This is a genomic window from Alicycliphilus denitrificans, assembly GCF_044792555.1.
Taxonomy (GTDB): Bacteria; Pseudomonadota; Gammaproteobacteria; order Burkholderiales; family Burkholderiaceae_C; genus Alicycliphilus; species Alicycliphilus denitrificans_A.
Map to the genome: position 1 here is coordinate 2246474 of NZ_CP126238.1, position 110961 is coordinate 2357434.

A 110961-nucleotide genomic window follows, 5' to 3' on the forward strand; every position below is an offset into this window, starting at 1 on the left:
GGCCATGAGGACTTTCTTCACGGTTTTGCTCCTTGGTTTCTTGTATGCATGGGCGGCCCCGCCAGCGGTGGGCGGGGCCTGGGTATCAGACGGGTTCCACCTTGCGGATCAGCTCGGCCAGCATCTCGACCTCGTCGGCCTTCAGGTCGGCCAGCGGCGGGCGCACCGGGCCGGCGGGGTGGCCGACGATCCTGGCGCCGGCCTTGATGATGCTCACGGCATAGCCCGCGCTGCGGTTGCGGATCTCCAGGTAGGGCATGAAGAAGTCCTTGAGCAGCCGGTGCTGGGTGGCCTGGTCGTCGTTCTTCACGGCCTGGTAGAAGCGCATCGCCGTCCTGGGGATGAAGTTGAAGACGGCCGAGGAGTACACGGGCGTGCCCAGCGCCTTGTAGGCTGCGGCATAGACCTCGGCCGTGGGCAGGCCGCCCAGGTAGGCCAGGCGGTCGCCCATGGTCAGGTACATGGCGGACATGGCCTCGATGTCGCCCACGCCGTCCTTGAAGCCCACCAGGTTGGGGTTGCGCTCGCACAGGCGCGCCACGGTCTCGGGCGTGAAGCGACTCATGCCGCGGTTGTAGATGATCACGCCGAAGTCCACGCTCCTGCACACGGCCTCCACATGCGCGGCCAGGCCTTCCTGGCTGGCTTCGGTCATGTAGTGCGGCATGAGCAGGATGCCGTGCGCGCCGGCCTTCTCGGCCGCCTGGGCGCATTCGATGGCAAAGCGCGTGGGGCCGCCGGCGCCGGCAATGATGGGCACCTTGCCGCGGCAGGTGTTCACGGCCGTCTGGATGATGCCGGGGTACTCGCTGGCCGTGAGCGAGAAGTATTCCCCCGTGCCGCCGGCGGCAAACAGGGCGCTGGCACCAAACGGGGCCAGCCATTCCAGGCGTGCGGCATAGCTCTTGGCATCGAAGTCGCCGTTGGCATCGAAGTCGGTGATGGGAAACGACAGCAAGCCGGAGCTCATCACGTTCTTGAGGTCTTGGGGAGTCATGTCAGTCTTTCTTTCGGAGCCGCGGCGCGGCGGGTTGGGAGCGATGGGTGAAGTGGATGTGTGGTGAATGTGTGGGTCGGGCGGTCAGTCAAGCTGCAGCTTTTCCTGCTGCACGACCTTGGCCCAGCGGTCGCGCTCGGCGGCGAAGAAGCCGTCCACCTCGGCGGGCGACATGGTCACCACCTCGGCGCCCTGGCCCGTGAGGCGCGCGCGCACCTCGGGGTTGCGGATGGCGGCCACCAGCGTTTCGCCCAGGCGCCGGACGATGGCCGGCGGCGTGCCCGCGGGCAGCATCACGCCCTGCCAGGAGCCGGTCTCGAAGCCGGATGCGCCCTGCTCGGCGATGGTGGGCGAGGCGCCGATCAGCGGCATGCGCTCGCGCTTGGACACGCCCAGCAGCTTGAGCTTGCCGCTCTGCACATGGGGGTAGGTGGCCAGCATGCCGTTCATCAGCACCTGGGTCTGGCCGGCGACCGTGTCCTGCACCGACTGCACGCCGCCCTTGTAGGGCACGTAGACCCACTTGGCGCCCGTGGCCCGCGCCAGCTCCACGCCGGCCAGGTGCGGCGCGCTGCCCGTGGCGGTGACGGCGAAGTTCAGGTCACTGGTCTTGGACAGTTCCACCAGCTCCTTCAGGTTGTTGGCCTTGACCGAGGGATGCACCACCAGCAGGTGGGGCGAATAGGCCAGCATGGCCGCGCCGCGCAGGTCCTTGGAGGGGTTGAAGGGAAGCCTGGTATAGACAGAGGGACTGATGGCCAGCGCGCCCAGGTCGCACAGCAGCAGGGTGTAGCCGTCGGGTGCGGACTTGGCCACGAAGTCGGCGCCCAGGTTGCCGTTGGCGCCGGGTTTGTTCTCCACGATGACCGGCTGTTTGAGTGATGCCGACAGCTGCTGGCTGATGGAGCGCGCAATGATGTCCGAGCTACCGCCGGGCGGGTAGGGCACGACGATCTTCAGCGGGCGGCTGGGCCATGGGTCGGCGGCGTGGGCCAGGGTGGCGCTGCAGGCGAGCGCGGCACAGGCTAGAGCAAGACGGCGGGTCAAGGTCATGCGATGTCTCCGAGTGCGGATGTTTTGTTATATGTCATCGTACAACATGAATTATGACAAGGCAATCACTTTTTCATGCCGCGGATGAACTATCCGCAGCCGGCCTGTCAGACGGGGTGGGCCGAGGCCGCAGCCGCAGCCTCCTGCGCCAGGCGCAGGCGTTCGCGGCTGTTGGTGAGGTGCACGCGCATGGCGGCGCGGGCGGACTCCGCATCCTTGCGCGCGATGGCCGTGTAGATTTCCTCGTGCTCACGGTTCACGCGCTGCAGGTAGCCGTCGTTGGGCGCGGTGCTGCGCGCCGTGCCCACGCGGGTGCGCGGGATCAGCGTAGTGCCCAGATGGTTCATGATGTCCGCGAAATAGCGGTTGCCCGTGGCCTGCGCGATCTGCAGGTGAAAGCGGAAGTCGTGCGCCACCGTGTCTTGGCCCTGCTCGGTGCAGTGCGCAAAGTCATCGAGCGCGGCGCGCATGGCCTGTAGCTGCACCTCGGTGCGGCGCTGCGCGGCCAGGCCTGCGGACTCGGTCTCCAGGCTGATGCGCAGCTCCAGCACCGCCAGCACGTCCACCGATGCGGCTAGCTCCGACGGGTCCAGCAAGAACATACCGCCAGTGCGCGGCTGCAGCACAAAGGTGCCTATGCCATGGCGCGTCTCCGCCAGGCCGGCGGCCTGGAGCTTGGACAATGCCTCGCGCACCACGGTGCGGCTGACGTCATAGCCCTGCACCAGTTCCGATTCCGTGGGCAGCTTGTCGCCTTCGCGCAGCAGGCCCTGGCGGATCTTGCCCTCGAACTCCTCGAACAGCAGCTTCGCCAGACTGCGCCCCCCGCCACGGCCGGACTTGCCGCGCAGCGAAGAGGAGGACAAGGCCGCGGAAGAGGGGGATTCGGGTAATCCCGTGTGTGGGGTATTCATGCATGTGATCATAATTCGTTGCACGTCATCAGACAACATATGTCTTAACGAGCCAAAGTTCCTCAATGCACTGGGCCAGATGCTCCACACCGCTGGCACGAAGATGAATACCTCCCACGCGATCCGTCACATCCGCATCACGCCCATTGCCTTCCGCGACCCGCCGCTGCTCAACGCGGCAGGCATCCACGAGCCCTGGGCGCTGCGCTCCATCATCGAGATCGAAACGGCCTCGGGCCTGGTGGGCATCAACGAAAGCTATGGCGACCAGCCCATGCTGGACGCGTTGGCCAAGGCCGCGCCGGCCCTCGCCGGCCTGTCTCCCTGGGCGCTCAACGAGATGGAGAGCCGCGTGGCGGCCCTGGTCGCACCGCCGAAGCTGACGGCCTCGGAGTTTCTGGGCCAGCAGGTGTCCTTGGCGCCGGGCACCCATGTGTCCAAGACGGTGGCCAAGGTCACCAGCGCGTTCGAGGTGGCCATGCTGGACCTGCAGGGCCAGCTAGCACGGGCCCCGGTGGTGGACCTGCTGGGCGGCGCGGCGCGCGCCAGCGTGCCCTTTTCGGCCTACCTGTTCTACAAGTACGCGGAGCATATCGACAGACCTTACGCGCCCGATGCCTGGGGCGAGGCGCTCACGCCCGCGCAGCTGGTGGCGCAAGCGCGGCGCATGATCGCGCAGTACGGCTTCCAGAGCATCAAGCTCAAGGCCGGCACCCTGCCGCCCGAGCAGGAGGCGGCCGGCATCCTGGCGCTGGCCGAGGCCTTTCCGGGCATGCCGCTGCGCATCGACCCCAACGGCAACTGGACGGTGCAGACCAGTCTGAAGATCGTGCAGCAGCTGCACGGCGTGCTCGAATACTACGAAGACCCGGCCCCGGGCCTGGAGGGCATGGCCGCCGTGGCGCGCGAGTGTGACGTACCGCTGGCCACCAACATGGTTGTCACCGACTTTGCCGAGTTCCGCCGCAACGCCGACATGGGCTGCCCGGTGAAGATCGTGCTCAGCGACCACCACTACTGGGGCGGGCTGCGCGCCACGCAGCGGCTGTCCACGCTGTGCCAGACCTTCGACCTGGGCCTGTCGATGCACAGCAATTCCCACCTGGGCATCAGTCTGGTGGCAATGGCGCACCTGTGCGCCAGCGTGCCGCAGCTGACCTATGCCTGCGACACGCACTACCCCTGGCAGGACGAGGAGGTCGTCGAGGGTGGCCGCCTGCAGTTCGAGCAGGGCAGCCTGCGCGTGCCAACCACGCCGGGCCTGGGCGTCACACTGGACCGCGCGGCGCTGGCCCGCCTGCACGACAACTACCTGGGCTGCGGCATCCGCAACCGCGATGACCTCGGGCAGATGCGCAAGTACGACCCCACTTTTACCGGCAGACAGCCACGTTTCTGAGCCCCTTCCATTCCACCAGGAGACACCTCCATGCAACGCCGCACCTTGATCAAAAGCTCTCTCGCCGCCGCCAGCGCCCTGCTGCTGGGCAGCGCCTTTGCCACCCTGCCCGCAGCGGCGCAGGGCAACTGGCCCGCGGGCAAGGCCATCACCTACCTGGTGCCGTTTCCGCCCGGCGGCAATACCGACACTCTGGCGCGCGTGATCGCCCAGCCGCTGGGCCAGGCGCTGGGCACGCCCGTGGTCATCGACAACAAGGGCGGCGCCGGTGGCGGCGTGGGCTCGGCCATCGCCGCGCGCGCGCCGGCCGACGGCTACACCATCCTTGGCGGCACCATCAGCTCGCATGCCATCAACGTGAGCCTGTACGCCAAGCTGGATTACGACCCCGTCAAGTCCTTCACGCCGGTCGCCATGCTGGGCTCCGGCCCGCTGGTGCTGGTAGTGCCGGCCGCCAGCCCCTACAAGACGCTCTCGGACGTGCTCGCCGCCAGCAAGGCCAAGGCCGCGGCGGGCGGCCTGTCTTCGGCCTCGCCCGGTAGCGGCACCTCCAACCACATGGCACTGGAGCTGCTCGCGTACCAGACGGGCGTGAAGTTCACGCATGTGCCCTACAAGGGCAGTGGCCCGGCCGTGCAGGACGTGATCGGCGGCCAGGTGGACATGATGTTCGACACCGCGTTGGTCGTTGGCCCGCACATCCAGTCCGGCAAGCTGCGGCCCATCGCCGTGACCAGCTCCAAGCGCGTGGAGTCGCTGCCCGACGTGCCCACCATCGCCGAGGCCGGCGAAAAAGGCTTCGACATGGGTTCCTGGCAGGCGGTGTTCGCACCCGCGGGCACACCCAAGCCCATTGTGGACCGGCTGCACGCGGAGATCATGAAGATCGTCGCCACCCCGGAAGTCCAGGCGCGCCTCAAAGCCTTCGGCATGGTGCCGTCCACCATGACGCCGGCCGAATTGGGGGCCTTCCAGAAGGCTGAGGTGGCCAAGTGGGCGCAGGTGATCAAGGCCGCGGGCATCAAGGCCGATTGATGGAGACCGCACCGCGATGAGCACACCAGCTCCCCTCTGCATTGCCATGCACGCGGCCGACAACGTCGCCATCGTGGCCAACGATGGCGGCCTGCCCGCCGGCACCGTGCTGCCTGGCGGCTTGGTGCTGCTGGACAAGGTGCCCCAGGCGCACAAGGTGGCGCTGGTGGACATTCCCGAGGGCGGCGCGGTGCGCCGCTACAACGTGGCCATAGGCTACGCGATCCAGTCCATAGCGGCCGGCAGCTGGGTGCATGAGCGCCTGCTGCACATGCCCGAGGCGCGCGCGCTGGACGGCCTGCCCATGGCCACCGTCAAGCCGCCCGCGATGGAGCCGCTCGAAGGCTACACCTTTGAGGGCTACCGCAACGCCGACGGATCCGTGGGCACGCGCAACATCCTGGCCATCACGCAGACGGTGCAGTGCGTGGCCGGGGTGACGGCCTTTGCCGTGCAGCGCATCAAGGCCGAGCTGCTGCCCAGGTACCCCCACGTGGACGACGTGGTGGCGCTGGAGCACGGCTACGGCTGCGGCGTCGCCATCGACGCGCCGGATGCTGCGGTGCCGATCCGTACGCTGCGCAACATCAGCCTCAACCCAAACTTTGGCGGCGAGGTGATGGTAGTCAGCCTGGGCTGCGAGAAGCTGCAGCCCGAGCGCCTGCTGCCGCCCGGCAGCATTCCTCTGGTGGACCAGCGCACTTTGCAGCAGGCGCCGCTGGACGTGGTGTGCCTGCAGGACGAGGCGCATGTCGGTTTCATGTCCATGGTCGAGTCCATCCTGCGCCAGGCCGAGGAGCACCTGGAGCGCCTGAACGCGCGCCGGCGCGAGACGGTGCCTGCCAGCGAGCTGGTGGTGGGCGTGCAGTGCGGCGGCAGCGACGCCTTCAGCGGCGTGACGGCCAACCCGGCCGTGGGCTTTTGCACCGATTTGCTGGTGCGCGCCGGCGCCACCGTGATGTTCAGCGAGGTGACCGAGGTGCGCGACGGCATCGACCAGCTCACCGCGCGCGCCGCCACGCCCGAGGTGGCGCAGGCCCTGATCGACCAGATGGCCTGGTACGACGCCTACCTGGCGCGCGGCCGCGTGGACCGCAGTGCCAACACCACGCCAGGCAACAAGCAGGGCGGGTTGTCGAACATCGTCGAGAAGGCCATGGGCTCCATCGTCAAGTCGGGCACGGCGCCGATCAGCGGCGTGCTGGCGCCCGGAGCCAAGCTGGCGCAAAAGGGCCTGGTCTATGCGGCCACGCCGGCGTCGGATTTCATCTGCGGCACGCTGCAGCTGGCGGCCGGCATGAACCTGCATGTCTTCACCACCGGGCGCGGCACGCCCTACGGCCTAGCCGCGTGCCCGGTCATCAAGGTGGCCACGCGCAGCGACCTGGCGCGGCGCTGGCACGACCTGATGGATGTGAACGCCGGCCGCATCGCCGACGGCCAGGCCAGCATCGAGGACGTGGGCTGGGAGCTGTTCCGCCTGATGCTCGACGTGGCCAGTGGCCGCAGGAAGACCTGGGCCGAGCACTGGAAGCTGCACAACGCGCTGGTGCTGTTCAACCCGGCGCCGGTGACCTGAAGGGCAGAGAAAAGCTCCATGGCAGGAAGCCGCCACCCCGCAAGGGTGTGGCGGCTTCCTGCTTTTAAATTGAGAGCTATCCGCGCTTTATGGGAGCGTGCCAGACCGGAAAAAGACTTGAAATGCGCAGTTTCAGTCCTCCACGTACCACGCGTCCTTCAGGTCGCTCAGCGTGGCCTCGGCCACCTCGGGCTGGGCGGCCAGCCAGGCCTGCGTGGCCTGGCGATCCTGCTCGGTGGCGGAGCCGCGCTCGAAGGCCGTGACGAAACCCTCGCGCACCCAGCCGGCGGCAGCCAGGTTGCGCGGCACGAGCAGCTCGCGCACGAAGCGGTCCATCAGCGCCTCTTCCTGCTCGGGAGTCAGCTCTTGCTTGACCTTGAGTTCGTATTCGAAGCCGAACTCCTGGAATTCGCCCACGCGCATTTTCTTGCGCTGGCGGCGGCTGCGGTGCTTGTTGGGTGGAAGTGCCATGTTTAAAAACTCCTGAATGAAAAAAATCAAAGGCCCAGCACCTTGGCGACATAGTCCGCATCCTTGTCGCCGCGGCCCGACAGGTTCACCAGGATGTGGCAGTCCTTGGGCAGGCCGGGCGCCACGCGCATGGCCCAGGCCACGGCGTGGGCGCTCTCCAGCGCCGGGATGATGCCCTCCACGCGCGACAGCTGCATGAACGCATCCAGGCATTCCTTGTCGGTCACGGCTTCGTACTGCACGCGGCCTATGTCCTTCAGGTAGCTGTGCTGCGGCCCCACGCCGGGATAGTCCAGGCCCGAGGCAATGCTGTGCACGGCGGCGGGCACGCCGGGGGCGTCCTCCAGCACGTAGCACTTCATGCCGTGGATCTCGCCGGGCTTGCCCATGGTGAGCGTGGCCGCATGGCGGCCGGGCTTGTCGGTGCCTTCGCCCGAGGGCTCCACGCCCACCAGCTTCACGCCGGCATCCTCCAGGAAGGCCGTGAAGATGCCCATGGCGTTGCTGCCGCCGCCCACGCAGGCCGTCACGTAGTCGGGCAGGCGGCCGTGTTTGGCCTGGAACTGCTCGCGCGCCTCGCGGCCGATGATGCTCTGGAAGTCGCGCACCATCATCGGGAAGGGGTGGGGGCCCACCACCGAGCCGATGGCGTAGAGGTAATCCGTGGGATTGTTCAGGTATTCCTCGAAGGCGCTGTCCACGGCCTCCTTCAGCGTGGCCGCGCCGCGCGTCACGGCGACAAGCTTGCAGCCCAGAATGCGCATCTTGGTGACGTTGGGGTGTTCCTTCTCGATGTCCACCTGGCCCATGTGGATCTCGCAGGGGATGCCCACCAGCGCGCAGGCCGTGGCCAGGGCCACGCCATGCTGGCCGGCGCCGGTTTCGGCAATCACCTTCTTCTTGCCCATGAACTTGGCCAGCAGCGCCTCGCCCAGGCAGTGGTTGATCTTGTGCGCGCCGGTGTGGTTCAGGTCCTCGCGCTTGAGGTGGATCTGCGCGCCGCCCAACTGCTGCGACAGGCGCCGCGCATGAAAGATCGGGCTGGGCCGACCCACGTAGTCGGCAAACAACTGGGCCAGTTCATCCTGAAAATCCTGCCGCTTGGTGATCTCGGCATAGGCCAGGTTGATGTCGTCCATGGCCTGCTTGAGGTGCGGCGGCACCAACTGGCCGCCGTAGGGGCCAAAGAAACCGGCGGCGTCCGGCATGGGTGCGAAGGCGGGCAAGGTGCTCATGGATGTGATGATGCGGGTGGTTGCTGAAAATAATAGCTACTCACGCTTGCTGCATAAGCGCTATCTGCTGTTTTTATCAAAAGAAAGAAGCCGGCATGCAGGCCCTGCCGCCCGGATGCTGGAAAACGCTGGTAGCCATGCGACCCGGCATGATATGCCAGCGGCGAGGCTGCCCATGCGGGCTTTCAGCCGCAGGGCAGGGGGGTTGCCGTGCCACGGAGCCGCGCAGCAGAATCCACCCATGCATCTGGAGCCCTACAAGCGCGTAGACGGCGTGCCATTCACCGCCACGCGCGCCGACATCATCCGCGCCCACGGCCAGCCGCTGAGCGAGGAACGCAACAACGTGGGCCTGACGGCGCTGGATTACTGCCGCGTGGTGTATCGCTTTCAGGATAGCGGCCGGCTGGAGGAGGTCACCACTCGTGCCCGGGTGCTGCACCTGGATACTTTGGTGATTCCATTAGGCCACCTGGCCGCGTTTGTGCGCACCCACGACGGCGCATCCTTCGAGCGCGCGGGCTTTCTGGTCAGCCCCCGCTACGGCATCGCCTTTGTGCCGGATGAGCCCGGCTGGGTCACTGCGCTGGCACGGGACTGCTTGCCGCAATGGGAGGCCATGGCGTAGGTGCTCCTTGCACCTGTTTATCAGGCAAGCCCGTACCCGTGCCGGCATCGTCCTTGCGCTCGATCAGCTCGATCTTGTAGCCATCGGGGTCGGTCACGAAGGCAATGACCGTAGTGCCCCCCATGACCGGCCCTGCCTCGCGCGTCACTGCGCCACCGGCCTCCTTGATCTTCTTGCAGGCCGCATACGCATCTGGGACCCCCAGGGCGATGTGGCCGTAGGCCGTGCCCATCTCGTAGCTTTCCACGCCCCAGTTGTAGGTCAGCTCGATCTCGGCCTGACCCGGGTTGCCGCCCTCAAAGCCCAGAAAGGCCAGCGAGTATTTGTACTCGGGGTTCTCGGAGGTGCGCAGCAACTGCATGCCCAGCACCTGGGTGTAGAAGTCAATGGAGCGCTGGAGATTGCCAACGCGCAGCATGGTGTGCAGAAGTCTCATGCCCGACATTGTGGCGGCTTAGCGAACAGGCGTGAGCGACAACCGTACAGAGATGAATGAATAGTCCTGAAAAACATACGATGTATATTAAATGACACTTTTTGTTGCATTTTCGCGGCGCTAAGTGTCACTCCCTTGGCAAATTTCATAGTTCTTTCGTTGTTTGGTTCAACCATCCAGCGAGGTCACTATGCTCACCATCACCGTCGTCTCTACCAAGGGTGGAGTAGGTAAGACAACCCTCGCCGCCAACCTAGGCGGCCTCCTGCACGATCTGGGTCTGCGCGTCCTGATGATCGACGCCGACATCCAGCCCTCGCTTTCCCGCTACTACCAGATTTCCCACCAAGCTGAGCACGGCCTGTCGCAGTTGGTCCGTGGCGGCGTCCTCACGGCAGATTGCATCTCGCATTGCCGACTGCCCCCATCGAGCTACTTAGGAAAGCTCGACAAGATTCCGAGCTCGGACGGAGGGAAACTGGACATTGTCCAGTCGGACACGCGCGATGGCAAGCTTCAGGACTGGATGGCCACTCGCAATCCGATGGACATGATGCTGCGCCTCAAGCGCCCCTTGCAGCACCCGAATGTCACCCACGCTTATGACGTGGTGCTGATCGACACACAAGGTGCCGTTGGCCACCTCCAAGACGCTGCAGTTATGGCCGCTGATCACCTGCTGGTGCCCGTGTCCCCAGACATCGTGTCGGCCCGTGAATTCATCACCGGCACACAGTCTCTGCTGGAGCGCCACGAGTGCGTAACCGATGTGGGAATGAAGATGGCACCGATGCGGGCCGTGCTCAGCCGCACCGAGAAGACGACCGACAGTCGCGACATGTCGGAGCTCATCCGCGAGAACTTCATCAACATGCGCGGTCGCGTCAACATGCTGTCCACCGTAGTGCCCGCTGCCGTGGCCTATCGCAAAGCTGCCACAGCGCAGGTGCCCGTGCATTGGATTGATCCGGCCAAGGGCTCGGACACCATGCATGAACTGCTTTGGGAGCTCATCCCAAGCGTTGCAGGTATCTACGCCTCAAACCATCGGGAATACACCGATCTGAACGCCACATCCTCCAATTCCTGATTGGAGGCTGGTATGCGCACACCCGAAACGCTTACGGCGGTGCAACGTCACGCCGATTTGCAACGCAATTCCAACCCTGAATCGGCCAACGCAAGCAGTGCTACGCCCGGTTCAATCACACCTGGCTCGAACGAAAAAATGAGCGACATAACAAAGACATCTGCACAAGAAAAACGTTTGAGCGCTGCCCGCCAGGCGCTGACCTCCACAACACGCAATGCCACAGCCGATATTGACCCGATGGACGAGGCCGATGGTTCTGTGACAGTTCTTTCTCCATTCGAGATCGATCCCTACGCGAAGAATCCGCGACTTCGCCCAAACCCGAAGCGAGCCGAACTCAAGGCCAGCATGAGTGCCGAGGGGCGGATCACTAACACCATTACGGTTACGCGCCGCTCCCCGAACGACAAGTACACACCTTATGGTGGCGGCAATACTCGCATTCAGATTGCCCAGGAGCTGCTGAACGAAGGCGATCAACGTTTCGCACAGCTCACCGTTATCACGGTGAAGTGGCCTGGCGATGCTGCAGTGATCTCTGCGCATTTAAGCGAGAACGACAACCGAGGGGATATTTCTTTTTGGGAACGTGCGCAGGGAGTGGCGTCTTTCAAAAAGACGTTCGAAGAAGAAAACAAAACCATTCTCAGCGCAGCCGAATTAAATAATGTCCTCAAGAAGAAGGGGTTGAACTATGGCATTCGCATGATTCAGAACTTTGCTTTTGCTGTCGAGCATCTTTCTTTGATAGGTGCTTGGTTGCGAACGGAGGACGTGAATGGGGTAATCAAGCCTAACTATGGCGCCTGTCTCGATGTTTCAAAGCAGTTCGACAAGGCCAAAGAAGTTAAAGAGGCTATTGATGAAATATTCCTCATGTATTGCCAGGATCTGGAGGCAATGGACGCAGCAAATCTTGAAAAAGATCCAGCTGAACGAGAAGAAGTAAAGATCGATCTTCAGAGTCTTATCACAGACATCCAAAGCGTTAGCTCCAAGGCTTTGGGCCTTCACGCGGACGACATGCCCGCTGTGCTGCAGGCATTCCTCAGCCAGCCAAAGATGTCTGCTGATGAGCTCCTCAAGGTGAGGGCAGGAAATACAGCGTCTGGCGTTCCCAGCAGCTCTGGCAAGCAGTCTCCGCTGGGTGGGATGCTGGGCTCAGTTGCTGGGGGAAATATACAGCCATTTCAGAACAAACCATCGAGTAAACAACCTGCACCTGGCAAATCTGGAAATGAGCAGGATCGGCTTGCCTCTTTCCAAAAGCGCCTGACAACTGAGTTGATCGCACTCAATGACGAAGTTCCCATCGCCGATTTTATCGTCATAGATCCCGACATGCCTTTGGGTTTTCTGGTGGACATTCCGGAGTCCATGGATATATCCAAAGACAAGCAACTGAGCGAGGAGCAATCCGCTTTCCGTGAAAGCGCCTGGGCAATACTCGCAATGGTCAGTGGTCAGTGCAATTTGGACGTGGTGAGCAAAAGCACCGTTCCCAGCAAATGGATGAAAGCCATCTCTACTGGAGTTCAGGCAATGACTGAACTATGCGTAGCTCAAGGAATCGGGATGCGACAGGGAGTAATTTATGTCCATTCGATGCAAGTCTGGCAATTGATTGGGTCTCCAGTAGGCGGGGTTGCTTTCTTGAAAATTCTGTCCACCATTACAGAGTTTTATTCATTTTATCCAGAAAAACTATCGATCCCATACAAGCAGCTGTTCACATAATAATCCTTGATGGCTCAGTGTCGTTAAATTTATCAAATTTAAATGAAACACCGTATTGTCCCTGTTGATATTCGGCAAAATCCCCAGCTCATCTTTTTGGCGCTGACTGAAGTAATTCGTGTCATCGACACAGACCACGGACTGGATCAATTGCTGGGTGAGGGATTTAGCGCCGAGCTTATCGATAAGCTGCGGCGAAGGGATGCGCGCGATTTACTTGACCTTTCTAATAGGTTGACTTTCGTCAGCGTAAACCTCCCAACTCGGGAGATGTTGCAGCAGTTAGACTGTATTGACAGACGTCGGCGTGATGACGAAATGTGTGAGTATTTCGTCAAGCATGGCGCTCAGAGGGCATTAATCAATAAGCTCTTCAAAAGAACGCCCGAGGAAATTCGCCGACTGCGCGAGCTTGTCGGTGGCGGCAGTATTGGACGAACAAAGCTACCTAAAGAATATGGTACTAGAGATCATATTCACGTCGTCTGGCACCATATTAAAGAAAGTTCCGATTATTCAGAAAATCTTCGGGATTGGCTCTATGCACTGCATCAAAAATTTCCAGACTACTCCATCGACACCTTGTACTCCACGGTGAAAGAGTTTGAGGACATCTATGTCGAAGACAAAATCTCTAATATCAAAAGTCTTTCATAGATTCTGTATGGCTGAAATCTCACATTCATGAATCAACAGATTGGAGTTGCAATGCCATTAAACATTAAACCTGAGCATGCATCAGCTGATGACGATGCGCTAGGTATGCATTGGTATAACTCCGTATCTGAAAACACTCGTAGCTATTGGCATGCAGTTGCTATGAGCGCTGTACCTGCCGATGCATGGCTTGCTTATAAAAATGCGAACCGGAAATCAGCAGCATTTTTTGCACCGTTACGTTTCGGGCTTGGTACTTGGTGCGTGATCTGCAACGGAAAGCGCAAGATCGTTTGCTATCCGTTTCCCGAAGGAAAGGAAGAGCGTCGTAAATGACCGTTTGGAGAAAAAGGCCCGTGAAGCCTTCATGAAACATTTAGATCTGCCTGATCAATTTTGAGACGGCAATCTATAGATGGGGTGCATATGAATAAAGAACAATATTTGAAATCTGCGATGCTGCTGGACTGGATTGGCCAGGCACCCATCACAATTAATCGTGCATTTGTGGATTTAACTGGCAACGTGGTCACCGCCCTGTGGCTCTCCCACGCTGTAGAAAAAGCGCTGCAGATTCAAAGCGAGTCGTCGGTCCTGATCGAGCTGTCATCGGCCGCTGTCGAGAAGGACACCGGCATCACGCGAGCGCAGCAACAGACCTGCCGCAAAACTCTGGTCTCCATGGGCCTGGTCACAGAAGAAGGTGGCCAGGGGCGAGCCCTCAAGTTCCGTATTCACATGGACCGGCTCATGGAGCAGCTCAAGCGCCAGGCCCAACCTCTGGCCGATGCCCTGGAGTTGGGCTACCAGGCGACAGAGCAAATGGCAAGTTCGTCAACAGCGAACTGAGCAGCCAGGAGAACGACGAGTGCGCCTTCAACCCATGCTCGCACAGCTGCCGCCTCTACTAGGCAGCGTCGATGCTGGCATCGACAGCTCGGGGCAGACGGCCCACGAGCAAATCATTCTCCATCTGGACGAACGCGGCTTCGTCCCATTCCATCCCGCCTTGGCCGAAACCTTCGGCCACAAGGCCGCCATCTTCGTGGGCATGGCACTTTACTGGACCCGGCACAGCCTTCGCAAGTACCCCCAGCGAGGCGGCTGGTTCCACATGAGCATGCCGCAGTGGCAGCAGGCCATAGGCCTGACCAGGTCGGAGCAAGCCTCAGTCCGTGAGACGCTGATGCAGGCCGGCATCCTGGAAGAAATGCTGATCGGCAGGCCCGCCGTGATGAACTACCGCATCAACGTGTCTGCGCTGGTTGAATCCCTCTCCTGCAGCACCGCTGGCCTGACCCGGCCCACATGGGACGCGGTAGGTAGTTGGCTGCGCAGTTGCAAGGTCTACTACAAGCCGCTGGCTGACGTGGCTGGGAACATTGCCGCAGGGCTGTACCTCTCGTACCTGCTGCAATGCCATCGGGACCGTGTGCGTCTGGGTCAGCTCGACAACGGCTGCATCAGCGTGTCGCAGGACGACATAGCAGTCGCCCTGACGCTGGGCACCAAGGTCCAGCGCAATGCGCGGGATCGACTGAAAAAGGCAGGCCTGATCCAGGAAAGCGGTGCAGGTGGCTCGCTGGTACGAATCAACTTTGACGCAGTGCTGATGTGCCTGCGCGGCCAGGCCATCAAGCCGCTGAAGGGCCGTGCCAATAAGCAAGCGACTCTGCAGCACCCGGAGACACCTGCGCCTCTGCAGCAACGCTCTCAGGTTCAATCTGAAGCTGCAGCAGGTTTGCTGCCAGCGGCTGATAAGCCTGAAAAGCAACCGTCCGAGCTTGCTGCAGGGACCAGGGTCAATCTGTCAGGCCTGGGTATTGCGTTCGGTCAGCTGTCACTCAATCTGGCTCGCCCAGCGCCTGTCGCAGCACAGACCCAACGCTCGCGCGATCTGCTGTTGGCGTTCCTGGCGGACGATCCGGCAGCACACCCACTTGTCGGAAATCGACAAGTTGGACGATCCGGCGATGCCGCCGATGCCGCCGACGCAACGACCAAAGTGGGTGAAAAGTCCAATCTAGACAATGGTTTAGATGAGGGTTGCGAGGCTGCAGGCGCGTCCACCAAAAATGCCGTTTCCTGCAACCTAGAAAATGCCGAAACCTGCAAGCAAGAATTGCCGTTTCCTGCAACCTATATACAAGAATGTATAACAATAAATACCACTACTACATCAAATACCTGTGAAGAGGTGACCAAGAGTAGTGGTAGTGGTGTTGAAAACTCTTCGCATACCGGAGAGAAGGCTCATGCCGAACATGTTATCGATCAGCCCACAGCATTGATCTTTCCTGCCAAGCTCTCCGATAGCCAACGCGTGGCAGTCGAAAGTGTCGTGAAACGCCTGCCGGAATCTGAGCGGCAGGAGTTGCTTGATGAACTTCACGGAAAGCTGGAAAACGGTAAAGAGGTCCGTAGCCCGGCAGCCTGGCTAAACGGAATCATCGCTAAGAAAGCCAATGGCGAAGATATTGTGTTGACCTACGCTGCTGAAGTCGCTGCTAAACGCGAGCCGATGACAGAGGGAAAACTCACAACGCAGGGAAATAAGTTGGGCATTTTTGCTGCCAGGCCGGAGCGATTCACTGCCAGCAATGAAATGGAAGAAGCCATGCAATTTTTGAAGCATGGCGTGGTTTACGTCATGCAGAGCACTGGGACGCTAGTGAAGGTTGATAACTCCATCAACGTGATTCGCATCAAGCTGAAAAACTCAGCAGCATGGGCAGTAACAATGACTGCAGGTCCATTGGTGAAAGCCATTCGAGCGAATGAGGTCGCGGAATATGAAGGGGGTGATGAATGAGCAAGCGCCGTCTGTACGTATTGCAGAGCCGCATTACCTTCGCCCCGGATTTTAATGAAACTGCAGCACCTCGCACGGCGTGCCACGTGGTCCGAAATGAGCCACCGCGTGCCACGTGGTCCGAAACGGACTACCGCGCAGGGCCTGCCACGTGCCTCTTTTTGATACACCGCGCACCGCGTGCCGGGTGGGACAGATCGTCTCACCGCGCAGGGCCTGCCGGGTGGGACAGATCGTCTCACCGCGCAGGGCCTGCCGGGTGGGACAGATCGTCTCACCGCGCAGGGCCCGCCGATCTTCTGAAATTTTGCATATTAGCCAACGGAGTTTCTAAATGAGCGTAGTTGAAGAAAAAGACATGACAGGTCCTGATTTGTTTGTCCATCTTGTACAAAGGATGCGGGTCTACGCAGATGCGGCAGTTCTTTGGATTCTTCTTAAGGAGGAGGCTGATGTTACCGAGACTGGGACGACATCTGGCAGCATGGCAGAGACTCAGCTTTGCAATTCCATTGACAGGAAGACTGCGCAAAGATCATTGCAGAGATTGGAAGTCTTGGGATTCATCACAACGCGGGTTCACAAGAACACAAAGACTCTAGTGACCGTCAACCGCGAAGCCGTGCTTGATTTGCTTCGCCAGCGCATTCCTGAGCGCCTGCCAGCCGTAAGCAAAAAACAATTCGCATTCCTGGATGCATGGAATGCAGACCGGGCCGCTATTGCAGCAGCAGAAGCTATCGCAGCAGCTTCACAGAGTGATGGTTCTGCTGGTTAGTAAATCATTTCGTGACCAACTAAATATTTAACTTGGAGATGGACGTGGCAACTATTGCGGGCACTAAACAAGCCGATCAGCGGCGCAACTTGGATTCAATCGACTTGCAGGGCATCCTGCCTTCGCCTCAGTTGCAATTTCTAAAGGAGGAAAACTCCCCGTTTTCTGATGGCTACTCCATCAGTAAGGAGGAGAATTTCCTTGCGGACTTCATCAAGATTGGGGCACCCGAATCCGATTTGCGATTCGATCGCTATGCCGAGTTGCTGGATCGCCGCGAGCGGCTCGCCATCATGGAGAGCGAACGGGCTGGTCGCCGTGGTGCGGATGTGTTGATCTCCAGCCAGGACGCGCAGGCCGCTGACGACCTGGGAGTCCTGGTGGATGAGGGCGTCGATCAGATGACAATCCACACCATCGAAGCCCTGCGCATGTTCCAAGGCCGCTCGCGCGATCCCAGCGTGGGCACGAATGCCATCATCGGCGGCAAACGTGTGGCATCTTCGCTGCGCAATCTGTGGCTACTCACGTCTAACAACAATCCCTACGCGGACTGGGCTCTGGTGCGTCACGAGCAGGGAGTGAGCCGAATTCAGCGGCATCTCGAAGCCGAGGTTGCCAAGTGTGAAGACGTGCTGGAGCAGCAGCGCCGCCGCGGCCTCACGTTCAGCGTTGCAGCATCCTCCAAGCCTGCCATGCTGAACCTGGGCTTTCGTAGTCCTTATGGCTACGACATCGCCAAGCTGATTTCCAGCTACGACTTTTTCGTGCGCCTGCAAAAAACGCTCCAGCGCAAGAGCCTGCAGACCGACGAGGAGGCGCGCCACACGCTGCAAATCGTCTCGCGCTCGATCCTGAGTGTTTTCTACGGGACAGCTCGCTTTGACCGCTGGCTGATGCGCAAGGAGATCCAGTCGCTCAATCGCGGGGACTGGGTGAGTGCAGATCCCGAAGCGGCCAAACGCCTGGAGTTTGCCGTCAGCGTGTTCGGCCCGGTGCCGTCAGCGATCTACAAGACTGAAATGTCGCCAGCTCACTCTCGACGACGCTACTCCATCACGGATGCTGAGCGCCATGTTCTGAGGCAAGTCGGAGCGCAGCTAGAGGTCGCCGAGATGGCCGAAGTCTCTCAGCGCCTTCAACCTGAATCAGACGCCAGTGCAGCAGCCGCATCTGAGGCTGCTGCAGGGACCACCTGAAGCATCGCGCAATAGCTTGGAGCAATGGTGATGAAAGGGGATGATGTGCAAAGGGATTTGGTATTGAAAGGGGAGACCCATCAAGCCGGCCGGAAACGGTATGTCAATCATGTGTCCTGGGCAAGGCAAGCAGCTCAAGAGCAAGAGTGTCAAAACCGAGTTGACGCAAAGGCCCTTACGGGTAGGGGCGGGCTCGCCGACCTGCGCCAAAAAATTGACAGCCTTGACGCCATCGTCCTGAAGATGCGGCAACTCTCGGAGAAGTCCAAGAATGTTGCAGGCCTGGGGTTCTATCTCATGCTCCATCAGCGAAACGCATCGGGCTATGTGTTCCTGCGCTGGCGTGCGCGCTTGGGCGTGAACCGGCACTTGAGCTGGCAAGAGGCCGAAGACTTGGCAGCCGGTTACCCATCGAACTTCTACGAATGGTGCATGGAGGCCTCGCGCCAGGCCAAGTCGCTCAATGACGAACACCTCGAAATGCGGGCGGAAATCAAGAAGGCGCGCAAGCGGGTCGAGCGGGTCGAGCCCCATATCTATCCACGCTCAAAGTTTCCAGTGTGAAGGCTCCAATTCCATTCCGGTGCTTTCAATTTCTCGGCCTTGTGGCCTATTTCAAATGAGGTTCAATATGGACAGCAAAGTAATTCGCGCGCCAGAAACTCTTACGGCGCAAGAGAGGCACATTGCCTTGCAGATCAGTTCCGGTCATCACTCGCTAGGTGAGAGTGGCATGCCCCTTGATTTGAGCACACCTGACACGGATAAAGATGAGCTGGAGAAGGCGAGGCAAGAGGTCAACGCTTTCTACGCAACTCCTTCAGATGGAGTGGGCGAAGCAATGGTGCTGAGGTTCTTGCTGCAGAATATTCAGGGATTCAAACTCTATCTTGAGGATCATCCAAAGAAGCTGAAAATAGCGGCCGAGCGATGGATTGGTCGAGCCGTCTTCTCTTGCGAGAAAAGTCGCATTCATGCGGAGACTTCACAGATGCTGGGCGTCTTCAGCGATCCAGAATTGCTCGCAGGATGGAATACTTGGAAAACCGAGCTTACGGCAGAAAAAGATGCAGCCAATAGTATTCTCATGGCTGCAAGGAAAAATCGGGATAGATAAATTATTTAAAATAAGGGGTGTTAATTTTTTTCAATTTCACCAATTAAGTTATCGAGGACTTGAATATGTGAAATTAATTCATAACCTCCTTGATCGATTACGATTTTTTGTTGAATAATTTTTTTGATGATATCGAGTGATTCAGCCACTTGCCGCTTGAGATTTTCGTGTTCCTCACGGGTAACGTATTGGTCAGAATTTTGTGTCACGGAAGAAGTCCTCTGTATAGTTGGTTGAGGTAGTTGTTCGTTGCATGGTTGGTAGCCTGGTGCAACGGCAGCATCATAGTCGAGGACTTCTTCCACCCTTCAAACACATCCCCTGGCGACGGTGCTGCTGGGTGGTGTTTCTTCTGTCTATAGCACCACGGAGAGAGAAATGCAGAACTTGTTCATCGGAAAAGGTAATCTGGCCCAATCGCCCGAATTGAGGGTTATTGCAGGAAGTCGGGGGGATTTTGAAGTGGCCACTATGCGTGTGATGTTTGGCCGGTACGGTCAGAACAAGGACACGGGCGAAGTCGAGCAAGTGGGGGGCTTTTGGCGCGAGGTGGAAATCTATGGCCAGAAGGCGCGGGATGTTGCCAGACTGCTGCGCAGGGGGAGTCGGGTTCTTGTGCTTGGCGAAGAACGCGATTTCATGGCCAAGGACGGGGCAGGCAACGAGGTACAGGTTGTCAAGATCGTGGCCGAGGACATCGCTCTGCAGCTGTCGAGGGTTAAGTCCATCGAATTTGAGGTTCCTACACGCCGTGCAGCAGCTCCCAATGCCCATCAGCCCTCCGAGCAAGATTATCAAGATCAACCCGCTTGAAGGCGATCTGCACCAAGACTTAGAGCCTAAATGTTCCAATTCTTAGGAGAGAACCTTGGATGAATTGAAGCAAGATTCAGGATACGAGGAAATTCTTGTTCTCATTGACGGTGACTTCAGTGTCATTGTTGTCATGAGTGCTGCATATCGCGACGAAGATGCACCAGCCTATTTGCTCAAACACGAGAATGGGGCTTATCAACGTGTCGGCTCTTGTGTCATTGGGATAGATGACACATGGTCTGCTCGGATTTCTGTGGTCTATACCGGTGAGGCTAGCAGCGAGTTTATTCACATCGGTGATTTTGATAGCCGTGCTGACGCCATTGTTCACTTGTGGCAACGTCGCCGGGTAGTGAGTTTCTTGCCGGAATAAAAAATCCATTCATCGCTCCTCGTGACGCATTTGCGCCCGCCAGTCATTAAATAAAGCTGTCACAGGAGTTTGGCGTGAGTCATCGTCTTAATCTACAAGCCATACTTGATTCAAGTATCCAAGAAGGTCAACTGATAGAGCATGTCTGGCTTGATATATGCAGCCAGGTATTCACCAAGAACTTCGTGCTCATCACTGATTCTTTCGATAATTTCATCATTCAATGCTGCATGGATTTCGATCCATTGATCGCGGCATTGCCATCCTCAGTGCAGGAGCTCGCTTGCAATATCGCTGCTGGTTGGGGCTATGAGTCCATCCAACTTCGCTCCGTTCGCTACCTCTTGGCAGCTGGGGTAGTTGGTTTTCTTGATGGTAATTCGCTGCGCGGTGTGGTGTCGCCAATAGATTCTTCGGGGCATCTGGCATGAAACCGCCGATCACCCCTGTGCAAATCGGCCCAGTTTCGATCACCCCCCCGGATCTGCTTTTGCAAGCAGCATTTGATGGGCGTAGGATCGGACTGCAGCTCACTCACGTGCCAGGCCTGAAACGGCCCCTGGATGCTTACGACGCATGGTGGTGCGCTGCGCGGTGCATGTGGATGCTCGAGGTCAACGATGCCGGACGGGCAGAGCAGATCCTGCAGCATGCCTTTGCTGGTCAGTTCGTGGATCTGGAGCGCATCGATGTGACGCTCAGGGCCGCCGTGGCAGCGCCCCAGCAGGACTACTTCACGCAGCTGCTCGATGTGCAGGTTTTCCTGCTTGCGAAGGGAGATCTGAGCCGCGGGCGGTATGCCGTCAGCTTCTCCTACGATCCGCTGTGTGTGCGGGCCATGCGGTCCCTGGGCGGCTACTTCCACAAGCATGCGTCGGCCTGGCAGGTCCGTGCCACGCCCGAGCAGATCCAGGAGCGCCTGCAGTCCATCGCCGGCGTGGTGCCGGAGTTCGTATTTGTGCACGAGCAGCCTGTGGTTATTGAGGATCTGGCCAGCACAGGCAACCAGGGCTCACCCATCAGCGTTCCGTCTGCGCCGCCGCCCGCTGGTAGCGGGCCTGGCGCATCCGAGGAAGAGGGCAGCGGTTTCCTCTCTACCGAGCGTGGCCACGTTGCGGATCTGCCATACGACGCTGCGGCTTTGGCCGCCATGGTGGCCTGCGAGACGTTGCGCGACTACCAGGCCGAGGGCGTCATCCACATGCTGCGCCAATCGGGTGCCTGCATGGGCGACGACATGGGCCTGGGCAAGAGCCGTCAGACTGTCGTTGCCTCGCGCATGGCCGCCGGCACCGGCCGGGTGCTGATCGTGTGCCCTGCCTCGCTCAGGCTGAACTGGGAGCGCGAGATCCGCATGATCTACCCGGATGCACGCATCGGCATGGTCGGCGACGACCGCATGGCCACGCTGCAGGGCTGCGACTGGGTGATCGGGAACTATGAGCGCATGGGTGGCCTGGTGCGCGAGACGGAGCTGGATTTTGCGGTCATGGCGGTGGACGAGGCCCATTACCTCAAGGAGTACCAGAGCGGCCGCACGCGCAACGTGTTCCTTCTGGCTGCACGCATCGAGCGCTGCTACGTGGTCACAGGAACGCCGCTGCTCAACCGGGAAGTGGAGATGCACACGCTGCTGCGCATCACTGGCCACGAGCTGGGCCACCTGACGCTGGCCGAGTTCCGCAAGGGCTTCGCTGGTGCGCCTGAGAAGCGGGCTGCGCTGGCCGAGGCGATCAAGGGCTGGATGATCCGCCGCAGCAAGTCGGTGTTAAAGGATCTGGGCAGCAAGGAGCGGCAAATGCGGTATCTGTCGCCAGCCGTGGGACTGGACGCCTACAAGGAGATCTACGGTGACATGAGCCTGCAGGCCATGCCCAAGATCGTGCGGCTGCGCAAGGCGCTGGAGACGCTGAAGATCCCGTTCCTGGTCGAGACTGCCGAGTCGCTGGGCGAGGACGACAAACTCATCATCTTCTGCGAGTACATGAGTACCGTGGAAGCGCTCAAACAGGCGCTGGATGCGATGGGCGTGCGCAGCGTCAGTCTGGTCGGAGCTGACAGTACAAAGAAGCGCCAGGCGGCGGTGGATGCCTTCCAGGCAGATGCCGGGATCAAGGTGTTCATCGGTACGACGATGGCGGCCGGCGTGGGCATCACGCTGACGGCCGCGAACATCGTGGCCTTCGCCAGCATGCCATGGACGCCGGCGTTGATGCGCCAGGCAGAGGATCGTGCATATCGCCTGGGCCAGAAGCGGGATGTCCTGGTGCTTGTGCCGGTGATCCCCGGCACCATAGACGAAGGCGTGCTCCAGCTTCAGGAGAACAAGCGCACGACAGAGGAGGAGGTGATTGAGGCGGCGAAGTCGGCGCTGCCTGGCGCGCAGCGCGGGGAGGTTCGATGCGTACCACTGGAAGCTGTGCAAGAGGCTGATGCGTTGCTCGCTAATTGAATTGTCTTCCCACTCAGTGAGGTTGGTGTCAGGCAAGCGCATGGCACCCTTGCATTGCAAGAAATTGCTATCCGCTACTCGTGGTTCGAGAAATGCGTAACCAATGTTCAGTTCTACGACTTGGCTGATGACTTTAATGCGCAGTTCATTATTGATGGCGCATCTCAAGCCAGGCAAGCGTTTGAACGAAGAGTTTCGTTCCTGAGGCAGCAATTGATTGATGCCGGTCTTGCAATCGATAAAGTAGATGAGATTATTGACCAGCAAAAATTTTCGCTTGAAAACATTACTCAGAACGCTCTGCCAAACCCAGGGAGCTGAAGACTTTTGATGGAGCGCAGGCAGATGTTTAGAAAATGTCACAGTTTCTAGGGTCTTCTCATACTGCCAGTTAGCCCATACAATGGGGTCGTGATCGCTCGTTGAGCACCACGCAGCGTCTGAGCCCTTGCAAGACGCACATCCTGCAGTAGCAGGATAGGGTACTATCTTTTATCTCCCACCGGGACCAACGCGTCCCTTTGGGGATTGTCGTTGTCCTTCAGCCGAAAGCAACGACATGACTTCCTCCGCACGCAAGCCCGCCGCCGCCAATAACGCCTTTGTGAACGCTTCCCAATGGGATGCCAAGCATCTGGCCGACATGGTTTCTCGGCTCAATGACCCCTTGGTAGCTGACATTCTGGTCGGACTGCTCGAAGAGTATCCAGAACTCAAGATGCAGTACCTAGGTGTCTATACCAAAGCCTGGGAAACTCTGCGTCGCGCAGAGCGAATCCGGGAAAAAGCCTTCGAGGCCGGCCAGAAGCTCGCAGAGCGGCGCCGAAAGGTGTCTATTTGCATTGCTTGGGCCGTGCGTGTTTCGCGCGATTTCTTCAGCTTCGTGCGTGATGAGATCAACAAAGCACGTGCTGAAACCCGCAAGGCATCTTTTGATAGCCATCAAACGGCCAAACCTACAACTAAGCCGCAAGGCGACAATGTGCTCTGTCTGCCTATGGCCCAACGGCCAACTGGTACTGATCGCTAAGCCATTCGGCTTCAACAGTACCCCATCATCGAGCGCCTGCTCGGTGATGGGGTTTCTTATTTATGTAGAAATTTCAACCAAATTGGAGTGATGCATGATCAAGGCAGAAGATCTGTACAAGGGCCTGTTCTCCAAAAGCAGTAATCAAAGGAAGACTCAAGTGACAACAATCAAGCGATTGATTGGTGGGTTGCAGAGTTTCAGGACTGGAGAAATTGAGCTCGATTGCAAAGAAGACAAGACGATTGCTGACGCAATAGTTATTCTTGAACAGGCTACTCAAATCTTGCAAAAAGCTGCAAAACATAAGCATGCGGATGAACAGCGGCAACTCAAAAGATTAGAAGATGCCCATAAGGCAGTGAATTCTAGTCCTTTCGCCACAATTAATAGTGTCGCTGACCGTATTGCTTTTATTAGCAAGGTGCAGCCTCATACTGTTGCCTGGCTGAGGGACGAAAGCAAGAACCTGCTTTTTTCCTATGAACGTTCCTATAAGGATTGCCTGACTGATATTGGAGACAATATTGCCTATAGGCCTGAACCATTAAATGAGCAATTAGAGAAAGCCTGGTACAAGTTTCAAGATCAGCTACCTTCATTGAAGCAGCAGCATGCAGCCTTGATCCTGCGCTTGCAGGAACTGCAGGCCCAGGCAGCAGTCAAGCCTTGATGGATCTGTCAACACCTGTTTGACCACCCCGGTACGGTCTGATAGTCTTCTTCTCGTGAACCGCCGAAAGGCACCACAAGCGACTGAGCTCTTGAGAGTCGCTAGATGATCCTCCCAAAGGATCGTTCAGAGCATCACTTGCAACCCGGATGGGGACATGGCTGCCCCATCCAGACCTCTCGGTCCGGTTGCGTGCGTCTGTGCTCCTCGTTCATTTTTGGAACTTTGGAGATCACCATGCAAAACGCACAGCAACGCGAGTATTTCAATCTGCACACTTCTGGTGTCGGCTACCTTAGCCGCATCCGTTGGGTCACCCCCTCTGGCCGTGGCCGCAAATCTGAACCTTTCCTCGCGTGCGCCATCAGCGCTTTGCGTGGATCTTCAGACGAGCCGGACTACACCTACTTTGACCTCCGGGTCAGTGGTGAAGAAGCCATTTCCTTGATTGAAGGGATGCAAGAAGCCGTGGACCAAGGCCGCAAGGTTTGCGTCACGTTCCGCATTGCCGATACCTACGCTCATCCCTATGAGCGCGATGTCCGTGATCCACAAACCCGACGCCCGACAGGGAGGACGGAGTGGACTGCGTTGATCAAGGGGCGCCTGATCCTGGTCTATTCGATTTCGGTCGATAACGAGCAGGTCTATAAGCGCCAAACAGATGCCAACCAGGTCAATGGGGAACTCCAGCAGGAGTCGCACCAGGAAGCCTGGCTTGATGAAGGACGCACCGACCAAGAGCCCTTGGATGGAACGCCTGAAATAGAGCATCAAAACGCTGGCAATGAGCCGCCGCACAACGAGGAGCCATCGGCACTTCGCCAGCAGCGTCCTGCACCAGCTCCACGGCAAGATTACGCTCCACGCCAGGATCGTTTTCAGCCGCATGCACCACGGCAGGATGGCGCACCCGAGGGGCGCAACCAGCCGCGCCAGGCAACTGCACCAGCAGCGCGTGGCCATGGGCCTTCGGCCTATGGGCGCAGGTCAGCTCCGCACAGTGGAGCTGGCCACTCACAGCAACGAGCTGGTCATGCGTAAGCTGATCTAGCACGACACCAACCCCCGTCCTGCACTGCAGGCCGGGGGATTGCTTTTTTGGCCAAGACACTTGGTTTTGCGCTATGCTCAAGGCTCTCCAAGCGTTTGCAGGTATCGCTCAAACCTGCATGCCACCTCGGTGGCGCGGCATGTGAGCCTCTGAGACATGCACCTCTTCGGAGCGAGGCATATTGAGCTTGTGGCGGCCTCGTTGACGCACAAACTACGGAAACGTTGCAAGCCCCATGTCCTGAGGACTGGATCTCCTTCGGATATATCAAACCAGCACCTCACGTGTTTACGCACGTGAGGTGTTCCTATTTCTTCAACCCACGGGGCCGTGCAGCCCTTGCGGTCCGTGCCCCAGTTCCTGGAGCACCAGCACATGATCAAACTCTCCGGCGTCACGCTGAGAGTCAAAAAAATCCGCGGCGGCCGCAACGGTTTCTTCTGCATCGGCGAGCTGCTGACCGACATCGGCGAGTTTCGCGTGGTCGATCCGCTGCTCGATCAGTTCGAGGACGGCGACTACACGGGCACGGTATGGGTCGAGCGCATCTTCCTGAAGCAGTACATCTACTACGGCAAGGGCATCACCGAGATCCGCGCCACGCTGCACGACGTCCAGTTGGACAGCGCGGCCGAGCGGCCGGATGACAGGATGCCGCCTGAGGCCGACCCGGCAGAAGAGCTGCCAGCCAGCTATCCAGCTGCGACGCCAACACTAGCACCTCGGCCGACTGTACAGCCGCCGCCGGCACTCACCGACCAGCTGCGCGAGCAGCTCAAAGCCAAGCTCGCCAACGCCAAGCAGGTCAGGGCATCGTCCTCGCAAGCTGATCGCGCGCAGCCAGCAACTTCAGTGCCTGCGCCTGCTACACCGCCCCCAGCCGAAAACAGCGCGCTGGCCGAGCTGTTCGCTGAACTCTGGCCCCAGGTGCAGCACCGCGAGCCAGTCAAACTCGATTCCACGGTGGACCGCGCACGACTGCGTCAGCAGGTGTCTGCCCTGAAGGATCTTGGCTATTCGATAGACCCCATGAGTCAGACCTGGCTCCCGATCTAACCAGGTACGCACTGCGCACCCATGGCCCGCTCGCAGCGGGCTGTTTCCTGGGCATTTCCTGTGTCCAGCAGACAGCCTGCTGCATGCCCCGAAGGGGCAGGGCGGACGCTCCAATTAGGGTGGCTGCGACCTGATGCGCAGCAGCTTTGCGATAGTGCTCCCCAGGCGAAAGCCAAGCCTGCGGAAGTGACCGCGCCTTTCCTTGGTCGCCTGAGCTCCACCTGGTGACCGGCCAGCCTCTGGCGGCCTGGAGCACTGTTAAACTGAGCGGAACCCGATGGGTTCCCACAGCAGCTGCGCAAGCGGCTCCTGTGGGAAACCATCACACCATTTCAGTATGGTTTCGAGCACATTGCGCCCTTCGAATGTGCACGGCAGTTCGCACTGCCGGGGCAAGCATCATCTTCAACCTTCGCGGGCACAACAGCCCGTCAGGGTTGGCGTGCCCGCTCTTTTTTCGGGAGGAGTAGACTATGGGCATGCCCATCAAACTGAGCGTCTTCGAAGCACTGACCGACGCTGGCGTCAAGCCAGAAAAGGCCCGTGCTGTCGAACGTGAGCTCGAAAATGCTATTCAGTCTGGTCAAGATGCTGTTCGCGCCGAGATGCGCGAACAACTGATGACCAAGGCCGATGGCAGTGAGCTGAAAGCGCAGATCGCCACCGTGCGAACTGACATTGCAGCATTGGAGACTCGACTCAACGCCCGTCTCAACGACCAGCTGCGCTGGATCATCACCACGCAAGTTGCGGTAGTCGGACTCGCCCTCGCGGCGATCAAGCTGCTGTAACTTCGCTTCTTTCTCACCCTCGGGGACCATCGTCCCCAGGGCCGGTTGTCCCCATTTCTTGGAGACAGCTATGTCAATTCAAATCTTGCCCCGGTGGTCCGAAGCGCAGCGCATGGATATGCACGCCGCTTTCACCCAGTGGTTGATCGTCTGCGACGAGCAGGAGTATCAGCGGCTGATGGAACTGCGAGAAACGGTCGCCCCTGGTGATGTCTGCTCGATCATCAAACTGGTTCGCTCGTGCTACGCACGGCCGGATCTGCTTGCTGGCCTGCCGGCGCGCTTGGTGCAACTGATGCGAGCACGCTGTTTGCCGCTGCCTTTTGCTGACGCATCCGCTGCCGCAGGATAGGTAGCGCATCGCGCGCATCGAGCTCTTCCAGGAGGTGGACCAGGTCCAACTTCTCGGCGGGGCTTCCTTCAACAAGTGTCAGTGTGGGGCGCGTATCGGTCATCCGAAAAGTGTCGCACGAATTCACCCTTCAACCTCAACCCGGATGGGCCGTCCCATCCGGGGGGCGCTCGTCCATTTCACCAGCCCAGGAGAAATGTCATGAAGCAAGTTCAAATCCCCAGCGCATCCAATGGAACCGTTCAGTACGGGGCACTTGCCGCTGCGTGCGGTGAGCAATTGGAGATGCAGATTCTCAAAAGTGGTGGCGGCTACTACCTCGGGACCTATTCCGAGAACGGCCCTTTCACGCGCGAGTCTGTGCAATATTGGCCCACGCCAGAGAAGGCCCAAAAGGCTTGGGATGCTGGCCTCTGGACACAGCGCACGCATCTCTGATTCATCCCATCCAGCAAGGCTCGCCCTTGCAATTTCCAACCAGCCAGCTTCCGGAATCATTCCGGGGCTGGCTTTCCTTTTTTGGGAGCAGGCCATGGCCCTGATCTTCGCGCGCCTGGCGCAAAACTATATCAAGGCCGGGTACTTCCCGACCGATGAGGAAACCATATCCCGCATCGCCAACCTGGTGCGCATGCCCGATGCGGGCAGCGTGCGGATGCTGGACCCCTGCTGCGGCGAGGGCACGGCTCTGGCCGACGTGCGCCAACTGCTCACCGTTGCGCGTGGCGGGGCCGCCGCCGAGGCCTTCGGCATCGAGCTCGACCGAGAGCGTGCAAGGCACGCCAAGCAGATCCTCGATCGCGTGATTCAGTCCGATGTGCACGATGTTGTCGTGAAGCCGCGAAGCATGGGCCTGCTGTTCCTGAACCCCCCATACGGCTACGGTGTCTCCGACCAGGCCGCGCAGCGGTCGCTGATCGACGACGCGGAGAAGGCCGAGCGTCTGGAACGAACGTTCCTGCGCAAGACCGTCCCCTACCTGGCCCACGGCGGCGTGCTGGTCTACATCGTTCCGCACTACGCGCTGGACGACGAGATCCGCGGCTACCTGGTGCGCAACTTCCAGAACCTGCGGGTCTTCATGGCTCCCGAGCGGCGCTTCAAACAGTGCATCGTGATCGGCACCCGCTGCCGGCCAACGCACGCTACCAAGGCTGCTCTGCAGCCCCTTGTGGACGCGCAGGCCTCGAAGGAGGGTGCGCCCATGATTCCTGACTCGTGGGAGCAGGAGCCCTACGTTATCCCGGCCCTGCAGGGCGATGTGGAGTTCGACTTCCACGCCGTGCAGATCGATGAGGAGCAGTTGGTAGATGAGCTGGCCAGGTTCTCCCACAGCTTGCTGTGGGAAGGCCTGCAGGCGCACTTCGCCCAGGTGGCCGGAGCATGCCGGCCGCCGCTTCGTGACCTGACGCCGTGGCACCTTGCCTTGGCCCTGGCCGCTGGCCAGGTTACCGGAAAGATCACGGCGGACAACGGCCGCACCTTCCTGATCAAGGGCGACACATACAAGCGCAAGGAGCGCAAGGTCAGCATCGAAGTGGACGAGAAGGGCAACGCTTCGCAGTCCATCGTGATGCTGGACCGCTTCGTTCCGGTCATCAACGCCATCGAGTTCACGCCCGATGTGCGCCTGGGGCAGATCGTCAAGATCGCCTGATTCTTACCAACCCAGTGGGGCACCGAGCCCCACGGGCCGGACGCCCTGAGTTCAAAGGAGGTGGCCATGCCACAGCAACAGAAATTGAAAACCAATGTGGAGTTCATCACCGAGCTCATGGAGTATTCGCGCTTCGGCGGGATGGTCCAAGTCCTCGTGATACAGGCTCTGCGTGACGGGGTCGAGGAGATTGCCAACTACCCCCATCCTGAGCATTTCGACAACGGTCTTTTTGACGGCACGTACTGGCAAGCAATTGCCAAAGATGTAGCCCGCCAACTGACCGAGAAGTACGGTCCCTACAACCGCGTCAGGCCGGCAACGGACTGACTATCGCGTGCCCTGACCATTGACTCGGGCGCACCGTGCCAGGTCGGCCTGGTGCTCATTTTTCTTTCGCCCACTGGGGACCGCCTCCCCAGGGAGGTTGTTCCTGTCTTTATGAGAGACGACTCATGGATACCCAAACCCTCGCGCGGCCGCAGGCCGCTATCACCTACGACACGCCCCTGTTCCGCTTGGGGCGCTGCGTAGCCACGCTGGGCGTTGACAACCTGATCTGCAGGGGCGACGTGAACCCGCAAGAGCTGCTTCATCGTCACCAGTGTGGCGACTGGGGCGAGATGCCACCTGAGGATCTCGCCGTGAACAGGCGAGCTCTGCAGGATCGCAGCCGGCTCATGTCGGTCTACAAAGTCGGGGGCAAAACGATCTGGGTCATCACAGACGCAGATTGGGCCGTCACCACCTTGCTGCTGCCCTCGGAATACTGAGGGGAACCTCTATAAAACCCAAACCGGCTACAGCCGGTTTTCCAGAGCAACCATGACGGTGGCTGAGGAAAACCGTTTGAACCATCCATAACGGTTTTAGGCGTGCTGAGCCTTGAAAGCACGCAGGGTCGAAAGACCAGGCATTCATTCCAACCACCCCTGCGGGCATCGTCCCGCAAGGGGCGGCGTTCGCTTTCTCAACATTAAAGGAGCGATCCATGATCACACGCCATAGCCACAACGCCAGAGATGGACACCGGCTCGAAACCGAAATCGAACTGGGCGGCGCCCAGGTGCTTCGCATCAGCACCAGCAAGGCCATGGGCGGCAGCCTCGACACCCGGGGCTCGGTGCACCACGCCGCCGGCGGCTTCATGCGGCACACCCTGTATGAGGACTTCAGCAGTCGCCTGTTGAGCACCCGGCCGAAGCGAGTCACGCAGCAGGTCGTCATGGACCAGCACCGCGAGGTGCTGTCCCAGCTCGATGAAGTCAAGCTGGCCGTCGAAATGCACTACCAACAACGGGAACAGGCCAAGGCCGGCAAGGAGCCCATCCATGCTTGACCTCGAAGTTGCCGCCCGCGGCGTCGTCAATACCTGGGAGCAGGGTAACCTGGCCCAGGCCGTGTGCTCGCTCGACCAGGCGCTACAGGACCAAGACAAATGGCGCCTGGAGCAAGCAGGGGCCATTGCCCAGGCGCGCGAGCTGTATGGCTGCGAGACCTGCGTGATTGACCCCTTGCCTTTGGTTGCCCCTTCAGAAGTGGGCACCTTTGTTGCGGCCTGGCTGTGGGTTCCCAACCCTCGCTGATCCGTCTATCAACCCTTGCGGGGCATGCCCCCGCAAGGGGCTGCTCCGCTATTTCTGGAGCATCTCTTGCAACCACCCTGCAGCCTCTACCGCATCGAGGGCTATGCCGACCTCTGGGTCGATGCCTGCCTGCGCAACGATGAAGGCGAGCTCATGTTCCTGTCGTTCTATGGCCGGGATGCCTCTGCCATGCAGTTCATCGCGGCGGCCGAGCTCGGCCACAAGGCGGATGCCGGCATCAGCAGGTTCACCCTGGTCAATGCCGCTGGCCAACGCCAGCTGGTCGATCTTGGATCGACGGATCGCCTGGCCAAGTTCAGCGGCCGGCTGCCGCGCCAGAACTTGTTTGGACCCATCAGCCACTTGTGGCTCTACGACAAGCGCCTGCGCTGCCTGGACAAGGCCAACCGCATCGGCTGGGTGCTGGCCGCCGGCGGCGACATCGAGGCGCGCGTGTGGGGCCTGGTCAAGGAGCTGGCCCCCATCGCACTCCTGGACGCCTGGCAGCGGCCGCTGCTGGACTGGTGCAGCGACAAGGGCGCCGTCCACGAGCTGGGCCAGGGGCTTTATCCGCGAATCGGCAACCTGCGCGCGCTGCGCGTGAGCATCACCGACCACTTCATCCGGCACGTCAGTGCCGGCGTCCGCGAGCGTCAGCTCGTCGCCTGATCCACAGGCCTGAACCCGACCCTGGCCCCTAGCCAGGCCTCGGGCTTCGCATTTCAACCACCCACCAGGGCGCACCGCCGATCTTCGGCTGTGCGCTCTTTTTATTGGAGCATCTCATGGAAATTTTGGCGACCACCACACCCGTCCTGGAGCAGGACACTTCTACCACTTCACCTGTTGCAGCTTCAGATGCCGGCGGCCAGCTCGGCCAGATCGAGGGTGAGGACTTCCTGGCCGACATGATCAGCGAAACCATCCCGCTGGGCGAGTTCATCCGTGAATTTGGCCAGGGCCTGCTCGACCAGGTGCGTGCCCAGCACCCGCCTGTGTACATGCCTGAGCGCGATCACCAAACAAGCGTTTGGCGGGAACGCCAGCAGATCCTGCAGGGGCTCAAGCGCAAGCCGTTCGCGGCCCAAAGCGAAGCCGTGCAGGCCATCGTCAAGCTGCTGGCCGACCAGGGCGAGCCTGCGGCTGTGCTGAACGCCGAGATGGGCACTGGCAAGACCATGATGGCCATCTGCGTGTCGGTGCTGCTGCAGCGCTTGCAGCGGCGCAATCCCCGTACTTTGATCATCTCGCCGCCTCACCTGGTCTACAAGTGGCGGCGCGAGGTCTTGGAGACCGTGCCTGGAGCCCGTGTGTGGGTGCTCAACGGCCCGGACACGCTGCGCAAGCTGCTGTCGCTGCGCGCCCGCCTGGGCCTGCAGACCAGCCAGCCCGAGTTCTTCGTGCTGGGCCGCGTGCGCATGCGCATGGGGTTCCACTGGCGGCCGGCGTTCATCGAGCGCCGGCTCTTCATTGACGGCCAGGTGTTCTCGGCAGCGTGCTGCCCGTGCTGCATGCGACCGCTGGAATCGGAAAGCGAGGATGGCGAGACGCTACCTGTGTCAGCCCTCGTGGCCAAGCAAGTCCTGGGCGACCGCCGGCGCAAGTGCGAGCACTGCAAATCGCCACTGTGGACCCTCATCCGCAGCGGCAAGCCGATCCAGTCCATGTACGACCTGGTGCTCGATGCCCTGCAGCAGCTACCCACCATCGGCCCTGTCTCGGCAAAGCGCCTTCTTGGCAGCTTTGGCGAGAAGACGCTGGCGGCGATGCTGGAGGACAACGTCTACGAGTTCGTGAACCTCATGGACGAAAACGGCGAGCTGGTGTTCAGTGACCGGCAGGCCAGGCGCATGGAGCGCAGCCTGGCCAGCTTTGAATTCTCGATTGGGCAGGGCGGCTATCAGCCTACCGAATTCATCAAACGCTATCTGCCCAAAGACTATTTTGGGCTGCTGGTGGTGGATGAAGGCCACGAGTACAAAAACGAGGGCTCGGCCCAGGGCCAGGCCATGGGCGTGCTGGCCAGCCAGTGCTCCAAGGTGCTGCTGCTGACCGGCACGCTCATGGGCGGCTACGCCGACGACCTGTTCCACCTGCTTTGGCGGATCAATCCGAAGGTGCTGATCGAGGACGGTTTCAAGCCGTCCAAGACCGGCTCAATGGCGGCCGCCACGATGGGCTTCATGCGCACGCATGGCGTGCTCAAGGACGTGTATAAGGAGTCGTCCTCGACCTCTCACCGCACGGCCAAGGGCAAGCAGCTCACGGTACGCACATCGAAGGCGCCTGGCTTCGGCCCGGTGGGCATCATCCGCTACGTTTTGCCGATCACGGTCTTTTTGAAACTGCGCGACATCGGGCAGAAGGTCTTGCCGGCATATGACGAGACCTTCCTGGACGTGCAGATGCGTGATGACCAGGCCGGCGCCTACCGCACCATGTCGATGACGCTGGTGCAGATGCTCAAGCAGGCCCTGGCCATGAAAGACAGCACGCTCTTGGGCGTGGTGATGAACGTGCTGCTGGCCTGGCCGGAATGCGCGTTCCGCACCGAGACTGTCAGGCATCCGCGCACCAAGACACTGCTGCACCTGCAGCCGCCGGTGTTTGCGGAAACCGAGCTGATGCCCAAGGAGGCCAAGCTGATCGAGCTGTGCGCGGACGAGAAGAAGTTGGGCCGCAAGGTGCTGGTCTACTCGATCTACTCAGGCACCCGCGACACCACGGCCCGGCTGCGCATGCTGCTGGAGGCCAGGGGGTTCAAAGTGGGCGTGCTGCGCGCCAGCGTGGATGCGTCTAAGCGTGAGGACTGGGTGGCCGATCAGGTCGAGCGTGGCGTCGAGGTGCTCATCACTAATCCTGAACTCGTGAAAACGGGCCTGGATTTGCTGGACTTCCCCACCATTGTCTTCATGCAGTCGGGCTTCAACGTTTACACGATGATGCAGGCCGCGAGGCGCTCTTGGCGCATCGGCCAAAAGCACGACGTGCGCGTGATCTTCCTGGGCTACGCTGGCACCAGCCAGATGGAGTGCTTGATGCTCATGGGTAAGAAGATCGCAGTGTCTCAATCGACCTCGGGCGACATGCCCGAGAGCGGGCTGGATGTCTTGAATGACAACGAAGGTGAGAGCATTGAAGTGGCCTTGGCCAGGGAGTTGCTCACAGCCTAAGCCAGTTTCAACCTGCGGGTGCAAGTCCCTCCGCGAGTGGCAGGGGCGCCTCCGACAATGGAGGCGCCCGATGCCGATGGAGTAATGATATTTGACAATTCAAAAATATGAAATTTGCATGAAATGTTTTGAAAATAATGCAACTTGCACTTGAAAACAAAAAATGCATGTCCTGAAAATTTGAACCCAATCACGTTTTACCAAATGCTTTAAAACGACAAAGGCTGGTCTGCTTGGACGCGCTCTTACAGAGGCGCTCCATTTACAAGCTCACAGCCGACGCCTGCAGAATTGGTTCTGATTGCTTCAGGAGGGTGAATGTCTATGACACTCCGAATATGGTGACTATCCTATCGGGGTGGCAATAGGTTTGGCAATGCACTGTTCAACATTTAATACAATTACTTCTGGTGTTTTTAAGGCTTCCGGTGACGCTGACACTGTAAGTTCCGACGTTCTCCCATTGAGAAGGGCAGGCTGGAGGATAATCGCCGCCAGTCACCTCTAAATAAAGCACGCTACAGGACTTGTTTTCATTAACGCAGGTGGTTCTAGTATTCGTGCCATTTCCTGCATACATATTTTTGGTTCCATAACTTACCCAACCGTTAGGGCAAACGGCTGGATAATCGCCACCGACGACATCCAAATATAGTGCTTGACTCTCCTTGGCGCCTGTTCCCTGTGCTTTCTCCCAGGTCTTGCCGCTACCACCGGATTGGCAAGAAAGTATCAATCCCTTGTCGCCCCTGGCCACCAAACCATCCTTTTCGCAGGTGTCGCCTTCCTGGACGATGGGGCCGTTCAGGTCCAGGTATTCATTGGTTTTGATCCGACCCTCGGCGGTCATCGTCTGAGCCCCCACGGCGCCGGCACGGTTGATGTCGTGACGCACGCCCATCACATCTTGCATGTTGATGCTGCCCGTGCGCGGCAAGCTGCCATCGCGGCGGTCGAACTCCATGAACCCGGCACTGTCGTAGCCGTTGGCCATGCCGATCACGCCGGCAGTCCCTGAGGAGTTCAACGCGACCTGGTTTCCTTCCTGATTCACGAACAGGGCAGGGTTTCCGCCGTCCATGGACGCGGGCATGGCCACGCCGGCGTTGCCCGGACTTGCGGCGGCAGCTGCGATCGTGGCACGGCGTACATCGGCTTGGCCCGTGCGAGGGTCGAGCATTGGGACGCTTGATGCGACGATCGAGCGCAGGTTGCACGTTGGGACTACACAGCCGCCCGATGTGTCCACGGTGATGCTCACGTTGAAGTCGATGGATTGGCCGTTGTAGACGATCGGCCCAGCTGACCGGGAGGCCAGCATCCCGAGGTCACGGAGATCCGCTGTCGTGGGTGTGCGCACGCGACCCGCTGGCACCGTGTAGGCGCCCTTGGTGACGGCCTGGCCACGTTGGATCTGCGTGAAGAAGGTCGTCATGTAGGTCTTCGTGCCGTCATCGACGGCCGCCATCGTGGAACCTACAAGGCGCGCTCGATCATCAGCAATGGTCCTTGACATGTTCTGCCAATACCAGTGACCGACGTATGCCAGGACGAGCGTGATCAGGGCAACGAGGATGGCCAGCTGTATCAGCAAAAAACCCTGTTGGCGGGCATGCTTGAGGCTATTGAGAGTGGGTTCGAGCACGGCTTGTTTGTGCATGGCGATAAGGCTTCAGTTGTTGAAGTTCTTGAGAACGTGGCGCTCCACCTCTTCTTTGAGCGCACCGAAGTCTCCGTTCTTGATGTGCGCGGAGACTTTGTTATCCCGTGGCAGGGCGGTGGCCACCAGCGGCCCGCCCTGGTCGAAGCGCTGGTGCACAGCAAGCTGGAAGCTTGTGGCCAGCAGCTCATTGGCTTCGTCCTCTCCAGCAGCCCGGGCCAGGGCAGCAAGGCGCTGCAGGCCGGCCGGGATGCTTTTTGAGTGCATCGTGACGAGGACCAGATGGCCATCGACCGCCACACGCAACAGTTCGGCGGCCGTGGCTGCGTCGCGTACTTCGCCGTAGCCAAGCATCGACTGGTCCTTCGCTGGGAAGCAGCGCAAGGCAGCATGGATGGCTGCTCTGTAGCCGCCCACGCCATCGGCGTCTATCTGCTCGCAGTACCCGCTGCCGTGCGAGCCTTCTAGCAAATCCTCAGGTGGGTCTTCGATAGTCAGGCAGTACCCTCCGTGGTGGCGCAAGCGCGCGGCGATCGTGGCGGACCAGGTCGTGGTCTTGCCGGCTCCCGTGAGGCCGCAGACCACCACCAGGCCTCCCTGATCGCGCATCTTGGTCTGCAGCAGCAGGGACTTTACCCATTGAGGCAGGCCGAGCTGGTCAAGCTCAGGGCAGTTATCGCGCAGACGGCGCAGGGCAAACCGACCCTCACGCATCCGCTGCACCCGCCAGCGGCTGCCATCGGCCAGCGCCAATTTCTTGGTCAATGGTGTTGTCTCGATCAGCTTTGCCAGCTCTTGGAGCATTGGCTTGTGTTCGTCCCGAGCAGGCTCCTGACCAGGAAACACGATCGTCGGACCGGCACTTCCGACCGACATGTGGATGTCGGTGATGGCTTGCGCTTCCATGGCTCAGACCCGCCCAAAAGTGATGACCAGGGTGTTGGTTACGCTGGAGTTGCACTGCGTGCCAACGGTCGTCGCATCCAGCTCCGTGGTCGCTGTTTTGACGGCAGTGCCGTTGACACTGGCGGTCAGGAACATGTTGCTGGTGAATGCCTCAGCGATCTTCGAGCACTCACGCGATGGGATTTTGTCTATCGTCACCTGCACCTGGGTGTTGCTGGCGGTCGCGGCAAAGGCCATCGTCCCCCACTGCGTCACGATGCCACCCGTGGGCGCTCCTGCATTCATTTCCAGGAAGTTGTCGCTGATCCAACGGTTGGTGGCTACTTGCTGTGTAGTCAAACCGTTGTAGGAGGTGCGATTCTGGTATGCCGTCTGGATTGTGGGAATGACCAGGTTTAGCTCATTCGTGATCTTGTTGGCCCGCGAACCAGACAGGATCTTGGCCATCTGCGGCCACACCATCGCCAGGAATACCCCACCCAGCAGAACGACTATAGCCAGTTCAGTGATGGTGAAACCCTTTTGCGCCTTGAGTTTATTAGGTTGATTCATAGTGATTTACTGGATAAAAAATTGTGAAAGCGGTTGTGATTGGCGAACTTATATAAGAACGTTTATTTTGTCTGGCTGATGTACCTTTCTATTTCCGCGTTGAATTCAAGATTACCGAGAAGAATCAAGCCGATAGTCATAGCGACAAACAGCATTGCGATGAGGCCGATGAAAACAGCTTTCTTTTCCGCAATCGCAACAGCAGCTTCTCCATGGTCAAAAGCTATACTCTTCATGGCTTTGTAGAAGTCCGACCTTTCCGAATAGTCTTCAATGCGATCCATTATTCGTCGCGAAAACATGCCCGTCTCCAGTGCGAGTGCAGGATTGTCCGGCGCCTTGGACAGTCTTTGCAGCATCGTATTGATGTGCCATGTCAGCCATGGACTGGAATACTGACGCATTCTTTCCATGGAAGCCTTCATGCCGTGGTTATTCGACTGAAGCAGAATTGCCAGTGAAAGCAGAAAGGTATTGGCAGAACTCTCCCGATAACCAGACCAAGGCAAAAATGGAATGCGGTCAACCATCCGTCTGCCCCGACCGAACCAGTTCGGCCGGCTCCACGATATCATCGCCAACAATCCAATGGCTCCCCCCAATACTGCCAGCCAGTGAGAAACCAGTGTATTGGAAACGACGTAGATGCCATAACTAAGTGAGGGCCACCGCTCAAGTGGCAATGTCTGCAGGTTTTGGGGGGCAATGACCAATGCGTACGATACAAAAAATGCCAATATCACTAAACCCGCCAAAGCCGGCGATATAAAGGACATGAAATAGATACCTTTGATCTTGCTCATCAGTCGCAAACCGTGTCCAAGATGCACCATGGCCTCATCCAGTTTTCCATCTTCCTCTGCCGCAGTGAGAACCATGACTTCATAAGATGGCGCAGTGTGCATCAGTGCATTGGCGAATGACATGCACTTCATTTTTTGCAGCCAATGCAGATATAGCGGAGCCCAACCCGTCTTGCGTCGGCGCGAGCGTTCTGCGAGCTTGGCCAAGCGGCCATGACTGGATGCGCCATCCCGCAGGGCCGAGGCAAAATCTTCATAGAAATCTTGCCTATTGCTGGAAAAAAGCTTGAATCGCAGCTTGGAGATGCTCAGCCGCAAATTCATTGCGAATCTCCTGGCTCAACCACTTCATAACTCTCCAGTGGCTCAAATTCGATTTCCAAATCACGTGGATCGATCAAGCCCTGAGACACCTTATACAGTCCGTGCTCGAATGCCGTCTTGCCCACCATGTCACGGTCATCAAATGCAGCTGTGCGGCTTTTGCGCCAATACTGTTCGGCCTTATCGTCATTGCCTTCTGCAATGTGCTGACGGAGCACTTTGTCCGGTGACAGCACTTCGGCAACCACCGTAGAACCGATGATCCCACGACCGCCACAATGCTCGCAGCCTTCGTCGGCGCTACAGTAGATTTGGTTGATGTTGAGGCCAAATTTATGCGTCAGCAGGTGTTGGCCGCGCGCGGGCAGAACATCTGCTGCCGGTTTCTTGCATTTAGGGCACAACACTGGCAGCAGGCGTTGGAAAATCAGTGCGGCGATGAATTGGCGGTCCGATAGCACCTGGCGGTCAAGCCCCAGGCGAAAAAGACGCAGCACGGAGCCAATGGCAGATGCGGTGTGAAGCGTTGTATAGATTTTGTGGCCTGTCAGCACAAAATCCGCAACGATCTTGGCAGTGGCCCTGTCACGTGTCTCACCGACCATGATGTCATTCGGGTCAGCTCGCAGCACATCCCGCAACACGCCGCCCCAAGCCTTTCCATCATCTTCCTGTTCATGGTCGCTGCGCTGAATGGAAATCTGGGATACGCCGTAGATTTTGTATTCCACAGGGTCTTCTACCGAATAACGTTTCTTGTATTGCCTTTTCGGGTCGAACTCCATCATGGTTTTGAGCGTTGTGGATTTACCGGAGCCGGTCGGGCCAGTGATCGCAATCAGGCCGATCGATTTGGTAACGCTCAATTCCAGCAAACGAATCTGGCTATTCTCATAGCCAAGCTCGGCAAAACTTTTGTTCTTTTCGCCCGGGATTTCCATTGGCAGTATGCGAATGATTACATCCCAGCCATCGGCCAGTCGAATGAACTTGTAGCGCAGCTTGTAGCTCAGCCCCTTGTGAGAGAAACGTATCATGCAACTCATGGATTTGTTTTCCAGCGAAAACGTTCCAGTGCTCTGAGAGCGAGATTCGGCCATGATGGAAAACATATAACCTGCCATTTGTTTGCAGGTTTCCACGTCGTACTGCCGGTACTTGAAAATACGGCTGTGTATGCGTAGCAAGACCATGCCGGTCTTTTCTCGGCAGCACAGATGAATGTCGGTGGCTTTTTCGGTTACCGCTGAGGCAAATAATTCATCGACGAGCGGATTCACGTCACTGGCTGTGGTGTCATTTGTCACTTTGCCAATTGCTTCGTTGAGGACGGCGATGACAGCCACATCCGCCAGACGCTCGTCAGCCAGCTTGTAATGCTCCCGTCCTAGACGCTCGCGCAGTTCCATATGTGCAGATTGACCTGCGAGCTTTTCGGCGACCAACAGGACGACCTCCCGTGCGCCCAGGTCCAATACCGCCAGGCCGGAAAGATTGTTCCCGGAGACGCCGAGCTTTTTGCCGATTGAGTCGCGGAAGTTCTTTATTTGATGGCGATCGGTGATGCGACCAAATTGGCGCATTCTCCCGATGATTTGAGCCTTTAATTGTTCTTGATCATGAGAGTTTTCTTTCTTTTTGATATCGCCATCAGGGCTTCCCAGAAACGATTGGAGCATGGGATTAATTCCTTATCTAGCGAATGATGATGGTGCAGAGAAGCTGCTGGAAATCGGGATGTTTGTGGAGGTTTGATTCACATCGGCGTCCCTGAATCCATTACCCAACCCCCAGTTCAGGCTGATGGCCTTGCGTAGGCTTACCTTGAGGCCTTCTGTTTTTGCCAGGACGATTTCGAAGTTACTGATACGCTCCAGCTTCCAGCCGTCCAGTCGCGAGATATAGGGCTCCTGCATAGAAATTGCGACACGCTGGCCTTTGTAGACGACCTCGGCAACTTCCTTTCCAGCCATACCCCATATCGCTTCCACAATCGGTTCCTGAGCACTGATTTCTTGCTTTGCTTCAGGCAGTGGATTGGCGACCACTGGGACTTGCATGACGCTGCTCTGGGATTTGCCCTGAGCTTGTGTTGCCCGGATCTTGGCATCCAATTCCAAATCAATCAGTTGCACTTGCTTGGCCAGGAGCTTGCCAAACGTATCCACCTGTCCATCGACCGTGGTCTCAGTGGCGTGGACAAAAATGGGCATCAGCGCAATCGCCAATGCGGTGATTTCACGGGCGCGCATAGGCTTCACCTCTTAATTCAAATGTGGTTTTCTCGTCCAGCTTGATTTGGACGCTCGTAATACCGGCCGCGACTGGCAGCTTGGTAGCCATGTCGCCCATCAAGACAGCCGGGCCCGACACAGTGAAGCTGGAGCGCATTGGAATGCTCAGGCCGTCCTGCTGCTGGCCTTGGGCCGCTACACGCTCCCAGGATGTCTGCAGGCCCAGCTGCAGGCCGACAGGGGCAATGACCTGGGCCAGGTTGCCCATGGCGTAGCGGACGGCTTCGCGCGTCGGCAGCTGGGCAGCGGCACGCCGGGAGACCGCGCCCAACTCCACGGGCAGCTCCTGGATCACTGCCGTAACCTCGGCGGCGAAGACGGGCGCGGGCCATGAGGGAGGCTTTGCCAACATGTAGCCGCGCCAGGTCGCCAGAGGCTGGCCCTTGAAGGTCAGCGTGCATGCACCAACCTTGCAATCGATCTCTTGCAGCCGCCAGCCGCTGATTTGCAGCGGCAGATCCTGCAGGGCACCAATGATTGCCGGCAGCGCTGCCGTCGCCGGCGGCGCCGCATTGATTCCCGCGTCAATGGCTTGGGCCATTTCGGCGGCATTGCGCTCGATGTCGCGCTGGCGTGCCTGGGCGGCCTCGCGCCTTTGCGTCTGCTCGATCTCGCCCTGGGCTAGCAGGTAGCCCAGCGCGGCCACAGTACCCAGCACCATGAATCCCATCACCTTCAGGGATACCGGGCGGTATCGGTCGAACCGGGCGCGCGAGAAGTCCTTCTTGGTCAGTGAATGCCGCAGGATGTCCAAGGTGAACGGCCTGACGTCGAAGTGGTAGGGCATGTTGTCCAGCAACTCGCCAAGATCGGTGTAGACCGGCACCCCTTTTCTTTCCTGCAGGGTGCTCAGGAAATCCAGAATGCTGGTGCGAACCGCCTGCGCGTTGCCCACGAAATCCATCCGTGTCGCGGGCTTGCCATCGACGGTGGCGAAGACCCAGTACTGGAGCTCCGCGCCTGGCTCGCCATCGTCGCCAAGGGCCTGCAGGTCGATCAACGTGATGCAGGTCGGCTCGTCTGGAATGGCTGCTTGAACCAGCGCAGCTGCCGCTACTGGAGCCCGTTTGGTCAAACCTTTCGGCAAGAAAGCAACGGACGAGGTCGCCTTGCCCGCGAGCCTCCACTGGAACTGCCACTGTGCGTTGACGCTGTGTGCGAACTGGCGCATTTCCGCGCCGTGGCTGTCCGCGCCAGGCAGCTCGACCCAGTCCAGCCCTGCAACTGCTTCACCATAGCCGGGCACGCGGATAAAAGTCATCAGTTGACCCCCTCAATGATCTGGGGTGTCAGCATCACGAGCACTGCGCGCCGCGTCGTCGAGGCCGAGAATCCGCCGCCCAGCAGAGGACTGAGCTTGCCGTCCAGAGCGCGGTCGTTGGATGTCTGCTGCGTGTTGTCAATGCCGGCCAGCACTGCGGTCTCACCGCTGACGATGCTGGTGTACAACTGGTATTGGTTGGCGTTGGTCTGCGGGTACTGTAGGGTGGCGCCGTTGCTCTGGTAGGTCTTGACCTCGCCCCGCGTCGATGCGTCCATGCTGAACTGCACGATCACCGAGCTGTTGGGCTGGATCGACGTGCGCAGGTTCAAAAACGTGCCCGTGGTCAGCTGGCCCGGCTCCACGCCCGGGATGGCCGTGGTCGACGTGGTGGTGGTCGTCGCGGCAGAGGAGCGCGCCGGATAGATGAAGCTCTCGGTGCTGGCCACAGACATGGGGCGGTTGTTGAGCATGGTGTACGTCTCGTCCTTGCGCACGCTCACGCGGCCGATGGTGGCCAGGGCCTTGAGGAATGCCTGCGTCTCGAACTGTCCACCTCGGCGCAGCACGCCAAGCTGTCCAAAGCCCGAGGCTGTGCTCGCCATGCCCGTGGGCGAAAAGAACTCGGTGCTCCACTTGGCTGTCGCTTGGCTGATGGCCCAGGACCAGTCGATGCCGACGTCGTTGCCGGTGTTGGCCGTGACCTCCACGATTTGCATGCGCATGCGCACTTGGCGACCGATGGCCTTGTTCTCTGCAGCGATCAGCTCTCGGATCTGCTCCTGGACTTCTCGGGTGTCCGTCACGGTGACCACGCCCGAGGAGGAGATCGCGTACTTGCCCAGGCTGGGCGTGAGCGTGCTCTCGATCGCGGTTTGCAGACCTTTGACCACGTCGATCTGGCTTGTCACCCTCGAACTCACATCCGAGGAAGAGGCCGCGCTGCCGACCTGGCTGCCGGCCTCCGTGCCCGAGCTGCTGGTACTCTGGCCTGTGGATGCCTTCTTGGTGATGGTGCTGGTGATGTCGTTGACATCGGTGATGGATGCGATGTGGTACGTGCGAGTGACCAGACGCGAGATCAGGATGGCGCCGTCGCTGTAGTCCCAGCCCACGCTGTACTTGGCCGAGATCTGGTCCAGCAGCTCGGTGAGCGAGCCACCGAAAAGGGTCATCTGATCCAGAATGAAGCCCCCGCGGCCTTGCGCTGCACCGGCCATTCCAGCTGCAGCCGGCATGAGCTGGCCGGCCGCACCTGCCAACGGGGCGGGCAGGGCGCTGCCGGGAATTTGCGCCGATGGCGCTGGCGCCGGCGCGGAGCTGGCCTGCATCGAGGTCGACATCATCGTGCCCAGGCGCTGGGCCGACAGGGCCTGGATCGGCACCAGCGCATCGGGGCTCACGCGCACCGAGATGCCCGTGATCTTGCTTATGCGGTCGCCGATAGTGGTCAGGGTAGGGCGGTCCGGGAAGGAGAAGCGGATGGCCTGGCCGAACACGGCGGGCAGCTGCGCCTCGCGCGCAACCTTCACGGTCTTTCCGCCCAGCCACACCGCGTTGAACTCGCGCACGGCCGCGCCATTGTGCGTGTCGGTCTCGCGCTGCGCTGCCAAGCGCTCGCGCACAGTGTCGCTACCTTGCTGGGTGGCCACCTGGACCTGAGCGCGCTCCTCAAGCGAGCCGCAGCCGGCGAGTGCGATGGTCATGAGGGCCGCGACGGCGGTCGGGATCTTGTTCAGTGTCATGGGAGTTTTCACGGCATGGACCTCACTGCGCACGGCGGCCGGACTCGGTCACGCGCAGTACGTTGTTGCCGGTGTAGAGCAGGGCGTTGAGCGCCACTTCGGAAGCGGAGAGAGCCGCGAACAGGCCCTTCACGGCCTCACGGAAGTCGCCACCGAACGTTGCGCTGACGGTGATGGGCACGTCCACGCCGGCTTCCCAGTGCAGCTGCCAACTGGCCTTCTCGGCCCAGGCCTGCAAGGCGCCGCGCAACGTGCCGTCCGCCGGTGTGACAGACCAAGCCTGCAGAGCGGGAGAGGGAGGCGTCGGGGCGTCGATGCTGGAGGGCGTGAAACCGGCGCTGCCTACAGATACGGGGGCCACCTGGCTGCTGCCACGCGTGCTCGCCAGCTCAAGCTGCAAACCCGACAATTGCAGCTGCAGACCTCGCCCAGCAAGCTGCTCATTGACGGTGCGGATGGCCTGGCCCAGCGTGGCCGTCTCGGGTTGCTCCAGCTCCACGAGCGCAACGCTGCCCATACCCGAGGTGTCCACAAAAGCCACGGCCAAGCGTTGCGCGAGCAACTGGCCCAGCTCCTCGACGTTCGACTTCCACGAGATAGCGATCTGCGCCGCGAGCTGAGCTTCGCGCGTGCTCTCGCTGGGGCCACTATCGAGAGCATGCGCTGACGGGGCGAGGGCGGCCGCGAGCGCACTGGCTACCGCCCAATTTTTGAGACAGAGTTTCTTCATCGACCTTCCTTGCTTCAATTCATTGGCCCGCGAGCGCATCGGCCAGGGCAAACTCGCGGTACAGCTGCAGCACGTTGGGCACGTACTGCTGGGTTTCGGGAAACGGGGGGATACCCTTGTGCTTGCGCACGTTGCCGGGCCCGGCGTTGTATGCGGCCAGGGCCAGGGGCCAGTCGCGGAACTCCAGCCACATCTGGCGCAGGTACTTGGCGCCGGTGGCCAAGGCCAGAACGGGCTCGTACAGGTTGGATTCAGGGTTGTGAAGGCCTACGCCGCGCGCCGTCGATGGCAGTACCTGGGTGAGGCCTCGGGCGTCCGCATGCGAACGAGCCTGCGCGTTGTAGCGGCTCTCCACGGCCACCAGGGCCTTGAGCAGCGCAGGTTCCAGACCATAGTGACGCGCCACGGCTGCGATCGCAGCTTCGTGCTGCCAGTAGTTGCGCAACATCTGCTGGCAGGCCGGCGTGCTCTTACTGCCGCGCAGGCAATCGACGGTGTGCTGGTGTCCCTTGGCAGTGGCTTGAGAGTTGGCCGGAGCCTGCAGGGCTGCCCCCAGCAGCGCAGCGGCCACGAGCCGAGAAATCGTGCGTGACCCGTTCATACGATGGTCGCCAAGAGCACGATGAACGAAACCAGGATGGCGGCCTGGACCACGTGGCGCTTGACCAGCCAGACCGACATCTGGCCCCTGGAATAGCGCTTGAACAGGCCCAGCACAGCGCTTGCTGCGATCAAGGTGCCCATGGCCACGGTGAGCATTTGGATCTGTTCCTTGACGCGTCCCATGTCCTGGCCAGAGGCCTGCTTGAAGCCATCGGCAATGTTGCCGGCCGTGGGCGTCCAGTTGCCGCCAGTGCCGCCGCCGGCGGAGCCCCCTGGGCTGGTGCCGCCGATGCGGTCTGCCATCGAGCAGATGGTCGTACCGTTGCTGTCTGCGAAGCCCGAGCAGCGGCCCGAGTTGATCATGCGCTGGCAGTTGCCGGTGCCCAGTTGCACGCATGCAAGCACCAGATGACCATCGACGGGACGGCCGTCGAAGGTGCCCAGGGCCAGCAGGTTCGTGACAGCGCTGGAGTTCAGTGCTGCAGTTGTCAGCTTCGACCAGGCGTTAACTTGTTGCTGCAGGCTTTGCTGTCGATAGACTTCGGGAGTCATATTCGCAAAGGCTTCGATATTGGCCGTGTTCATCTGCAGCACGCCGTAGCAGCAACTGCCGTTGTAGGCGGTCGTATTCCGCTGGCTTTCAAAGCTGGCGAGACTGGCCACCGACTCGGCGTTCTGCTTGAGCCAGGCGTTTGCGTTGGGCGAGTTTCGGATGGCTGCGGCGATATCCGCGCTGCTGACGATCGCGGCAAACACCAGGCCGGATAGGCTGGCCAGCAGCAAGTAGGCGATGGGCTTTCTCATGCGCATGCCTCAGCCCAGTTTCAATGCACGGCTGCAGGCCGGCACCACCTTGCCGAACTGGATGGTGCGGAAATGCAGCGTTTGGGCTGACGTGTCGTAGCGGTACTCCACACGGTTCTTTTTGTGGTCGCCGCCGTAAATCATGCAGTAGCCAGGCAGTTCTGCAATGTGCCTACCTGTGGGCGGCCAACCAACGACGCGCATCCGGCACTCGACAAAGATGTCTTGAACAGCGGCTCCATTCGCAGCTGGCTCGCAGTGCTCGCTTGCAGCAGCTGCGAACATCGAAAAAACGATGCGCTTTTCGCCCTCGCGCACATCGCCGATCAAGGCGAAGCCGGGTAGAAAGCGCTGCTCATCTTTCAGTCTCGCCATGAGCTCATTGGCCCAGATGCGCTGCGCGATAGCTCGATCCTCAGGACTTGCAGTCGATGGGAAGTTGGAGCTGTCGAAGACGGCTTCCCGCATGGGCTGCCACGCTGGCTGGCTGGGCATTTGTGCTTGGGCGAGGAATGCCTGGCCCATGGACAGGGCGGCCATCAGTACAGGTGCTGCCCTCATTGGCGCGCTCCCGGCTTGCCGCCCTTGTTCAGTTCGTCGATGAACTGCTCGGGAGGTGTGGCGCCAACCAGGCGCTTGCCGCTGGCCAGCACCACCGTGGGTGTGTTGTTGATCTGCCAGCGTTCGCCGGCTCGCAGGATCTCGACCAGGCCATCCACGTTGCAGGCCTCGGGCAGGCGGGGCCGGGCGCCGTTCATCATGGCTTTCCACACGCCTGCGCGGTCATCCGAGCACCAAGCCATGCGCGCCAGGTTCTGGCTTTGCGGGCTGATCACCGGCAGCATGAAGCGGTAGACCGTGATGTTTTCCAACTGGTCCACGAATTTCGTGAAAACCCGGCAAATGGGACAGTTCGGGTCTTCAAATACCGCAATCGCCCGACTGCCATCACCATGCACTTCTTTGATCGCATGCTGCAGCGGCAATTGATCAAATGGAATCGCCATACGTCGATCGTGATGCGCAGCTGTTAAATCCTTGCGCAATTTCATATCCATGAGCGATCCGCCCACGAAGCTGTAACGACCTGTTTCTTCTACATAAAATATCTCCTCGTCGGAAAAGACTTCGTAGATGCCCTTGATAGGCGTCGTCTTGATCGTGTCCACACGGACGGTTTTGTCCGTGTTCGCTTCAATCCCTGCTCGTATCTGGGTAGCAATCCGTTCAGACACATCGCCTGCATAAACGGCGGCTGCCGTGGCCGCCAGCGTGGCTGCAGCAACGGCAAGACGGAGGCTGTGCAAGGGGCGCAGACGTGAGATGGATGGAGTGGTCTGGGGCATGGGCGCACTGTAGAAAGCACCCCAAATTCGTTCCACCGAAAACCGTCATGTATAGACCATCCGGTTTTCGCTTGACGGGTCTATTTTTATTTGATCTAGAATTTGTACGCGTAACGTTTGTGCGTCGTATCAGCAGAAAGCGCCCCGAAGGGGCGCTTTCTGCTTCTGTTCGCACAAGGTTCTACATGAGAAAAACCCCATTGTTTACAGGGGATGGCGCCTCAGCCGGGGAGGGCTGGGATGCGCGGTTCGGTGATTTTTTAGTAGCTCTTTTTTTCGAAGAGGGGCTTGCAGAGTCCACGATGACCACGCTGCAGGCACAACTCCAAGATTTCACACGTTGGCTGCTCGAAGCCCATGGCACGACGTGGGATCTTGCAACTGTCGATCAACTCAGGGGCTATTTCCTCCAAGTCCAAGACTCCCTCAGCGTTGCATCTTTACGAAGCAAACAATGGGCATTGATGAGACTCTACAGTTGGGCCCGGCAAGAGGGCCACGCAGAGATTGACGCAGAAAAAGCTTTCATTCCAACTCGGGCACCTTCGAGGCCAACAGCCAATACCCTTGCCTTACACCAAGTTTTGCGATTACTGGAACAGCCTGATACTGGAACGCCAGATGGAATACGTGACAGGGCAATCTTGGAACTGCTATACAGCACGGGACTGCGATCTGCCGAGCTTCTGGGCCTGGACCAGCACCAGGTATCGCAAGGCGCGTGCGTGCGCGTTATGGGCAAGGGCCTGAAAGAGCGGTTGGTCATTCTTGGGGAACATGCCTTGCATTGGATTGCACAATACAAAGATATGCGCAAATTTCTGCTGCAATCTGGCGGGCATTTGCTCAGCTCTACTGAGCGACTTTTCGTCTCCAGTAACAAGTACCCCGATTATCGATATCACCAACTGCGTAGGATGGTTTGGCGATACGCGCAGAAGTCCGGGCTGCAACTGACACCTCATACGCTGAGGCACACATTCGCAACACACATGTACCAGGGAAAAGCTCCTTTGAAGACCATCCAGTTGCTAATGGGCCATGAGCACCTGGAAACTACGACCATCTATGTGTCGCGCCACAATATGGATGACAAAGCGCTGCATCGACGTCACCACCCCCGGGAGCTTGACTACCGCAGGTTCGTGCGCTGGGCCAATCACTGAGCTCCAAAGGCCTCCTGGCATTCACCACAGATGAGCTTGAGACCGGGCTTACCCCAGACACTGGCCGCCGCAGCTGTACTTGACGCGATTGGACCTGTTTGCCGTCGCAACGACCACCATCGCCCCATCATCTCCTGCACCCGGTGCTGCTGCGTATTCCGGTTGAACTGACCACCTGTGCCGGTTACGGTTGACCGCCTCGCTGGCGCTGACCGACAGAGTTCGGCCAAGAGCGGTCCGACGGATTTTTGCGAAAAAAGACCGCTCTGGAGTTCTTCGGGACTTCAATGGGCTAAAACGCTAGCGACGCGTTGATGCCGCGTTTCGCAGAAGGAAACGGCCGACGGTAAATGTTTTGGTACAGAAAATTCAAGCAAGCGACGATCGCTGCAAGTGCTTTTTCAACCGCATCAATGTCAATAGGCACATTTGACTTTGGGTGCACGAGCCGGTTCCTCAAGTCGATTCCATCTTTCAGATCACTCCACCAAGGTTCCTTCGTCCAAACCGGTATCGGTGGACTCGAAAAAGTTGCGAGCAAGAATGACAGGCGATCTTCAAACCGATACATTTTCAATCTATTTGCGAGTTTGAATTCCCCCTTCTCCAGGCTGTAGTCCTTCTCTAGAAGGATTGATTTCGCTAGAACATCTAAGCCGGAGCGAAGAGCCATTTCGTCGGCGACTGCATTTACGTGAGCTTCGAGTGAGCTAAACGCAAGGAGGATGGCGGCGTGGAGGAATGCAACTCGACCCTCAGATGCAGCAGACGGCTGCAAGGACTTCTCAAAGAATCGGCGCGCTTCTTCCAACAGCAAAGTTGCCTGTGCATCGCTATCGTTCATACCCCTGCCTTCTGCTGGGCTCGAATGACCTCAAGCTGCGCTTCCTTTGCGTGATACTTCTTGATCGCAATGTCCACGAGGTTGGGAGATATTCCGCCTCCCTTTTCGGCTTGTGCGAAGAAGAGCTCGGCAAGCCTACCTCGCTCCTTTGCATCGGTCCGATAGCCGAGGCCCCGATAGTTCTCTGAGTCACTTTTGTGTCGTCCCTTGGCTAACGCAGCAGCGTTTAAGGGGTCCTTCCCGGATTGGTCCTTAAGTGCGTAATGCTTGGCTAACCTAGCATCATTCGCTCTCAAGACTCCAGCAGTGAACGCCCACGCACTAAGCACCGCAGTATTTAGCGATTTCTCTGCGAAGTCGCTATTCATGCGCTTCTTACCTGGTTGCGGTGCGAATGCATTCCGTTGGGCGGCAATTAAAAGCGCATATGCCTTCCCGGCATCTCTGAGTTCAGAGTCGGACCAAAGATTGGGGTTACTCGCCTTCAGCGCCTCCCAATCTGAGTCCGTCTCCCCGGACTTGCAGATGACCGGAGTGGTCTCAGAACGGTCAAACACTTCGCTCGAGAGCTTTCGCCCCTTGAAATAGTTGACGATGAACGTGCGTGCGGCACGTACCGTTACCGGACTAGCGCGATTTCTCTTGTCTGCAAAATCTTGGCCTCCCGCTAACAGTCCGACGTCTTGGCACCACTGGCGTAACTGAGGGCCAGCTAGCGTTTCCTGCATCCGATCGAAGAGATCGGTGGATACTGCGATGTTCGTATTCGATATCAGCTGAACATCGATGCGCTGTTCATTGTTCAGCGCAAAATACACCTTGAGTCCGTGCCATTCATCGATGTTCGTCGCAAGCGCTCCGGAAATTGCGGTGAACCGGTGTTGCCCACCGACGATCTTGATCGGATGACTTGAGTCGAATGAACGAGAAAACTCGCACACTATGTTGCTGAAGGATCTTCGTTGATTGGCATCATCCTTCATCTGCTCAAACGCCACGTGATCCTCTACAATTTCTCGATTGGCCCGGTACTCCGCTTGTTCTTCTGGGTCTAGCGGAACATCGGCGGTGCCCAGGGAAATGAGTTTCGCGGCGCGAATGTGGCACTCGGTGAAGATCGCGCCTGTGCGGTAGTCCCGCAGAATCACAAGCTCGTGCCCCTCAAGAGGTTTGCTCGCGGTTGTGAAGTCTTTGATCAGTGCCAACTCATCAGAGCCGAGTTTCTGGCCAGTGTGGTTCTTAACTGTAGCGCTCATACTTGGGTCTTTAGGTAATCTGTCCCAAAGCATAGACTACTTCAAGAGCACTTCTCGGCCGCGGTGTGAATCGCAGGAAAGGCTGCTCCATTTTTCTACTGAGCCGGATAGCTGCAATCGGTTGCAAAGCATTTGCTGCGCCGCACGAAATGACCGTCTGCAATGGGTCGGTTGCTGCCGGTGGTCGGGTCAAGTACACCGGTCAACTGCGAACGGATTGCTGGTTAACGATGACCAGCGCCCGCAGCTGCAGCAGCCACTTGGCCAATTGGCCGCACGACCTCGGCCAGGGTGGGCACGGCCGACATGGGCGGCTGGGTGCCTGTCTTCAAATATCCAGTTTGCATTCATCGTTTTGCCTTCGGTTGACGGGGAAGCTCCCGTTCCGAGCACCGTAGCGTCACGACAGGCGCGGAAGCGCTGAAATTGTCTTGCGGGTAGGCTCTTTTGACTTGCGCTTTTTAGCCTGGCTCTTTTAAATTGCTATTGCTTAAATGACCCATGTTGTTTAGGATTGGCTTACAGGGAAATACGCAAAGGAGCCAGCACCATGTATTTGAAATTGACCCTACACCAGTCCTACGAGCTGAACGATGCAGTGCATGAAGTGCTTCAGCGCATGCTGCGCGACGGCCTGGACAATGCCGAGTTGCGCGTAAACGCCCTGGCTGAGCTATGGGGCGCTTACAAGGCTTTGCATCTGGCCATGCTGGGCAGCGATGCCACCTATGCAATCCAGCAGCTGGAGCCGCAGATCCTGGCGGCACTGGCCAATCCAAAGCGGCGTACCGCGAAGCCTGGAGACGGTGATGAGGGGTAAGGCGGGCCTTGGCTCACAACTTGCGGCCATTGCCCGCGAGGCGGGCGGGCTGACCGATGAAGAACATGCCATACATGAGAGCGTGCGGGACAAGACGCCCGCCGAACCAATCAGCTTTGCCCTCTCCCCTGCCCTCAAGGTCGCCCGCATCTACATGCGGGTCAGCACCGAGGCGCAGGATTTGAAGCGTCAGGAAGGCATTGCACAGGCCGCCAGGACGGCCGGGTATTACGTCGCCGGCATCTACGGCGAGAAGGCTTCGGGCGCACGCGCTGACCGGCCCGAGCTGCTGCGCATGATCGCGGATCTGCAGCCTGGCGAGGCGGTGATTGCCGAGCGGATCGACCGCATCAGCCGCCTTCCCTTGCCCGAGGCCGAGCGCCTGATCGCCTCGATCCGAGACAAGGGCGCGCGGCTTGCGGTGCCTGGCGTGGTGGATCTGTCGGAGCTGGCCGGCGAGTCCAGCGGCGTGGCCAAGATCGTGCAGGATTCGCTGCAGGACATGTTGCTCAAGCTGGCCCTGCAGATGGCGCGTGATGAGTACGAAGACCGGCGCGAGCGCCAGCGCCAGGGCATCGACCTGGCGAAAGCTGCCGGCAAGTACCAGGGGCGCCGAGCCGATCCGAAGCTGCACGCCCGCATCATCGCCTTGCGCAAGAGCGGTCACAGCATCGCTGAGACAGCCAGGCTGGCCGTGTGCAGCGTGGCCCAGGTCAAACGGATATGGGCCCGCCGTGACGCAGGCGAAAAATTGACCGTACCTTAAAGCCTGTTCAAAGTCTCCCTGAGGGCGTGAGAAGCTCGGGGAGTGAGAAAGAACTATCCGAGCGACATCAGTCGCGAACAATTTGAGACCATCAAGCCACTGTTGGAAAGCGCGCGCAGGAAAACTGCGCCGCGCAGGGTGGATTTGTACGAGGTGTTCTGTGCAGTGCTGTACCTGCTCAGAAGCGGTTGCCAGTGGCGCGCGTGGGAGTAGTGCGCAGGGTCGCAGCAAGTGCAGAGGCTTGGATCATCTTTGTATTGTGCAATACAGAAACAATCCTGTAACACAGGACTTTGGGCAGCGGACGATTGCAAGTTCAAACACAAGACATTTGCACTGTGCATACATACATGTAATACAAAGGTGTCTCATGCTTTCCGAGCAACTTTGAGGGCGTTACAGAAAACAGAAAAAACTTACGCTAAGGAAGGTCTGCAAAACCCCGCCCGTCAGCCCTGACGAACGGGGTTTTGCAGACCTTCCTTAGCAAATCGCCGCGTCTGTACGCGGCGATGGAGTGTCATGCAAGACTTGGGACGCCCGGCGATATCGTCGGGCTGGTTGTTCGATCAGCCGGCCGAGTACAGCAGCCGCCGTGCCTCGTGTTGCGCGGCGGTCTCATTGCGCATTTCGTTGATCACCTGCTGGCGGGTCTTGCTCGACGTCGCTGGTGCTGCTTCTGCACCCCGCGGGAAATTGCTTTCGCCATAAGACAAACGGCCTTGTCGCATCGCGGCTTCGGTTTCCGCCCTGACTTGCTCGCGGGTCTTGTCACTCTTGAAGTGTTCGGGATGAACGACCACGCCAGCTTCGTTGTTGGCGGGATGCCAGTATTCCGCCGATGCCATGCCCGGCAGACCGAGGGCCGCCACGGCGGCAACGCTTGCGAACACGGCGGAGAGGGAGAGGCGACGTTGAGTCATGATCAATATCCTTTTTGGAGTCTCTGAGGTTTGCATCTCCGACGCTTGGGTGCAGCGCTGAGGAGATGTGCTCATGGTAGAAACCCCTACCCAACAAAACCTAGACAGCCGGATGACATTTCCGACAGCTTTCGTCGTGGTCGGAGTCATGCTTGGGCTGCGCGATGCGGAAACACCAGCGCAAAGCATGTACGCCCGTTGGATGATGTGACGGTGACACGGCCGCCGTGGGCTTCGGCGATGGCACGGGTGATGGCCAGGCCCAGCCCGCTGCCCTCGGCATCGGGATGCGCCCTGGCGGGATCGGCCCGGTAGAAGCGGTCGAACAGCCGTGGCAGCATCTTGGGGTCGATGTCGGAGCCCGTGTTTTCCACAGACACCACCGTGGATTGCGCGGTGCCCGCTATATGGATCATGATGGTGCCGGCTTCGGGCGTGTGGCGCAGTGCGTTGGACAGCAGATTGCTGAGGGCGCGACGAAACATCAGGCGGTCGCCTTGGACCTCGCCATCGCCTTCCAGCCGCAGGCGGATGCGTTTTTCCTCGGCCACCGCCTCATAGAAATCCAGCAGCGCCAGTGCGTCCTGGCGGGCGGAAAACCGCTCCTTGTGCGGCAGGTCCACGCCGCGTTCGGTCTTGGCCAGGAACAGCATGTCGGACACCATGCGCGCCAGCCGCTCGAATTCCTCGGCGTTCGAGGCCAGGATGTCGCGGTAGGTGCCGGCATCGCGCCGAGCGGCCAGGGCCACCTGTGTCTGCGTCAGAAGATTGCTGATAGGGGTGCGCAGTTCGTGCGCCAGGTCCGACGCAAAGTCGGTCAGGCGCTGGAAGTCCTCCTGCAGGCGGTCCAGCATGCGGTTCAACTCTTGCGCCAGGTCGGCCATTTCCACCGGCACGGCCTGCACGGGCATGCGCTCGCTCAGCCTCTGGCTGGTGACCGCGGCCGCGCGGGATCGCATCTCGCGCAGCGGGGCCAGCCCCTGGCGCGCAGCGAGCCAGGACAGGAAGCCGCACACGACGATGGCAGCGGCCACATAAATGGCCAGATCGCGCCGAAGGTCCCGCAGAAACTGTGCGTGATGATCCGTATCGGTCGCGATGAGTACGCGCAATGTCGTTTGTGAGTAGGCAGGCGTGGCCTCGAAACGCCAGGTGTGATAAATGCTGCCGCCGTGCCTCCAGGTGCCGAACGGTTCCTTTTCCATCGCAGGCCCTGCCGACGCGCTGTGCGCATCCGGGGCGAAGCCCTGTGATTGGAAGATGAGCTCTCCCTGCGTATCCGTGACCCGGGCATAGAGGCCATGGTGGTAGCCCAGGGCCTCGCCCAGGCGCCAACGTGCATCCTCCGCCGAATGGGCGTTGCGCAAGATCTCTTCGATCAGGTGCTGCTTGTCCTGCAGGGCGATGCGATCGAGCGCCACGAAATGCTGCCCAGTTGCGACCAAGAACATGATGCCCAGGCCGAGCACGACCGCTGCGGCCACCACGGTGAAGAAAAGGGTCAGGCGCCGGGTCAGCGGGAGCCTGCCCCAACGGGCGCGCGACGGCACTCAGGGCTCCTCTGGCACATCCAGTACATAGCCCATGCCGCGTACGGTCTGGATGAGCTTGACTGGATGGCCTTCATCGATCTTCATGCGCAGGCGGCGCATGGCGACCTCGATGACGTTGGTGTCGCTGTCGAAGTTCATGTCCCACACTTGCGATGCGATGAGCGAGCGCGGTAGTACCTCGCCATGGCGGCGCATCAGCAGCTCCAGCAGGCCGAACTCCTTGGCCGTCAGGTCCACGCGCCGGCCATTGCGGGACACCCTGCGGCGCAGCAGATCGAGCTCCAGATCGGCCACGCGCAGTGTGCTGCCTTCGCCGCCGGCATGGCCGCGCCGCAGGATGATGCGCACCCTGGCCAGCAGCTCGGCAAACGAGAACGGCTTGACGAGGTAGTCGTCGGCCCCCAGCTCCAGGCCCTTGACCCGATCCTCCACCTGATCGCGGGCAGTCAGGAACAGTACGGGCATTTCCAGGCCCCGATCGCGCAGGGACTGCAGCACCTGCCAGCCGTTCAGGCCCGGCAGCATGACGTCCAGGATCACCAGGTCGTACTGGCCGTGGATGGCCATGTGCAGTCCATCCGCACCATCGGGCACCAGGTCACAGCTATAGCCCGCCTCGCTCAACCCCTGGCGCAGGTAGGCCCCGGTCTTGGGTTCGTCCTCAACGATCAATATCTTCACGTGCGCCCTCCTTCGGTGTGCTGCTACGCGAGTGTGCCGAGCTTGAGGTCGCCTGGCATGGAGATAACAAAAATGTAATCTTCAGAACACCTGGATGAAAGCATGGGCCTTCCAGAATCTCCCCATCGTGAAACTTGAGACTCATCAAGAGGAGATCATGGCCATTTCCTACCCACTGCCACTGCCATCGCCCAAGGCGTTCATGCCGTGGACATTGGCGTTGCTTGCCACAGCCGCCTTTTCGCAAGCTCCGGCGGATGCCGAGGCCTCTAAGACGGCACTACCGACGAAGTTGCAATACTCGTCTGCCATCGGCGACTACCGGGCCTATACGGATCAGCCGGTTCAGTCCTGGCAGCAAGCCAACGACCGCGTGGGCCAGATCGGTGGCTGGCGCGCCTATGCCAAGGAGATCAAGACGGGTGTGCCCGTGTCCGCCCAGGATGCGGCTCCTGCGAACGACCCGCACACCAGTCATCACGGCGGAGGCAAGCCATGATGCGTTTGCGTGCCACGCATGCCAAGCCGGCGCTATCCGCTCTCGGCCTTGCGGTGTTGACGGGCTGCGCCAGCGTCAGCCCGGATCAGAACATTAACCGTGTGAATGACGTGGCGGGCAGCTTCACTGGGGGCAAGCTCGCCTTGGCTCAGACCCAGGACGAGCGCGATCAGCGCGCGCAAGCCGCTCACGCCCTACTTGCTCAGCCTCTGGGACAAACGCAGGCCGTCCAGTTGGCGCTGGTGAACAGCCCGTCCTTGCAGGTGTTGTTGGCGCAGGGCTGGGCGGAGTCCGCGAACGCCGCGCAAGTGGGCCGGATTACCAACCCTGTTTTCAGTTTTGAGCGCATGACGGCAGGCCCGGAGCTGGAGCTGGCTCGTGCCCTTTCTTTGGGCTTATTGGATCTTCTGACGCTGCCGTCGCGGTACGGTGTCGCCAATCGGCTGATTGAGCAGTCCCAACTGCGTTTGAGCAGCGATGTCGTGGATCAGGTCACCCAGGTGCGCCAGGCATGGGTACGTGCCGTTGTCGCGCAGCAATCGTTCGAGTATGCCAAGCAGGTCTATGCCAGCGCGGAGGCTGGAGCGGAGCTGGCCAAGCGCATGCAAGCCGTGGGGAACTTCAACCGCATCACCCGCGCACGCGAGCAGGCCTTCTACGCCGACGCCGCCACCCGGTTGAGCGCGGCCCAGCACCAGGTCACCGCCAGCCGGGAGGAACTGGTTCGTTTGCTGGGACTGAATGAAGAGCAGGCGCAGGCGCTCAAGCTACCCGAGCGCTTGCCTGATCTGCCCAAGCGGCCACTGGATCCACAGGAGATCGGATCGCAGGCCACCAGGGCGCGCCTGGACATACGCCTGGCACAGGCTACTCTGGACGTAGCAGCCAAGGCTCAGGGCTTGAACATGGTGACCAGTTTCACGGATATCGAGCTCACCGGGCGGCGCAACACGACTTTCGACCATGTCGGTGGTACCCGCTCCACCGCGCGCGGCTGGGAAATCGCGGTACGCCTGCCTATCTTTGATTGGGGCGGGATGCAGCGCACGGCGATGAACGCCCGCACCCTGGCGGCCGCCAATCATCTCGAAGCCACGGTGCGCTCCGCGGGCTCCAGCCTGCGCGAAAGCTACTCCGCCTACCGCACAGCCTACGACGTGGCGCGTCACTATCGCGATGAAGTCGTGCCGCTGCGCAAGGTGATCTCGGAGGAGAACCAGCTTCTCTACAACGGCATGCTGATCAGCACCTTCGAGCTGCTGGCCGATGCGCGCGATCAGGTCAGCGCCGTTGTCGCCGCCATGGACGCACAGCAGCAGTTCTGGCTGGCCGATGCCGCCTTGCAGGCATCCGTGATCGGACGCCCGACTAGCACCCGCTTGTCCGCCGCGTCCAGCGCACCCCGCGGCGGCGATGCCGGCCATTGATGCAGAGACGATTGCAATGACATCCAGAAGAGACTTTTTCAAGTTCGCCGGTATTGCCGGTGGCGCCGTGGCTGCCAGCTCGGTCAGCCGCGTGGCCATGGCGGCCTTGCCCGAAGCGGTGATTCAGTCCAGCCCGGACACGATGGCGCCGCTCGTTCCCAATTCGGGGCGGCCGTACAACCCCGTGGTGACGCTCAACGGCTGGACTCTGCCGTGGCGCATGAACCAGGGCGTCAAGGAGTTCCACCTGGTGGCCGAGCCCGTGATACGTGAGATGGCGCCGGGCATGAAAGCGCACCTGTGGGGCTACAACGGCCAGAGCCCCGGTCCCACGATCGAGGTGGTGGAAGGTGATCGCGTGCGCATCTTCGTCACCAACAAACTGCCTGAGCACACCAGCATCCACTGGCATGGACAGCGCCTTCCCAATGGCATGGATGGTGTCGCCGGTTTGAATCAACCAGCAATCCAGCCTGGTGAGACCTTTTTCTATGAGTTCGTGGCGCGCCGGCCAGGCACCTTCATGTACCACCCGCATGCGGACGAGATGGTGCAGATGGCCATGGGCATGATGGGTTTCTGGGTCACGCACCCGAAGGCCAGGCATCCCCTGATCGACGAGGTGCAACGGGACTTCTGCTTCCTGCTCAGCGCCTATGACATCGAGCCAGGGGCCGCAACGCCCAAGGTCGCGGAAATGACGAACTTCAATATGTGGACATGGAACAGCCGCATCTTCCCAGGCATCGATTCATTGAATGTCCGCCTCAATGACAAGGTTCGCATCCGCATCGGCAACCTCACCATGACCAATCACCCGATGCATGTGCATGGCCACGAGTTCGTTGTCACGGGTACCGATGGCGGGCCCACGCCCAAGAGCGCACGCTGGCCCGAGGTGACCACCGACGTGGCCGTGGGCCAGATGCGCCAGATTGAGTTCGTGGCCGACGAGGAGGGCGATTGGGCCTTCCACTGCCACAAGAGCCACCATACCATGAACGCCATGGGCCACAACGTGCCCACGCTCATCGGCGTGGATCACAGTGGCCTGGCCAGGAAGATCAACAACCTCATCCCCGACTACATGGCCATGGGCGAGCGTGGCATGGCGGACATGGCCGAGATGGAGATGCCTATCCCGGACAACACCATCCCCATGATGACCGGCCAGGGGCCGTTCGGGTCGGTGGAGATGGGCGGCATGTTCAGCGTGCTCAAGGTGCGCCGTGAGCAGAATCCGGGCGACTACACAGACCCTGGATGGTTCAAACACCCCGAAGGCACCGTGGCGCGAAAGTACACCGGCCCCATGGCTGATCCGGCGCGCTTCAGTGCCGAAGGCGGACAGTCCATGCCGCGTGTTCGCAAGCCCGCAGCGCCGACCGAAGTCAAGGTACGCAAGCCGACAACGCACGGCGAGCATTGAGTTTTTCCTTCAATTCAGCTGGAGTTCATCCATGAAATTCACCCGATCCCCTGTTTCTCAACTCATCGCCATGGTGGCGTTGGCTGCGTCGGGGGCCGCGTTCGCCAGCGGCAGTCATACGGGCGGCCATGGCCATGATGGGGACGAAACGGCCATCGGAAAGCCCGGTGTGGTCGCCAAGGTCAGCCGCACGATCACTATCGAAATGAACGACAACATGCGCTACACGCCGTCGAACATCCAGGTCAAACAGGGCGAGACCGTGCGGTTCATCGTCAAGAACGCCGGGCAGGTCAAGCACGAACTCAGCCTGGGCACCGAGAAGGAACTGCTGGAGCACCTGGAGCAGATGAAGAAATTCCCCGACATGGAACATGATGAACCCAGCAAGGTCACGTTGCAGCCTGGAAAGCAGGGCGAAATTGTTTGGCAGTTCACCAAGGCCGGTGCCGTGAACTTTGCATGCCTGATGCCGAGGCACTACGAAGCGGGCATGAAGGGCACCATCAAAGTCAGCCGCAAGTGATGGCCTGAATACAGCGCACCAGCCCATAGATTCATCCATCCATCTAGAAGACACCATGAACACCATCAAAAACGTTCTTGCCATCTCCGCTCTTGCCATGGGCATAGCCATGCCCGTCAGCAGTTTTGCTCAGGCGACGATGGATCACGGCAAGATGGATATGTCCCATGCATCGGACTCCATGACCGACGGCGAGGTCAAGAAGATCGACGCGGATAACGGCAAGGTCACCCTAAAGCATGGGGAGATCAAGAACCTGGACATGCCCGGAATGACCATGGTCTTCACCGTCCGCGACAAGGGCCAGCTTGCCAAGCTCAAACCCGGCGACAAGGTGCAGTTCGTGGTCGTTCAGGAGAGCGGGAAGATGGTCGTCACCGACATCAAGCCCGTGCGCTGAGCAAAGGCGCCACCGCACCGTGCCGCCGGCCGCGGCAACCCAAGTCAACTCTCACAGCAGGAAGGAAGCATCATGATTCACATTCGCCACTCTCTGATCGGCCTCTGCATCGCCGCCGCCTCCGTAAGCGTGTTGGCACAAGGCACGGACGAGCATAACGATCACCACCCGACGGGCGCCGCTGCCCCTGCGGCAAGTGCGGCGCCAGCGCCCGCAGCGGCACTGCCATCGCCGGGCCTGGCCATGGGCTCGGGCGACATGGCCGCGATGGATCGGCAAATGCAGGCCATGCAGGCCATGCACGAGAAGATGGCCGCCGCCAAGACGCCCCAGGAGCGCCAGGCATTGATGGCCGAACACATGAAGACCATGCAGGACGGCATGCGCATGATGGGCGCTATGCACGGGAAGATGGCATCGGGCATGTCATCGGCAGGCACGGCGAATATGCAATGCGACCCGCAGATGATGGAAAAGCGCATGGACATGATGGAGTCGATGATGCAGATGATGATGGATCGAATACCCATGTCGCAAACCTCGACCCCTGGTACCAAGTAAGGAGACCGTCATGACCCACGACCATGCATCCCATCCGCAGGGCGTGCAGGGCGAGCAGCCCGTCGGATTCTGGCGCTCGCGCTACGCCGTCGGCCTGTTCGTGTTCGGCGCCGTCGCCGGCTACTTTCTGTGGACCGAGCACCGCGCCCACCTGGAGCAATGGTGGCCCTATGCCCTGCTGCTGGCCTGCCCGCTGATGCATGTCTTCATGCACAAGGGCCATGGCGGCCATGGCGGCCATGGCGGGCACGGTGGTGGCTTTGGCGGGCTCGGCCGGCGCACGGAGCAGGATTCCAACGGGAGCTGAGACCATGGAGCATGCGGAACCGTCATATGGCCTGTGGCCCCTGGTGGTGGTCAACGTGGCGATCTTCGTCATGTTCGCCTTCAGCTTCTTCAAGCCGGCCAGCGCGCGCGATTGGCGCAGTTTCGGGGCGTTCACGGCCTTCATCGTTGCGCTGTTCGTGGAGATGTACGGCTTCCCGCTGACCATCTATTTCCTGTCGGGCTGGCTGGGGCAGAGGTTACCCGGCGTAGACCTGCTGAACCACAACTCCGGCCACCTGCTGGAGCTGCTGTTTGGCTGGGGCGGCGATCCGCACCTGGGCCCCTTCCACATTCTCAGCTACCTGTTTACTGGCGGTGGTTTCTGGCTGTTGGCCGCTGCCTGGCCCGTGCTCTACGAGGCCCAGCGGCAGGGGCTGCTGGCGCGCACCGGTGTGTACGCCCGGGTGCGGCATCCGCAGTACATCGGCTTCGTACTGATCATGTTCGGATTCCTTCTGCAGTGGCCGACGCTGCTGACGCTGCTGATGTTTCCGGTGCTGGTGGTGATGTATGCCCGCCTGGCGCATAACGAAGAGCGCGAAAGCGCATTCCGCTTTGGGCGGGCCTGGGAGGAGTATGCGCAGCGCGTGCCACGTTTCATCCCCCGGTGGGGTGCAAAGGCGCAGCCTTGAGTCATGCATAGGCCGACAAGAATATGACTGCGAACATGAAACCGGGGAGGCCGCGATGACCTTGAAACCGCTGGCCCTGTGGACTGCAGGAGCGCTGCTCGCGCTGTTGGTTGCAGGGGCGGGTTACTTTTCCCTGCGCGCTGCCGACCGGCCAGCAGCGGCGCAGCACAGTCTGCGTCCCGACGATCCCCAGGTGCTGCGCGTGGGTGAGCGCATCTACGCGCAGCAGTGTGCGGCTTGCCATGGAGCCAAGGGCGAGGGCCAGGCCGACTGGCGGGATCGCGGAGCCGATGGTCTCTTGCCGGCGCCGCCCCACGATTCCAGCGGCCACACCTGGCACCACCCCGACGAGCAGTTGTTCGCCATCACCAAGCAGGGCCTTGCGCAGCTGATCAATCAACCCGACTACCGCACGGCCATGCCCATCTACAGCGGTGTGCTGAGCGACGCCGAGATCGTGGCCGTGCTGTCCTGGATCAAGGCGCAATGGCCGCCCGAGATCCGCCAGCGCCATGATGAGATCAATGTCCAGTATCGCAAGTCCTTGTCCCGATAGCCGGCCGGGCGCGCGTTGGATGCGTCCGCCGGGAAAGCCGCTTGACCTTTCCATGATGGCAAGGCCAAGAATCGAGTCAACTCCCAAATAAAAGGCATGGACATGAACCATCACCCGCATCGCCACGGCCACGCCGACGGCGAACAAGCCCCGGTGGGAACCATTTACACCTGCCCCATGCATCCCGAGGTGCGCCAGAACCAGCCGGGCCGCTGCCCCAAGTGCCAGATGCACCTGGTGCCCGAGGACGAGGTGCACGCCGGCCACCAGCATGGGCATGGCGGCGACGAGGGCCACCGATCGCCCAAGCCTGTTGCCGCCCCGGTGGCGGTACCGGCCGGCACCACCTACACCTGCCCCATGCACCCCGAGGTGCAGCAGGATCACCCCGGCAACTGCCCCAAGTGCGGTATGGCGCTGGAGCCCATCATTCCGCTGGACGCGGAAGACAACCACGAGCTCAAGGACTTCCAGCGCCGCTTTTGGTGGACGCTGCCGCTCACCGTCATCGTCACGGTGCTGGCGATGTTCGGGCATCGCCTGGGCTGGTTCGACATGGCGGCGCAGAGCTGGATTGAGCTGGTGCTGTCGCTGCCTGTGGTGCTGTGGACCGGCTGGCCCTTCTTTGTGCGCGGCTGGCGCTCCATCGTGCAGCGCAGCCCGAACATGTGGACCCTGATCGGGCTCGGCACGTCGGCGGCCTTCGTCTACAGCTTCGTCGCTACGCTGGCGCCGCAGGTGTTCCCCGCCTCGTTCGTGGCCATGGGCCGTGTGGCAGTGTATTTCGAGGCCGCAGTGGTCATCATCTCGCTGACCATGCTGGGGCAGATCCTGGAGCTGAAGGCACGCTCGCAGACCTCGGCCGCGCTCAAGTCGCTGCTGGGCCTGGCACCCAAGACCGCGCGGCGCATCAACGCCGACGGCAGCGAGGAAGACGTGCCGCTCGCCCATGTGCATGTCGGTGACCTGCTGCGCGTGCGCCCCGGCGAGAAGGTGCCCGTCGATGGCGTGGTGACCGAGGGGCGCAGCGCGGTCGATGAGTCCATGCTGACGGGCGAGCCCGTGCCCGTGACCAAGCGCGTGGGCGACGCGCTGATCGGCGCCACGCTCAACACCAGCGGCGCGCTGGTCATGCGCTCCGAGAAGGTCGGCGCGGCCACCATGCTGGCGCAGATCGTGCAGATGGTGGCCGCCGCACAGCGCTCCAAGGCGCCCATGCAGCGCATGGCCGACGTGGTGGCGGGCAAGTTCGTCCTGGTGGTGGTGGCGATCGCCGTCGCCACCTTCTTCGTCTGGGGCCTGTTCGGCCCCGAGCCCAGCTGGGTGTTCGGCCTGATCAACGCGGTGGCGGTGCTGATCATCGCCTGCCCCTGCGCGCTGGGTTTGGCCACGCCCATGTCGGTGATGGTGGCCACGGGCCGCGCGGCCACGCAGGGCGTGCTGTTCCGCGATGCCGCCGCCATCGAGAAGCTGCGCGAGGTCGATACGCTGATCGTGGACAAGACCGGCACGCTTACCGAAGGCAGGCCCGCGTTCGAGACGGCTATTGCCACTCCCGAGTTCACGCCCGGTGAAGTGCTGCGTCTGGCGGCCAGCCTGGACCAGGGCAGCGAGCACCCGCTGGCCGATGCCATCGTCAGTGCGGCGCGCGAGCAAGGCCTGCCACTGGCCAAGCCGGCCGACTTCGATTCGGGCAGCGGCATTGGCGTGCGCGGCACCGCCCTGGGGCGGCGGCTGGCGCTGGGCAACACCACGCTGATGGAACAAGTGGGTGTCAACGTGGCGGCCCTGAAGGCCGATGGCGAGCGCCTGCGCGGCGAAGGCGCCAGCGTCATGCACCTGGCGGTCGACGGCCGCCTCGCTGGCCTGCTGGCCGTAACCGACCCCATCAAGTCCAGCACGCCCGAGGCCATCCGCACCCTGCACGCCAGCGGCCTGCGCATCGTCATGGCCACGGGCGACGGCCTGACCACCGCGCGCGCCGTGGGTGCCAAGCTGGGTATCGACGAGGTGCATGGCGAGGTCAAGCCCGCCGACAAGCTGGCCCTGGTCGAGAAGCTGCAGCGCGAGGGCCATGTGGTCGCCATGGCCGGCGACGGCATCAACGATGCGCCGGCGCTGGCCAAGGCCGACGTGGGCGTGGCCATGGGCACCGGCACCGACGTGGCGATGAACAGCGGCCAGGTCACCCTGGTCAAGGGCGACCTGCGCGGTATCGCGGCGGCGCGCGAAATCTCCACCGACACCGTGCGCAACATGCGCCAGAACCTGCTGTTCGCCTTCGTCTACAACGGCATCGGCGTGCCGATCGCCGCCGGCCTGCTATACCCGTTCACCGGCTGGCTGCTGTCGCCCATGATCGCGGCGCTGGCGATGAGCCTGAGCTCGGCATCGGTGATCTTCAACGCACTGCGGCTGCGGCGTGCATAGCGCGAGCCATTGGCTTCAAAACCTTCAAGCACAGGAGATGCATCATGATGTATGGATGGGGTAATAGCGACATGGCCTGGTGGTTCGGTGTCCACTGGCTCACGATGCTGCTGGGTGCGGTGGTGATCGTGCTGCCGTTCTGGAAGATCTTTGCCAAGGCGGGGTTTTCCGGCTGGCTCGGCCTGCTGATGATCGTCCCCATGGTCAACCTGATCGCGCTGTATGTGCTGGCGTTCTCGGACTGGCCGATGGCGAGGCGCGCGGGCCAGCCGGATGCCGGCGCCATGGGGTCAGGCCCTCGGTGACTTCCATGCGTGCAGAGTAGGCCGTTGCGGCACTTTTTTCCCGCGATGCGTTTCTGATCCGCGGCAAGTTGCCATACACCCAGCACAGCGAACATCCCACCATGGTTTCCATCCGACGCATCGTCACGCAATGGGGCCGCCGGATTGCCGGCGGCCTCGTCGTGGCTTTGCTGTTCTCGCAGATGGCGCTGGCGATGTATGCCTGCCCCAAGCAGGACTCTGCGGGACATACCGCCTTGATGCAGGCGGCAGGCATGGCCATGGAAGAGGTGGTGGACATGCCCTCCATGCCGGACTGCCACGCCATGCCCGGGACGATGGACGACGAGGCGCCGCATCTGTGCCGGGCCCATTGCAGCGGCGATCGCCAGGCCGTCCCTGCGTTGCACGGATTGGATGTCCAATCGCTTGCCGCGCACGCGGTCTGGATCGGCTATGTGCTTCCGGCGGTGATCGACGCACCGCTGGCGGTGGATTCCCGCCCCCGCCAGGCGCGGCCCGACTCCCGCGCGGGTGCGCCCCCGCTCTATCTGACGCTTCAGGTTCTTCGGAATTGACTTGCCACCCCATGCGCGCTGCGTCCCGACGCAGTGAAGCAGGTGTTTGTGTGGCCGTCCATTTCGAGGATTTTCATGTCTATCCATTCTTCCGGTGCTCGCAGCGAGCATCGCCCCGCGCGGGCCTGCGGCATGCCCCGCACGAATACCCGCGGCCCCAGGCTGCATCGGCTGGGCCTGTTGCTGGCTGGTGCGGCGCTGGCCGCCGGCCAGGTCCACGCCCTGGACTTTTCCGAGGCCCTCGCCATCGCCGAGCAGCAAAGCCCGCGTGCCGCGGCGCTGCGGCTACAGATCGATGCGGCCGAGTCCGCACAGAAGGCGGCTGGCACGCTGCCCGACCCCAAGCTGGCCCTGGGTATCGAAAGCCTGCCCATCAGCGGCATGGATCGCTGGAGCCTGACGCGCGACTCCATGACCTCGCAGCGCATCGCCCTGATGCAGGAGGTGCCCAACCAGGCCAAGCGCGATGCCAAGGTCGCCAGCGCGCAGGCCCGCGTGGAGCGCGAGCGCGCGACGCAAACCCTGCAGCGCCTGCAAATAAGGCAGGAGGTCGGCCTGGCCTGGATTGCCGCCCAGGCCGTGGAGCAGCGCGAGCAGTTGCTCGTTGAGTTGCTCGCAGAGAACCAGCGCCTGCAGGACAGCCTGCCCGCGCGTGTGGCGGGCGGTTCGGCCCAGGCCGGCGACCTGCTGGCGGCGCAGCAGGAGGCGCTGGCGCTGTCCGACCGGCGTGACGACCTGCGGCGCGATCGGTCCAAGGCCCGCGCCATGCTGCGCCGCTGGGTCGGGCCGCGCGCGGACGAGGCGCTGAGCGGCGGCCCCGGTGCACTGGAGCGGCCCGTCGAGCAACTACGCACCGACCTCGCACACCACGCCGAGCTGGAGCTGTACCCGGCGATGCAGCGCATGGCGCGCGCGGAGTCCCACGAGGCCCAGGCGGAATCGCGTGGCGACTGGTCGTGGGAGGTCGCCTACAACCGGCGCGGGCGCCAATGGGGCGACATGGTGTCCTTCCAGGTCACTTTCGATCTGCCCTGGCAGAAGGATCGCCGCCAGGTGCCCATGATTGAGGCCAAGCAGCGTGAGCAGGAGCGCCTGGAGGCCGAGCAGGACGACGTCGCACGCCGGCACCTGCAGGAGCTCGACGACAACGCCGCCGAACTGCAGGCGCTGCAAAGCCAGCTGCAGCGCCTGAACGGCACGGGCCTGCGCCTGGCCCGGGAGCGCGCCGACCTGGCGCTGGCCAACTACCGCGCCGCCAAGGGTGACCTGAGCGCCGTCCTCGTCACGCGCGCCCAGGTGCTGGAGGCGCGCATGCGCCTGATCGACCTGCAGGCCCAGCACGACGGCCTGGTGGTGCGCCTGAACAACCTCATTGCCAATTGATGGGACACGTCAACATGAACAACTCGATAAAAAAAGGCCTGCTGGGCCTGACCCTGATCGCCATGGGCGTCGCGGCCGGCTGGGGCCTGGCCCAATGGCGCGCCGGCACCACACATTCCACCGATGCGACCAGCACGCACGCGGGCGCCGGCTCGACCACCGAGCGCAAGGTGCTGTATTGGTACGACCCCATGTCGCCGACGCAGAAATTCGACAAGCCCGGCAAATCGCCCTTCATGGATATGGATCTGGTGCCCAAGTACGCCGATGAGGACGGGCAGGACGGTTCCGGCCTCAGCGTATCGCCGCAGACGGTGCAGTCGCTGGGCCTGCGCACGGCCGAGGTCGTGCAGGGCAGCATCAGCGCCGATGTGGATGTGGTGGGTACCGTGCTGCTCAATGACCGCGAGGTCAGCATCGTGCAGGCGCGCGCCGCAGGCTTCGTCGAGCGCGTCTATGCGCGCGCACCGGGCGACGTGATCGCCGCGGGCGCGCCTTTGGCGGATCTGCTGCTGCCCGAATGGGTGGCGGCGCAGCGCGAATTCCTCGCGGTGCGCGCGCTCAAGGACGAGTCCTTGACCGAGGCGGCCCGGCAGCGCCTGCTGCTGCTGGGCATGCCCAGCAGCCTGGTGGCCCAGGTGGAGCGCAGCGGCGAACCGCGCGGGCTCTATACCGTGACCGTGCCCCAGGGCGGGCTGGTCGCCGAACTCATGGTGCGCCAGGGCATGACCGTGGCCGCCGGTGCCAGCCTGGCGCGCGTGAACGGACTGTCCACGGTCTGGGTCGAGGTGGCGGTGCCCGAGGCGCAAAGCGGCCCGCTGCAGCTGGGCCAGGCCGCCCAGGTGCGCCTGGCGGCCTTTCCCGGCGAGGAGCTGCGGGCGCGCATCGTCGCCATCCTGCCGGAGACCAACCGCGACACCCGCACGGTGCGCGTGCGCCTGGAACTGCCCAACCCGGGCCAGCGCCTGAAGGCGGGCATGTCGGGCCAGGTCACCCTCAAGGGCAACGAACAGAGCGCGCTGCTGGTGCCCAGCGAGGCCGTGATTCGTACCGGCCGGCGCGCGCTAGCCTATGTGGTCGATGGCCCGGGCAAGTTCCACCCCGTTGAGGTGCAGCTGGGTGCCGAGATCGGCGACCAGTTGGTCATCAAGAGCGGCCTGGCCGCGGGGCAGCAGGTGGTGGCGTCGGCACAGTTCCTGATCGACTCGGAGGCCAGCCTGCGCGGCTTGCTTCCCGCCCAGGCCGGTGCTTCCACCGCGGCGCAGGGGCACGGCGAACATGGCGCCTCCGCGCCATCGGCCGCCGCGGCCAACGCCTTCACGGTGCGCGGTGTGATCGATGAGGTTTCACCGACCGAGCTGACGCTGGCCCACGACCCCGTGCCGGCCCTCAAGTGGCCCGCCATGACCATGGGCTTCAAGCTGGCCGATCCCAAACTGGCTGCGGGACTCGCACCCAAGCAGGCCGTGCGCTTCACCTTCGCCAAGCAGGGCGAGGACTATGTGATCACCGCCATCGAAAGGGTCAAGCCATGATCGCGAAACTGATCCGGTGGTCGGTCGCCAACCGGTTTCTGGTGCTGCTGGCTACTGTCATGCTGACGGCATGGGGTGTGTGGGCCGTGCGCAGCACGCCCGTGGATGCGCTGCCGGACCTGTCGGACGTGCAGGTCATCATCCGCACGAGCTACCCCGGCCAGGCGCCGCAGATCGTCGAGAACCAGGTCACCTACCCGCTGGCCACCACCATGCTGTCGGTGCCGGGCGCCAAGACGGTGCGCGGCTTCTCGTTCTTTGGCGATTCGTTCGTCTACGTGCTGTTCGAGGACGGCACCGATCTCTACTGGGCGCGCTCGCGGGTGCTTGAGTATCTCAACCAGGTCCAGGGGCGCTTGCCTGCCACGGCCAAGCCGGCGCTTGGACCTGATGCCACCGGGGTCGGCTGGATATTCCAGTACGCGCTGGTGGATCGCACCGGCAAGACCGATCTTGCACAGCTGCGCGCGCTGCAGGACTGGTTCCTCAAATTCGAGCTCAAGAGCCTGCCCAACGTAGCCGAGGTGGCCTCCGTTGGTGGCATGGTCAAGCAGTACCAGGTGGTGCTCGACCCGGTCAAGCTGGCCTCTCTTGGCATCAGCCAGAGCCAGGTGCGCGACGCGCTGGTGAACGCCAACCAGGAAACGGGCGGATCGGTGCTGGAGCTGTCGGGGGCGGAATACATGGTCCGCGCCAATGGCTACCTGCAAAGCCTGGACGACTTCCGCGCGGTTCCGCTGGCGGCGCGTAGCGGGGTCCCAGTGCGCCTGGGCGACGTGGCGACGCTCCAAATCGGGCCGGAAATGCGGCGCGGCATCGCTGAACTGGACGGGGAGGGCGAGGTCGCCGGCGGCGTCGTGATCCTGCGCTCGGGCAAGAACGCCCAGGAGACCATCGCCGCCGTCAAGGCCAGGCTGGAACAGTTGAAGGGGAGCCTGCCGCCGGGTGTCGAGATCGTCACGACCTACGACCGCAGCGCGCTGATCGAGCGCGCCATCCACAATCTCACGCTCAAGCTGGGCGAGGAGTTCCTGGTGGTGGCGCTGGTCTGCGCGATCTTCCTGTGGCACCTGCGCTCGGCGCTGGTGGCCATTATCTCCCTGCCGCTGGGCGTGATGACCGCCTTTCTCGTGATGCGCTACCAGGGCATCAACGCCAACATCATGTCGCTGGGGGGTATCGCGATCGCGGTGGGCGCCATGGTCGACGCGGCCGTGGTGATGATCGAGAACGCGCACAAGAAGCTGGAGGTCTGGCAGCACGAGCACCCCGGAGAGTCCTTGCAGGGCGAGGAGCGCTGGCGCGTGATCACGCTGGCCGCGCAGGAAGTCGGCCCGGCGCTGTTCTTCTCGCTGCTGATCATCACCCTGTCGTTCATCCCGGTGTTCACCCTCGAAGCGCAGGAGGGCCGCCTGTTCGGGCCGCTGGCCTTCACCAAGACCTACGCTATGGCGGCGGCGGCTGGGTTGTCGGTGACGCTGATTCCCGTGCTCATGGGCTACTGGATTCGCGGGCGCATCCCCGATGAACAGAAGAATCCGATTACGCGCATGCTGATTGCGGTGTACCGGCCGAGCCTGGAGTGGGTACTGCACCGGCCCAAGGCGACGCTGCTGATCGCGGTGCTGGCATTGGCGACCACCGCCTGGCCGCTGGCGCGGCTCGGTGGGGAGTTCCTGCCCCGGTTGGATGAGGGCGATCTGCTCTACATGCCCTCGGCCCTGCCGGGACTGTCCGCCCAGCGTGCCGCCGAGCTGCTGCAGATCAGCAACCGCATGATCAAGACCGTGCCCGAGGTCGAGCGCGTGTTCGGCAAGGCCGGGCGCGCGGAAACCGCGACCGATCCTGCGCCGCTGGAGATGTTCGAGACGACGGTGAAGCTCAAGCCCAGGGAGCAGTGGCGCGCAGGCATGACGCCCGAGCGGCTGGTCGAGGAGCTGGACAAGGCGGTCAAGATCCCCGGCCTGGCCAATATCTGGATTCCACCCATCCGCAACCGCATCGACATGCTGGCCACCGGCATCAAGAGCCCGATCGGGGTCAAGGTCACCGGCAACGACCTGCGCGTGATCGACCAGATCGCACTGCAGATCGAGCATGTCGCCAAGAGCATCCCGGGCGTCAGTTCGGCACTGGCGGAGCGCCTGACCGGCGGCCGCTACGTGGATGTGCGCATCGACCGCACGGCCGCGGGCCGCTACGGGCTCAACGTGGCGGATATCCAGTCCGTCGTGGCCGGCGCGGTGGGCGGCGAGAACGTCTCGGAAACCGTCGAGGGCCTGGCACGGTTCCCGATCAGCGTGCGTTACCCGCGCGAGTGGCGGGACTCGCCCGAAAGGCTGGTGCAACTGCCGATCTGGACACCCAATGGCCAGCAGATCACGCTGGGCACCGTGGCCAGCGTGGCCATCACCGACGGGCCGCCCATGCTCAAGAGCGAGAACGCGCGCCCGTCAGGCTGGGTGTATGTCGATGTGCGCGGCCGCGATCTGGCCTCGGTGGCCAATGATCTGCGTGCCGCAGTGGGTCGTGAGGTCAAACTGGAGCCGGGCGTCAGCATCGCCTACTCGGGGCAGTTCGAGTACATGGAGCGCGCCGATGCGCGCCTGAAGGTGGTGGTGCCGGCCACGCTGCTGATCATCTTCGTGCTGCTGTACCTGACCTTCTCGCGCCTGGACGAGGCCGTCCTGATCATGGCCACGCTGCCGTTTGCGCTGACCGGGGGAATCTGGTTCCTGTACTTGCTGGGGTACAACCTGTCGATTGCCACCGGCGTGGGTTTCATTGCCTTGGCGGGGGTCGCGGCAGAGTTCGGGGTGGTCATGCTCATCTACCTCAAACACGCCCTGGACGAGCGCTGCCCTGACGGCCGAAGGCCGACGCAGAAAGAGCTGCTGGATGCCATCCGCGAAGGGGCCGTGCTGCGTGTGCGCCCCAAGGCGATGACCGTGGCCGTCATCCTGGCCGGCCTGGTGCCCATCGTCTGGGGCAGCGGCACAGGGTCAGAGGTCATGAGCCGCATCGCGGCCCCGATGCTCGGCGGCATGATCACCGCGCCGCTGCTGTCGCTGTTCGTGATCCCTGCGGCCTATGTGTTGATGCGCAAGCCGCGTTAGTTTGAGAGATCGGCGGGGTTTGGGGTAGCTGCCGAGCCCGTAGACAAACCCCGCCTATCCTTCTGGGCGAGCGCCATTCCCGACCGATGGCGTGCTCTTTGGTCTGAACGAGCGTGGGACTAAAAACAACCCCAGTACCGATATTGCATTGGCATCTGGCTGCTCAGTGCAAGCTCAGACTTTAGGGGGCCAACCATCCAAGCTTGTGCAAGCTGGAAGTCTGGTCGTGGCGTTTATCGTCCTCCGTGTGCACATAGATGCTGGTGGTAGCAATGTTCGCGTGACCCAGGTTGTCGCGGACCGCCTTGAGATCCATGTTGTCGCTTTGATGAGTGCCGGCCGTATGGCGCAGCCAGTGCGCCGAAGCCTGCTCTACATGGGCAGCTGCGACCTCATGCTCCGGCCCTCGGGCACGCAAACGTGCTGCAGCCTCCCGAAAAACATCCTTCAGAAGGCTCGGAAAGGACTGAGCGTAAGGTGGCGAGTATTTTTTGGGGGCATCGCGACACCACGAACCCGTAGCAAGGAAGCAATTAATAAAATACGGGTTTACCCTTGATTCACACCGCGACGATCTGCACGAAAACTCAGATCACCCCGAACATTGCAACCACCAGCATCTATGTGCATACGGAGGACGATAAACGCCACGACCAGACCTCCAGGAGTCATCGCCTTGGGTGGTCTGCCTCCTGAAACCGCAGACCGTGGCTGACGCCCAAGGCCTAGATTTCCTTCTGGGGTTTGCGGCGGACACTGAGATGGAGTGCCACCAGCTCCTAGGCTCGTGCACAGTCTCTGCCCTGCACCTTGCTGCGACCGCTCAGAAATCCCAGACGTAGCTCTCGCGATCCCTTGTGAACATCACCGAGCTGCGGGTGGCCTTGCACACCCACCGCTGAATGGTGCAGTCCAGGGACTGCTTGGGCTCGTATAGGCAATTCACGTCGAACGCGACGGCGCAGCGCTCGCCCGGGGCTCGCACCGACTCGTAGCTCAGCCACTGCACCTCTCGGCGTTGAGCCTCTGCGGCCACGGCCTGGGTTTCACCGTAATTGCTGCCATGCGTCCACCCCGAACGAGCCTGCACCCACGGCTGCCCCATCAAGTCGATGGATTCCCCCTCCAGAACCCCTTGAAAAATGCTGTGCTCCGTCAGCAGCACCTGCTCCAGCAGCCCTGCGCTGTCGAGAATGAACCGGTGCCGCCAGTAGGCGACTTCGGCGCAGGCCCCATACACGCTCTGTGCCCCGTACCATTGACCCTTGGCGTTCGCAGGACGGAAGCGGCTTTGGTGCGCTGGGCTGTACCGGAACGGCGTTGACAAGAGGTAGTGCTTAGGCTGTGCGCTTTCAGGCAGTGCGGGCTTGCTGCCCTCAAGCATCTGTTCCAGCAGATCCTGCTCTTCCACGGTGTCCACCAGCCGCAGGGTAGACACCACATGCTGCGCTTCGACACCGCGCCATGCGGCCATGGTGCGGATTGCGATGGAGCCTGCCGCGTCGAACCAGCTCGTATCCCATGTCGTCACGTAGGCGCCCGCATCCCATCCAGGTAATTCAAGGTGGCCACCAGGCCATCGGCCCGCTCTACCAGTTTGCGGGGCTGGCCGCCTAATGCTTTGTTGTGGCTGGCCATCCACGCTCGCCGCTTGGTGTCATCGGTACCGACCAGCGCATCCACCGAGCGGTAGACGCGCACAAGCAGTAGCGCCAGCTCTCCTTCCTTCGATACCGGATTGATGGGCTTCTCGCCCTTCAACACGCGCGAGACCGTGGCCTCGCTCACGCCGAGCACGCGCGAGAGCGCAGCGCCGGAGAGTCCCAGAAGTTCGCTTGCGCGAGCTGTTGCCTTGGCGAGAACCTCGCCAGGATCGGCCTTCATCGCGACTCGGGGTTGCATGGCATTTCCTTGCTAATTACTTTCTATGGAAATTTTATCAACAAAAAATAGAAAAACAAGACGCCAGGTATGTGGCACTCACGATGGCCTGCCCAGTCGCCCGTCAGCGGTTAATCGAGCCATTCAGGCGGCAGCGGCCCGACGTTGACGATGAGCAGCGTCATAGCATCTTTCAGCCGGTTCATGTCGTACCGGCCGGAGTGGGACAGGCGCTGCCAGTCCTTGAGGAAGTCCTTGGTGTAGTCCGAAGCGCGAGGCAGGTTTGCCCGCTTACTTGCGGCTGGCTGCTTCGAGGTCATTCAGCAGGGCGTCAGCGATTGCGAAGCGAGCGCGACGGCTTTTGATGACTCAGCGATGGCGACACGGCTGGTGGCGTTCGGTGCCTTGAGGGCGAACGGCAGTTCCTTGTCGGCGACGACACGGGTCAGGAACACACGGATCGCATCGGAGGCGGTCAGGCCCATCGAGGCCAGCGTTTCCGCAGTCTGCGCCTTGACGTTCTCGTCCACGCGGACGTGAACCATGGTGGTGGTAGCAGCCATGATGGCCTCCTATTGCGACTGATTGAGATACTTTGTATCGCACGTCGTGCGCGGCCGGGAAGTAGCCGCAGGTTCGCTTTTCGCGCTGCTGCGTGATCAGACAGTGGGTGCAGGTGCCAAAAACCCCGGCATCGGATTTATACTGTACAAAAATACAGCATTGAGGCCAGCATGCACTCAGACCCACTTCAATCACCGCAGCCACTGAGCGAGTTGGGATGCTTTGTCACCGCCGGCGATGCTTGCGTGCGTGCCGGTTTTCCGTCGCCGGCCGCGGATCTCGCAGCCCAGCGCATCGATCTCAACGCGGAGCTGATCAAGCATCCACAGGCGACATTTCTGATGCGTGTCTCGGGTCTGTCAATGAAGGATGAGGGCATCGATGACGGCGATCTGATCATGATCGACCGGGCGATCAAGCCCGTGCACCGGCACATTGTGGTCGCTGTACTCGACAACGATTTCACAGTGAAGCGGCTGCACAGCGTGGCGGGTTCGGTGAGGCTGCGCGCCGGCAACACGACATACCCAGACATCGTTCCCAAAGAGGGCCAGATGTTGACGATCTGGGGTGTCGTCACTGCCTGCATCAAGCGCTTCAAGGTATGAGGTTGGAACATGTTTGCGCTGGTTGATGGCAACAATTTCTACGTCAGCTGCGAGCGCGCTTTCAGGCCGTCACTGGAAGGCCTGCCGGTAGTTGTGCTCTCCAACAACGATGGGTGCGCAATCGCGCGCTCCAACGAGGCCAAGGCGCTGGGCATCAAGATGGGGCAGCCATGGTTTGAAATCCAACACATGCAACACCAGCACGGCCTGGTCGCTTTGTCTGCCAACTTCGCGCTATACGGTGACATTAGCGACAGGATGATGAGCTTGGCGGCCGGCTTGGGGCCAACACAAGAGATCTACTCCATCGACGAGTCATACATTGGCGGGCTAGATGGTATCCGTGACCTGACCCAGCGTGCGGGCGCTGTGCGCGAGCGGATCTTGCAGTGGGTGGGCATCCCTTGCTGCATCGGCATAGCCGAAACGAAGACCTTGGCCAAGCTGGCCAACCATATCGCCAAGGATGCAGAGCGCAAACCCGGCAGCTATCCTGCAGACTTGGCCAGGATTTGCAACCTGACTGAACAGCCCGGCGAGCGGCGCCGGAAACTGCTGCAGGCGACTGCAGTTGCCGATGTGTGGGGCGTGGGGCGGCGCATTGCCGCGCAGCTGGCCGAAGGGGGAATTCTTACTGCCTGGGAGCTGACCCAGCTCGATGCCGGCACTGTGCGCCGGCGGTGGAGCGTTGTGCTGGAGCGTACGGTGCGCGAGCTGCAGGGGCAAAGCTGCATCGCGCTGGAAGCGGCGCCGGCGCCCAAGCAAACGATCGCATGCACCAGGTCGTTCGGACGCACGGTGCGTGAGTTGCCACCACTGCTCGAAGCAGTGAGCGAGTTTGCAACGCGGGCGGCCGAAAAGCTGCGAATGCAAGATGGCAGAGCGGGCCAGTTGCAGGTCTTCATCCACACGTCGCCGCACAGGCCTGGTCCACGCTTCTACCGCTCGACCATCTTGCCGCTGCAGCCCACAGCCGACACCCGTCGACTCGTGGCGGCCGCAACTGCCGGCCTGCGGGCCATCTATGAGCCCGGCCATGACCTGGTCAAAGCCGGCGTCATGCTTCTTGACATCACCGGGCCAGAGTTGGGCCAGGCTGCATTACCACTCGACGAGCCTGCAAACCGCGATCACAGACGGCTGATGAGCGCGATGGATGCCATCAATGAGCGTTTCGGAAAGGGCACCGTTCACGTGGCCAGCACCGGACAAACCAAGTCCGCCAAGACGTGGGGCATGCGCCAGGAGCGGCGCACGCCGCGCTACACGACGGAGATTTCTGAGGTGCCACTGGCTCGTGCATGAGATCGAGTCTGAAGGAGCCGGGGCGAGAAGGCCCCGTGCCAGTCAGCATAGTGGGAAGGGCGGAGCGCACGGACTTTACAAGTCTGTGAGCAGACGTTACGATCTGTCAACCGAAACGCAAAGGATCGGTGTAGGCGGCTAGGGAACGATCAACCTAGCGCATGGAGCATCTGGTTCCGTGTGGCAGTCGGTTTGGGCCAAGAGGCCGCACCTGTCTGCCATGGTCTGTCGCTCTAGACCTCAAGAGGTACCCGATGCTCGATTTCATGGTTCGCTTCGTACTCGCCACTCTAAAGCTCGTTTTGAAGATCACGTTCATCGTTGGTGGGCTGGTTTTCTCTTCCTTTGGCAATGCATTTCTCGCCATGTTGGAAAGCAATGAGGAAGAAGAAGGCGCTGCAGAGGGTTATAAAATGAAGGGTTTTGTGAATGATGAGCAAAGTGCTATGAGAGAATTTACCCGAGGAAATATCAGCGAAGGGCAAATGGTGAATTTTTTTGGAATTGGTGAGAAAGAGTAATTTCTCACCAACTTTAATTATTTTCTCATCCGTTTTGCGGATAAGTTTGCACCTTTTAGGCCTCCAGATTTTGTTGAATTAGCAACTCCAGTTGCAAGAGAGTTGGAGCCATCCGCAAATTCCAGTCCAACGCTCATCCGGTAGCCAATCCAGCCCATCATTGATGTCCAAATCAATGGTAAGCCAATGAATAGCAGCATCAATAGCACGTTCAAGATCATCCGTTTGTAGAGTTGAGGCTGGCCGGCACTCGCCACTTGTGTGATTTCTTGCATCAACGCACTGCCGTTGAAGCCTGGGTACATCGAATCAATGAGATGCGCATCGACCCAGCGCGCCACGTACCACATCACGGCCCAGAACTTCACTGTAAATATGGCCAGTCCGCCGTAGAGCATCATCTTCAGGTCGTAGCCACTCAAGAAAACGATCAGTGGCAAGAACATGTAGATCGCCATCAGCACCAGCGCTTGTGCCATCGGCAGGGCGTTGAGTAACGGGATCATCGCAAGTGAAGCATCCAGGGCCTTGTTTGCAACACCAAACGTGCTCGCTGCGCCTGTCACAGAGCGCCATATATTCGTCCCTGTACCATATTCATCACCCATGATCCGATCTGGCGAGATAAACGTCGGATTGGCTTTTTCAAACCCCAGTCGCGCAATGCTGTCCTTCGCCTCATCCGCGTTCTTGAACGTCAAGGTGTTTTGCACGGATTGAGTCAGTTTTCTCCAGGTGCTGGTGTTGTTGGTCAGCTTGTCACGAATACCGGCTTCACTGTCCTCCCACCACTGCTTGCAGGTAGGGCGTCCCCAGTCCGGGTTCACATAGCCATGGTGCGGGTCGCCCTCAGGCGCCGGGGTCTGGATGTAGTCCACGTCGCGCGAGAAGTCGATGGCCCAGCCCGGCACTGGGTTGTAGGAACGCATTTCGTCATAGAACCCAGACTCCATGCGGAACAGCTGGCTGCCCACCCAGTCCACATCCGTGGGGCCGTATGTATTGCCTTCGGCAATGATGGTTTTACCGCTGGCAGACAGCTTGCTGCGATCCATGGCCAGGTACTGGCTGCGCGCCGGGATGAAGCATTCGCTGTAGAAGCGCTGCAGCTCATACAGCAGCCCAGGGTCTTCGATGGTAGCCATCCGCGCCATGTCCTCAATCATGCGCAGGTCGCGGCTGCTGTTGGCAAGGCCGGCGCGGAATGCACCGTTGATGCCCGAGGAGATGCCCATGACCGTGTACCACCAGGCGGGCACGTAGGAGAGGTTGCCAGCCTTGCTGAACGAGCCACTGACCGCATCGGCCATCGCCTGGTCGTAGCCAGAGCCGGTGCCCCCCTTCAAGGACGCGACCTGGGGCTCCTTGCCGTCGAAGCTGCGCGACGGCACGTAGCTCATGTTCAGGTTGTGCAGGGACGTGAACGGCGTTGTGGCAAAGCACGTGGCCATCACGAACATCATCGTGATGAGCCGCGTCTCGATCGATTCGAGCAGAGAGCGCACGCCGTCGAAGCCCATGCCCTGGTCCTTGGCTTCGTGCCAAGTCTTGAAAACGACCAGGCCAAAGGGCAGCACGGCCAGGCCGGTGCCCACGAGGATCTCGCCGATCAGGTTGGCGAAGGCCCAACCGTAGAGGGTCGTGAAGATTTCGAGATAGCTGTCGAGTTGCATGCCGACCTCGTTTAGTTGAGCCAGGCCAGCGCTGTGGCAAGGAGCCTGCGCGGGCCAATGGGGATGAGAATCAGGTACAGGGCCAGCCAGCCAGCGACCTTGTGGCGCATGGCCAGCACAGCGCGGTACTCTTTCTTGTTGACCAGGCCGCGCCTGCGGCCCCAGGCGACGATGCGCCGCCAGCGCCAAACGATCCATGCGACCGCGGCCACCTGAGCCAGCGCCCCAAAGCGGCTGATGCCTCGCAGCAAGGTCTCCAGCTGCTGGAACTGATCGGGCTGCAGGGTCTGCATAGCCACAAACAGCAGGACGCCAATGCAGAGGATCAGCGCGGTATACAGCAACCAGGGCATCACACCTTTGAGCCACCATCGACGTGTGACAGGCCCAGGCGCGACCGCTTCAGGGCTGCTGGTGGCCTGCAGGTCATCATGCATAGGCGCGTTCATTTCTGCACTCCCACACGGCCATCCTCCAGCGGGGCAGGATCTGCACGCAATCCACCCGACGCGGCATTGGCACGGGCGCCGGCATCGAGCTGGTTATTCATGATGGCCAGGGCCGTGTCGCCGGTCATCTCCTTGCGGATGCGGAACTCGAACATCATGTCGTTGATGTACTGGGTCAGCCGGTCGATCTTGGTTTGCACCTCCGTGCCTACCTGGCCGGCGGCCGTAGCCTGGGGCAGGCTCAGGCCTGAGATCAGCGCGTTGCGCGCGACCAGCGCCTTGTCGATCACCTTGTGCATGGCGATCTCCTGGGACAGGCGGTTGACGGCCACGGACTGCACATCGGCAGGCAGCTTGCGCATGGCATCCATGAGCTGGGGGCTCACGGCCATGCCGGGGGCGCTGACCTTGGCCAGCTCGCCGTTGTTGGGCAACTTGCTTGCGGCCAGCGTGCGCATGGTCGGCAGCACGCTGTCGAGCTCCTGCTCGTACTTGGGCGCCAGGCCCGTGGCGGTGGCCGTCGTTGTGGGATTGGGGCAGCTGGAGTCCTGGGTGCACAGGTAGATGCGCTGGTCGCCCAGCACCTCGGTGGACCAGCGCGCCAGATCCTCGGGCGTCTTGAAGGCCTGCACCAGGCGCGTGGATGCCATCGACGAGCTGCCGTAGTTGGCTGTAGCCAGCGAGTTCGCAGCCTTGTTGATCGTCACGTTGTAGCCGGCCACGGCCAGGTCACGTACGGGCTGGATTGGTGCGGAGCCGGCGCCTGCGCCACCGGCCTTGGCGCCGAACACCCAGTCCAGGCCGTTGCGCTGGGCCTCCTCGTTCTTGTTGATGTCCACCTTGGCCTGCACCACGTCGCCGGCGGCCGAGGCCTTGATCTTCCAGGCATCGCCCTTGGCCAGGGCGATGTAGTCCTCGTAGGGGTCTTTACCAGACTTGATCGTGGCCTCCATCTCTTCGCAGGATTTGAGCGATGAGGCCACCATCAGGTCGGCCTTCTGGCTGAAGTTCTGGAAGAGCTGGTACAGGCCCGGTTGGGCACGCTGCAGGAAGTACAGAGGCAGGGCTGCGATGCCTGCCTGCACGGCGCCCGTGACCGTGGCGCCCAGGTTCTGGATACTGTTCATCAACGTGGACCAGCTGAGGCCGATGTCAAACTTGCCACACGAGTAGTTGGCCCGCACGCCGGCACTGAGCTGGGTGGACAAGGTGCCGCGATTGGGCGCCGTGCCCGTGGGCGAGCCGCCGCCCATGCGGTAGTAGAGGCTGGACGATGAGACGGGCTGGGCCTGGGCCGGCGCGGTGAGGACGGTCAGCGCACAGGCAAGTGCAATCGAAAAGATGGCCTGCAGCGCCTTGATCTGGCTGCGCGAGTTAGCAGTCATTTTCGGTTCCTTGGGGTTGCGGGTCAGGGAATGGAGAAGAGGAACGCACCCCGGCGCTGGCAGCAGATGTAGCGCTTCCAGAGGTTCCAGGAATAGCCATCAGCAGGGTCGGTTTTGCCGTCGCCGAATGTGGTGAGCGACAGCGAATCGTTCGTGCCAAATGTTAGGCAGTTGGTGGCGGGGCTCGGATGCAGCATTTGCCACATGTGACCGCCGCCGCCGAAGTAAACTTGTCCGTTGTCGCTGGGTTCCACCTTGGTGTAGACATGGGGCTGGGCCGACTTGTAGAGAATCGAGGCCACGCGCTCGGAGAGCACGGCCGAGGTCTTGACGGGGTGGCTCTGGATGAGCTCGCCCGTGCGCGGGTAGGTGGGTCCCCAGGTCTGGGTGTAGCCGCTGCCGACCTCGCCCAGGCCTGGCACCCAGGACTGTGGGTAGAGCATCTCCAGCGGCAGCACGCCACGCCAGAATGGCGCATCGAGCTCGCTTTGGTAGTGCAGGTAGAACGGTGAGGAGCCACCAGGACAGAACAGCATGGAGCCGCCGCTTAGGTCAGACAGCATGCTGCCGACTTTCTCGAAGGCTTCCATGCCGCCTTGCACCTGTTCCACGACCTCGGCGATCTCGATGACCTGGCGCACGCCGTCGATGGACTTCATGATGGTCTGCAGGCCTGCGAGTAGTTGACCAGGAGCCTCCAGCATCTTCTTGGAGTCAGAGGCAACCGTGTTCATCACTTCCTGAGGCACCTGGGTCCACTGGCGACCGATGTTGGGCAGCTCCTGGTTGGTGAACTTGGCCAGCTCGGTGGTGCCGGGGATCGGTAGGGTCGTGGGCATCGACGGCATGCCACCCGTGGCCATGCTGGCCAGCATGGTTGCGGGATTGCCGATGGCATCCGCACTCTTGTAGTTGGTCATGGCTGAGGTGGTGTCCAGGCCGCCGGCGGAGGAGTCCAGCAGCCGGCCCATGATGGTGGAGCCAGCGGCGCCCACGGCCGTGGCTACGGGCGCGCCCAGATCTGTCCAGGGATGCCGCAACGGGTCGTTGTAGGTGCTGACGACCACGTCCGGCACGTAGTGGCTGATCTTGATGCTGGTCTCGATCCAGCACACGAGCAGCTTACAGCGCAGAAAAAAGCAGATGCCTTCCACGCGGTAGGCCAGACAGGAAGGAAGGGCAGCAGCTGTGTAAGTGAGCACACCGGACGTGGTGACGGCCTGGGCCGGCGCTGGCGTCAAGGCCATGAAAACGGCTGAGGTCGCCGCTGCGATGGCGGCCAGAGGCTTGAGTGCAAAGCGGCTCATCGACGACCTCGGGATTGCTGGTAGAGGGCCACGGCCTGCTCCACGTCGGCCACGCCGTAGATCACGGCGCTGCGGTTGATGACGATGGCTGGGAGCCGGTCCAGCCGGTAGTGGATGGCCAGGGACATGCCGTGCGCGGCGTTGACGATCTGGTCCTTGTAGCGTTTGCGGATCTGGGCCTCGGCCTGGAGCATGTAGGCCTTGGCTTGGGCTTCATCGCCGGGCAGGCGCACGCTCAGCTGCTGGCTGATCGCGGCCATCGCGTCAACGCGATAGATGCGCTGCAGGTAGGGCGTCTGGGGCAGAGCGCGAACATGCGTCGCCGAGTTGGCGAAAACCTCAACGGTCGTCACGCCAGCCTGGGCTTGGGCAACTGCTGGTGCGGCTGCAGCTGCGGCCGCAAGCACGATGGCGAGAGGAAAGCGCATCATCCGCGGGCATCCGCGATCTGCTGGGCGACCAGGTACGCCGCCTCGAGCTCGGAACAGCCATGTGCGTCCATGAGGCGGCGGCGCCGGGCCTTTTCATCGCCCTCGGTCTGCGCCAGGGCCAGAGACAGGGCTGGCGGCACGTTGCGAAACAGCCATTGGCCGGTCGCGTTGATGAGTACGCCCTCCGTGTATTTGCGCGGCTCCTTGGTGGCCGACTCCATCATGGCGCGCTGTTCGGGCGTCAGGGACCTAAAGCGCGTCACCTCCTCGGTTTCGGACTTGTCCATGGTCAGCAGCATCCAGAACTCGCACATGGACAGCACACGCGACATGGAGCCGGGGAAGTCCTTTAGGTTCTGGGTGGCCATCCAGAACCACAGCGACAGCTTGCGCCACATCTTAGTGCCCTTGGCCACCTTCGGGCCCAACAACTCGTTGGTGGTGATCAAGTGCCCTTCGTCGGTCAGGAAGACGTTGTGCCGGCCAGAGTATTGGTTGAGCTCGGCGCGAGACTGCGCGAAGTCCACCAGGCTGGTGTAGGCCAGGGCAAGCGCATCGCCATAGCCGTCCTTGACCAGCACGCCCATTTCCACGACGGTCACGTCCACGTCGGGCCAGTCCGTGCCGTAGCGGTTGAACAGGCGCCCGCGCAGGCCTTGCGTGAACGACATCATGGACTGGCCCATGTCCTCGGCGCGATAGCGCCGGGCCTCGGACAGGGACTTGTCCTTGACCATCTCGATCAGCTCCAGTGCCACGTCCTGCACAAGAGGGTGATCGTGGCCCAGCGCCTGGCACTTGACCGCTGCCTTGATGATGGCGCGGGTGATCAGGTAGCGGTCGGAGCGGCCCAGTTTCTCAACCTCTGCTGCCTCACCGCCCGTAATCATCATGATGGCCGAGATCAGCATCTCGCCCAGGAAGTCGCGGGGCTCGTTGGCTTCGTCGGCATCGTCCTGGTCCGGCTCATTGGCCTGGCTGGACTCGGCGATCTCCTGGCGCTCCTGCAGCTTGCTGTCGATCTGGTCCATGACCTTCTCGACTGCCTTCGGCAGAGCATCTTCATCGGCCGCCAGGTTGCTCGCACGGGACTGCTCTTCTGCCGCATGGAACGACACCATCACATCGCTGTCCTGCAGCAGCTTGTAGGCATGCACGAAGGGGGGCAGAGAGATGTCGCAGTTGTTGTCGATGACGAGCTGGCGGGTGGTCAGGCCCTTGGCCTGCATGTCGGCCACCATGAGGCCGAAGGAGTTGCCCGCGTCCACGATGATGAGACGAGGGCGGTGCACGGCCATCGTCAACATGCACTGGTAGACCAGGGTGGCCGACTTGCCTGCACCCGTGGGGCCGAAGGTCAGCATGTGGGCGTTCTTCTTGCGGTCGCTGCGGTTGAGCGGGTCCATCCACAGCGGCTCGCCGCCCCGGTTCCAGAACCACATACCGGGGTGGGCCGATCCCCGCGAGCGGCCATAGACGGGCAGCAGCGCGGCGATGTGGCTGGCGAAGGTCAGGCGCGAGCGCACCAGGTAGCGCTTATCGAACTCGGTGTCGAAGTTGAAGGGCAGGGCACGCAGGAAGCTGTCCAGCGGCACCAGGTCCTGCTTGGGATCGACAAAGCGCAACCCGGTGGGGCCGAGCAGCGCATTGGCCTGGGTGACGGCATCAGCCAGGTCGGCCTTGTCCTTGCCCGTGAGGTACAAGGTCATCATCATGGGCAGCAGCCGGTCGTTGTTGCTGATCATGTGCTGCAGCACACGCTCGCACTCGTTGAAGGTCTCCCTGGCATGGGCCGTCTGGGCACGGGACTTGTCGCGGATGGTTTCAATGCGCCGCTCGACCAGATGCTGGGGCGTGATGACCACCGTGATGGACAGCATGGAACCGGGAGGCATGCGGTCGAATCGGGCGAAGCACTCGTTGCCGTTCTTGATCTCGGCCGAGAAATGCCCCACACCAGGTTCGGCGCGCAGGTTCTGGAGCGTGAGCGCCTTGACCGGCACGCCATCGAACTCGAAATGTCCGTCAGCCTGCACGGCGCGGGGTTGGGACAGCGTGAGCGACTCAGCCAGATCCCAGTCGAACATGCTGGCGGGCTGGGGTCCGGGGTAGGGCGCGGTCTTGAGCAGTTCGCCAGGAGTCGAGGCCCACGGAACTTTCCGATTGAAGAACGGGAGCAACCATTCGTAGAAGTCTCGCCCTGTGCAGCGCCGGGCCTGGATGCCGGCCTCGGTGAACGTGGCCATCACGGTGTTGCCCACGGCGAGGATCTGCTTGGCCGGGGTGGTCGTGTCTTCGGCCAGGTTGGAAAAGCGCCGGAAGATGCAGCAGCGCACGCGCCGCTGCTGGCCGCGCCAGACCTGGCCCGTCACTATGGTGTCGGTGAAAAGCCCCTGCGGCCGCGAGACTTGTGCCAGATGGTCAGTGAACTGGCTCAGCACCGACTGGGTGTACTCGGATTGCAGCACCTCCTGGCCCCGTTGTGGGTTGTCCTTGTGCTGTGACAGCACATAGTCGATGAGCAACTGGTTCAGGGGATCAATGTTGCGGTCATCGTTGACGAAGAACTGAACGATCCAGTGGTGGGTCTCTGCCTCTGGCAGGGCCTGCAGGGCCTGCTGGACCTTGCGGCAGCGCTCCATGAGATAAGCCTCGGGCTGGGCCTCGGTCGCCACAGGAGAGAGCTCGAACATGGCGCCCATGGTTTCGCCATCGCGCATGACGAACAGCTGGTCGTCCTCGGAATAGGCAACATAGGGCAGGAGATCGGTGAAGGAGGGCGGGCGCAGAGCCATGCGCGTGCGGTCGCCAGCGGTCATCGGCCGCTGACGTTCAGCAGTGGCTGCCGGCGCCGCAGCAGAAGCACCTGCAGCCGCTCCAGCAGTGCGGCCCAGGAGAATGTCGAAGAAGCTCATCGACGTGCCTCCCCTGCAGCGTTGCGGGCACCGAATGCGGCGCGGGCACGCAGCAGATCCTCGGCGGCCTCGCCGGGCATGGCGTACTCGGTGGTCTCGAACATCGGGAACACCGTCACATAGCCGGGCACCGGGTACTTGCCCCGGGCCAGGTGGGGGAAGACCACCATCACGAGATCCGGGTTGGCCACGCGCGCAAAGCGCTGCTGCATAGGCTCCAGCGCCGACCAGTAGCGGGCCGTGGTGCCGTCGCCTTGGGCTACGGGCCGAGCCTGAGCATCGCGCTCCAGGCGGTCGCGCGCCGTCTCTTTGGAGCTGGCCTGACTCTGGCCTTGGCCACTCAGGTTCTTGCCGCGATAGATGTCCAGCAGCGTCGGGCTGTCCTTGGTGACCTCTTTCAGCGGTGATTCACGCGGACCGGTGACGGAGCAGCCGGCCAGCAGTGCTACCGACATGCAGGCGATGAGTAGGGGCTTATTCAAGGCCATAGCGGGCTCCAGACAGGATGTTGGTGGCTTGGGTGCGATGCACGATCTTTCGGGCGTTGACGGGCTTGTCGATCTGGACCTCTCGGTCCAGATGCACGACCAACTGGACGCCAGCGGGCGTGACCACGGCATCGAAGCTGTTCTTCAAGCGCTCGGTCAGCCAGCGCGTGAGCTCGTCCGTGGCGGCCGAGCCCATGCGGCCCAGCGCGAAGCTGCCGGCGTTGCCAGTGACTGCGGAGGTGGTCGAGTCGCCGCGGTTGAGGGTGGTGGTCTGTGCCTGGGCCAGTGCCTCGGCCGCCACGCCCAGGCCCTTGGCGCCCAGGATGTCGGTCAGGTAGGCGGGGGCATTGGTCACGAACTTGCCCTGGATGCAGGGGTTGCCGTGCAGATCGCTGATGAAGCCAAGATCCACATTGGAGCCGGTGGATTGGACAGTACTGGATGAACCCGCCCGGCGCGCCGAGACCGTGGTGATAGAGCCGTCGTTGAACACGAAGGTCATGCTGCGCACCTTGCCCTCGGTGCAAGACAGGGCCATGTCGCCGATGGCCACACCCGTGATCACCATGCCGGCGAGATCCTCGGGCAGCTCCCAGCCATTGGCGGCCAGGTTGTCGCGACCCACCATGGCCTTGAACTGCATGGGATCGGTCACACGGCCATTGATGGGCACGCGGCCGATGAGGCTGGTCATTGCAGTGACGCCGGCCAGCGTGGAGTTCTCTGGCAGCGTGAAAAAGGGCTCGGGCCTGGCCACCGCTGCAGCCTGCGCGGCACGGGTCGCCGAGCCATTTACGGCGGCCGTGGCACCGGGCACTACCTCGGCGGCGCCCGGGGCACGCACGTAGCGCGTGGTGGTCTTGCCCTGGGCGTTCTGGGTCTGCTTGACGTAGCCCATGGGCGGGATGACCTCGTAGTCCACCATGCCGGCACTAGCGTCGTATGCAGAACCAGCCGCATTGCCTGCAGCTGCACCAGCTTGTGCATGCGGATGCGTGCCACCCAGGCCTGTGAAAGCGCCGGTGGCGTTGTCCCAGGCACCAGAGAGCACATCGATGGGCGTGGCAGGGCGGTTGGGCTGTTGACCAGTCCCCGATGCAGGCTTGTCGGAAGGCTCTGCAGAGATGGATTGCATCGGGCCGCGCCTGGCCAGTTCCTCTCGCAGCCTCTTGTTCTCGGCCAGCACCTGTTGCACGTCGCTTCGCAGGTCGCGGTTGCTGGCCACGACCGTGGCCAGGGACTCCGCAGGCGTGTCTGCGTCGGCGCCAGCGGTCGCGGGCAGCGGCACTGCCTCCATCGGCTTAGCGGCCTGAGGCTTGCTACTGTGGAGCGTGAAGATGGCGCCGACCATCACCAGTACGCCAATGCCCAGCACTGGAATGAGCTTGTTTCGAGATACAGCCATGGCAAGCCTCACAGGCAGGATTCAAAGGAGCGTTCGCACACCAGGTAGATCGCCGTGGTGTCCGTATCGCTGCCGGCCGGCCCGATGCGCCCGTGCTGGGCCGTGGCCGAGATCCACCGACCACGCAGGGATTCCAGGGGCAGCTCCAGGGCGTAGCGGGACAGGTTGGTGATGCGCACGGCTGTGACATAGAGGGCGCCGCCCTTCCACTGGCCTATGGGCACGGCCTCGACGCGCGCTCCACGCAGCAGGGCAGATACCGGCTGTTCGGGCACAGCCACCTGGATGACGCCAGGCGTGGCGTTGGCCAAGCGGCGCGGCACATAGAGTTGGCGTGCGGCATGGCGGGTCAGCTGCACCATATCCACGGCAGCGCTCTCTGCGGCCTGCGCGGTCCCAGCGCCGCCATCGCTCGCCCGCTGGGATGGATTGGGCACCGTGCTGGGCTCCACCACGGAGACCTGCAGCTCCCCTTTGGAGGCCGGAGCATTGGGTGCCTTGTCAGCCACCAAGTCAAGGGGGATCTGCTGGCCGCTGTCCACGAGTTCCGCGATCACGCGGATGGGCGTGAAGGGCACCAGGGCGGTCACATAGATCGTGCCGCCGATGGACTCCATGCGTGCCACATGCGCGATGTCGCTGGGGGCATGCAGCAGGGTGTCGGCCGGCAGAGTGACCAGGCGCTCCTGGCCAACGGTCAGGTTAACGCGCACGGGCTCACGGACGAACACCGTGCGCTCAGCCGGGCCGGCCGTGGGATCAGCCAGTGGCGCGGGTCCTACCCGCCGCAGCGTGGCCTGGGCAGCGGCAGAGCGAGCGATCGAGCCGCGCGCAGCTGCTGACGCCAGCGGGGCCGGCAGGCTCATGCCTGCGACCGTGTTGCCTGGGCGGCTACCAGCAGCCGCCGAAGCCTGGCCCAGGTTGATGGGCTCGTTCGTAGGGCCGGAAGCTTCAGCCTGGCCAGCGGGCTCGGGCCTGGAGCCGGATATGTTCAGGGGCTCGACCTGTTGGCCCAGCGCCGGAATAGCGATCAGCAGAGCCAAGCTGCTGGCGAGAAGGATGCGTTGCTGCATGGTCAATCGACGGAGGTTTCGCGGGGCAGGCTGGACGGAGAGATCACGCCGGGCAGGCGCGGGGCAGTGAGGTTTGCGGCGGGATCTGTGCCAGGTTTCAGGTCCGCCGGATTCAGGCGCGCGGGACGGTTGCTGCCAAAGCAATCCAAGGCCAGCATCCATGGGTTGCGCTCGCGGTCGACGTCGAAGTGCACCACGCGCAAGGGGTAGCGGATGTAAACGTCCTTGACCTGCTGGCCCCCAAAGGTTTCGGTGACCTGCATGTCCAGCAGCACGGTCCAAGCATCTGACCCATCGCGCAGTACGCGGTTTTCGCTGTAAGGGAAGCCGGGGATCTCGGTAATCTGGCGCGTGCGCCTGCGCAGCTCGCCCTTGCCCTGTCGCAGCTCCATGTCCGCCTGCAGCTGCGCCTGGCAGCGGGGCGTCAGGAAATACTGCATGTTGAAAATCTGCTGACCGTAATCCTTGATGCCATCGGATTGCCAGCGATTGATTTGCTGCCAGATGTAGTAGCCAAAGCCATACACATTGGGAGAGGGCACCGTGGCGCGGCCACCCGCAAAGCGGACGGTATCGCCAGCACGAATGTCTGGAGCGAGATGCACATCGACAACCTTGGGTTGGCGCCAGGCAAACCAATATCCCAATGCGCCAAGCCCAATCACTGCGGCGATGATGTATGTCAGTTTTTGGTTGTGCTTACGCTCGGATGCCAAAGCATCCAGATATTGTTTGCTGCTCATTGTTATGCGTCCAGTACAGATCACGCCAGTTATCTGGCATGACGTCATAGCTTGATTCGACGGCCTAATTCAAAGTGCCCATCGTGGGCAAGATAGCGCTTTTTTGCAAAACCACGGTTGGCCAAAAATATCCGGGCTGTTTGTACATAGCAGCCCTCTGGCTTTCCGCGCTTGATTTTCTGCAGATACAGCGAGCCGTACCAAAGCACAAGCAACGGGCCGACAATGCAAATCACCGCCATGATGAGAACTTTGCCCATCATGAAAGCGATAAACAATCCGAACAAAAAACTCACCAAAAATCCAGCACCTCCCAAATAAGCAGCCTCTGTTTCAGACATGCCGTTAAAAATCGGTGGAGCTGAATTCACTCGGTCAGTCAGGGGCGCCCCCAACGAGAGACGCCCTTGAGAGGTACTTTCTGCGACGCTCAAGCCATAGCCTCCAGCGCGTAGGAGACCATCAGCGACACGAAGACGATCACGATGACGCCGACGATCAGGTACTGCTTGAGTTCACCCATCGTCAGGCGGCCCTCGGAGTAGGTCTTCCAGTTGGACAGTGCACCAATCACGATGGCTATGAAGGCAGCCGCAGAAAGAATTAAAGCCAGGATGGTGAAGCCCTGCTTGAAGTAAGCCCCCATCAGGGCCATCCAGTCGCCTTCCTGAACCTGAGCTCCACCGATACCGCCCCCGGAAGGAGTCGGCATTTTTGGAAGTGCAGCTTGCGCGCTGGTGACAGCGGCCGAGCAGGCCCACAGGAAACCAGCAGAGATTGCCGAGGATGCAGAAATAATACGAAATATGGGTTTTCTCATAATGACACCTATGTAATTAAAACCATCCCAAAAATGCCAAAGTAGCAAGCACAACGACCACAAGAGAAATAATCAATCTGATCAAATCACCGGATTCAATGCCTCCGCTTCCAAATGACTCGAGAATTTGTTTTCCAATCCATGCCGCAATTATCAAAATGACCGCAAAGACAAGCGAAAAAATCACTGCTTTCATTTGTGAAGGATCTACGCCGGCAGCATCCATGAATCCCGCTTTCATTGAGTCAAGCAACGCAGGCTCCAGTCTGTTATTGACGGTAGTCGCCACGCAGCGGCGCAACAGGGCGCGGTTGGCGCGGCGCGTCCATGTGGCTGGTGACGCCCTGGCGCAGCATCTCCAGGTCACGCTGCAGCCAGTCGTAGCGGAACTTCACGCGCTGCCCTGTGGGGGCGCTCTGTTCGGCCTGTGACACCAGCACCTGTACCTGCTCGATCTCGCTGGCAATGCGCGCCAGGCGCTCACGCTCCAGCTCGTCGTCGGCCACGGAGGCCCAGGCCGAGGCGGTCGTAGCGAGGATGCCGATGGTCAAAACCGCAAAAACGGCTCGTGCTTTATTCATGGATTTATCCTTGTGAATCAATGTCATACGTGATTAGTGGTAGTCCCCATCGCTTTCGCAGCCGACGGGACAATGGTTCAGCTCGATGCCATGCGTGCAGTACCCGTGATCAGCGTTCCACTGGGCATCGGCATGCAGATCTGTGGCACTGAGATAGCCGCATTCCTGCGCGATTTCCAAGGCACGTACGTGATGAGCTGATGCGATGTTGTGGAGTTGGAGCTGTTCATGGATTTCGCGGTAAAGGTTTTGAGCAAACAGCGTTTCCGAGAGTCCTGTGCCTGCGATGGCTCTATCAGCGCACTGCTGGCACACCACTCTCCAAGCCCCTTCATCGAAAAACTGGTTTGTCACGGTGGCGTCCTCAGGCGTACTTCTTGAATGCGGCCACGGTGGTCGAGAGGGTGATCGCCACCAATACGGTGAACACCAGGACCATGTAGGCGGGGTTGAACCCCGGGAAGGGCCAGGCCAGGTACAGGCTGAAGCCGCCTGTCAGGGCCCAGGCCGTGTAGCGCTTGCTGTGGTGGTAGACAAAGGAGGATTCGCGGCCGCCGGTCCAGCGGCGCCGGTCGCGGCGCACCAGGCCGTCGATCACACCCATGAGACAGGCCAGCACGAAGGCAGGCATGGCGTAGGCGGCGATGCTCAGGCGCAGCGCCACGTCCTGGGCCACCAGCATGCTGATCACGGCCCACTCGCTCGCCAGCGCACTCGCCAGGGCAGTTGACCTACTCAGGCCACGCAATGCCGGATTGATGTCCTGGCGAACAGGCTCGGCTGATGGCGTGCGCGAGTTCTGGTACCAGCGCAGCACGCCGAAGCGCTCGTAGGGCCAGCGGATGAAACCCAGCATCCGCAGCGAGAAGCCCACCGTGTCGGGCACCAGCAGGCTGCGCGGGGCAGCGGCGATGTACTGCAGATCCTGCTGGACCACGGCCTGGGCGTGCGGGATGCCCTGGCCCTTCCAGAAGAACATGGAGCCACCGATCTCGATGGCCATGCCCACGAACCATGAGGTCAGCGTGATGCTAAACAGGCCGAAGGCGATCTTGATGATCAGAGCGACCGGGCCGATGGTCTCGGCCTTGGTGGGAGCGCGCTGTGCGGTGGCCATCAGCGGTGGCCCATGATGGTGTCCACCACTGCCGTGCTGCGCAGGGCCGAGCTCTGTGAGCCGGAGATGGTGGTGTACTCGGCCTGGCCGTCATTGCCGCTGGCCAAGTCCATGTTGATCAGCTCGGCATGCTCTGCGCCCAGGTGCAGGGTGCCCAGCCAGTCGGTTTCCTGCGCCCAGGTCTCGCTGGTGCGGTAGCGGCGCTTCATGTCCTCGGCGACGGCCTTGAGCGACTTGGGGATAAACGGGTCGTCCGTGGTGTCTGCCAGCGGGATGCGGATCTTGTAGCGGCGGTTGCCTTCCAGCAGCGCGAAGGCCTGGCCCTGCGGCAACTCCAAGATGTCTGCAGGCTCGATGAGCGGCACCTTGGTGGTCGTGGCAATGTCGTCGTTGCGGCTCGTAAAGTCCACGCCATTGCCCGTGGCAGCCGTATCCGACACACCCGAGACGGGCGTCAGGTGCGTCACGTTGACCTGGGGTACCTGATTGGTCAGCAGGCTGGCCGTGGCCTCGGAGCGCACGCGCAGCATAACCAGGTGGTTGAAGTTGTCCAGGATCTGCCCGGCCTTGGCCTTGTCACCCACCTTGGCCTCGATGTCGAAGATCGACTGCGTGTAGGCCGTGATCTGGAAGCCCGAACCGCCCAGCTTGTTGACCATGGGCACGAACTCGGGGCCGGCGATTTCGTTCACTTCGTCAAAGTGGCAGCAGACCTTCGGCAGCTTCACTTTGCCGTCTGTGCTGTGCGGATCGAGGCCGGTCTTGTACAGCTTGCCGCCCACGGACACTAGGTCAGACAGCATGGAGTTGCCCACGGCCGAGGACACCACGGAGTCGGACAGCGCGTCTAGCCCGGCGTAGACGATGCCGCCCTGGCGAAACACCGTCATCCAGTCGAAGATCGGGCGCTTGTCACTGGGGTCGAAGTAGTCGGGCGAGATGAGCTTGCCCACAGCGCCCGAGGTGAGCTTCTCCAGGAACGGGCCGAGCGAGGCGATGATCTTTTCGTAGAACGAGCGCTCATAGCTGAAGGCAGCAGCCAGACCCACCAGCACTTTATCGGTGACGCCCGATTCCTTGATCCACAGGTACATGGCCACGAGCTCGGGCGCGCGATCCTGCAGTGAGCGCTGCACGGGAGGACCACCCTTTGTACCGATGACATTCTGCAGCTCGTCAAGCCGTGCCTGGTAGTGCTTGAAACGCGTGTCCCGTACCGCTAGCTCACGGAAGAACATGTTCGCGTAGTCGATGAACAGCGGATCAATGCCGGTAACGTCCTTGAGTAGGGTCTCGTAAGTCGGAATGCGGCCCAGCGCAACCTGGGCCTGGGCCACGATGTTGGTGAAGCGCCAAGAGAACTCCTTGAACGCTGCGCTGTTCCCTGATGAGGGAAGGGCGTTGGTGGTACGGCCCGCAACTTCGGTGATGCGCGAGAAATTGCCGATGCCGTTGTAGCGTGCGCTGATCTCGGGATAGCCCAGGTGGAACAGGTAGAAGTTGTGCTCACGCCCGGCGCGGCGCGCTTCTGCGTGCATGCGCAGCATGAGCTCGGCATCGCCCTTCGGATCGATCACGATGGTGACATGGCCCGCATGGATGTCCTGAGTGCACAGCAGCTCCAGAAGCCGTGTCTTGCCCACGCGCGTCGTGCCCAGAACCAGCGTATGGCCATTGCGCGAGCCCTGGCGCAGCACGACGGGCTTCTCGTTTTGCACGCCCACGCCGTGGATGATGGGCGAGCCGCCCAGGTCCACGCCCGAGGCAAATGGGTTGGCGGGACCGCCCACATCGACGGCGCGGCGCACGATCTGGCGTGTCAGGCCGGCCTTGGCATCGGTCCACTGGCGCAGGCGCTCGCCGGCCTTGGCCAGGCTCATCTCCATGGGTGTGGCCCGCACGTACTCGCGCACCTTGACGGCCTGCGTGTCCAGCTTGCGCTGCGTGTGCTGCTGGGTCCACTCGAAGCCCTGGCCGAGGTAGAGGTGCTCCCTGGTCACGGGCAGCTTGTGAGGCGCCACGCGGGTCATCTTGGTGAATTTGAGTCCACGCTGGTAGCCGTAGACCGAGTAGGCCTCGCGCGTCCGCTTGACGCCAAACCCGGCCGCGATAACGGCCGTGATGGCACCCAGAGAATGGGGCATCATCAGGGCCCATGGCGCTGCAGCAGCGACAGCGGCAATACCGAAGGCTGTGCCAGCACTCCATGCCTCCACAGGTGGCCGCAGCAGGCCTTCCATCACGCCGTCACTCATGGCGACTCCCTGTCTGGAACATTTTTGCGGCGAGCTACGTTCCAAACGCGTTCCAAGATGCACCACGTCATTGGGAAACCTCCCACTTTTCCTGGAACATCTGGAACAGGATCTGATGGGCTTTGCCCGTGGAGTGCACCAGGACGGGATACACGCCCGCGCCAACATCCACCAGGCGCTGGGACAGCCAGGAGCTCGTCTCGGGCGCCAGGCGCAACGGCGAGGCCATGCGCTGCAACACCTTGAAGGCCACGGGACTGCCGGCCTGCACCACGATGCCAACCGCCTGCAGCTGCACCAGCTTGTCGTGGTTGAAGGCCAGCCAGCGCAGGGATAGTTCGTCGGCGGCCAGCACGAACATGGACTGGGTCAGCCAGGCAGGATCAAAGACCTGCACACCATCCTGGGCCAGCACGCCAGAACGCAGCAGCCCGGCGCCGAAGGGGAAGCGCAGGCCTTCCAGCACGCCCGGATCGTCGGCATCACCCACGAGCTGGGCCACATACGGTGCCAGCGGCACGCTTCGGCCGCTGTCGTGGACAACCATGGGCGGCTGCTCCAGCGGCAGGCTGCGCTGCGCGAACGCGGGGCAGGTCAGCGTGGCTGCGGCCAGCAGGGCGACGCATAGCGCAGGCAGGCTCATCTGCGGACAGCTCCACGAACAGATGCAGGCGGCGTTGCAGACTTCTCGATGATCTGCGTGCGCGGGATGTTGTTCATGTCGGCGGCGCCGACGGAGCTCTGGACCTTAGGCAGGCCGTCATAGCTGACCATGGGCTCGTTGGGATACAGGCGCGCCATGGCGGCCTGCATCTCGCGGTCCCAAGCAATGCTGCGCTCCACATCTGCGTGGAAGATGCGCGCCAGGCGCTCGGCGTACTGCCGACGTTCTGCATCAGAGCGGGCGTGGATGCCCAGGATCTCCAGTGGCGAAATCCTCTCAACGGAGAAATTCGCCCGAGGCCCCTGGGCCAGGATCTTGGCCCGGCGCATCTCATCATTGCTCAGGCCCCACATTTGCTGGATGTGGCGCTCGGTGTCATCGAGCTGAGTGCGCGCCAGCGCGCCTACGGCATCAGTCGAGCTGGCCTCAATGGTCTGAGAGGCCCGCACCTGCGCCCCGGCCGGCTGCAGCTGCAGCGCAGCCAACAAGGCAAGGTTGATGAGGGAGGCTGTGGCGGATTTCATGGGTCAACCTCCGCTGGCCATGGAGAGCGTCAAGCCCTGGCTGCCCGGCGCCACGAACGTGGCCGTGCGTGACACGGGGTCTGCCGAGCGCAGCGCCAGGCCATTAACCACATCGCCGGGCCGTAGCACCCGCATCCGCTTATCTCCGGGCTGTCCCGAGGTCACGACAACGGAGGGCTCACCGTTCCACATGTCCACGGCGATCAGCTGCGGGCCGGTGGACACAGGCTTGGCGGGCTCGTCGCCCTGTGCGGCAGGCTTGGCCACCGGCTGGACCCGAGCCACGCGATGTGGCTGTGCGGGCCGGGCGGGCGCGGCCTTGGCGGACTCGGCCTGGACCAGCGTGCGCTGGGGCGCCACGGGCACCGTTGCCGCTGGAGCGACCGAGGGCGTGGGCGCCGGCCGAACGGCGGGCCGGGGAGTGGCAGGGGCCGTGGCGACGGGCGCTGTAACGCCTGCCGCTGCCTGCTGGGTCTTCATATGGGCCAATTGCTGGGACATCTCCAGCATGAGCTGCTCCATGCGACGCATGCGCTCATCGAGCGCCGGGTCCACGGAGAATTGGGCTATCGGCTGGGCCGTGGGCTGGACGGTGGGCTGCTGGACCTGCGCAGGTTCGGCCTGGGACACCATTGCAGCCCGATCCGACGCAGCCACCAGGGTGCCAGGCTGTGCCAGGGGCTCCACAACCTCTGCGGAAGCATCCTCCAGCACTTGCACGGGCAGTGCGGGTACACCTAAAGACAGTGCATCCGGTCCGCCCAGACGGGGATCGATGGCAGGCATGATCAGGTCCGGGTCCGTGGGGCCGGTCGGCTCCACGGAGGGCAGGGTAGTGCCCAGCAGATCCTGGGCCTTGTCCAAGCGCGGGTCGTACTGCAGATAGCCCAGCACCACGATGCCGCACAGGCTCAGGTACATGATGGGCCTCAGCGGCAGGTTGGACTTCACGTGACCAGGCGGCTCAACGGCCTCGGACACAGCCCTGGCGGGCTTGGCACCGCGCGCAAACCACCACTTCCTGGGCGGCGGCGGTGGTGACGATGGCGGGGGAACAGGCCGCCCCATGCCCATTCCCGGAGGCTGGTCATCCAGGTTGTCCATCCATTGCGTGGAGCCCATCTGCGGTTCCTGCATATGGACTGGGGGCACTTCGATGGGTTGGGCGGCCTGTTGTCTGGTTTGTTGGGCGGTGTCTTGCTCCGACATGCTCACTCCTTGACAGGCTTGGCGCCGGTCGGCTGCTGCGCGGGCTGGGGAGACACGATGGGCTGCAGGCGCCGGGGTGCCTGACTGTTGGCCAGCGTGAACCAAAGACGGCGCGAAACGTGGTCGGTGTGCCAGGTCCAGGCCTTGCCGACCAGGACAGCCAGCATGTCTTGTACTGAGTACGGCCCCAGGGTGCGCTGGGCTTCGGGCAACGGCAGGCCGAGAAAGCGCCGGGCATCCGCTGGCATGGTCTGGGCGTCCACCAGGGCGTAGCCCGTGCGCAGCAGCGTGTAGTCGATGGCCTCGCCGATGGTGGACACCTGCTCGCGCGGGAACGTGATCTGGGCCACCAGGGCCAGCGGTTCAGACAGGCCCTGCTGGGGAGCGGCTTCGGCGGTGGTGTAGCGGCCGATCATCAGGCGTTTGTTGCCGTCGACCAGTGTGGAAGCGAGCGATGGGGCCTGGCATACGGCCAGCAGTGCCAAGCTGGTCAAGATTCGAGGCAATTGCCGGTTCATGAGCTGTAGGGACTCCGCAAAGAAATCCCGGGCCGACACGGCTGCGAAGAACCATGAAGAGATGCCATGCCGACCCGGGGGAAAGACGCACTTGCGTCTGCAAGAGACGCAACTGCGTCCCGCCAGGCGGCATAGTCATTTTTTGAAGCAACTCTTTCCAGCGAAAACCGTCATGTATAGACCAGCCGGTTTTCGCTTGACAGCCAGGCAAAAAAATGGCCTGTAATTGAAAGGTGCTTAAAAGTCAGGCAAGCGGGGGCCGCTTGCTACGGGGGAAGGGCTTTTACCGGATTACAGGCCTTATCCAAAGGGCGCGCATGCTCCTCAAAGTTCGGAGCATGCGCAAAGGATTTACCGGTACGGGGGAAGGGTTATTACGGGAAACGGGCCACCTATACAGCACAGGGGCTGTGCTGTATAGGTGAAAAACCGATCCAAAGCGCCAGAAACCAAAACGCAAAACGCGGTTGATGTAACAAACTGCAAACTGCTTAGCAGATTTAAATCCGTATTTCAAGCGAAAACCGCCAACTTCAAAAAAGCGGTTTCGGGCTGACACGAGATCAGCCCGCCTGTACCGTCCGCGCCCATGGACGAAAAGGACCGATCCCCCTCGCTGCGCAGCCAGCATGCCCCAGTGCGACCGTCGCAGCGCCACCCGTTCCTGGGCCGAGATCCCATGGACCATGGGTGCGCTATCTTCGTAATCGTTGAATCCTTGCAGCAATTGGGGTTGGAGAGCCGGGCCTCGATGCTGCTCAGCTGGCTGGGCCGCTTCGAGGGCCTGGAGCGGCACCTGGAGGAAGAAGCCGATCCGGTCCTGTGCGTACGGCAGACCCTGCTGCAGCACGTCGTTGACATGCCCACTGGTGGAGCACGCAAAACGCAGGGCGAGCTCGATGACACCTGGCACAACATCGTGTGCAGCATCCTGCGGCAGTCGTTCCTGCACGCCTGCATCGACTGGAGCGTGGATGGCTTGAAGCCTCGCATTCGGTGGGACCCACTGGAGCAGACGTTTCTGGAGTTCCTGGCGCTGGGCCTTCCTGGCGAAGAATTGTCAGTGTGGACACCGACCAGCGGCACGCCCAAGCGAGCGCGCCAGTGTGCACAGTTGTTGCTGCGCCAGGTCGTGCAATGAAGTCCATTGCGGCAAAGATCCTGGGCATGGTTCCATGGGGTAGGTCGAAGGCGTCGGCCACCGAGGTGCCGAAAGGGCCTGAGCAGTTGCCCGCGCCCATACCCATGCCCATGCCGCTGGCCATGCCGGCCATTGCCGGCACGGAGCCAGGCTGGCTGCGAGTGCTGAGCGCCGAGCAGCTGCTGGCCACGGTGAAGGCGGGCAGGGCACTGGAGGCAATCTGGCGGCAGTCGCGGCAGTCTGCCCAGGTGTGGGAGCGTGATTTGCTGCCAGCGATCCATCGCTACGCCGAGTTCGTGCAGCTGATGCCGGCGAGCGAGGCCCACCACCACGCCCATGCGGGTGGCCTGCTGTCGCACACGCTGGAGATGCTGGTAGCGGCGATGATCTGGCGCAATGCCCATCTGTTGCCGTGCGGCTCGCAGATCGAGGAGATCGACGCGCAGCGTGACCAGTGGAGCTATGTGGTCTTCTATTGCACGCTGCTGCATGACATTGCCAAGCCCATGACCGACCTGCGGATCGGGTGGCGCTGCGACGGCATGGCCAACGCCACGCGCTGGGTGGCCACGGGCGGTAGCCTGACGCAAATCACTAGCGGCAGGCCTGCGCCTGAATACTTGGTCGACTTCACGCCCAAGAGCCAGCGCGACTACGGCGCCCATGGGCGCTTGGCCCAGCTGTTGCTGCCCAGGATTGCCCCAGAAACAGCTCTCAAATTCTTGGCGCACACGCCCGAGGCGCTCGATGCCCTGGACAAGTACCTCAGCGGCCAGGACCGAGACAGCCTGGTTGCACAGATCGTGCGCCGCGCTGACAGGCTCTCGACGGAGCAGGCCTTGAAGTCATGCAAGAAGGGGCGCTTCCCGACATCGAAGGCCGTGCCGCTCATTGACCTGCTGATGCAGGCGATCACCAGCATGCTGCAGGCCGGCACGGAGCTGCCGCTGAACCGTTCCGGGGGCGCCGCCTGGGTGTATGACGGCGCCATCTGGTTCGTGGCCAAGCGCCTGGCCGACTCGGTGCGCGAATGGATCAAGAAGCACGAGCCCGAGGAATCTGTGCCAGGAGACTCCAAGAACGACCGCCTGTTCGACACCTGGCAGGACTATGGCGTGCTTGAACTCAACCCGCTGACGGGTCAGGCCGTGTGGCATGTGACGGTGCATGGGCAAGTGGCTGGATCTGAGCCTTGCTCAGGGCAAGGGGGCCAAGGCAGTTACACGCACGACCTGGCCATGCTCAAGTTCCCGCTGGCCAAGGTGTTCCCGCACGAGAGCAAGTACCCGGCGGTGATGCAAGGGCGGCTGGAGGTGCGCGAGAAACGCAAGGATGATGCAGGGGAGGGCTCTGGTCCTGCGGCAGAACAAGCTGCACCAGAAGCTGCGGCAGGGCGACAGGTGGCTGCGGCAGCGGTCAATGCCCCTGCGGTAAAACGGGATGCTAGGACGAGCGCTGAGGACAAAAAACTTGCGGCGGTGATGCGTGATCCTGTGTTCAAGGCGCCGCCTGCAGGTGTCAAGCCAGTTGCGCCCAAGCCCGAAGCTGCACAGCCCAAGGCAGACCAGCCTGCGCCAGGGCCAAAAGCACAGAAACCTGCGGCAGTGCAACTGGCACCAGAAACTGCGGCAGTACCTGCTGCTGCAACAGCAACCAGGACTCCCCGGCCTGCGCCAGGGCCTAGGGAGCCAGAAGCTGCGCCAAGGTCGGTGGCACCAGAAGCTGCAGCAACTGCGCCGTCGGCGGCGGCGCCACAGGCATTGGAGATTGACCCAATGGAAGCGGCATACCTGCTGGACGGCGATGACTTCCTGGAGCCACTTGTCCCTGTCGCAGTAAGCAGATCCATGAAGGGGGGCAAGGCTGCGCAGCCGCCCAAGGCCCACGCAGGGAGCGCAGCGGCACCAGCGCAATCATCCGAAGCTGCCGCAATGCCAGCGTTGCCTGCTCCATCGCCGCAGACACTCGAACCTGCAGACGGACTTGGCCAGGCGCCAGAAGCTGCAGCAATTTCCCTGCTAGCGGCCGCACGGCAGCAGGAGCCTACAGGCGCACCAGAGCTCGCTGCGGCACTCGACCCCACACCTGCTCATGCGCCCCTGCCGGCGCCCAGGTCGCACAGCGTAAGCTCTGAATACAGGCGCCTAGTGGACGAGCTCGATGAGCTGCCGCCCGTGATGGCCAGGGCCGCGGTGACCAGGCCGCCGCAGGCTGGCGCACCAGAGCCAGTGCTGCTGCTGCAGGAGCTGCCCGACCTTGATGATGGCCAGGGCAAGCCGCCACCTGAGCCAAGCGAGCTGGCGATGGACTTCATGTACTGGGTTCAGCAGAGCCTGGCGAAGCGCGAGATGAAATTCAACGAGACCGGCGCGATGGTGCATTTTGTTGAGGAGGGCATGGCACTGGTGTCGCCGCGGATCTTCAAGGAGTTCGCGCAGGCGGCGGCTGCAGATGCAGGAGAAGCTGCGGAGCTGGCCACGCGTGTGCAACGAGAGCTCATCAAGTGCGGGTGGCATCTTCCAGGGCCTAACAAGATCAACATCGTCAAGTACCACATCCATGCCAAAGGCTCTGTCGTGGGCACGCTGGCCTGCGTGGTGCTGATCCAACCTGGCCGATTTGTGCAGCCTGTGCCGCCGAGCAATCCGGCGCTCAAGATGGCGTAGCGCCTCCTTCAAAATTTCGAAATCACAAGCAATATCAACAGCTTGCAGTACATCAACCGAAGATATTAAGAAATTGACTGACGATGCTCAAAACCGCTGAATTAGCCGCCGTACTGCTTTTACGTTTACTTCTCGGTCGCTACCTAAAGACCTCTGATAGATGGTGTCGAGTGGTAGGAGTTGTCGCTGGAAGTTTCAGACAACATTCTTGGACTTGTGCGGGGTGCAAGACGATCTTGGTCTGCAAAGCAGTTGACAGTTCGGGGCTTGCCCCCTAGAGTTCGACCCGTGCGTCAACGAGAGGACGTGAAACCGACAAGGATGCATTGTCAGTGACAGCTACTGCCAGGAGCCAATAACGGCTCTATTTTTTGGTAGTTGTTGATTGATACGATGTATATTATGTTAAATATAATTTGCGTAGCATCACTTCAAATTTGATAGCTGTCGGGCCAACAAAATTTTGGTAACCAACTGAGAAATCTTAGTAACCCACAGTGAGTCACTTTGAAGTCCCCTCGAAAACCTGAACCACCCGGAAGTAGAGAATTCCCCCAGCCGGAGTCTCTACATGAAGAAATCCAGATTCAGTGAAACCCAGATAGTCGGCCTCCTCAAGGAGGTCGAGATGGGCGCCAAGGTCGGCGAGACGTGCAGGAAGCACGGCATCAGCGAACCGACCTACTACAAGTGGAAGAGTCAGTTCTCGGGCATGACGGTCTCACACCTGGCCCAGTTGCGCGAGCTGCAGGAAGAGAACGCCAAGCTCAAGCGCATGTACGCCGACCTGGCGCTGATGCACCACGTGCTCAAGGATGTCGTTGACCGAAAGCTCTGACCCCGGAGCGTCGCGAGATGGTCGTTCAAAGCCTCATGACCGAACATGGCATGAGCCAGCGCCGGGCCTGTGCCGCCAGCGGTATTGCCCGCTCCACGCTGCGCTACCGGCCTGTGCCACGCGACGACTCCGGGGTCATCACCTTCATCCAGACCTACATGGCGCTCAATCCGCGTCACGGGTTCGGGCTGCTGTACGACAGTGCCCGCCACCAAGGCAAACCCTGGGGCAAGACGGTGCTGTGGCGCGTGTATTGCGAGCTGAAGCTGAACCTGCCCCGGCGGGGCAAGAAACGACTGCCGTCGCGCATCAAACAGCCTTTAGTGGCTGCGGGCCAGCCCAATCAGGGCTGGAGCTGCGACTTCATGTCCGATGCCTTGTGGTCTGGCCGGCGCTTCAGAACCTTCAATGTCATCGACGAGTTCAACCGCGAAGGGCTGCGCATCGAGGTCGATACGAGCCTGCCCGCTGCGCGGGTCATCCGCGCCTTGAACGAGTTGGTGGAAGTCCGAGGTGCGCCGCTGTCGATTCGCCTGGACAACGGGCCCGAGTTCATCGCCGATGCGCTGGCGAAATGGGCGCAGTCCAAGGGCATTGCCCTCAACCACATCCAGCCTGGAAAGCCCACGCAGAACGCCTATGTGGAACGATTCAACAAGACCTACCGCACCGAGGTGCTGGACTGCTACGTGTTCGAGTCACTGCAGGAAGTGCGCGACATGACGGCCGACTGGCTGCGCCGTTACAACCACTACCGACCACATGAATCCCTAGGCCGAATCCCCCCGGTCGAGTACCGTGTCAAACTGTTCCCCAACCTCTACTTCTGACTGGCTCAGGAATTCGAGGGGACTTCAACTTCTCAAAGGTGGCGTAGACAGCCGTGTCGGTAACCCTGCTATAAACTGCACACCACTATGAACGGAACCTGGTAAGTCTCATAGAGGTATCTTTCGGTAGCACCTAACAGCACTCGGACAGGTGTACTTGCGCCATGCTTAGAAAGCCCTGGTTGAACGACGTAGACAGACAGCCGTACTTCATGTCGTCGACTGAGCTCTCTTACCCGAGCAAGGGTTGCCTTGTCACCTATTTCGAACCGCGTGGCCAATCCCTTAGCCAGACGACGCTCTTCACGTTTTAGAAGATGAGCAAAGAGGTCTGTCGTTTTTTCCTTATTGAACAGCCACATCAAACTCTTCTGAGCTTGCCCGCAGACCGCGTAAAAGTCGTCAACCCGACTGCCTGGCTGGCCGCTAGAGAATTTGCAGTGATAAAACTCAACTTCGATGCGTCGTTGATTGCCATCTTCCTGAACTTTAATGCCGACAACGTCTGCAGCTTCCCCTGCATCGTCATCGTCGAAGAGGACGGCGTAACCAGTCTTCTTGCGAAGCTGTTCAAGAAGCCGGAATTGAATGGAATCAGTTCGCCGACTTGCGTGCTGTGACTCCTTCGTTAGGTCTATACCGCTCCAATCTAATACTTGGAGCTTGTCAGTATCGTACTGAGGCGCTGCACGTGGAAGCTCAATGAACCGCCCCGGCTTTCGAGGAGGCCGATTGGTTTAAGTTGACACTTCTGTCGAGGTGTCGCTGGCGGCGAGTTGCCTCCAGTAGTTTGCCTCAGCTTCTGCCGGAGGGATGCCCCCAATCGGCGTGAGCAGTCGGACGTGGTTGAACCAGTGCACCCATTGCAGGGTGGCCAGTTCCACGGATTCCCTGGTCTTCCAAGGTCCCCGGCGGTGAATCAACTCGGCCTTGTACAGACCGTTGATGGTCTCGGCCAGCGCGTTGTCATAGCTGTCTCCCCTGCTGCCCACCGAAGGTTGTATGCCCGCCTGGTCCAAGCGTTCGGTGTAGCGGATGCTGACGTACTGACTGCCCCTGTCGGAATGGTGCGTCAAGACATGGGCCGCTGGCTGGCGTTCGTACGTATGCGGCTGGCGAACCCATCTTGAATGAGGTGGTAAGGCTGAGCAAGATCGTGTGCACGCAACATTGGCGTGGACACGATGCTCAAAGACCCTCAGACCCCGCGCTATGCGCAGCGGCGTACGCACCGCACCTACACCCCGCAATTCAAGGCCGAGCTGGTGGCTGCCTGCCGACAGCCAGGCGCATCGGTCGCGGCGGTGGCCCTGCAACATGGCATGAACGCCAACGTGCTACACCGCTGGCTCAAGGAATGGGCGCAGGGACTTCACCGTCTTGAAGTTGGCGTCAGCACTGCGGTCGTTGCTTCCCAACCCCCGGCCTTTATCCCCATCGACCTGAGCGCAGTACCGCAGGCGTCTGCTGGTGAGCTACCATCCGCGTCCTTGCCAACGCCAGCGGATGGCATCCGCATCGAATGCCAGCGCCCCGGCATGTCCGTGACCGTGCACTGGCCCTTATCCGCTGCGACCGAGTGCGCCCAGATGCTGCGCGAATTACTGCGGTGATTCGCACATGATCAGGATCGACGCGGCCTGGCTGGCCACCACCCCGCTGGACATGCGCGCGGGCACCGACACCGCCCTGGCGCGGGTGATCGCCACCTTCGGCGCGGCCCAGCCACATCATGCGTACGTCTTCGCCAACCAGCGCGCCAACCGCCTGAAAGTCCTGGTACATGACGGCGTGGGACTGTGGCTGGCCGCGCGCCGGCTGCACCAGGGCAAGTTTGTCTGGGCACCTGCGGGCAGTCCGAACGTGGCGTTGGAACACGCCCAGCTCAACGCCCTGGTGCTGGGCCTGCCCTGGCAGCGTGTGGGCTCGCAAGGTGCCATCACCGTGGTCTGAATCGTCGGCGTAAGGGCGTGGCCGTGGCAATCGGGAGATGCGTCAATGGCTGGACCCAGGGTGAGCGGGCACACTGCCAGCCATGGTGATCGACGAGCAAGCCCTGAGCGAGCTGGACGCAGAGCAACTGCGCGAAGTGACCCAGCGCCTGCTGGCCGAACTGCGTCACCAGCGCGCGCTCAACGAGAAGCTCACCTATGAGTGCGCGCTGCTCAAGCGGCTGAAGTTCGCCGCCCAATCCGAGCGGCACAGCGCCGATCAGAGGAGCCTGCTGGAAGACGAGATCGATGCCGACCTGGCGGCGGTCGCCGTCGAGATTGAGCAACTCCAGCCGCTTGCGGCTGCGCCCGAAGCCAAGCAACAGCCCAAACGCCAGAGCCTGCCTGCCCACCTGCCGCGCCGCGAGATCCGCCACGAGCCTGAGTCGACCACCTGCGCCTGCGGCTGCCAAATGAAGCGCATCGGCGAAGACGTGGCCGAGAAGCTGGACTACGTGCCGGGCGTGTTCACCGTGGAGCGCTACATCCGTGGCAAGTGGGCGTGCACCCAGTGCGAAACCATCACCCAGGCGCCGGTCGAGGCCCATGTGATCGATAAAGGCATCCCGACTGCCGGCCTGCTGGCCCAGGTGCTGGTGGCCAAGTACCAGGATCACCAGCCCTTGTACCGGCAGGAGAACATCTTTGGTCGCGCCGGTCTGGCGATTCCAAGATCCACCCTGGCGCAGTGGGTGGGCACCTGCGGTGCGCGGCTGCAACCGCTGGTCGATGCCCTGAAGGCCGAGGTGCTCGGCCACCGGGTGTTGCACGGTGATGAGACCCCGGTGGCCATGCTCAAGCCGGGCAACGGTAAAACGCACCGGGCCTACCTGTGGGCCTATGCCCCGGGAGCGTTTGAAGCCACGCGGGCCGTGGTCTATGACTTCTGCGAGTCCCGCGCCGGAGAACACGCCCGCGCCTTCCTGGGTGAGTGGCGCGGCAGCCTGATCTGTGACGACTATGCCGGCTACAAGGCCAGCTTTAGCCAGGGCGTGACCGAAGCCGGTTGCCTGGCACACGCCCGGCGCAAGTTCTTCGACCTGCACGCGGCGGGCAAGAGCGAGATCGCCGAATTGGCCCTGGCGCAGTTCGCCCGGGTCTATGAGATCGAACGGCAAGTTCAGCCCCTGGCGGCACCAGAGCGGCTGCAGGTGCGCCAGCAGCACAGTCGGCCCATTCTGGACGCGTTGCACCAGTGGATGGTGCTGCAACGCCAGCAGGTGGCGGGCAACTCGGCGACGGCCAAGGCGCTGGACTACAGCCTCAAGCGATGGGCTGCGCTCACGCGCTTCGTTGATGACCCGCAGCTGCCGCCGGACAACAATTGGATCGAAAACCAGATCAGGCCTGTGGCCCTGGGGCGCTCGAATTGGTTATTCGCAGGAAGCCTGCGCGCGGGCCAGCGGGCGGCCGCCGTGATGAGCCTGATCCAGTCAGCGCGCATGAACGGGCACGACCCATATGCCTATCTCAAGGATGTGCTGACCCGGCTGCCCACGCACAAGGCCAGCCGGATTGAAGAACTGCTGCCGCATCGCTGGCAACCCATCGACATCTGATCATCAGCCATGGCCGCCAGCGGCGGTCAACATGGGTTTGCCGCGCGCTTACGATGGTTTCGCACTGGGTGCACGCCCACTTGCCACGGATGTAGCGCTCCACGGTGAACACGCCCGGCACGTAGTCCAGCTTCTCGGCCACGTCTTCGCCGATGCGCTTCATTTGGCAGCCGCAGGCGCAGGTGGTCGACTCAGGCTCGTGGCGGATCTCGCGGCGCGGCAGGTGGGCAGGCAGGCTCTGGCGTTTGGGCTGTTGCTTGGCTTCGGGCGCAGCCGCAAGCGGCTGGAGTTGCTCAATCTCGACGGCGACCGCCGCCAGGTCGGCATCGATCTCGTCTTCCAGCAGGCTCCTCTGATCGGCGCTGTGCCGCTCGGATTGGGCGGCGAACTTCAGCCGCTTGAGCAGCGCGCACTCATAGGTGAGCTTCTCGTTGAGCGCGCGCTGGTGACGCAGTTCGGCCAGCAGGCGCTGGGTCACTTCGCGCAGTTGCTCTGCGTCCAGCTCGCTCAGGGCTTGCTCGTCGATCACCATGGCTGGCAGTGTGCCCGCTCACCCTGGGTCCAGCCATTGACGCATCTCCCGATTGCCACGGCCACGCCCTTACGCCGACGATTCAGACCACGGTGATGGCACCTTGCGAGCCCACACGCTGCCAGGGCAGGCCCAGCACCAGGGCGTTGAGCTGGGCGTGTTCCAACGCCACGTTCGGACTGCCCGCAGGTGCCCAGACAAACTTGCCCTGGTGCAGCCGGCGCGCGGCCAGCCACAGTCCCACGCCGTCATGTACCAGGACTTTCAGGCGGTTGGCGCGCTGGTTGGCGAAGACGTACGCATGATGTGGCTGGGCCGCGCCGAAGGTGGCGATCACCCGCGCCAGGGCGGTGTCGGTGCCCGCGCGCATGTCCAGCGGGGTGGTGGCCAGCCAGGCCGCGTCGATCCTGATCATGTGCGAATCACCGCAGTAATTCGCGCAGCATCTGGGCGCACTCGGTCGCAGCGGATAAGGGCCAGTGCACGGTCACGGACATGCCGGGGCGCTGGCATTCGATGCGGATGCCATCCGCTGGCGTTGGCAAGGACGCGGATGGTAGCTCACCAGCAGACGCCTGCGGTACTGCGCTCAGGTCGATGGGGATAAAGGCCGGGGGTTGGGAAGCAACGACCGCAGTGCTGACGCCAACTTCAAGACGGTGAAGTCCCTGCGCCCATTCCTTGAGCCAGCGGTGTAGCACGTTGGCGTTCATGCCATGTTGCAGGGCCACCGCCGCGACCGATGCGCCTGGCTGTCGGCAGGCAGCCACCAGCTCGGCCTTGAATTGCGGGGTGTAGGTGCGGTGCGTACGCCGCTGCGCATAGCGCGGGGTCTGAGGGTCTTTGAGCATCGTGTCCACGCCAATGTTGCGTGCACACGATCTTGCTCAGCCTTACCACCTCATTCAAGATGGGTTCGCCAGCCGCATACGTTCGTACAGAGCCTGCTCCAGGGCATCGAGCACGAAGTCCGTCTGCATGCTGCGACTGACGCGCCAGCCCACGATGCGCCGAGCGTACACATCCACCACAAAGGCCACATACAACCAGCCTTGCCAGGTGGAGACATAGGTGAAGTCCGACACCCATAGCTCGTTGGGACGGCTGGCATGGAAGTGCCGGTTGACGTGGTCCAGCGGGCACGGGGCCGAGGTATCCGGCGTGGTGGTGCGCACCGCCCTGCCACGGCGTGCCCCTTGCAAGCCCATGGCACGCATCAGACGCTCGACCGTGCAGCGCGCCACCACGATGCCCTCGCGGTTCATCTGCAGCCAGACCTTGTCGGCTCCGTAGACCTGCCAGTTGGCGTGCCACACGCGCTGAATGTCGGCCTTCAAACCCTCGTCACGCTGGGCGCGTGCACTGCGCAGTTGCGCGTTGCGTTGCCGGGCTGCGTGGCGCCAGTAACACGACGGGGCCATCTGCAGCGCCCGGCAGATGGGCTCGACCCCGTAGTCATCACGGTGGCGGTCGATGTAGGCCTTCACGACTTGAGTCGGCGGTCGAGCTCCGCCTGCGCGAAAAACGCGCTGGCCGTCTTCAGGATGTCGTTGGCCCGGCGCAATTCTTTGACCTCACGCTCCAGTTCCTTGATGCGCTGCGCATCCGAGGTGGTGGTGCCGGGGCGCTGGCCGCTGTCGACCTCGGCCTTCTTGACCCAGTCGTTCAAGGTCTGTGGCACGCAGCCAATCTTGGGGGCAATCGATTCAATCGCTGCCCACAGCGACGGGTAGTCGGCTCGGTGCTCCTGCACCATGCGCACGGCGCGCTCGCGCACTTCCGGGGAGAACTTCGGTGACTTGTTCATAGCTCCATCTTCTCAAGTGTTGGAGCCTCCTCAAAACCCGGGGCGGTTCACAACGAGCAGATTTCCTTCGAGCGACGAGCCATCTGCAAACCAGACTGTCGGTGGGTGCGCCGTAAGGTATTGACAAAGGTCTTGCCCGCCAGAGGCACCCGTGCGAACGTCAAGCTGCCCTGCTCCAACGTATGAAAATCGGTAGTCAGTGGTATCGCCAGATGGAAAAATCTCAAGGAGAACCTGTCGCGTCCACTCATCACAGCGTAGCTCGAGTATGAGTGGCTCAGTCAGTGGGCCATCAAGCACGTTGAATTCAACGTCCGAAATTGAGACTTCGGAACATCCAATCGGAACGAAGCCAACTTGATGCTCTTGGCGAGATACAAAGTCCAGAGGCCAGTCGACTCCAATTGGATGCTGCTCTGGGCGCGCCGAAACAATTTTCGGAATCAGTGTGCCCTTAAGCACCTCGTCGGGGTCGATGGACTCATCAACAATCTTGGTCGCAAGATGCCGACACCATTTGGCAAAAGTGTCCACCCGCAGCCGCAATACCGACCAGACCCGACCTCGTTTCGCAGCACCGATAGTCACAGGCGTACCGTTCTCAAATCCGGCGCCAGCAACTACCGCCTTTCTTGCGCTTTGGCGAGTGGCGTCACCAAGCCTCGCAGCGACATCTGCTCCCATACGACCTGTATATCGAATCTGCCTCCCGAAATGCTCATCAAGGCCAACGTTTGTAAGTAGTAGCCGGTTGATGCCGTGCAAGACGCGGTAGACCTGCGGGTCAGCAATGAGGACTACATCGCGTCCGCCAATTGCTTTTGCCACATCCTTGAACTCGCTACTGTTACTCGAGCCGTGGATGAACAACAGAGATTTCTCGCGGTCCCAGACGGAAACGAAGAGCTCCCAGTGCCACTCTGTCACTGAAGATATGGACGTCCAGGGAACACCCGTTTCGCGAGCAGTCAAAGCGACCAGAGTGTTTTCACGCTCATTGATGGTAACTAGAACTTTGTCTCTCGCCTTCAGCCCACGAAGTCCCGCTCGAAACGCTCGAGGCGTCCAATTGGCACAAGTGGTCTTGTAGATAACGGTACTTGCAGAAGGCCGGAGGTCTTTTAACGGAATAGAGTCGATGGACCTGTCGAACCCGCGCATGTACTCCTGGGCGCCCACTTCATCCGCGATGGCTTCATCGCTGAGGTCAGGTAGCAGTTCATTCCAATCAGGGTCCTGAGCATAGAGCTGCAGCAATTCATCACACACGTCCAGATTCGCGATGTTTGCGATGAAGACTGGGTCTCCCAAATCGGCCCGTGACCGCGTGAACCTTCCGGCCAATTGGAGCGTGACGGCTAAGCTCTTTCGGATGTCGTGAAACGCTGCGATTTTTAGTTCCGGCATGTCGAAACCTTCGCCGAGCATGTCGACGCAAACCACAATTCTTGACTTCCCGCTTTCAAGCTTCTGGATTGCCTCCGTTCTAGCCTTAGAAGACAGACCTGTGTGCAACATAACAGGTTCAAATCTGTCTAAGGCTCGATAAGTTTCGAACACCGCTTCTGCGCGTTTGATGTTCGCAACGCGAGCCATGACCACGTGCTTCCCGGTAAAGTCTGAATCGAGTTCTTCGATTGCCTTTGCCGCAATCGCTTGGTCAGCCCGTGCTACGTCGAATTCATAGACCGAGCTGAAACTGATAGGCCTGAAGTAGCCCTCCGCCATAGCTTTGCGCAGTGGATAAATGTAGACCACTCGCCCGTCAATGAGTTGGCCGTCTTCCCTGAACGGAGTAGCGGTGAACTGTAGAACTCTGCTTAAACTGAACTTGGCTTTGAGGTCGCGCCACGTATTTGCCTCGACATGGTGTGCTTCGTCAATGAACAGATGGGTGCACTGCTTCGCCATCTGCGCCTGGACTGAACCGCCCCGGCTTTCGAGGAGGCCGATTGGTTTAAGTTGACACTTCTGTCGAGGTGTCGCTGGCGGCGAGTTGCCTCCAGTAGTTTGCCTCAGCTTCTGCCGGAGGGATGCCCCCAATCGGCGTGAGCAGTCGGACGTGGTTGAACCAGTGCACCCATTGCAGGGTGGCCAGTTCCACGGATTCCCTGGTCTTCCAAGGTCCCCGGCGGTGAATCAACTCGGCCTTGTACAGACCGTTGATGGTCTCGGCCAGCGCGTTGTCATAGCTGTCTCCCCTGCTGCCCACCGAAGGTTGTATGCCCGCCTGGTCCAAGCGTTCGGTGTAGCGGATGCTGACGTACTGACTGCCCCTGTCGGAATGGTGCGTCAAGACATGGGCCGCTGGCTGGCGTTCGTACAGAGCCTGCTCCAGGGCATCGAGCACGAAGTCCGTCTGCATGCTGCGACTGACGCGCCAGCCCACGATGCGCCGAGCGTACACATCCACCACAAAGGCCACATACAACCAGCCTTGCCAGGTGGAGACATAGGTGAAGTCCGACACCCATAGCTCGTTGGGACGGCTGGCATGGAAGTGCCGGTTGACGTGGTCCAGCGGGCACGGGGCCGAGGTATCCGGCGTGGTGGTGCGCACCGCCCTGCCACGGCGTGCCCCTTGCAAGCCCATGGCACGCATCAGACGCTCGACCGTGCAGCGCGCCACCACGATGCCCTCGCGGTTCATCTGCAGCCAGACCTTGTCGGCTCCGTAGACCTGCCAGTTGGCGTGCCACACGCGCTGAATGTCGGCCTTCAAACCCTCGTCACGCTGGGCGCGTGCACTGCGCAGTTGCGCGTTGCGTTGCCGGGCTGCGTGGCGCCAGTAACACGACGGGGCCATCTGCAGCGCCCGGCAGATGGGCTCGACCCCGTAGTCATCACGGTGGCGGTCGATGTAGGCCTTCACGACTTGAGTCGGCGGTCGAGCTCCGCCTGCGCGAAAAACGCGCTGGCCGTCTTCAGGATGTCGTTGGCCCGGCGCAATTCTTTGACCTCACGCTCCAGTTCCTTGATGCGCTGCGCATCCGAGGTGGTGGTGCCGGGGCGCTGGCCGCTGTCGACCTCGGCCTTCTTGACCCAGTCGTTCAAGGTCTGTGGCACGCAGCCAATCTTGGGGGCAATCGATTCAATCGCTGCCCACAGCGACGGGTAGTCGGCTCGGTGCTCCTGCACCATGCGCACGGCGCGCTCGCGCACTTCCGGGGAGAACTTCGGTGACTTGTTCATAGCTCCATCTTCTCAAGTGTTGGAGCCTCCTCAAAACCCGGGGCGGTTCAGGACATCAGAAGAACACCCTCCTGCAAGCTGGCTAGTCGTCACGACGACGTTGCAAGGGCCAAAGAAGGTATCAATCTCTTCTATGGTGGTGGGTTTTTTAAGTAGGGTACCAACTACCGGTCGATGGGCCTCTTCAAGAAGTACTGCATTATTTGCAGCCTTCAATAGACCAAGCGTCAGGAACTTGTTCGCGATTTGCGTGCGCAGCGCATCGGTTGGGACGATGACAAGTACGCGAGAACACCTGTCTGAAACAAGCGTTGACAGCATCGTCTCTGTCTTGCCGGTGCCCGTCGGCATCACTACCGTTGCAACTTCTATGCTCGTAGACCAGTGCGCATGTATGGCGTGCAACGCTCCAACCTGTGGAGACCGAAGCGCAGGGCGTCCACCTGACGATGCTTCGTTGGTGAATTGAAATGCGTTTATCCAGGACGACAGAGCCGCGTCACGCGCGGATGCTGTCTGCTGAGCTGTATTGTGTGGATGCTGAAACCAGTAGCCGTTGCGCAGGTCGGCGTCATCAACTTCGGTACTCAGACCCTTCGCGACCAGAACCGGTGCGTCGTCCTTGAATGCCCCGACAGGCGGCTTGGCAAATACGTACGCGACTACAGCCCCATTTGTGCCAGTAACCAAATGACCCTTGTCGGAGCCATTAGTGTATTTTGCGACGGTAGCAATATGACGAGTCGCGGGTTGCGCCAGTTGTTCAATGGGGCCACATCTGTGTGCAACCTCGAAGGCTTTCATGGGCGGAAGCAGTACTTCCATATTCTCCTCCCCTCCGAACAGCTTGGACTGATATAACGCCCTGAGCCGTGGATATTTAATTGTTGCGGTACTGTGGGTTACGTCAGTGGCCCTAGTTGGCCTATCAGTCCTTAAATGGAAAATCGGGTTCAGACCCAGCTGTCACCAATCGACTCTGCCTGCTGCAGCACCAATTCAATGGCCGCATCCGTCTGGTCTGGCGGGTACTTGTATTTGCGCAAAATGCGTTTGACCATCAACCGCAGTGTGGCTCTCACGCTCTCGCGCTGCG

General features: G+C 61.3%; 117 protein-coding genes, 6 pseudogenes and 2 other annotated features (2 of these 125 only partly in view). Of the genes and pseudogenes, 62 read left to right on the forward strand and 61 right to left on the reverse strand.

All coding sequences use genetic code 11. The features are described 5' to 3' along the window. The 4 genes from P7644_RS10660 to P7644_RS10675 all read right to left on the reverse strand — a co-directional run. On the reverse strand, positions 1–21 hold the beginning of the coding sequence (locus P7644_RS10660; protein WP_404298956.1) for a Bug family tripartite tricarboxylate transporter substrate binding protein. The gene continues 933 nt to the left of window position 1, outside the view; the window shows 21 of its 954 coding nt (coding positions 1–21); the start codon lies at positions 19–21; its stop codon lies off the left edge, out of view. A 64-nt stretch (positions 22–85) separates the two neighbouring features. Continuing rightward, positions 86–997, reverse strand: coding sequence for a 5-dehydro-4-deoxyglucarate dehydratase (gene kdgD, locus P7644_RS10665; RefSeq protein WP_404298957.1), 912 nt, complete (start codon positions 995–997; stop codon positions 86–88). 84 nt (positions 998–1081) lie between these two features. Continuing rightward, on the reverse strand, positions 1082–2050 hold the full coding sequence (locus P7644_RS10670; RefSeq protein WP_404298959.1) for a Bug family tripartite tricarboxylate transporter substrate binding protein: 969 nt from the start codon (positions 2048–2050) through the stop codon (positions 1082–1084). A gap of 107 nt (positions 2051–2157) precedes the next feature. Then, entirely contained in the window at positions 2158–2964 is an 807-nt protein-coding gene (locus P7644_RS10675) for a FadR/GntR family transcriptional regulator (RefSeq protein WP_404298961.1), read from the reverse strand. Positions 2965–3067: 103 nt separating this feature from the next. On the opposite strand from P7644_RS10675, the gene P7644_RS10680 reads away from it, so the two are divergent. Genes P7644_RS10680 through garD form a run of 3 tightly spaced genes read left to right on the forward strand, consistent with a single transcriptional unit; the run spans position 3068 to position 6977 of the window. Then, entirely contained in the window at positions 3068–4363 is a 1296-nt protein-coding gene (locus tag P7644_RS10680; protein ID WP_404298963.1) for a glucarate dehydratase family protein, read from the forward strand. Positions 4364–4393: 30 nt separating this feature from the next. Beyond that, positions 4394–5398, forward strand: a complete 1005-nt coding sequence (locus tag P7644_RS10685) for a Bug family tripartite tricarboxylate transporter substrate binding protein (RefSeq protein WP_404298965.1) — start codon at positions 4394–4396, stop codon at positions 5396–5398. Positions 5399–5414: 16 nt separating this feature from the next. Continuing rightward, positions 5415–6977 (forward strand): galactarate dehydratase, encoded by a 1563-nt coding sequence (gene garD, locus P7644_RS10690; RefSeq protein WP_404298966.1) that lies wholly within the window; start codon positions 5415–5417, stop codon positions 6975–6977. A 132-nt stretch (positions 6978–7109) separates the two neighbouring features. Here the strand turns inward: garD and P7644_RS10695 are convergent, their stop codons facing one another. Then, positions 7110–7448, reverse strand: coding sequence for a YggL family protein (locus P7644_RS10695; protein WP_404298967.1), 339 nt, complete (start codon positions 7446–7448; stop codon positions 7110–7112). A 26-nt stretch (positions 7449–7474) separates the two neighbouring features. After that, positions 7475–8683 (reverse strand): tryptophan synthase subunit beta, encoded by a 1209-nt coding sequence (gene trpB, locus P7644_RS10700; protein WP_404298969.1) that lies wholly within the window; start codon positions 8681–8683, stop codon positions 7475–7477. A 241-nt stretch (positions 8684–8924) separates the two neighbouring features. Here trpB and P7644_RS10705 point away from each other — a divergent pair, with 241 nt between their 5' ends. Further along, the gene (locus P7644_RS10705; RefSeq protein ID WP_404298970.1) at positions 8925–9311 is read left to right on the forward strand and encodes a hypothetical protein; all 387 of its coding nucleotides are present in this window, start codon (positions 8925–8927) and stop codon (positions 9309–9311) included. Here P7644_RS10705 and gloA read toward each other — a convergent pair. Next, entirely contained in the window at positions 9262–9747 is a 486-nt protein-coding gene (gene gloA, locus P7644_RS10710; protein ID WP_404298972.1) for a lactoylglutathione lyase, read from the reverse strand. The two genes, P7644_RS10705 and gloA, sit on opposite strands and share 50 nt — an antisense overlap. A 190-nt stretch (positions 9748–9937) precedes the next feature. On the opposite strand from gloA, the gene P7644_RS10715 reads away from it, so the two are divergent. The 10 genes from P7644_RS10715 (at position 9938) to P7644_RS10760 (ending at position 19140) form a co-directional block, all read left to right on the forward strand. Then, a complete protein-coding gene (locus P7644_RS10715; protein ID WP_404298973.1) occupies positions 9938–10837 on the forward strand; it encodes a ParA family protein in 900 nt (299 codons plus the stop codon). A 12-nt stretch (positions 10838–10849) separates the two neighbouring features. Continuing rightward, on the forward strand, positions 10850–12577 hold the full coding sequence (locus P7644_RS10720) for a hypothetical protein (RefSeq protein WP_404298975.1): 1728 nt from the start codon (positions 10850–10852) through the stop codon (positions 12575–12577). 42 nt (positions 12578–12619) lie between these two features. Further along, positions 12620–13234: an STY4526/YPO1902 family pathogenicity island replication protein gene (locus P7644_RS10725; protein ID WP_404298977.1), complete on the forward strand. Its 615-nt coding sequence runs from the start codon at positions 12620–12622 to the stop codon at positions 13232–13234. A 27-nt stretch (positions 13235–13261) separates the two neighbouring features. Beyond that, positions 13262–13570: a hypothetical protein gene (locus P7644_RS10730; RefSeq protein WP_404298978.1), complete on the forward strand. Its 309-nt coding sequence runs from the start codon at positions 13262–13264 to the stop codon at positions 13568–13570. A gap of 90 nt (positions 13571–13660) precedes the next feature. Beyond that, positions 13661–14083: a hypothetical protein gene (locus P7644_RS10735; protein WP_404298980.1), complete on the forward strand. Its 423-nt coding sequence runs from the start codon at positions 13661–13663 to the stop codon at positions 14081–14083. A gap of 34 nt (positions 14084–14117) precedes the next feature. Further along, positions 14118–16046 carry a hypothetical protein gene (locus P7644_RS10740; RefSeq protein ID WP_404298981.1) on the forward strand — a complete coding sequence of 643 codons (1929 nt, stop codon included), beginning with the start codon at positions 14118–14120 and terminating at the stop codon, positions 16044–16046. Positions 16047–16380: 334 nt separating this feature from the next. After that, entirely contained in the window at positions 16381–16824 is a 444-nt protein-coding gene (locus tag P7644_RS10745; protein WP_404298983.1) for a hypothetical protein, read from the forward strand. A 44-nt stretch (positions 16825–16868) separates the two neighbouring features. After that, positions 16869–18023 carry a PFL_4669 family integrating conjugative element protein gene (locus tag P7644_RS10750; protein ID WP_404298985.1) on the forward strand — a complete coding sequence of 385 codons (1155 nt, stop codon included), beginning with the start codon at positions 16869–16871 and terminating at the stop codon, positions 18021–18023. 30 nt (positions 18024–18053) lie between these two features. Beyond that, positions 18054–18587, forward strand: coding sequence for a hypothetical protein (locus P7644_RS10755; protein ID WP_404298987.1), 534 nt, complete (start codon positions 18054–18056; stop codon positions 18585–18587). 67 nt (positions 18588–18654) lie between these two features. Next, positions 18655–19140 (forward strand): hypothetical protein, encoded by a 486-nt coding sequence (locus tag P7644_RS10760; protein ID WP_404298989.1) that lies wholly within the window; start codon positions 18655–18657, stop codon positions 19138–19140. Between the two features lie 20 nt (positions 19141–19160). Here P7644_RS10760 and P7644_RS10765 read toward each other — a convergent pair whose 3' ends face one another. After that, entirely contained in the window at positions 19161–19445 is a 285-nt protein-coding gene (locus P7644_RS10765; protein ID WP_404298991.1) for a hypothetical protein, read from the reverse strand. A 73-nt stretch (positions 19446–19518) separates the two neighbouring features. Here P7644_RS10765 and P7644_RS10770 point away from each other — a divergent pair, with 73 nt between their 5' ends. From P7644_RS10770 to P7644_RS10860, 19 genes are all read left to right on the forward strand, one after another. Next, a complete protein-coding gene (locus P7644_RS10770) occupies positions 19519–19953 on the forward strand; it encodes a single-stranded DNA-binding protein (protein WP_404298993.1) in 435 nt (144 codons plus the stop codon). A 55-nt stretch (positions 19954–20008) separates the two neighbouring features. Continuing rightward, positions 20009–20329, forward strand: coding sequence for a hypothetical protein (locus P7644_RS10775; protein WP_404298994.1), 321 nt, complete (start codon positions 20009–20011; stop codon positions 20327–20329). 74 nt (positions 20330–20403) lie between these two features. Next, positions 20404–20760: a hypothetical protein gene (locus tag P7644_RS10780; protein ID WP_404298996.1), complete on the forward strand. Its 357-nt coding sequence runs from the start codon at positions 20404–20406 to the stop codon at positions 20758–20760. A 167-nt stretch (positions 20761–20927) separates the two neighbouring features. Next, positions 20928–22781, forward strand: coding sequence for a DEAD/DEAH box helicase (locus tag P7644_RS10785; RefSeq protein WP_404298998.1), 1854 nt, complete (start codon positions 20928–20930; stop codon positions 22779–22781). A gap of 54 nt (positions 22782–22835) precedes the next feature. Further along, entirely contained in the window at positions 22836–23102 is a 267-nt protein-coding gene (locus P7644_RS10790) for a hypothetical protein (protein WP_404299000.1), read from the forward strand. 238 nt (positions 23103–23340) lie between these two features. After that, positions 23341–23811 carry a hypothetical protein gene (locus P7644_RS10795; protein WP_404299001.1) on the forward strand — a complete coding sequence of 157 codons (471 nt, stop codon included), beginning with the start codon at positions 23341–23343 and terminating at the stop codon, positions 23809–23811. 94 nt (positions 23812–23905) lie between these two features. Next, positions 23906–24484 (forward strand): hypothetical protein, encoded by a 579-nt coding sequence (locus P7644_RS10800; RefSeq protein WP_404299003.1) that lies wholly within the window; start codon positions 23906–23908, stop codon positions 24482–24484. A gap of 237 nt (positions 24485–24721) precedes the next feature. Next, on the forward strand, positions 24722–25528 hold the full coding sequence (locus tag P7644_RS10805) for a DUF3577 domain-containing protein (RefSeq protein WP_404299004.1): 807 nt from the start codon (positions 24722–24724) through the stop codon (positions 25526–25528). Positions 25529–25913: 385 nt separating this feature from the next. After that, the gene (locus P7644_RS10810; protein WP_404299006.1) at positions 25914–26594 is read left to right on the forward strand and encodes a DUF3275 family protein; all 681 of its coding nucleotides are present in this window, start codon (positions 25914–25916) and stop codon (positions 26592–26594) included. A 473-nt stretch (positions 26595–27067) separates the two neighbouring features. Then, a complete protein-coding gene (locus P7644_RS10815; RefSeq protein ID WP_404299007.1) occupies positions 27068–27385 on the forward strand; it encodes a hypothetical protein in 318 nt (105 codons plus the stop codon). A 70-nt stretch (positions 27386–27455) separates the two neighbouring features. Then, positions 27456–27737 (forward strand): hypothetical protein, encoded by a 282-nt coding sequence (locus P7644_RS10820; RefSeq protein WP_404299009.1) that lies wholly within the window; start codon positions 27456–27458, stop codon positions 27735–27737. Positions 27738–27938: 201 nt separating this feature from the next. After that, positions 27939–28175, forward strand: a complete 237-nt coding sequence (locus tag P7644_RS10825; protein ID WP_404299010.1) for a hypothetical protein — start codon at positions 27939–27941, stop codon at positions 28173–28175. A 94-nt stretch (positions 28176–28269) separates the two neighbouring features. Beyond that, entirely contained in the window at positions 28270–29394 is a 1125-nt protein-coding gene (locus P7644_RS10830; protein ID WP_404299012.1) for a DUF6094 domain-containing protein, read from the forward strand. A 66-nt stretch (positions 29395–29460) separates the two neighbouring features. Continuing rightward, positions 29461–29724: a hypothetical protein gene (locus P7644_RS10835; RefSeq protein ID WP_404299014.1), complete on the forward strand. Its 264-nt coding sequence runs from the start codon at positions 29461–29463 to the stop codon at positions 29722–29724. A gap of 125 nt (positions 29725–29849) precedes the next feature. Next, positions 29850–30167, forward strand: coding sequence for a type I restriction endonuclease subunit M (locus P7644_RS10840; RefSeq protein ID WP_404299015.1), 318 nt, complete (start codon positions 29850–29852; stop codon positions 30165–30167). 218 nt (positions 30168–30385) lie between these two features. Beyond that, a complete protein-coding gene (locus tag P7644_RS10845) occupies positions 30386–30733 on the forward strand; it encodes a hypothetical protein (RefSeq protein WP_404299017.1) in 348 nt (115 codons plus the stop codon). Further along, positions 30726–30980, forward strand: coding sequence for a hypothetical protein (locus P7644_RS10850; RefSeq protein WP_404299019.1), 255 nt, complete (start codon positions 30726–30728; stop codon positions 30978–30980). Before P7644_RS10845 ends, P7644_RS10850 begins: the two co-directional genes overlap by 8 nt. Positions 30981–31046: 66 nt before the next feature. Further along, the gene (locus tag P7644_RS10855; RefSeq protein ID WP_404299021.1) at positions 31047–31649 is read left to right on the forward strand and encodes a hypothetical protein; all 603 of its coding nucleotides are present in this window, start codon (positions 31047–31049) and stop codon (positions 31647–31649) included. 116 nt (positions 31650–31765) lie between these two features. Beyond that, positions 31766–34153 carry a DEAD/DEAH box helicase family protein gene (locus P7644_RS10860; protein ID WP_404299023.1) on the forward strand — a complete coding sequence of 796 codons (2388 nt, stop codon included), beginning with the start codon at positions 31766–31768 and terminating at the stop codon, positions 34151–34153. 385 nt (positions 34154–34538) lie between these two features. On the opposite strand, the gene pilV is transcribed toward P7644_RS10860, so the two are convergent. The 13 genes from pilV to P7644_RS10925 all read right to left on the reverse strand — a co-directional run bounded on the left by pilV (position 34539) and on the right by P7644_RS10925 (position 47181). Beyond that, the gene (gene pilV / locus P7644_RS10865) at positions 34539–35813 is read right to left on the reverse strand and encodes a shufflon system plasmid conjugative transfer pilus tip adhesin PilV (RefSeq protein ID WP_404299025.1); all 1275 of its coding nucleotides are present in this window, start codon (positions 35811–35813) and stop codon (positions 34539–34541) included. 12 nt (positions 35814–35825) lie between these two features. After that, a complete protein-coding gene (locus P7644_RS10870; protein ID WP_404299027.1) occupies positions 35826–36719 on the reverse strand; it encodes an ATPase, T2SS/T4P/T4SS family in 894 nt (297 codons plus the stop codon). A 3-nt stretch (positions 36720–36722) separates the two neighbouring features. Beyond that, positions 36723–37271, reverse strand: coding sequence for a type 4 pilus major pilin (locus P7644_RS10875; RefSeq protein ID WP_404299029.1), 549 nt, complete (start codon positions 37269–37271; stop codon positions 36723–36725). 62 nt (positions 37272–37333) lie between these two features. After that, complete coding sequence (locus P7644_RS10880) at positions 37334–38398, reverse strand: hypothetical protein (RefSeq protein WP_404299031.1); 1065 nt, start codon at positions 38396–38398, stop codon at positions 37334–37336. Further along, positions 38395–40077, reverse strand: coding sequence for a GspE/PulE family protein (locus tag P7644_RS10885; protein WP_404299033.1), 1683 nt, complete (start codon positions 40075–40077; stop codon positions 38395–38397). Before P7644_RS10885 ends, P7644_RS10880 begins: the two co-directional genes overlap by 4 nt. Before the next feature lie 12 nt (positions 40078–40089). Next, on the reverse strand, positions 40090–40650 hold the full coding sequence (locus P7644_RS10890) for a hypothetical protein (RefSeq protein WP_404299035.1): 561 nt from the start codon (positions 40648–40650) through the stop codon (positions 40090–40092). Continuing rightward, entirely contained in the window at positions 40637–41953 is a 1317-nt protein-coding gene (gene pilO2, locus P7644_RS10895) for a type 4b pilus protein PilO2 (protein WP_404299037.1), read from the reverse strand. The genes P7644_RS10890 and pilO2 overlap by 14 nt, the downstream gene beginning before the upstream one ends. Further along, positions 41953–43698: a hypothetical protein gene (locus P7644_RS10900; protein WP_404299039.1), complete on the reverse strand. Its 1746-nt coding sequence runs from the start codon at positions 43696–43698 to the stop codon at positions 41953–41955. Before P7644_RS10900 ends, pilO2 begins: the two co-directional genes overlap by 1 nt. Before the next feature lie 22 nt (positions 43699–43720). Continuing rightward, on the reverse strand, positions 43721–44428 hold the full coding sequence (locus tag P7644_RS10905; protein ID WP_404299041.1) for a toxin co-regulated pilus biosynthesis Q family protein: 708 nt from the start codon (positions 44426–44428) through the stop codon (positions 43721–43723). Between the two features lie 19 nt (positions 44429–44447). Next, the gene (locus P7644_RS10910; RefSeq protein WP_404299043.1) at positions 44448–45029 is read right to left on the reverse strand and encodes a lytic transglycosylase domain-containing protein; all 582 of its coding nucleotides are present in this window, start codon (positions 45027–45029) and stop codon (positions 44448–44450) included. Next, on the reverse strand, positions 45026–45814 hold the full coding sequence (locus tag P7644_RS10915; RefSeq protein WP_404299045.1) for a hypothetical protein: 789 nt from the start codon (positions 45812–45814) through the stop codon (positions 45026–45028). The genes P7644_RS10910 and P7644_RS10915 overlap by 4 nt, the downstream gene beginning before the upstream one ends. A 30-nt stretch (positions 45815–45844) precedes the next feature. Next, positions 45845–46375 carry a hypothetical protein gene (locus P7644_RS10920; RefSeq protein ID WP_404299047.1) on the reverse strand — a complete coding sequence of 177 codons (531 nt, stop codon included), beginning with the start codon at positions 46373–46375 and terminating at the stop codon, positions 45845–45847. Positions 46376–46392: 17 nt separating this feature from the next. Beyond that, the gene (locus P7644_RS10925) at positions 46393–47181 is read right to left on the reverse strand and encodes a DsbC family protein (protein WP_404299049.1); all 789 of its coding nucleotides are present in this window, start codon (positions 47179–47181) and stop codon (positions 46393–46395) included. A gap of 185 nt (positions 47182–47366) precedes the next feature. On the opposite strand from P7644_RS10925, the gene P7644_RS10930 reads away from it, so the two are divergent. After that, entirely contained in the window at positions 47367–48347 is a 981-nt protein-coding gene (locus P7644_RS10930; RefSeq protein WP_404299051.1) for a tyrosine-type recombinase/integrase, read from the forward strand. A 292-nt stretch (positions 48348–48639) separates the two neighbouring features. Here P7644_RS10930 and P7644_RS10935 read toward each other — a convergent pair whose 3' ends face one another. Next, on the reverse strand, positions 48640–49191 hold the full coding sequence (locus tag P7644_RS10935) for a hypothetical protein (RefSeq protein ID WP_404299053.1): 552 nt from the start codon (positions 49189–49191) through the stop codon (positions 48640–48642). Next, the gene (locus P7644_RS10940) at positions 49188–50447 is read right to left on the reverse strand and encodes a hypothetical protein (RefSeq protein ID WP_404299055.1); all 1260 of its coding nucleotides are present in this window, start codon (positions 50445–50447) and stop codon (positions 49188–49190) included. The genes P7644_RS10935 and P7644_RS10940 overlap by 4 nt, the downstream gene beginning before the upstream one ends. A 550-nt stretch (positions 50448–50997) precedes the next feature. Between P7644_RS10940 and P7644_RS10945 the strand changes: the two genes are divergently transcribed. From P7644_RS10945 to P7644_RS10955, 3 genes and pseudogenes are all read left to right on the forward strand, one after another. Further along, positions 50998–51267, forward strand: coding sequence for a hypothetical protein (locus P7644_RS10945; RefSeq protein ID WP_404299057.1), 270 nt, complete (start codon positions 50998–51000; stop codon positions 51265–51267). A 154-nt stretch (positions 51268–51421) separates the two neighbouring features. Continuing rightward, positions 51422–52033, forward strand: coding sequence for a recombinase family protein (locus tag P7644_RS10950; protein ID WP_404303180.1), 612 nt, complete (start codon positions 51422–51424; stop codon positions 52031–52033). A gap of 42 nt (positions 52034–52075) precedes the next feature. Beyond that, positions 52076–52237 (forward strand): annotated as a pseudogene (locus tag P7644_RS10955) (transposase); the annotation flags it as partial. 365 nt (positions 52238–52602) lie between these two features. Here the strand turns inward: P7644_RS10955 and P7644_RS10960 are convergent. The 3 genes from P7644_RS10960 to P7644_RS10970 all read right to left on the reverse strand — a co-directional run bounded on the left by P7644_RS10960 (position 52603) and on the right by P7644_RS10970 (position 55190). Next, positions 52603–52956 carry a DUF4148 domain-containing protein gene (locus P7644_RS10960; protein WP_404299059.1) on the reverse strand — a complete coding sequence of 118 codons (354 nt, stop codon included), beginning with the start codon at positions 52954–52956 and terminating at the stop codon, positions 52603–52605. 146 nt (positions 52957–53102) lie between these two features. Continuing rightward, on the reverse strand, positions 53103–54506 hold the full coding sequence (locus P7644_RS10965) for a heavy metal sensor histidine kinase (RefSeq protein ID WP_404299061.1): 1404 nt from the start codon (positions 54504–54506) through the stop codon (positions 53103–53105). Next, positions 54507–55190, reverse strand: coding sequence for a heavy metal response regulator transcription factor (locus P7644_RS10970; protein ID WP_404299063.1), 684 nt, complete (start codon positions 55188–55190; stop codon positions 54507–54509). Between the two features lie 157 nt (positions 55191–55347). Here P7644_RS10970 and P7644_RS10975 point away from each other — a divergent pair, with 157 nt between their 5' ends. From P7644_RS10975 to P7644_RS11045, 15 genes are all read left to right on the forward strand, one after another. Beyond that, the gene (locus P7644_RS10975) at positions 55348–55689 is read left to right on the forward strand and encodes a hypothetical protein (protein ID WP_404299066.1); all 342 of its coding nucleotides are present in this window, start codon (positions 55348–55350) and stop codon (positions 55687–55689) included. Next, positions 55686–57116: a TolC family protein gene (locus P7644_RS10980; protein ID WP_404299068.1), complete on the forward strand. Its 1431-nt coding sequence runs from the start codon at positions 55686–55688 to the stop codon at positions 57114–57116. Before P7644_RS10975 ends, P7644_RS10980 begins: the two co-directional genes overlap by 4 nt. A gap of 16 nt (positions 57117–57132) precedes the next feature. After that, complete coding sequence (locus tag P7644_RS10985; protein ID WP_404299070.1) at positions 57133–58545, forward strand: multicopper oxidase family protein; 1413 nt, start codon at positions 57133–57135, stop codon at positions 58543–58545. Positions 58546–58576: 31 nt separating this feature from the next. Further along, on the forward strand, positions 58577–59071 hold the full coding sequence (locus P7644_RS10990) for a plastocyanin/azurin family copper-binding protein (protein WP_404299072.1): 495 nt from the start codon (positions 58577–58579) through the stop codon (positions 59069–59071). A 55-nt stretch (positions 59072–59126) separates the two neighbouring features. Continuing rightward, complete coding sequence (locus tag P7644_RS10995) at positions 59127–59471, forward strand: copper-binding protein (RefSeq protein ID WP_404299074.1); 345 nt, start codon at positions 59127–59129, stop codon at positions 59469–59471. A 72-nt stretch (positions 59472–59543) separates the two neighbouring features. After that, positions 59544–60032, forward strand: coding sequence for a hypothetical protein (locus P7644_RS11000; protein ID WP_404299076.1), 489 nt, complete (start codon positions 59544–59546; stop codon positions 60030–60032). Between the two features lie 10 nt (positions 60033–60042). Beyond that, positions 60043–60339, forward strand: coding sequence for a DUF2933 domain-containing protein (locus tag P7644_RS11005; RefSeq protein ID WP_404299077.1), 297 nt, complete (start codon positions 60043–60045; stop codon positions 60337–60339). Between the two features lie 4 nt (positions 60340–60343). Beyond that, on the forward strand, positions 60344–60991 hold the full coding sequence (locus P7644_RS11010) for a methyltransferase family protein (RefSeq protein ID WP_404299079.1): 648 nt from the start codon (positions 60344–60346) through the stop codon (positions 60989–60991). 55 nt (positions 60992–61046) lie between these two features. Continuing rightward, positions 61047–61547, forward strand: coding sequence for a c-type cytochrome (locus P7644_RS11015; protein ID WP_404299081.1), 501 nt, complete (start codon positions 61047–61049; stop codon positions 61545–61547). A 102-nt stretch (positions 61548–61649) separates the two neighbouring features. Next, positions 61650–63977 (forward strand): copper-transporting P-type ATPase, encoded by a 2328-nt coding sequence (locus tag P7644_RS11020; RefSeq protein WP_404303181.1) that lies wholly within the window; start codon positions 61650–61652, stop codon positions 63975–63977. Positions 63978–64021: 44 nt separating this feature from the next. Next, positions 64022–64282, forward strand: coding sequence for a hypothetical protein (locus P7644_RS11025; protein WP_404299083.1), 261 nt, complete (start codon positions 64022–64024; stop codon positions 64280–64282). Between the two features lie 101 nt (positions 64283–64383). Continuing rightward, positions 64384–64839: a hypothetical protein gene (locus P7644_RS11030; protein ID WP_404299085.1), complete on the forward strand. Its 456-nt coding sequence runs from the start codon at positions 64384–64386 to the stop codon at positions 64837–64839. A 132-nt stretch (positions 64840–64971) separates the two neighbouring features. Continuing rightward, positions 64972–66222, forward strand: a complete 1251-nt coding sequence (locus P7644_RS11035; RefSeq protein ID WP_404303182.1) for a TolC family protein — start codon at positions 64972–64974, stop codon at positions 66220–66222. 14 nt (positions 66223–66236) lie between these two features. Further along, positions 66237–67757 carry an efflux RND transporter periplasmic adaptor subunit gene (locus P7644_RS11040; RefSeq protein WP_404299087.1) on the forward strand — a complete coding sequence of 507 codons (1521 nt, stop codon included), beginning with the start codon at positions 66237–66239 and terminating at the stop codon, positions 67755–67757. Then, a complete protein-coding gene (locus P7644_RS11045; protein ID WP_404299089.1) occupies positions 67754–70873 on the forward strand; it encodes an efflux RND transporter permease subunit in 3120 nt (1039 codons plus the stop codon). The genes P7644_RS11040 and P7644_RS11045 overlap by 4 nt, the downstream gene beginning before the upstream one ends. A gap of 181 nt (positions 70874–71054) precedes the next feature. Here the strand turns inward: P7644_RS11045 and P7644_RS11050 are convergent, their stop codons facing one another. The 5 genes and pseudogenes from P7644_RS11050 to P7644_RS11070 form a co-directional block, all read right to left on the reverse strand. Beyond that, positions 71055–71291, reverse strand: coding sequence for a tyrosine-type recombinase/integrase (locus P7644_RS11050; RefSeq protein WP_404299091.1), 237 nt, complete (start codon positions 71289–71291; stop codon positions 71055–71057). Positions 71292–71696: 405 nt separating this feature from the next. Further along, the gene (locus P7644_RS11055; protein WP_404299093.1) at positions 71697–72347 is read right to left on the reverse strand and encodes an RES family NAD+ phosphorylase; all 651 of its coding nucleotides are present in this window, start codon (positions 72345–72347) and stop codon (positions 71697–71699) included. A 53-nt stretch (positions 72348–72400) separates the two neighbouring features. Continuing rightward, positions 72401–72775 (reverse strand): antitoxin Xre-like helix-turn-helix domain-containing protein, encoded by a 375-nt coding sequence (locus P7644_RS11060; protein ID WP_404299096.1) that lies wholly within the window; start codon positions 72773–72775, stop codon positions 72401–72403. Positions 72776–72888: 113 nt separating this feature from the next. Continuing rightward, a pseudogene (locus P7644_RS11065) lies at positions 72889–73074 on the reverse strand (type II toxin-antitoxin system mRNA interferase toxin, RelE/StbE family); the annotation flags it as partial. Further along, positions 73046–73317, reverse strand: a pseudogene (locus tag P7644_RS11070) (type II toxin-antitoxin system RelB/DinJ family antitoxin). The pseudogenes P7644_RS11070 and P7644_RS11065, both read right to left, overlap by 29 nt. Positions 73318–73488: 171 nt before the next feature. On the opposite strand from P7644_RS11070, the gene P7644_RS11075 reads away from it, so the two are divergent. The 3 genes from P7644_RS11075 to P7644_RS11085 all read left to right on the forward strand — a co-directional run bounded on the left by P7644_RS11075 (position 73489) and on the right by P7644_RS11085 (position 75752). Continuing rightward, positions 73489–73926, forward strand: a complete 438-nt coding sequence (locus tag P7644_RS11075) for a LexA family protein (RefSeq protein ID WP_404299098.1) — start codon at positions 73489–73491, stop codon at positions 73924–73926. A 9-nt stretch (positions 73927–73935) separates the two neighbouring features. Continuing rightward, the gene (locus P7644_RS11080) at positions 73936–75231 is read left to right on the forward strand and encodes a Y-family DNA polymerase (protein ID WP_404299100.1); all 1296 of its coding nucleotides are present in this window, start codon (positions 73936–73938) and stop codon (positions 75229–75231) included. Between the two features lie 254 nt (positions 75232–75485). Further along, a complete protein-coding gene (locus P7644_RS11085; protein ID WP_404299103.1) occupies positions 75486–75752 on the forward strand; it encodes a hypothetical protein in 267 nt (88 codons plus the stop codon). A 17-nt stretch (positions 75753–75769) separates the two neighbouring features. On the opposite strand, the gene P7644_RS11090 is transcribed toward P7644_RS11085, so the two are convergent. The 21 genes from P7644_RS11090 to P7644_RS11190 form a co-directional block, all read right to left on the reverse strand. Beyond that, positions 75770–77425: a conjugal transfer protein TraG N-terminal domain-containing protein gene (locus tag P7644_RS11090; protein ID WP_404299105.1), complete on the reverse strand. Its 1656-nt coding sequence runs from the start codon at positions 77423–77425 to the stop codon at positions 75770–75772. A gap of 11 nt (positions 77426–77436) precedes the next feature. After that, on the reverse strand, positions 77437–77778 hold the full coding sequence (locus tag P7644_RS11095; protein ID WP_404299107.1) for a hypothetical protein: 342 nt from the start codon (positions 77776–77778) through the stop codon (positions 77437–77439). Between the two features lie 92 nt (positions 77779–77870). Beyond that, positions 77871–79259 (reverse strand): integrating conjugative element protein, encoded by a 1389-nt coding sequence (locus P7644_RS11100; RefSeq protein ID WP_404299109.1) that lies wholly within the window; start codon positions 79257–79259, stop codon positions 77871–77873. A gap of 23 nt (positions 79260–79282) precedes the next feature. After that, entirely contained in the window at positions 79283–80566 is a 1284-nt protein-coding gene (locus tag P7644_RS11105; protein ID WP_404299111.1) for a TraU family protein, read from the reverse strand. Continuing rightward, positions 80563–80919: a TIGR03757 family integrating conjugative element protein gene (locus tag P7644_RS11110; RefSeq protein WP_404299113.1), complete on the reverse strand. Its 357-nt coding sequence runs from the start codon at positions 80917–80919 to the stop codon at positions 80563–80565. Before P7644_RS11110 ends, P7644_RS11105 begins: the two co-directional genes overlap by 4 nt. Positions 80920–80993: 74 nt before the next feature. Further along, entirely contained in the window at positions 80994–83816 is a 2823-nt protein-coding gene (locus P7644_RS11115; protein WP_404299115.1) for a conjugative transfer ATPase, read from the reverse strand. A gap of 92 nt (positions 83817–83908) precedes the next feature. Continuing rightward, entirely contained in the window at positions 83909–84367 is a 459-nt protein-coding gene (locus P7644_RS11120; protein ID WP_404299117.1) for a TIGR03751 family conjugal transfer lipoprotein, read from the reverse strand. Positions 84368–84386: 19 nt separating this feature from the next. Further along, positions 84387–85805, reverse strand: coding sequence for a TIGR03752 family integrating conjugative element protein (locus P7644_RS11125; protein WP_404299119.1), 1419 nt, complete (start codon positions 85803–85805; stop codon positions 84387–84389). 8 nt (positions 85806–85813) lie between these two features. After that, positions 85814–86878 carry a TIGR03749 family integrating conjugative element protein gene (locus P7644_RS11130; RefSeq protein WP_404299121.1) on the reverse strand — a complete coding sequence of 355 codons (1065 nt, stop codon included), beginning with the start codon at positions 86876–86878 and terminating at the stop codon, positions 85814–85816. Positions 86879–86880: 2 nt separating this feature from the next. Beyond that, positions 86881–87621 carry a PFL_4703 family integrating conjugative element protein gene (locus P7644_RS11135; protein ID WP_404299123.1) on the reverse strand — a complete coding sequence of 247 codons (741 nt, stop codon included), beginning with the start codon at positions 87619–87621 and terminating at the stop codon, positions 86881–86883. Positions 87622–87665: 44 nt separating this feature from the next. Then, positions 87666–88055 (reverse strand): TIGR03750 family conjugal transfer protein, encoded by a 390-nt coding sequence (locus P7644_RS11140; protein WP_404299125.1) that lies wholly within the window; start codon positions 88053–88055, stop codon positions 87666–87668. After that, the gene (locus P7644_RS11145) at positions 88052–88441 is read right to left on the reverse strand and encodes a DUF2976 domain-containing protein (RefSeq protein WP_404299126.1); all 390 of its coding nucleotides are present in this window, start codon (positions 88439–88441) and stop codon (positions 88052–88054) included. The genes P7644_RS11140 and P7644_RS11145 overlap by 4 nt, the downstream gene beginning before the upstream one ends. A gap of 16 nt (positions 88442–88457) precedes the next feature. Beyond that, the gene (locus tag P7644_RS11150) at positions 88458–88730 is read right to left on the reverse strand and encodes a DUF3262 family protein (RefSeq protein WP_404299128.1); all 273 of its coding nucleotides are present in this window, start codon (positions 88728–88730) and stop codon (positions 88458–88460) included. Then, positions 88711–89022 carry an RAQPRD family integrative conjugative element protein gene (locus P7644_RS11155; protein ID WP_404299130.1) on the reverse strand — a complete coding sequence of 104 codons (312 nt, stop codon included), beginning with the start codon at positions 89020–89022 and terminating at the stop codon, positions 88711–88713. The genes P7644_RS11150 and P7644_RS11155 overlap by 20 nt, the downstream gene beginning before the upstream one ends. A 33-nt stretch (positions 89023–89055) precedes the next feature. Then, positions 89056–89376 carry a hypothetical protein gene (locus P7644_RS11160; protein WP_404299133.1) on the reverse strand — a complete coding sequence of 107 codons (321 nt, stop codon included), beginning with the start codon at positions 89374–89376 and terminating at the stop codon, positions 89056–89058. Positions 89377–89386: 10 nt separating this feature from the next. Further along, complete coding sequence (locus tag P7644_RS11165) at positions 89387–90139, reverse strand: TIGR03747 family integrating conjugative element membrane protein (protein ID WP_404299134.1); 753 nt, start codon at positions 90137–90139, stop codon at positions 89387–89389. Further along, entirely contained in the window at positions 90139–92394 is a 2256-nt protein-coding gene (gene traD, locus P7644_RS11170; RefSeq protein WP_404299136.1) for a type IV conjugative transfer system coupling protein TraD, read from the reverse strand. The genes P7644_RS11165 and traD overlap by 1 nt, the downstream gene beginning before the upstream one ends. 67 nt (positions 92395–92461) lie before the next feature. Beyond that, positions 92462–93037, reverse strand: coding sequence for a PFL_4695 family integrating conjugative element protein (locus tag P7644_RS11175; RefSeq protein WP_404299138.1), 576 nt, complete (start codon positions 93035–93037; stop codon positions 92462–92464). Further along, positions 93034–93582, reverse strand: a complete 549-nt coding sequence (locus P7644_RS11180; protein ID WP_404299140.1) for an integrating conjugative element protein — start codon at positions 93580–93582, stop codon at positions 93034–93036. The genes P7644_RS11175 and P7644_RS11180 overlap by 4 nt, the downstream gene beginning before the upstream one ends. A 3-nt stretch (positions 93583–93585) precedes the next feature. Beyond that, positions 93586–94791 carry a hypothetical protein gene (locus P7644_RS11185; RefSeq protein ID WP_404299142.1) on the reverse strand — a complete coding sequence of 402 codons (1206 nt, stop codon included), beginning with the start codon at positions 94789–94791 and terminating at the stop codon, positions 93586–93588. A gap of 2 nt (positions 94792–94793) precedes the next feature. Beyond that, a complete protein-coding gene (locus tag P7644_RS11190; RefSeq protein WP_404299144.1) occupies positions 94794–95285 on the reverse strand; it encodes a hypothetical protein in 492 nt (163 codons plus the stop codon). A gap of 613 nt (positions 95286–95898) precedes the next feature. Between P7644_RS11190 and P7644_RS11195 the strand changes: the two genes are divergently transcribed. From P7644_RS11195 to P7644_RS11210, 4 genes are all read left to right on the forward strand, one after another. Continuing rightward, positions 95899–96450 carry a hypothetical protein gene (locus tag P7644_RS11195; RefSeq protein WP_404299145.1) on the forward strand — a complete coding sequence of 184 codons (552 nt, stop codon included), beginning with the start codon at positions 95899–95901 and terminating at the stop codon, positions 96448–96450. Beyond that, positions 96447–99116, forward strand: a complete 2670-nt coding sequence (mobH, locus tag P7644_RS11200; protein WP_404299146.1) for a MobH family relaxase — start codon at positions 96447–96449, stop codon at positions 99114–99116. The genes P7644_RS11195 and mobH overlap by 4 nt, the downstream gene beginning before the upstream one ends. A 571-nt stretch (positions 99117–99687) precedes the next feature. Further along, positions 99688–100784, forward strand: a protein-coding gene (locus P7644_RS11205; protein WP_404299148.1) for an IS3 family transposase whose coding sequence is annotated in 2 segments (ribosomal slippage) — positions 99688–99940 and positions 99940–100784 — 1098 coding nt in all. Because the reading frame shifts where the segments join, the coding sequence is not laid out codon by codon here. Positions 100785–101101: 317 nt separating this feature from the next. Continuing rightward, a complete protein-coding gene (locus P7644_RS11210; RefSeq protein WP_404299149.1) occupies positions 101102–101404 on the forward strand; it encodes a hypothetical protein in 303 nt (100 codons plus the stop codon). Between the two features lie 117 nt (positions 101405–101521). Here P7644_RS11210 and P7644_RS11215 read toward each other — a convergent pair. Then, positions 101522–101887: pseudogene (locus tag P7644_RS11215) on the reverse strand (integrase core domain-containing protein); the annotation flags it as partial. Positions 101888–101968: 81 nt separating this feature from the next. On the opposite strand from P7644_RS11215, the gene tnpA (P7644_RS11220) reads away from it, so the two are divergent. From tnpA (P7644_RS11220) to tnpC, 3 genes are all read left to right on the forward strand, one after another. Further along, positions 101969–102397 carry an IS66-like element accessory protein TnpA gene (gene tnpA, locus P7644_RS11220; protein WP_404299151.1) on the forward strand — a complete coding sequence of 143 codons (429 nt, stop codon included), beginning with the start codon at positions 101969–101971 and terminating at the stop codon, positions 102395–102397. A 7-nt stretch (positions 102398–102404) separates the two neighbouring features. Next, entirely contained in the window at positions 102405–102737 is a 333-nt protein-coding gene (gene tnpB, locus P7644_RS11225; RefSeq protein ID WP_404299152.1) for an IS66 family insertion sequence element accessory protein TnpB, read from the forward strand. An 82-nt stretch (positions 102738–102819) separates the two neighbouring features. Then, the gene (gene tnpC, locus P7644_RS11230; RefSeq protein ID WP_404299153.1) at positions 102820–104334 is read left to right on the forward strand and encodes an IS66 family transposase; all 1515 of its coding nucleotides are present in this window, start codon (positions 102820–102822) and stop codon (positions 104332–104334) included. Positions 104335–104377: 43 nt separating this feature from the next. On the opposite strand, the pseudogene P7644_RS11235 reads toward tnpC, so the two are convergent. The 8 genes and pseudogenes from P7644_RS11235 to P7644_RS11270 form a co-directional block, all read right to left on the reverse strand. Beyond that, positions 104378–104866, reverse strand: a pseudogene (locus P7644_RS11235) (IS66 family transposase zinc-finger binding domain-containing protein); the annotation flags it as partial. A gap of 82 nt (positions 104867–104948) precedes the next feature. Further along, positions 104949–105281, reverse strand: coding sequence for an IS66 family insertion sequence element accessory protein TnpB (gene tnpB, locus P7644_RS11240; RefSeq protein ID WP_404299152.1), 333 nt, complete (start codon positions 105279–105281; stop codon positions 104949–104951). A gap of 7 nt (positions 105282–105288) precedes the next feature. Continuing rightward, positions 105289–105717: an IS66-like element accessory protein TnpA gene (gene tnpA / locus P7644_RS11245; RefSeq protein WP_404299151.1), complete on the reverse strand. Its 429-nt coding sequence runs from the start codon at positions 105715–105717 to the stop codon at positions 105289–105291. A gap of 78 nt (positions 105718–105795) precedes the next feature. Continuing rightward, a pseudogene (locus tag P7644_RS11250) lies at positions 105796–106673 on the reverse strand (IS3 family transposase); the annotation flags it as partial. Further along, positions 106279–106395: a sequence feature (AL1L pseudoknot), on the reverse strand. Its footprint overlaps the pseudogene before it by 117 nt. A gap of 30 nt (positions 106674–106703) precedes the next feature. Further along, positions 106704–108584: a DEAD/DEAH box helicase gene (locus P7644_RS11255; protein WP_404299154.1), complete on the reverse strand. Its 1881-nt coding sequence runs from the start codon at positions 108582–108584 to the stop codon at positions 106704–106706. A 46-nt stretch (positions 108585–108630) separates the two neighbouring features. After that, a protein-coding gene (locus P7644_RS11260) for an IS3 family transposase (protein ID WP_085947515.1) occupies positions 108631–109865 on the reverse strand; the annotation gives its coding sequence in 2 pieces (ribosomal slippage) (positions 108631–109577 and positions 109577–109865; 1236 coding nt in all). Beyond that, positions 109471–109587: a sequence feature (AL1L pseudoknot), on the reverse strand. Its footprint overlaps the gene before it by 117 nt. Before the next feature lie 30 nt (positions 109866–109895). Further along, complete coding sequence (locus P7644_RS11265) at positions 109896–110690, reverse strand: DEAD/DEAH box helicase family protein (RefSeq protein ID WP_404299155.1); 795 nt, start codon at positions 110688–110690, stop codon at positions 109896–109898. A 128-nt stretch (positions 110691–110818) separates the two neighbouring features. Beyond that, positions 110819–110961, reverse strand: the 3' end of a protein-coding gene (locus P7644_RS11270; protein WP_404299157.1) for a type I restriction endonuclease subunit R. Its footprint extends 3070 nt past the window's final position; only the last 143 of its 3213 coding nucleotides appear in the window; its start codon lies off the right edge, out of view; it ends in the stop codon at positions 110819–110821.

What these genes read in the sequence shown, in the direction of transcription:
- P7644_RS11080 (WP_404299100.1), top strand. Translation starts at nt 73,936, where the DNA reads ATGTTTGCGCTGGTTGATGGCAACAATTTCTACGTCAGCTGCGAGCGC.
- P7644_RS11095 (WP_404299107.1), bottom strand. Translation starts at nt 77,778, where the DNA reads ATGCCCTGGTTGCTGTATACCGCGCTGATCCTCTGCATTGGCGTCCTG.
- P7644_RS10760 (WP_404298989.1), top strand. Translation starts at nt 18,655, where the DNA reads ATGGACAGCAAAGTAATTCGCGCGCCAGAAACTCTTACGGCGCAAGAG.
- P7644_RS10940 (WP_404299055.1), bottom strand. Translation starts at nt 50,447, where the DNA reads ATGAGCGCTACAGTTAAGAACCACACTGGCCAGAAACTCGGCTCTGAT.
- P7644_RS11115 (WP_404299115.1), bottom strand. Translation starts at nt 83,816, where the DNA reads ATGACCGCTGGCGACCGCACGCGCATGGCTCTGCGCCCGCCCTCCTTC.
- trpB (WP_404298969.1), bottom strand. Translation starts at nt 8,683, where the DNA reads ATGAGCACCTTGCCCGCCTTCGCACCCATGCCGGACGCCGCCGGTTTC.
- P7644_RS11000 (WP_404299076.1), top strand. Translation starts at nt 59,544, where the DNA reads ATGATTCACATTCGCCACTCTCTGATCGGCCTCTGCATCGCCGCCGCC.
- P7644_RS10805 (WP_404299004.1), top strand. Translation starts at nt 24,722, where the DNA reads ATGCAAAACGCACAGCAACGCGAGTATTTCAATCTGCACACTTCTGGT.
- P7644_RS10935 (WP_404299053.1), bottom strand. Translation starts at nt 49,191, where the DNA reads ATGAACGATAGCGATGCACAGGCAACTTTGCTGTTGGAAGAAGCGCGC.
- P7644_RS10975 (WP_404299066.1), top strand. Translation starts at nt 55,348, where the DNA reads ATGGCCATTTCCTACCCACTGCCACTGCCATCGCCCAAGGCGTTCATG.
- P7644_RS10985 (WP_404299070.1), top strand. Translation starts at nt 57,133, where the DNA reads ATGACATCCAGAAGAGACTTTTTCAAGTTCGCCGGTATTGCCGGTGGC.
- P7644_RS10725 (WP_404298977.1), top strand. Translation starts at nt 12,620, where the DNA reads ATGAAACACCGTATTGTCCCTGTTGATATTCGGCAAAATCCCCAGCTC.
- P7644_RS11185 (WP_404299142.1), bottom strand. Translation starts at nt 94,791, where the DNA reads ATGTCGGAGCAAGACACCGCCCAACAAACCAGACAACAGGCCGCCCAA.
- traD (WP_404299136.1), bottom strand. Translation starts at nt 92,394, where the DNA reads ATGAGTGACGGCGTGATGGAAGGCCTGCTGCGGCCACCTGTGGAGGCA.
- P7644_RS10695 (WP_404298967.1), bottom strand. Translation starts at nt 7,448, where the DNA reads ATGGCACTTCCACCCAACAAGCACCGCAGCCGCCGCCAGCGCAAGAAA.
- P7644_RS11125 (WP_404299119.1), bottom strand. Translation starts at nt 85,805, where the DNA reads ATGGCTGTATCTCGAAACAAGCTCATTCCAGTGCTGGGCATTGGCGTA.
- P7644_RS10740 (WP_404298981.1), top strand. Translation starts at nt 14,118, where the DNA reads ATGCTCGCACAGCTGCCGCCTCTACTAGGCAGCGTCGATGCTGGCATC.
- P7644_RS10735 (WP_404298980.1), top strand. Translation starts at nt 13,661, where the DNA reads ATGAATAAAGAACAATATTTGAAATCTGCGATGCTGCTGGACTGGATT.
- P7644_RS10675 (WP_404298961.1), bottom strand. Translation starts at nt 2,964, where the DNA reads ATGAATACCCCACACACGGGATTACCCGAATCCCCCTCTTCCGCGGCC.
- P7644_RS10770 (WP_404298993.1), top strand. Translation starts at nt 19,519, where the DNA reads ATGCAGAACTTGTTCATCGGAAAAGGTAATCTGGCCCAATCGCCCGAA.
- P7644_RS10830 (WP_404299012.1), top strand. Translation starts at nt 28,270, where the DNA reads ATGGCCCTGATCTTCGCGCGCCTGGCGCAAAACTATATCAAGGCCGGG.
- P7644_RS11085 (WP_404299103.1), top strand. Translation starts at nt 75,486, where the DNA reads ATGCTCGATTTCATGGTTCGCTTCGTACTCGCCACTCTAAAGCTCGTT.
- P7644_RS10685 (WP_404298965.1), top strand. Translation starts at nt 4,394, where the DNA reads ATGCAACGCCGCACCTTGATCAAAAGCTCTCTCGCCGCCGCCAGCGCC.
- P7644_RS11010 (WP_404299079.1), top strand. Translation starts at nt 60,344, where the DNA reads ATGGAGCATGCGGAACCGTCATATGGCCTGTGGCCCCTGGTGGTGGTC.
- P7644_RS11210 (WP_404299149.1), top strand. Translation starts at nt 101,102, where the DNA reads ATGAGCAAAGAGGTCTGTCGTTTTTTCCTTATTGAACAGCCACATCAA.
- P7644_RS10945 (WP_404299057.1), top strand. Translation starts at nt 50,998, where the DNA reads ATGTATTTGAAATTGACCCTACACCAGTCCTACGAGCTGAACGATGCA.
- P7644_RS10885 (WP_404299033.1), bottom strand. Translation starts at nt 40,077, where the DNA reads ATGCTCCAATCGTTTCTGGGAAGCCCTGATGGCGATATCAAAAAGAAA.
- P7644_RS10920 (WP_404299047.1), bottom strand. Translation starts at nt 46,375, where the DNA reads ATGGCCGCCCTGTCCATGGGCCAGGCATTCCTCGCCCAAGCACAAATG.
- tnpB (WP_404299152.1), bottom strand. Translation starts at nt 105,281, where the DNA reads ATGATCAGGATCGACGCGGCCTGGCTGGCCACCACCCCGCTGGACATG.
- P7644_RS11060 (WP_404299096.1), bottom strand. Translation starts at nt 72,775, where the DNA reads ATGCAACCCCGAGTCGCGATGAAGGCCGATCCTGGCGAGGTTCTCGCC.
- P7644_RS10850 (WP_404299019.1), top strand. Translation starts at nt 30,726, where the DNA reads ATGCTTGACCTCGAAGTTGCCGCCCGCGGCGTCGTCAATACCTGGGAG.
- tnpA (WP_404299151.1), bottom strand. Translation starts at nt 105,717, where the DNA reads ATGCTCAAAGACCCTCAGACCCCGCGCTATGCGCAGCGGCGTACGCAC.
- P7644_RS11165 (WP_404299134.1), bottom strand. Translation starts at nt 90,139, where the DNA reads ATGGCCACCGCACAGCGCGCTCCCACCAAGGCCGAGACCATCGGCCCG.
- P7644_RS11130 (WP_404299121.1), bottom strand. Translation starts at nt 86,878, where the DNA reads ATGCAGCAACGCATCCTTCTCGCCAGCAGCTTGGCTCTGCTGATCGCT.
- P7644_RS10705 (WP_404298970.1), top strand. Translation starts at nt 8,925, where the DNA reads ATGCATCTGGAGCCCTACAAGCGCGTAGACGGCGTGCCATTCACCGCC.
- P7644_RS11195 (WP_404299145.1), top strand. Translation starts at nt 95,899, where the DNA reads ATGGACGAAAAGGACCGATCCCCCTCGCTGCGCAGCCAGCATGCCCCA.
- P7644_RS11035 (WP_404303182.1), top strand. Translation starts at nt 64,972, where the DNA reads ATGCCCCGCACGAATACCCGCGGCCCCAGGCTGCATCGGCTGGGCCTG.
- P7644_RS10815 (WP_404299007.1), top strand. Translation starts at nt 27,068, where the DNA reads ATGGGCATGCCCATCAAACTGAGCGTCTTCGAAGCACTGACCGACGCT.
- P7644_RS10795 (WP_404299001.1), top strand. Translation starts at nt 23,341, where the DNA reads ATGACTTCCTCCGCACGCAAGCCCGCCGCCGCCAATAACGCCTTTGTG.
- P7644_RS10720 (WP_404298975.1), top strand. Translation starts at nt 10,850, where the DNA reads ATGCGCACACCCGAAACGCTTACGGCGGTGCAACGTCACGCCGATTTG.
- P7644_RS11120 (WP_404299117.1), bottom strand. Translation starts at nt 84,367, where the DNA reads ATGTCGGTAGCACTGCTGGCCGGCTGCTCCGTCACCGGTCCGCGTGAA.
- P7644_RS11100 (WP_404299109.1), bottom strand. Translation starts at nt 79,259, where the DNA reads ATGACTGCTAACTCGCGCAGCCAGATCAAGGCGCTGCAGGCCATCTTT.
- P7644_RS11055 (WP_404299093.1), bottom strand. Translation starts at nt 72,347, where the DNA reads ATGGCCGCATGGCGCGGTGTCGAAGCGCAGCATGTGGTGTCTACCCTG.
- P7644_RS11105 (WP_404299111.1), bottom strand. Translation starts at nt 80,566, where the DNA reads ATGAGCCGCTTTGCACTCAAGCCTCTGGCCGCCATCGCAGCGGCGACC.
- P7644_RS11025 (WP_404299083.1), top strand. Translation starts at nt 64,022, where the DNA reads ATGATGTATGGATGGGGTAATAGCGACATGGCCTGGTGGTTCGGTGTC.
- P7644_RS10745 (WP_404298983.1), top strand. Translation starts at nt 16,381, where the DNA reads ATGAGCGTAGTTGAAGAAAAAGACATGACAGGTCCTGATTTGTTTGTC.
- garD (WP_404298966.1), top strand. Translation starts at nt 5,415, where the DNA reads ATGAGCACACCAGCTCCCCTCTGCATTGCCATGCACGCGGCCGACAAC.
- P7644_RS10730 (WP_404298978.1), top strand. Translation starts at nt 13,262, where the DNA reads ATGAATCAACAGATTGGAGTTGCAATGCCATTAAACATTAAACCTGAG.
- P7644_RS10810 (WP_404299006.1), top strand. Translation starts at nt 25,914, where the DNA reads ATGATCAAACTCTCCGGCGTCACGCTGAGAGTCAAAAAAATCCGCGGC.
- P7644_RS11045 (WP_404299089.1), top strand. Translation starts at nt 67,754, where the DNA reads ATGATCGCGAAACTGATCCGGTGGTCGGTCGCCAACCGGTTTCTGGTG.
- P7644_RS11005 (WP_404299077.1), top strand. Translation starts at nt 60,043, where the DNA reads ATGACCCACGACCATGCATCCCATCCGCAGGGCGTGCAGGGCGAGCAG.
- P7644_RS11265 (WP_404299155.1), bottom strand. Translation starts at nt 110,690, where the DNA reads ATGGAAGTACTGCTTCCGCCCATGAAAGCCTTCGAGGTTGCACACAGA.
- P7644_RS10860 (WP_404299023.1), top strand. Translation starts at nt 31,766, where the DNA reads ATGGAAATTTTGGCGACCACCACACCCGTCCTGGAGCAGGACACTTCT.
- P7644_RS10845 (WP_404299017.1), top strand. Translation starts at nt 30,386, where the DNA reads ATGATCACACGCCATAGCCACAACGCCAGAGATGGACACCGGCTCGAA.
- P7644_RS11030 (WP_404299085.1), top strand. Translation starts at nt 64,384, where the DNA reads ATGGTTTCCATCCGACGCATCGTCACGCAATGGGGCCGCCGGATTGCC.
- mobH (WP_404299146.1), top strand. Translation starts at nt 96,447, where the DNA reads ATGAAGTCCATTGCGGCAAAGATCCTGGGCATGGTTCCATGGGGTAGG.
- P7644_RS11135 (WP_404299123.1), bottom strand. Translation starts at nt 87,621, where the DNA reads ATGAGCAGCAAACAATATCTGGATGCTTTGGCATCCGAGCGTAAGCAC.
- P7644_RS10880 (WP_404299031.1), bottom strand. Translation starts at nt 38,398, where the DNA reads ATGAATTTGCGGCTGAGCATCTCCAAGCTGCGATTCAAGCTTTTTTCC.
- P7644_RS10930 (WP_404299051.1), top strand. Translation starts at nt 47,367, where the DNA reads ATGAGAAAAACCCCATTGTTTACAGGGGATGGCGCCTCAGCCGGGGAG.
- P7644_RS11015 (WP_404299081.1), top strand. Translation starts at nt 61,047, where the DNA reads ATGACCTTGAAACCGCTGGCCCTGTGGACTGCAGGAGCGCTGCTCGCG.
- P7644_RS11020 (WP_404303181.1), top strand. Translation starts at nt 61,650, where the DNA reads ATGAACCATCACCCGCATCGCCACGGCCACGCCGACGGCGAACAAGCC.
- P7644_RS10890 (WP_404299035.1), bottom strand. Translation starts at nt 40,650, where the DNA reads ATGCGCGCCCGTGAAATCACCGCATTGGCGATTGCGCTGATGCCCATT.
- P7644_RS11075 (WP_404299098.1), top strand. Translation starts at nt 73,489, where the DNA reads ATGCACTCAGACCCACTTCAATCACCGCAGCCACTGAGCGAGTTGGGA.
- P7644_RS10785 (WP_404298998.1), top strand. Translation starts at nt 20,928, where the DNA reads ATGTGGATGCTCGAGGTCAACGATGCCGGACGGGCAGAGCAGATCCTG.
- P7644_RS11175 (WP_404299138.1), bottom strand. Translation starts at nt 93,037, where the DNA reads ATGAGCCTGCCTGCGCTATGCGTCGCCCTGCTGGCCGCAGCCACGCTG.
- P7644_RS10670 (WP_404298959.1), bottom strand. Translation starts at nt 2,050, where the DNA reads ATGACCTTGACCCGCCGTCTTGCTCTAGCCTGTGCCGCGCTCGCCTGC.
- P7644_RS10825 (WP_404299010.1), top strand. Translation starts at nt 27,939, where the DNA reads ATGAAGCAAGTTCAAATCCCCAGCGCATCCAATGGAACCGTTCAGTAC.
- tnpB (WP_404299152.1), top strand. Translation starts at nt 102,405, where the DNA reads ATGATCAGGATCGACGCGGCCTGGCTGGCCACCACCCCGCTGGACATG.
- P7644_RS11090 (WP_404299105.1), bottom strand. Translation starts at nt 77,425, where the DNA reads ATGCAACTCGACAGCTATCTCGAAATCTTCACGACCCTCTACGGTTGG.
- P7644_RS10875 (WP_404299029.1), bottom strand. Translation starts at nt 37,271, where the DNA reads ATGAATCAACCTAATAAACTCAAGGCGCAAAAGGGTTTCACCATCACT.
- P7644_RS10755 (WP_404298987.1), top strand. Translation starts at nt 18,054, where the DNA reads ATGAAAGGGGATGATGTGCAAAGGGATTTGGTATTGAAAGGGGAGACC.
- P7644_RS10960 (WP_404299059.1), bottom strand. Translation starts at nt 52,956, where the DNA reads ATGACTCAACGTCGCCTCTCCCTCTCCGCCGTGTTCGCAAGCGTTGCC.
- P7644_RS10840 (WP_404299015.1), top strand. Translation starts at nt 29,850, where the DNA reads ATGGATACCCAAACCCTCGCGCGGCCGCAGGCCGCTATCACCTACGAC.
- P7644_RS10715 (WP_404298973.1), top strand. Translation starts at nt 9,938, where the DNA reads ATGCTCACCATCACCGTCGTCTCTACCAAGGGTGGAGTAGGTAAGACA.
- P7644_RS10980 (WP_404299068.1), top strand. Translation starts at nt 55,686, where the DNA reads ATGATGCGTTTGCGTGCCACGCATGCCAAGCCGGCGCTATCCGCTCTC.
- P7644_RS10925 (WP_404299049.1), bottom strand. Translation starts at nt 47,181, where the DNA reads ATGCCCCAGACCACTCCATCCATCTCACGTCTGCGCCCCTTGCACAGC.
- P7644_RS10950 (WP_404303180.1), top strand. Translation starts at nt 51,422, where the DNA reads ATGCGGGTCAGCACCGAGGCGCAGGATTTGAAGCGTCAGGAAGGCATT.
- pilV (WP_404299025.1), bottom strand. Translation starts at nt 35,813, where the DNA reads ATGCACAAACAAGCCGTGCTCGAACCCACTCTCAATAGCCTCAAGCAT.
- P7644_RS10820 (WP_404299009.1), top strand. Translation starts at nt 27,456, where the DNA reads ATGTCAATTCAAATCTTGCCCCGGTGGTCCGAAGCGCAGCGCATGGAT.
- P7644_RS10680 (WP_404298963.1), top strand. Translation starts at nt 3,068, where the DNA reads ATGAATACCTCCCACGCGATCCGTCACATCCGCATCACGCCCATTGCC.
- P7644_RS10910 (WP_404299043.1), bottom strand. Translation starts at nt 45,029, where the DNA reads ATGAACGGGTCACGCACGATTTCTCGGCTCGTGGCCGCTGCGCTGCTG.
- tnpA (WP_404299151.1), top strand. Translation starts at nt 101,969, where the DNA reads ATGCTCAAAGACCCTCAGACCCCGCGCTATGCGCAGCGGCGTACGCAC.
- tnpC (WP_404299153.1), top strand. Translation starts at nt 102,820, where the DNA reads ATGGTGATCGACGAGCAAGCCCTGAGCGAGCTGGACGCAGAGCAACTG.
- gloA (WP_404298972.1), bottom strand. Translation starts at nt 9,747, where the DNA reads ATGAGACTTCTGCACACCATGCTGCGCGTTGGCAATCTCCAGCGCTCC.
- P7644_RS10990 (WP_404299072.1), top strand. Translation starts at nt 58,577, where the DNA reads ATGAAATTCACCCGATCCCCTGTTTCTCAACTCATCGCCATGGTGGCG.
- P7644_RS10900 (WP_404299039.1), bottom strand. Translation starts at nt 43,698, where the DNA reads ATGACACTGAACAAGATCCCGACCGCCGTCGCGGCCCTCATGACCATC.
- P7644_RS11255 (WP_404299154.1), bottom strand. Translation starts at nt 108,584, where the DNA reads ATGGCGAAGCAGTGCACCCATCTGTTCATTGACGAAGCACACCATGTC.
- P7644_RS10995 (WP_404299074.1), top strand. Translation starts at nt 59,127, where the DNA reads ATGAACACCATCAAAAACGTTCTTGCCATCTCCGCTCTTGCCATGGGC.
- P7644_RS10905 (WP_404299041.1), bottom strand. Translation starts at nt 44,428, where the DNA reads ATGAAGAAACTCTGTCTCAAAAATTGGGCGGTAGCCAGTGCGCTCGCG.
- P7644_RS11040 (WP_404299087.1), top strand. Translation starts at nt 66,237, where the DNA reads ATGAACAACTCGATAAAAAAAGGCCTGCTGGGCCTGACCCTGATCGCC.
- P7644_RS11155 (WP_404299130.1), bottom strand. Translation starts at nt 89,022, where the DNA reads ATGAATAAAGCACGAGCCGTTTTTGCGGTTTTGACCATCGGCATCCTC.
- P7644_RS11145 (WP_404299126.1), bottom strand. Translation starts at nt 88,441, where the DNA reads ATGAGAAAACCCATATTTCGTATTATTTCTGCATCCTCGGCAATCTCT.
- pilO2 (WP_404299037.1), bottom strand. Translation starts at nt 41,953, where the DNA reads ATGACTTTTATCCGCGTGCCCGGCTATGGTGAAGCAGTTGCAGGGCTG.
- P7644_RS10800 (WP_404299003.1), top strand. Translation starts at nt 23,906, where the DNA reads ATGATCAAGGCAGAAGATCTGTACAAGGGCCTGTTCTCCAAAAGCAGT.
- P7644_RS11180 (WP_404299140.1), bottom strand. Translation starts at nt 93,582, where the DNA reads ATGAAATCCGCCACAGCCTCCCTCATCAACCTTGCCTTGTTGGCTGCG.
- P7644_RS10870 (WP_404299027.1), bottom strand. Translation starts at nt 36,719, where the DNA reads ATGGAAGCGCAAGCCATCACCGACATCCACATGTCGGTCGGAAGTGCC.
- P7644_RS10835 (WP_404299014.1), top strand. Translation starts at nt 29,461, where the DNA reads ATGCCACAGCAACAGAAATTGAAAACCAATGTGGAGTTCATCACCGAG.
- kdgD (WP_404298957.1), bottom strand. Translation starts at nt 997, where the DNA reads ATGACTCCCCAAGACCTCAAGAACGTGATGAGCTCCGGCTTGCTGTCG.